Source organism: Streptomyces sp. NPDC047000 (genome assembly GCF_040644295.1).
Lineage (GTDB): Bacteria > Actinomycetota > Actinomycetes > Streptomycetales > Streptomycetaceae > Streptomyces.
In genome coordinates, this window is record NZ_JBEYWE010000023.1 from 1 (window position 1) to 114,879 (window position 114,879).

The 114,879-nt window shown below is 73.0% G+C and carries 97 protein-coding genes, 1 tRNA gene and 1 pseudogene (1 of these 99 only partly in view); 42 read left to right on the forward strand and 57 right to left on the reverse strand.

Annotated elements, in window-relative coordinates:
- Window positions 1-286 precede the first annotated feature (286 nt).
- Window positions 287-1,612 (reverse strand): M20/M25/M40 family metallo-hydrolase, encoded by a 1,326-nt coding sequence (locus ABZ862_RS28720; protein WP_360963986.1) that lies wholly within the window; start codon window positions 1,610-1,612, stop codon window positions 287-289.
- Between the two features lie 209 nt (window positions 1,613-1,821).
- Here ABZ862_RS28720 and ABZ862_RS28725 point away from each other — a divergent pair.
- A tRNA-Leu gene (locus ABZ862_RS28725) sits at window positions 1,822-1,909 on the forward strand.
- Window positions 1,910-2,051: 142 nt separating this feature from the next.
- Here ABZ862_RS28725 and ABZ862_RS28730 read toward each other — a convergent pair.
- The 5 genes from ABZ862_RS28730 to ABZ862_RS28750 all read right to left on the reverse strand — a co-directional run bounded on the left by ABZ862_RS28730 (window position 2,052) and on the right by ABZ862_RS28750 (window position 5,655).
- Window positions 2,052-2,750, reverse strand: coding sequence for an HNH endonuclease (locus ABZ862_RS28730; RefSeq protein ID WP_360963988.1), 699 nt, complete (start codon window positions 2,748-2,750; stop codon window positions 2,052-2,054).
- Between the two features lie 44 nt (window positions 2,751-2,794).
- On the reverse strand, window positions 2,795-4,171 hold the full coding sequence (locus tag ABZ862_RS28735) for an AAA family ATPase (RefSeq protein ID WP_360963991.1): 1,377 nt from the start codon (window positions 4,169-4,171) through the stop codon (window positions 2,795-2,797).
- Window positions 4,172-4,268: 97 nt separating this feature from the next.
- The gene (locus ABZ862_RS28740; RefSeq protein ID WP_360964287.1) at window positions 4,269-4,418 is read right to left on the reverse strand and encodes a hypothetical protein; all 150 of its coding nucleotides are present in this window, start codon (window positions 4,416-4,418) and stop codon (window positions 4,269-4,271) included.
- 212 nt (window positions 4,419-4,630) lie between these two features.
- On the reverse strand, window positions 4,631-4,846 hold the full coding sequence (locus ABZ862_RS28745) for a DUF397 domain-containing protein (RefSeq protein ID WP_360963994.1): 216 nt from the start codon (window positions 4,844-4,846) through the stop codon (window positions 4,631-4,633).
- The gene (locus ABZ862_RS28750) at window positions 4,843-5,655 is read right to left on the reverse strand and encodes a helix-turn-helix transcriptional regulator (RefSeq protein WP_360963997.1); all 813 of its coding nucleotides are present in this window, start codon (window positions 5,653-5,655) and stop codon (window positions 4,843-4,845) included. The genes ABZ862_RS28745 and ABZ862_RS28750 overlap by 4 nt, the downstream gene beginning before the upstream one ends.
- A gap of 249 nt (window positions 5,656-5,904) precedes the next feature.
- Here ABZ862_RS28750 and ABZ862_RS28755 point away from each other — a divergent pair, with 249 nt between their 5' ends.
- Window positions 5,905-6,369, forward strand: coding sequence for an ATP-binding protein (locus tag ABZ862_RS28755; RefSeq protein WP_360964000.1), 465 nt, complete (start codon window positions 5,905-5,907; stop codon window positions 6,367-6,369).
- A gap of 313 nt (window positions 6,370-6,682) precedes the next feature.
- Here the strand turns inward: ABZ862_RS28755 and ABZ862_RS28760 are convergent, their stop codons facing one another.
- Together ABZ862_RS28760 and ABZ862_RS28765 are read right to left on the reverse strand one after the other, a co-directional pair.
- Window positions 6,683-7,576, reverse strand: coding sequence for a hypothetical protein (locus ABZ862_RS28760; protein ID WP_360964003.1), 894 nt, complete (start codon window positions 7,574-7,576; stop codon window positions 6,683-6,685).
- Between the two features lie 146 nt (window positions 7,577-7,722).
- On the reverse strand, window positions 7,723-7,902 hold the full coding sequence (locus ABZ862_RS28765; RefSeq protein WP_360964006.1) for a hypothetical protein: 180 nt from the start codon (window positions 7,900-7,902) through the stop codon (window positions 7,723-7,725).
- Window positions 7,903-8,233: 331 nt separating this feature from the next.
- On the opposite strand from ABZ862_RS28765, the gene ABZ862_RS28770 reads away from it, so the two are divergent.
- From ABZ862_RS28770 to ABZ862_RS28780, 3 genes are all read left to right on the forward strand, one after another.
- On the forward strand, window positions 8,234-12,112 hold the full coding sequence (locus tag ABZ862_RS28770; protein WP_360964009.1) for a Pls/PosA family non-ribosomal peptide synthetase: 3,879 nt from the start codon (window positions 8,234-8,236) through the stop codon (window positions 12,110-12,112).
- Between the two features lie 74 nt (window positions 12,113-12,186).
- Window positions 12,187-13,536 carry a M1 family metallopeptidase gene (locus ABZ862_RS28775; RefSeq protein WP_360964012.1) on the forward strand — a complete coding sequence of 450 codons (1,350 nt, stop codon included), beginning with the start codon at window positions 12,187-12,189 and terminating at the stop codon, window positions 13,534-13,536.
- A 144-nt stretch (window positions 13,537-13,680) separates the two neighbouring features.
- On the forward strand, window positions 13,681-14,067 hold the full coding sequence (locus ABZ862_RS28780) for a YchJ family protein (protein WP_360964015.1): 387 nt from the start codon (window positions 13,681-13,683) through the stop codon (window positions 14,065-14,067).
- Window positions 14,068-14,094: 27 nt separating this feature from the next.
- Here ABZ862_RS28780 and ABZ862_RS28785 read toward each other — a convergent pair whose 3' ends face one another.
- Window positions 14,095-14,796: an FCD domain-containing protein gene (locus ABZ862_RS28785; protein WP_360964018.1), complete on the reverse strand. Its 702-nt coding sequence runs from the start codon at window positions 14,794-14,796 to the stop codon at window positions 14,095-14,097.
- A 178-nt stretch (window positions 14,797-14,974) separates the two neighbouring features.
- Here ABZ862_RS28785 and ABZ862_RS28790 point away from each other — a divergent pair, with 178 nt between their 5' ends.
- Together ABZ862_RS28790 and ABZ862_RS28795 are read left to right on the forward strand one after the other, a co-directional pair.
- Entirely contained in the window at window positions 14,975-15,517 is a 543-nt protein-coding gene (locus ABZ862_RS28790; RefSeq protein WP_360964021.1) for a gluconokinase, read from the forward strand.
- A 76-nt stretch (window positions 15,518-15,593) separates the two neighbouring features.
- Window positions 15,594-16,991, forward strand: coding sequence for a gluconate:H+ symporter (locus ABZ862_RS28795; protein ID WP_360964024.1), 1,398 nt, complete (start codon window positions 15,594-15,596; stop codon window positions 16,989-16,991).
- A gap of 105 nt (window positions 16,992-17,096) precedes the next feature.
- Here the strand turns inward: ABZ862_RS28795 and ABZ862_RS28800 are convergent, their stop codons facing one another.
- The 3 genes from ABZ862_RS28800 to ABZ862_RS28810 all read right to left on the reverse strand — a co-directional run bounded on the left by ABZ862_RS28800 (window position 17,097) and on the right by ABZ862_RS28810 (window position 19,804).
- Entirely contained in the window at window positions 17,097-17,747 is a 651-nt protein-coding gene (locus tag ABZ862_RS28800; protein ID WP_360964026.1) for a cytochrome b/b6 domain-containing protein, read from the reverse strand.
- Window positions 17,731-18,405, reverse strand: coding sequence for a molybdopterin-dependent oxidoreductase (locus tag ABZ862_RS28805; protein ID WP_360964256.1), 675 nt, complete (start codon window positions 18,403-18,405; stop codon window positions 17,731-17,733). The genes ABZ862_RS28800 and ABZ862_RS28805 overlap by 17 nt, the downstream gene beginning before the upstream one ends.
- Window positions 18,406-18,646: 241 nt before the next feature.
- Entirely contained in the window at window positions 18,647-19,804 is a 1,158-nt protein-coding gene (locus tag ABZ862_RS28810) for a hypothetical protein (protein WP_360964029.1), read from the reverse strand.
- Between the two features lie 497 nt (window positions 19,805-20,301).
- On the opposite strand from ABZ862_RS28810, the gene ABZ862_RS28815 reads away from it, so the two are divergent.
- The 6 genes from ABZ862_RS28815 to ABZ862_RS28840 all read left to right on the forward strand — a co-directional run bounded on the left by ABZ862_RS28815 (window position 20,302) and on the right by ABZ862_RS28840 (window position 25,130).
- Window positions 20,302-21,198: a DMT family transporter gene (locus ABZ862_RS28815; RefSeq protein WP_360964032.1), complete on the forward strand. Its 897-nt coding sequence runs from the start codon at window positions 20,302-20,304 to the stop codon at window positions 21,196-21,198.
- Between the two features lie 74 nt (window positions 21,199-21,272).
- Window positions 21,273-21,788, forward strand: coding sequence for an NUDIX domain-containing protein (locus ABZ862_RS28820; protein ID WP_360964035.1), 516 nt, complete (start codon window positions 21,273-21,275; stop codon window positions 21,786-21,788).
- A 134-nt stretch (window positions 21,789-21,922) separates the two neighbouring features.
- A complete protein-coding gene (locus ABZ862_RS28825; protein WP_360964037.1) occupies window positions 21,923-22,315 on the forward strand; it encodes a DUF202 domain-containing protein in 393 nt (130 codons plus the stop codon).
- The gene (locus tag ABZ862_RS28830; RefSeq protein ID WP_360964040.1) at window positions 22,312-22,638 is read left to right on the forward strand and encodes a DUF202 domain-containing protein; all 327 of its coding nucleotides are present in this window, start codon (window positions 22,312-22,314) and stop codon (window positions 22,636-22,638) included. The genes ABZ862_RS28825 and ABZ862_RS28830 overlap by 4 nt, the downstream gene beginning before the upstream one ends.
- A 248-nt stretch (window positions 22,639-22,886) precedes the next feature.
- Entirely contained in the window at window positions 22,887-23,909 is a 1,023-nt protein-coding gene (locus ABZ862_RS28835; protein WP_360964043.1) for a phosphotransferase family protein, read from the forward strand.
- 6 nt (window positions 23,910-23,915) lie between these two features.
- Complete coding sequence (locus ABZ862_RS28840; RefSeq protein WP_360964046.1) at window positions 23,916-25,130, forward strand: acyl-CoA dehydrogenase family protein; 1,215 nt, start codon at window positions 23,916-23,918, stop codon at window positions 25,128-25,130.
- 387 nt (window positions 25,131-25,517) lie between these two features.
- On the opposite strand, the gene ABZ862_RS28845 is transcribed toward ABZ862_RS28840, so the two are convergent.
- Together ABZ862_RS28845 and ABZ862_RS28850 are read right to left on the reverse strand one after the other, a co-directional pair.
- Window positions 25,518-26,111, reverse strand: coding sequence for a TetR/AcrR family transcriptional regulator (locus ABZ862_RS28845; RefSeq protein WP_360964259.1), 594 nt, complete (start codon window positions 26,109-26,111; stop codon window positions 25,518-25,520).
- A 122-nt stretch (window positions 26,112-26,233) separates the two neighbouring features.
- Window positions 26,234-27,007, reverse strand: coding sequence for an SDR family oxidoreductase (locus tag ABZ862_RS28850; RefSeq protein WP_360964049.1), 774 nt, complete (start codon window positions 27,005-27,007; stop codon window positions 26,234-26,236).
- Between the two features lie 166 nt (window positions 27,008-27,173).
- On the opposite strand from ABZ862_RS28850, the gene ABZ862_RS28855 reads away from it, so the two are divergent.
- Window positions 27,174-28,445, forward strand: a complete 1,272-nt coding sequence (locus ABZ862_RS28855; RefSeq protein WP_360964052.1) for a DUF1343 domain-containing protein — start codon at window positions 27,174-27,176, stop codon at window positions 28,443-28,445.
- A 90-nt stretch (window positions 28,446-28,535) separates the two neighbouring features.
- On the opposite strand, the gene ABZ862_RS28860 is transcribed toward ABZ862_RS28855, so the two are convergent.
- Window positions 28,536-31,328 carry a penicillin acylase family protein gene (locus ABZ862_RS28860; RefSeq protein WP_360964055.1) on the reverse strand — a complete coding sequence of 931 codons (2,793 nt, stop codon included), beginning with the start codon at window positions 31,326-31,328 and terminating at the stop codon, window positions 28,536-28,538.
- Window positions 31,329-31,575: 247 nt separating this feature from the next.
- On the opposite strand from ABZ862_RS28860, the gene ABZ862_RS28865 reads away from it, so the two are divergent.
- Window positions 31,576-32,178, forward strand: coding sequence for a hypothetical protein (locus ABZ862_RS28865; RefSeq protein ID WP_360964057.1), 603 nt, complete (start codon window positions 31,576-31,578; stop codon window positions 32,176-32,178).
- A 269-nt stretch (window positions 32,179-32,447) separates the two neighbouring features.
- Here ABZ862_RS28865 and soxR read toward each other — a convergent pair whose 3' ends face one another.
- Window positions 32,448-32,918, reverse strand: coding sequence for a redox-sensitive transcriptional activator SoxR (gene soxR / locus ABZ862_RS28870; protein WP_360964060.1), 471 nt, complete (start codon window positions 32,916-32,918; stop codon window positions 32,448-32,450).
- A gap of 127 nt (window positions 32,919-33,045) precedes the next feature.
- Here soxR and ABZ862_RS28875 point away from each other — a divergent pair, with 127 nt between their 5' ends.
- Window positions 33,046-33,507 (forward strand): MaoC family dehydratase, encoded by a 462-nt coding sequence (locus ABZ862_RS28875; protein WP_360964063.1) that lies wholly within the window; start codon window positions 33,046-33,048, stop codon window positions 33,505-33,507.
- A 9-nt stretch (window positions 33,508-33,516) separates the two neighbouring features.
- Here the strand turns inward: ABZ862_RS28875 and ABZ862_RS28880 are convergent, their stop codons facing one another.
- The 3 genes from ABZ862_RS28880 to ABZ862_RS28890 form a co-directional block, all read right to left on the reverse strand.
- Window positions 33,517-34,164, reverse strand: coding sequence for a TetR/AcrR family transcriptional regulator (locus ABZ862_RS28880; RefSeq protein ID WP_360964066.1), 648 nt, complete (start codon window positions 34,162-34,164; stop codon window positions 33,517-33,519).
- Window positions 34,165-34,259: 95 nt separating this feature from the next.
- Window positions 34,260-34,547 (reverse strand): YiaA/YiaB family inner membrane protein, encoded by a 288-nt coding sequence (locus ABZ862_RS28885; protein ID WP_360964069.1) that lies wholly within the window; start codon window positions 34,545-34,547, stop codon window positions 34,260-34,262.
- A gap of 94 nt (window positions 34,548-34,641) precedes the next feature.
- Window positions 34,642-35,793: an acyl-CoA dehydrogenase family protein gene (locus ABZ862_RS28890; protein ID WP_360964262.1), complete on the reverse strand. Its 1,152-nt coding sequence runs from the start codon at window positions 35,791-35,793 to the stop codon at window positions 34,642-34,644.
- Window positions 35,794-35,862: 69 nt separating this feature from the next.
- Between ABZ862_RS28890 and ABZ862_RS28895 the strand changes: the two genes are divergently transcribed.
- Window positions 35,863-36,528: a TetR/AcrR family transcriptional regulator gene (locus tag ABZ862_RS28895; protein WP_360964072.1), complete on the forward strand. Its 666-nt coding sequence runs from the start codon at window positions 35,863-35,865 to the stop codon at window positions 36,526-36,528.
- A gap of 43 nt (window positions 36,529-36,571) precedes the next feature.
- Window positions 36,572-37,555: a DMT family transporter gene (locus ABZ862_RS28900; RefSeq protein ID WP_360964075.1), complete on the forward strand. Its 984-nt coding sequence runs from the start codon at window positions 36,572-36,574 to the stop codon at window positions 37,553-37,555.
- Between the two features lie 21 nt (window positions 37,556-37,576).
- Here ABZ862_RS28900 and ABZ862_RS28905 read toward each other — a convergent pair whose 3' ends face one another.
- The 5 genes from ABZ862_RS28905 to ABZ862_RS28925 form a co-directional block, all read right to left on the reverse strand.
- Window positions 37,577-38,659 carry a Zn-dependent alcohol dehydrogenase gene (locus tag ABZ862_RS28905; RefSeq protein WP_360964077.1) on the reverse strand — a complete coding sequence of 361 codons (1,083 nt, stop codon included), beginning with the start codon at window positions 38,657-38,659 and terminating at the stop codon, window positions 37,577-37,579.
- A 79-nt stretch (window positions 38,660-38,738) separates the two neighbouring features.
- Entirely contained in the window at window positions 38,739-40,127 is a 1,389-nt protein-coding gene (locus tag ABZ862_RS28910; protein WP_360964080.1) for an aldehyde dehydrogenase family protein, read from the reverse strand.
- An 87-nt stretch (window positions 40,128-40,214) separates the two neighbouring features.
- Window positions 40,215-42,494, reverse strand: coding sequence for a molybdopterin oxidoreductase family protein (locus tag ABZ862_RS28915; protein ID WP_360964083.1), 2,280 nt, complete (start codon window positions 42,492-42,494; stop codon window positions 40,215-40,217).
- A 172-nt stretch (window positions 42,495-42,666) separates the two neighbouring features.
- Window positions 42,667-43,284: a TetR/AcrR family transcriptional regulator gene (locus ABZ862_RS28920; protein ID WP_360964085.1), complete on the reverse strand. Its 618-nt coding sequence runs from the start codon at window positions 43,282-43,284 to the stop codon at window positions 42,667-42,669.
- 130 nt (window positions 43,285-43,414) lie between these two features.
- Entirely contained in the window at window positions 43,415-44,041 is a 627-nt protein-coding gene (locus ABZ862_RS28925; RefSeq protein WP_360964088.1) for a hypothetical protein, read from the reverse strand.
- Between the two features lie 223 nt (window positions 44,042-44,264).
- Between ABZ862_RS28925 and hmgA the strand changes: the two genes are divergently transcribed.
- The 3 genes from hmgA (at window position 44,265) to ABZ862_RS28940 (ending at window position 47,697) form a co-directional block, all read left to right on the forward strand.
- Window positions 44,265-45,602 (forward strand): homogentisate 1,2-dioxygenase, encoded by a 1,338-nt coding sequence (gene hmgA, locus ABZ862_RS28930; protein ID WP_360964091.1) that lies wholly within the window; start codon window positions 44,265-44,267, stop codon window positions 45,600-45,602.
- 27 nt (window positions 45,603-45,629) lie between these two features.
- A complete protein-coding gene (locus tag ABZ862_RS28935; RefSeq protein WP_360964094.1) occupies window positions 45,630-46,379 on the forward strand; it encodes a GntR family transcriptional regulator in 750 nt (249 codons plus the stop codon).
- A 160-nt stretch (window positions 46,380-46,539) separates the two neighbouring features.
- Entirely contained in the window at window positions 46,540-47,697 is a 1,158-nt protein-coding gene (locus ABZ862_RS28940) for a type ISP restriction/modification enzyme (RefSeq protein ID WP_360964097.1), read from the forward strand.
- Window positions 47,698-47,965: 268 nt separating this feature from the next.
- On the opposite strand, the gene ABZ862_RS28945 is transcribed toward ABZ862_RS28940, so the two are convergent.
- The 3 genes from ABZ862_RS28945 to ABZ862_RS28955 form a co-directional block, all read right to left on the reverse strand.
- Window positions 47,966-48,235, reverse strand: coding sequence for a hypothetical protein (locus tag ABZ862_RS28945; RefSeq protein WP_360964100.1), 270 nt, complete (start codon window positions 48,233-48,235; stop codon window positions 47,966-47,968).
- A 115-nt stretch (window positions 48,236-48,350) separates the two neighbouring features.
- Window positions 48,351-49,205, reverse strand: coding sequence for an anti-sigma factor (locus ABZ862_RS28950; RefSeq protein WP_360964103.1), 855 nt, complete (start codon window positions 49,203-49,205; stop codon window positions 48,351-48,353).
- A complete protein-coding gene (locus ABZ862_RS28955) occupies window positions 49,202-49,744 on the reverse strand; it encodes a sigma-70 family RNA polymerase sigma factor (RefSeq protein ID WP_360964105.1) in 543 nt (180 codons plus the stop codon). Before ABZ862_RS28955 ends, ABZ862_RS28950 begins: the two co-directional genes overlap by 4 nt.
- A 221-nt stretch (window positions 49,745-49,965) precedes the next feature.
- Here ABZ862_RS28955 and ABZ862_RS28960 point away from each other — a divergent pair, with 221 nt between their 5' ends.
- The 4 genes from ABZ862_RS28960 (at window position 49,966) to ABZ862_RS28975 (ending at window position 56,391) form a co-directional block, all read left to right on the forward strand.
- Window positions 49,966-51,534, forward strand: a complete 1,569-nt coding sequence (locus ABZ862_RS28960) for a DUF4331 domain-containing protein (protein WP_360964108.1) — start codon at window positions 49,966-49,968, stop codon at window positions 51,532-51,534.
- Window positions 51,535-51,661: 127 nt separating this feature from the next.
- Window positions 51,662-53,086, forward strand: a complete 1,425-nt coding sequence (locus ABZ862_RS28965; RefSeq protein WP_360964111.1) for a tetratricopeptide repeat protein — start codon at window positions 51,662-51,664, stop codon at window positions 53,084-53,086.
- Window positions 53,083-54,729: a sulfite exporter TauE/SafE family protein gene (locus tag ABZ862_RS28970; protein ID WP_360964114.1), complete on the forward strand. Its 1,647-nt coding sequence runs from the start codon at window positions 53,083-53,085 to the stop codon at window positions 54,727-54,729. The genes ABZ862_RS28965 and ABZ862_RS28970 overlap by 4 nt, the downstream gene beginning before the upstream one ends.
- A gap of 45 nt (window positions 54,730-54,774) precedes the next feature.
- Window positions 54,775-56,391 carry a serine/threonine-protein kinase gene (locus ABZ862_RS28975; protein WP_360964116.1) on the forward strand — a complete coding sequence of 539 codons (1,617 nt, stop codon included), beginning with the start codon at window positions 54,775-54,777 and terminating at the stop codon, window positions 56,389-56,391.
- A 29-nt stretch (window positions 56,392-56,420) separates the two neighbouring features.
- Here the strand turns inward: ABZ862_RS28975 and ABZ862_RS28980 are convergent, their stop codons facing one another.
- Window positions 56,421-57,215, reverse strand: a complete 795-nt coding sequence (locus tag ABZ862_RS28980; protein WP_360964118.1) for an SGNH/GDSL hydrolase family protein — start codon at window positions 57,213-57,215, stop codon at window positions 56,421-56,423.
- Between the two features lie 268 nt (window positions 57,216-57,483).
- Here ABZ862_RS28980 and ABZ862_RS28985 point away from each other — a divergent pair, with 268 nt between their 5' ends.
- From ABZ862_RS28985 to ABZ862_RS29005, 5 genes are all read left to right on the forward strand, one after another.
- On the forward strand, window positions 57,484-57,891 hold the full coding sequence (locus tag ABZ862_RS28985; RefSeq protein ID WP_360964121.1) for a hypothetical protein: 408 nt from the start codon (window positions 57,484-57,486) through the stop codon (window positions 57,889-57,891).
- Between the two features lie 361 nt (window positions 57,892-58,252).
- Window positions 58,253-59,074: a glycosyltransferase family 2 protein gene (locus tag ABZ862_RS28990; protein WP_360964124.1), complete on the forward strand. Its 822-nt coding sequence runs from the start codon at window positions 58,253-58,255 to the stop codon at window positions 59,072-59,074.
- The gene (locus tag ABZ862_RS28995) at window positions 59,071-60,162 is read left to right on the forward strand and encodes a glycosyltransferase family 2 protein (RefSeq protein WP_360964126.1); all 1,092 of its coding nucleotides are present in this window, start codon (window positions 59,071-59,073) and stop codon (window positions 60,160-60,162) included. The genes ABZ862_RS28990 and ABZ862_RS28995 overlap by 4 nt, the downstream gene beginning before the upstream one ends.
- A complete protein-coding gene (locus ABZ862_RS29000) occupies window positions 60,155-60,955 on the forward strand; it encodes a polysaccharide deacetylase family protein (protein ID WP_360964129.1) in 801 nt (266 codons plus the stop codon). The genes ABZ862_RS28995 and ABZ862_RS29000 overlap by 8 nt, the downstream gene beginning before the upstream one ends.
- Window positions 60,956-61,118: 163 nt before the next feature.
- Window positions 61,119-64,793 (forward strand): lipopolysaccharide biosynthesis protein, encoded by a 3,675-nt coding sequence (locus ABZ862_RS29005; RefSeq protein WP_360964271.1) that lies wholly within the window; start codon window positions 61,119-61,121, stop codon window positions 64,791-64,793.
- 30 nt (window positions 64,794-64,823) lie between these two features.
- On the opposite strand, the gene ABZ862_RS29010 is transcribed toward ABZ862_RS29005, so the two are convergent.
- Window positions 64,824-66,260, reverse strand: a complete 1,437-nt coding sequence (locus ABZ862_RS29010) for a xylan 1,4-beta-xylosidase (RefSeq protein WP_360964132.1) — start codon at window positions 66,258-66,260, stop codon at window positions 64,824-64,826.
- Window positions 66,261-66,439: 179 nt separating this feature from the next.
- Between ABZ862_RS29010 and ABZ862_RS29015 the strand changes: the two genes are divergently transcribed.
- Together ABZ862_RS29015 and ABZ862_RS29020 are read left to right on the forward strand one after the other, a co-directional pair.
- Window positions 66,440-67,534 carry a DUF5925 domain-containing protein gene (locus tag ABZ862_RS29015; protein ID WP_360964135.1) on the forward strand — a complete coding sequence of 365 codons (1,095 nt, stop codon included), beginning with the start codon at window positions 66,440-66,442 and terminating at the stop codon, window positions 67,532-67,534.
- A gap of 29 nt (window positions 67,535-67,563) precedes the next feature.
- On the forward strand, window positions 67,564-68,349 hold the full coding sequence (locus ABZ862_RS29020) for a DUF72 domain-containing protein (RefSeq protein WP_360964138.1): 786 nt from the start codon (window positions 67,564-67,566) through the stop codon (window positions 68,347-68,349).
- Window positions 68,350-68,744: 395 nt separating this feature from the next.
- Here ABZ862_RS29020 and ABZ862_RS29025 read toward each other — a convergent pair whose 3' ends face one another.
- Window positions 68,745-69,113: a GntR family transcriptional regulator gene (locus tag ABZ862_RS29025; protein ID WP_360964140.1), complete on the reverse strand. Its 369-nt coding sequence runs from the start codon at window positions 69,111-69,113 to the stop codon at window positions 68,745-68,747.
- Between the two features lie 152 nt (window positions 69,114-69,265).
- Between ABZ862_RS29025 and ABZ862_RS29030 the strand changes: the two genes are divergently transcribed.
- Window positions 69,266-69,769 carry a DUF402 domain-containing protein gene (locus tag ABZ862_RS29030; RefSeq protein ID WP_360964143.1) on the forward strand — a complete coding sequence of 168 codons (504 nt, stop codon included), beginning with the start codon at window positions 69,266-69,268 and terminating at the stop codon, window positions 69,767-69,769.
- 19 nt (window positions 69,770-69,788) lie between these two features.
- On the opposite strand, the gene ABZ862_RS29035 is transcribed toward ABZ862_RS29030, so the two are convergent.
- Window positions 69,789-70,421: a class I SAM-dependent methyltransferase gene (locus ABZ862_RS29035; RefSeq protein ID WP_360964146.1), complete on the reverse strand. Its 633-nt coding sequence runs from the start codon at window positions 70,419-70,421 to the stop codon at window positions 69,789-69,791.
- 147 nt (window positions 70,422-70,568) lie between these two features.
- On the opposite strand from ABZ862_RS29035, the gene ABZ862_RS29040 reads away from it, so the two are divergent.
- Together ABZ862_RS29040 and ABZ862_RS29045 are read left to right on the forward strand one after the other, a co-directional pair.
- On the forward strand, window positions 70,569-70,700 hold the full coding sequence (locus ABZ862_RS29040) for a hypothetical protein (protein ID WP_360964149.1): 132 nt from the start codon (window positions 70,569-70,571) through the stop codon (window positions 70,698-70,700).
- Between the two features lie 251 nt (window positions 70,701-70,951).
- Window positions 70,952-72,010, forward strand: a complete 1,059-nt coding sequence (locus tag ABZ862_RS29045; RefSeq protein WP_360964152.1) for a lytic polysaccharide monooxygenase — start codon at window positions 70,952-70,954, stop codon at window positions 72,008-72,010.
- A 90-nt stretch (window positions 72,011-72,100) separates the two neighbouring features.
- Here the strand turns inward: ABZ862_RS29045 and ABZ862_RS29050 are convergent, their stop codons facing one another.
- From ABZ862_RS29050 to ABZ862_RS29065, 4 genes are all read right to left on the reverse strand, one after another.
- On the reverse strand, window positions 72,101-72,973 hold the full coding sequence (locus tag ABZ862_RS29050) for an alpha/beta fold hydrolase (RefSeq protein ID WP_360964154.1): 873 nt from the start codon (window positions 72,971-72,973) through the stop codon (window positions 72,101-72,103).
- A gap of 334 nt (window positions 72,974-73,307) precedes the next feature.
- Window positions 73,308-75,908, reverse strand: a complete 2,601-nt coding sequence (gene adhE, locus ABZ862_RS29055; RefSeq protein ID WP_360964157.1) for a bifunctional acetaldehyde-CoA/alcohol dehydrogenase — start codon at window positions 75,906-75,908, stop codon at window positions 73,308-73,310.
- Window positions 75,909-76,405: 497 nt separating this feature from the next.
- On the reverse strand, window positions 76,406-77,305 hold the full coding sequence (locus ABZ862_RS29060) for a S1 family peptidase (RefSeq protein ID WP_360964160.1): 900 nt from the start codon (window positions 77,303-77,305) through the stop codon (window positions 76,406-76,408).
- A 393-nt stretch (window positions 77,306-77,698) separates the two neighbouring features.
- Window positions 77,699-78,946, reverse strand: a complete 1,248-nt coding sequence (locus ABZ862_RS29065; protein ID WP_360964163.1) for a DUF5685 family protein — start codon at window positions 78,944-78,946, stop codon at window positions 77,699-77,701.
- Window positions 78,947-79,258: 312 nt separating this feature from the next.
- Here ABZ862_RS29065 and sepF point away from each other — a divergent pair, with 312 nt between their 5' ends.
- Window positions 79,259-79,696, forward strand: coding sequence for a cell division protein SepF (sepF, locus tag ABZ862_RS29070; RefSeq protein ID WP_360964166.1), 438 nt, complete (start codon window positions 79,259-79,261; stop codon window positions 79,694-79,696).
- Window positions 79,697-79,733: 37 nt separating this feature from the next.
- Here the strand turns inward: sepF and ABZ862_RS29075 are convergent, their stop codons facing one another.
- Window positions 79,734-81,425 carry an MFS transporter gene (locus ABZ862_RS29075; protein WP_360964169.1) on the reverse strand — a complete coding sequence of 564 codons (1,692 nt, stop codon included), beginning with the start codon at window positions 81,423-81,425 and terminating at the stop codon, window positions 79,734-79,736.
- Window positions 81,426-81,684: 259 nt separating this feature from the next.
- On the opposite strand from ABZ862_RS29075, the gene ABZ862_RS29080 reads away from it, so the two are divergent.
- Both ABZ862_RS29080 and ABZ862_RS29085 read left to right on the forward strand, forming a co-directional pair.
- Window positions 81,685-82,905 carry a hypothetical protein gene (locus tag ABZ862_RS29080; RefSeq protein ID WP_360964172.1) on the forward strand — a complete coding sequence of 407 codons (1,221 nt, stop codon included), beginning with the start codon at window positions 81,685-81,687 and terminating at the stop codon, window positions 82,903-82,905.
- Window positions 82,906-83,140: 235 nt separating this feature from the next.
- A complete protein-coding gene (locus tag ABZ862_RS29085; RefSeq protein ID WP_360964175.1) occupies window positions 83,141-84,181 on the forward strand; it encodes a phosphatase PAP2 family protein in 1,041 nt (346 codons plus the stop codon).
- Between the two features lie 104 nt (window positions 84,182-84,285).
- On the opposite strand, the gene ABZ862_RS29090 is transcribed toward ABZ862_RS29085, so the two are convergent.
- Both ABZ862_RS29090 and ABZ862_RS29095 read right to left on the reverse strand, forming a co-directional pair.
- On the reverse strand, window positions 84,286-84,501 hold the full coding sequence (locus ABZ862_RS29090) for an I78 family peptidase inhibitor (RefSeq protein WP_360964178.1): 216 nt from the start codon (window positions 84,499-84,501) through the stop codon (window positions 84,286-84,288).
- A gap of 499 nt (window positions 84,502-85,000) precedes the next feature.
- On the reverse strand, window positions 85,001-85,696 hold the full coding sequence (locus ABZ862_RS29095; RefSeq protein ID WP_360964181.1) for a transglycosylase family protein: 696 nt from the start codon (window positions 85,694-85,696) through the stop codon (window positions 85,001-85,003).
- 538 nt (window positions 85,697-86,234) lie between these two features.
- On the opposite strand from ABZ862_RS29095, the gene ABZ862_RS29100 reads away from it, so the two are divergent.
- Window positions 86,235-87,020 (forward strand): hypothetical protein, encoded by a 786-nt coding sequence (locus ABZ862_RS29100; protein ID WP_360964184.1) that lies wholly within the window; start codon window positions 86,235-86,237, stop codon window positions 87,018-87,020.
- 89 nt (window positions 87,021-87,109) lie between these two features.
- Entirely contained in the window at window positions 87,110-87,589 is a 480-nt protein-coding gene (locus tag ABZ862_RS29105; protein ID WP_360964187.1) for a hypothetical protein, read from the forward strand.
- Window positions 87,590-87,728: 139 nt separating this feature from the next.
- On the opposite strand, the gene der is transcribed toward ABZ862_RS29105, so the two are convergent.
- The 14 genes from der to ABZ862_RS29175 form a co-directional block, all read right to left on the reverse strand.
- A complete protein-coding gene (gene der, locus ABZ862_RS29110) occupies window positions 87,729-89,225 on the reverse strand; it encodes a ribosome biogenesis GTPase Der (protein WP_360964190.1) in 1,497 nt (498 codons plus the stop codon).
- Window positions 89,226-89,340: 115 nt separating this feature from the next.
- Entirely contained in the window at window positions 89,341-90,069 is a 729-nt protein-coding gene (locus tag ABZ862_RS29115; protein ID WP_360964193.1) for a lysophospholipid acyltransferase family protein, read from the reverse strand.
- A complete protein-coding gene (cmk, locus tag ABZ862_RS29120; protein WP_360964196.1) occupies window positions 90,027-90,713 on the reverse strand; it encodes a (d)CMP kinase in 687 nt (228 codons plus the stop codon). Before cmk ends, ABZ862_RS29115 begins: the two co-directional genes overlap by 43 nt.
- A gap of 441 nt (window positions 90,714-91,154) precedes the next feature.
- A complete protein-coding gene (locus ABZ862_RS29125) occupies window positions 91,155-92,240 on the reverse strand; it encodes a prephenate dehydrogenase (RefSeq protein ID WP_360964199.1) in 1,086 nt (361 codons plus the stop codon).
- Window positions 92,237-92,599, reverse strand: coding sequence for a chorismate mutase (gene aroH / locus ABZ862_RS29130; RefSeq protein ID WP_360964274.1), 363 nt, complete (start codon window positions 92,597-92,599; stop codon window positions 92,237-92,239). The genes ABZ862_RS29125 and aroH overlap by 4 nt, the downstream gene beginning before the upstream one ends.
- A 365-nt stretch (window positions 92,600-92,964) precedes the next feature.
- Window positions 92,965-94,053 (reverse strand): pseudouridine synthase, encoded by a 1,089-nt coding sequence (locus tag ABZ862_RS29135; RefSeq protein WP_360964202.1) that lies wholly within the window; start codon window positions 94,051-94,053, stop codon window positions 92,965-92,967.
- Entirely contained in the window at window positions 94,053-94,742 is a 690-nt protein-coding gene (gene scpB, locus ABZ862_RS29140; RefSeq protein ID WP_360964205.1) for an SMC-Scp complex subunit ScpB, read from the reverse strand. The genes ABZ862_RS29135 and scpB overlap by 1 nt, the downstream gene beginning before the upstream one ends.
- 13 nt (window positions 94,743-94,755) lie before the next feature.
- Window positions 94,756-96,105 (reverse strand): segregation/condensation protein A, encoded by a 1,350-nt coding sequence (locus tag ABZ862_RS29145; protein ID WP_360964208.1) that lies wholly within the window; start codon window positions 96,103-96,105, stop codon window positions 94,756-94,758.
- An 18-nt stretch (window positions 96,106-96,123) separates the two neighbouring features.
- Window positions 96,124-96,690 (reverse strand): hypothetical protein, encoded by a 567-nt coding sequence (locus tag ABZ862_RS29150; protein WP_360964211.1) that lies wholly within the window; start codon window positions 96,688-96,690, stop codon window positions 96,124-96,126.
- A complete protein-coding gene (locus ABZ862_RS29155; RefSeq protein WP_360964214.1) occupies window positions 96,675-97,844 on the reverse strand; it encodes a ParA family protein in 1,170 nt (389 codons plus the stop codon). The genes ABZ862_RS29150 and ABZ862_RS29155 overlap by 16 nt, the downstream gene beginning before the upstream one ends.
- A gap of 396 nt (window positions 97,845-98,240) precedes the next feature.
- On the reverse strand, window positions 98,241-99,365 hold the full coding sequence (gene ald, locus ABZ862_RS29160) for an alanine dehydrogenase (RefSeq protein ID WP_360964217.1): 1,125 nt from the start codon (window positions 99,363-99,365) through the stop codon (window positions 98,241-98,243).
- A gap of 134 nt (window positions 99,366-99,499) precedes the next feature.
- Entirely contained in the window at window positions 99,500-101,659 is a 2,160-nt protein-coding gene (locus tag ABZ862_RS29165) for an AAA family ATPase (RefSeq protein ID WP_360964220.1), read from the reverse strand.
- Between the two features lie 380 nt (window positions 101,660-102,039).
- Window positions 102,040-102,666, reverse strand: coding sequence for an NUDIX hydrolase (locus ABZ862_RS29170; protein ID WP_360964223.1), 627 nt, complete (start codon window positions 102,664-102,666; stop codon window positions 102,040-102,042).
- A gap of 97 nt (window positions 102,667-102,763) precedes the next feature.
- Window positions 102,764-104,458 carry a CTP synthase gene (locus ABZ862_RS29175; RefSeq protein ID WP_360964226.1) on the reverse strand — a complete coding sequence of 565 codons (1,695 nt, stop codon included), beginning with the start codon at window positions 104,456-104,458 and terminating at the stop codon, window positions 102,764-102,766.
- Window positions 104,459-104,967: 509 nt separating this feature from the next.
- Here ABZ862_RS29175 and ABZ862_RS29180 point away from each other — a divergent pair.
- Together ABZ862_RS29180 and ABZ862_RS29185 are read left to right on the forward strand one after the other, a co-directional pair.
- Window positions 104,968-106,770 carry a glycoside hydrolase family 15 protein gene (locus tag ABZ862_RS29180; RefSeq protein WP_360964276.1) on the forward strand — a complete coding sequence of 601 codons (1,803 nt, stop codon included), beginning with the start codon at window positions 104,968-104,970 and terminating at the stop codon, window positions 106,768-106,770.
- A 169-nt stretch (window positions 106,771-106,939) separates the two neighbouring features.
- Entirely contained in the window at window positions 106,940-108,622 is a 1,683-nt protein-coding gene (locus ABZ862_RS29185) for a PucR family transcriptional regulator (RefSeq protein ID WP_360964229.1), read from the forward strand.
- A gap of 268 nt (window positions 108,623-108,890) precedes the next feature.
- Here ABZ862_RS29185 and ABZ862_RS29190 read toward each other — a convergent pair whose 3' ends face one another.
- The 5 genes and pseudogenes from ABZ862_RS29190 to ABZ862_RS29210 all read right to left on the reverse strand — a co-directional run.
- Entirely contained in the window at window positions 108,891-110,027 is a 1,137-nt protein-coding gene (locus ABZ862_RS29190) for a glycosyltransferase family 4 protein (protein WP_360964232.1), read from the reverse strand.
- Between the two features lie 789 nt (window positions 110,028-110,816).
- Window positions 110,817-112,535 (reverse strand): DNA repair protein RecN, encoded by a 1,719-nt coding sequence (gene recN, locus ABZ862_RS29195; RefSeq protein ID WP_360964278.1) that lies wholly within the window; start codon window positions 112,533-112,535, stop codon window positions 110,817-110,819.
- Between the two features lie 480 nt (window positions 112,536-113,015).
- On the reverse strand, window positions 113,016-113,921 hold the full coding sequence (locus ABZ862_RS29200) for an NAD kinase (protein WP_360964235.1): 906 nt from the start codon (window positions 113,919-113,921) through the stop codon (window positions 113,016-113,018).
- Window positions 113,918-114,733, reverse strand: a complete 816-nt coding sequence (locus ABZ862_RS29205) for a TlyA family RNA methyltransferase (protein ID WP_360964238.1) — start codon at window positions 114,731-114,733, stop codon at window positions 113,918-113,920. The genes ABZ862_RS29200 and ABZ862_RS29205 overlap by 4 nt, the downstream gene beginning before the upstream one ends.
- A 7-nt stretch (window positions 114,734-114,740) precedes the next feature.
- A pseudogene (locus ABZ862_RS29210) lies at window positions 114,741-114,879 on the reverse strand (hypothetical protein); its annotated part runs 149 nt beyond the window's last position; the annotation flags it as partial.

Sequence of the window (114,879 nt, forward strand, 5' to 3'; positions counted from 1 at the left end):
TGCGTTCGTGATCGGACAACTCGAGCAGCAACGGCTTCGGACCCGGCATCACCCCACCCTACAACCGCCCGCAAACTTCCGACTCAGGACACTAGTTGACCATGCGATCACCGAACACGGATCGCATCACCTGTAACGAGGAGGGAGTAATGGAGTTACCAGCTTATCTTCGCATTCACCCGTCCCAGTGCATTCCGCACGCGTGGACGATTCCCGGGAAAGCCGAGGTGCCGGAAAACCGAAAGGTGGCGCCCCTTTCGACACGCCTTTCGACACACCGTCCGGCTCAGGCGGCGTCGAGGAACCGGTCAAGCACGCGCACCCCGAACTTCAGTCCGTCCACCGGGACCCGCTCGTCCACACCGTGGAACATCCCGGCGAAGTCGAGCTCCGGCGGGAGCCGCAGCGGGACGAAGCCGAAGCTCCGGATGCCGAGGTCGTCGAAGGACTTGGCGTCGGTGCCGGCCGAGAGCAGGAAGGGGATGGCCTTGGCGACCGGGTCCTCGGCGTACAGCGCGGAGCGCATGGCGTCGACGAGGGCGCCGTCGAAGGACGTCTCGACGGCCCGCTCGGCGTGCACGTCCTCGCGGACCACCTTCGGGCCGAGGACGGCGTCGAGTTCGGCGAGGAACTCCTCCTCGTGGCCGGGCAGGAAGCGTCCGTCGACGTGCGCGGTGGCCTCGCCGGGGATGACGTTGACCTTGTAACCGGCGTTCAGCTGCGTGGGGTTGGCGGTGTTGCTGAGGCTCGCGCCGATGAGCTTGGCGATGCCGCCGAGCCGGGCGATGACCGCGTCCATGTCCTCGGGGTCGAGTTCCAGGCCGAGGGCGTCGCCGAGTTCGTCGAGGAAGGCCCGGGTGGTCTTGGTCACCCGGACCGGGAAGCGGTGCCGGCCGAGGCGGGCCACGGCCTCGGACAGCTCGGTGATCGCGTTGTCGCGGTGGATCATCGAGCCGTGCCCCGCGGTGCCCGCCACCTTCAGCTTCATCCAGCGCATGCCCTTCTCGGCGGTCTGGATGAGGTACAGCCGGCGCTGCTCGCTGACCGTGAAGGAGAATCCGCCGACCTCGCTGATCGCCTCGGTGACGCCCTCGAACAGGTCCGGGTGGTGGTCGACGAGGTGGTGGGCGCCGTAGGTGCCGCCGGACTCCTCGTCGGCGAGGAAGGCGAGGACGATGTCACGGGGCGGCCTGCGCCCGCTGCGCAGCCGGTCGCGCACGACCGCGAGGGTCATGGCGTCCATGTCCTTCATGTCGACGGCGCCCCGCCCCCACACGCACCCGTCGGCCACCTCGCCGGAGAACGGGTCACGGCTCCAGTCGGCGGCGTTGGCGGGCACGACGTCGGTGTGCCCGTGGATGAGCAGGGCGGGCCGCGAGGGGTCCTCGCCCTCGATACGGGCCACGGTGGAGGCGCGGCCCGGGTGCGACTCGAAGATCTTGGGCTCGAGCCCCACCTCGGCGAGCTTCTCGGCCACGTACTCGGCCGCCTTGCGCTCGCCCGGCCCCGAGTGGTCGCCGTAGTTGCTGGTGTCGATGCGGATCAGCTCGCGGCAGAGGTCCACGACCTCGTCCTCACCCGTGACGCCCCTGGTCGTGTCCGTGTCGCTCACGCCGTTTCCTCCGCGCTGTCGGTGCTGGTGGGTGTCCTCATCCTCCCTCCCCCACCCGGCACATCCCAAGAGCGGCCCCGGCACGTCACACGCCGTTCACAAGCGGCCCGGGACGGGGCCGGGGCCGTGACCGGGGTGATCGGTCACCCCGGAAAGCCTGGTAATGTTTCCTTCGTCGCCGCGGGGAGCTTTCGCGCGGCGCACACCCTGTCCGGGTGGCGGAATGGCAGACGCGCTAGCTTGAGGTGCTAGTGCCCTTTATCGGGCGTGGGGGTTCAAGTCCCCCCTCGGACACCAGACGGGTCCCCCGTCATCGCACGGCGATGGCGGGGGATTTTTTGCGTCGTATGACCGGCTTCACGCCACATTGGTGACTCTGGATCCTGGCCCATGGGCAAGCTGCCGTCGGACCAGGACAGAGACTCCGGAGCCCCTTGCCTCAATCCGCACTCAGCAACGCAGTACGGATCAGCGGATCACGTAGCAGTGCAAGCGTCTCATGGTCATCGGCGAAGATGACCTCCGCTCCCGGAGCGACCGCCTGGTGGAACATGGCATGGACGACATCGGCGGTCGGCTGCTCCCAGATGGTGGCCGCGCAGGCCGCCGCGTCCTCTTCGTCGCCTTTCTCGACGGCAGCGCGCCAGTCCTCCAGGAGGAGCGGGGTGATCCGATAGGCATTGCGCCGTCCACGAGCGAGGATCTCCCGGTTGAGGCGGAAGACCTTGATCGTCGCATCGCCCCTGTCCGTGAGCTTGATGTACTTCCCCACGGCGAGTGAGAGGTGCAGATGAGCAGTGGGGTCCTCGCTGCTCGGGTCGATGAGGAGCGGTGTGCCGTCGTCGGCGAGCGGGAAAAGGTCGCGTTTCAGATGGCTGTTACACAGGGAGCACGCCAGCAGGTGGTTGCTCCAGTCGAAGGTCCGTAAGGGATTGACGTGGACAGGCTCGAAGTGGTCGATGTCCGTGCCCTGATTGTCCCCGCAGTACATGCAGCGTTCCAGCCCCGGCGCCATCTCCGCGAGGGCGCCTCTCAGCACCGGGTGCACATGCCTCCGGACGGTCGTGTGCTTCCATAACTGCTTGGCTCGCTGCTTGGGTACGGTGGCCTGGCCGATGTCGCCGGTGTAGTCAGCCATGGAAGTGAGCGTTGTCTGCGGGAGGGGCACCCTCGTCACTCGGATCATGAATCGCGCCGTGGGCGACGGGAGTGGAGCCGGGCCGCGATCTCGTCGACGCGGGCGGCCGGGGAGCTGGCGAGCTGACGTTTCAGATGCCGGTACTGGGCTTTCTCTTCCTCGCTGGCCCGGCCTCGTACGACGTCCAGCTCCAGGGCGACGAGCTCCTCCCGTTTCTCTTCGGCCCGGTCCGAGTAGGGGGTGTCGAGCCCGAACAGGTCGGAGAGCACGGCGTCGTCGCCGCTGCCGAAGACGACCCGGTCGTAGAGGTGCTGGGGCACGACCTCCACGGGACTCTCCTCGTCCGGGCCCGGCAGCCGGATCAGGCCGCCGGGGTCCGCCGCCTGGCAGATGTAGGGGCTGTGCGTGGTGACGATGAACTGGATGTTCGGGAAGTGCGCCTTCAGCCAGCCGCCGATGCGTTTCTGCCAGGACACATGGAGGTGGGCGTCGATCTCGTCGATGATCACGATGCCGGCGCTCGGCACCTTCGGGGGACCGTCCGCCGTGTCCAGGACAAGTTCACCGTAGGCGTCGTGGATCTGTTTGAGGATGTCCACGACCAGGGCCGCCACCGTGCGGTAGCCGTCGCTCATCTCCCGCAGCGGGAAGCGATGGTTCCGGTTGACGACCCAGAGGCCCTCGGAGTCGACGTTGTCGATCCGGTAGTCGTCCGGCAGCAGTTCGTCGCCCAGGATGGCCAGGGCCGCCGCCTTGAGGTCCCGGGCGCCGTCGCGGTTCTCGAAGGCGCGCAGGTGCTGCTCGATGAGCCAGCTCACGCCTTCCGCCAGCGAGGCGTCCTCGTGAAAGAGGCTTGTCAGCCGGGCGACGGCGCCCGCGCCGGACATCAGCCGCTGGATGTCGCTCGACCCCCCGGCGAGCCTGCGGAAGGGACCGTACCCGGCGCAGAACCAGCCCACCGGGTTGTCCGCCCACGGGCCGCGCTGGGCGACGGGACGCTCCTTCTGGTAGCCGATGGCGTTCAGCGCCGGCTGCCCGGCCCTGCTGGCCCCCGGCTTGCCGGAGAGAGACGTCTGTTCCGCCGCGGTCCAGCGCAGCCCCGCCCAGATGGGCCGGACCGGACGCCGCCCCGAGGTGAACTGGTCCTGCTCCGGGTCGTGGACCAGGCACACCTCTGCCTTCGCCACCGCCTCGTCCCGCGAGACCCACGTGTCGAACCCGGGGACGAGACTGCGGGCCACGGCGGGACCGCTGATCGTCAGGGCGAGGGCGCGCAGCAGGGTCGTCTTGCCCGAGCCGTTGCGGCCCGCCAGGACCGTCCAGCCGGCGTACGAGCCGTCGGGCCTGGTGAGGTCCAGGTCGATGTTGCGTGCACCGTGGAACGATCTGATGTTCCGTAGGCGAAGGTTCTTCAGGTACATGTCTCGTCCGCCCGGATCCCGTTTCGAGGTGGGAGCCGGACGGCGGCCGGCTCCGTGGCGACTTTAACGCGGCTGTGCCGTGCCGGGTCACCGCAGGTCAGTGGTTGCCTTCCAGGAACGGACTGCGCGGTCCGGCCCAGGTGATGGAGAGCTGTTCACGGGCTCTGGTGGCCGCGACGAACAGCAGCGAGCGCTCCCGCTGCAGGTCGCGTTCGTGCTGGGTACGGTCACCGGTCCTGAGCCCCATGGGACTCACCGGTCCCCGAAGGGGCACTGGTGGCCGGTGGCGGTGGTAGGACACCTCGGTCGGCCCGCCGTACGCGAGCGAGACTGTCCGGCCGCCGAGTCGTCACGCCGCACAGCCGCTGGCGCCCGGTGTCCATCTGCGGAAGCCGGGCGCCTGCGGCAGTCAGGCAGGAGCCGCCGGGTGCGGTGCTGCGCAAGGGAGTGAGAGCCCAGTCAGGACTCGCTGTCGTGGTGCGCAGCGAAGCCGAGGAAAGCCGCCCACGCGGTGCGGTCCATGGTGAGCGCGGGGCCGATGACCGTTTTCGAATCCCGGACGTGGACAGCCGCTCGCGACGCCGCCACTTCAACGCACTGGCCACCCTCCGCTCCGCTGTAACTACTCCTGAGCCATCGCAGATCGTGGGCGGCGGCGATCCCTCGGGTATTCATAGCTCCCCCAGCGACTTTTCGATGTAGGCCAATGACTCACACGGGGTGAGGGCTTGCGCACGGATAATCCCATAACGGGCGGCGAGCGCGCGGACTTCCTCGCGATCGGCCATCAGTGTGCTACGTCCCTGCGCCTCTGTGTAGCCGATCGGCTCGCCTCCCTTGCGGGTGAACAGCGTGAACCCACCGTCCACACCAGCGTTGTCCTCCCGGTCGAGTGGCATCACCTGCACCTCGACGTTCCGTTTCCGACCGATACGGAGGATCTGCTCCAACTGCACCCGCAGCACCAAGGTTCCGCCGAGCCGCCGCAGCAGTACGGACTCCTCCATGACGAAGCTGAAGAGGGGTGCAGGCCAATTGTTGAAGATGTCCTGACGAGCCAGACGAGCCGCAACCCGCTGCTCGATCGTCTCCTCGTTCAGGAGCGGGCGGCGCATGGTCAGCAGCGCTCGCGTGTATTCCTCGGTCTGCAGCAGGCCGTTCACCACATGAGTGTCGTATGCCTGGAGCTCGACCGCCTCGGCCTCCAACCGCGCCGCATCCCTGAAGAAGGCCGGATAACGCGCCCGCGCCACCTCGTGCTTCATCGCCCGCAGGACGCCACCCGCGTCGACCACGTCGTCCGCCCTGTCGATCATCTCGGGCTTGGGAATGCGTCGGCCCAGCTCGACCGACGTGATCTGGTCCTCCCCGTAACCGAGCCGGGAGCCCAGCTCGGCCCGGGTCAGTCCGGCCCTCTCCCGGAAGAGCTTCAGCTGCTGCCCGAAACACCGCAGGAAGCTCACACCGTCGTCCTGCTCCGCCACGCCCACCACCTCCGGCAAACCCGTCCGAACACGGCCCTGGTACGCGGCCGTACGCGGTGAGGTCGCGCGCACAGCCCGTTGAGGCACGCTACGTGCGGCCACCGCACCGCCAGGTCTGAATGTTCGCGAGTTCCCCCGTACGAGTACTCACCCCCCGCCTGTACGTCGGCGTCGACGGACTGTACAGACGACCCCAGTACAGGCGTTTCCGCTGGTCAGCGCCATGTGAACTCCTTCAGGCTCACCTTCATGGAATCCTCGGACACCACCGTCGTGCGGGCCTCTCAACCGCCACCCGTCCAGCACGAGTTCGCCCTGCGGTTCACCTCCACACCGCGGGGTGCGCGTCTCGCACGCCGTCTCGTCTCGCATCGGCTCGACGAGTGGGGGTACGGGTACGAGTCCCCCGTCAACGAGAGCCTGACCCTCATCGCAGCCGAACTCGCCGCCAACGCCGTGCAGCACGGCCAGGTCCCCGGCCGGGATTTCCGTCTCCGGCTGACGGCAACCTCCGGCATCCTCCGGATCGAGGTGACGGACACCCTCACCGAGCGGGTGCCGCCCCAGTCCGTTCCTGAGGTGCCCGGCGACGCGGAGTCCGGCCGGGGGCTGTTGCTCGTGGACCGGTTGGCGACCCGTTGGGGCACCTGCCCTCGCTCTGCGGGGCCCGGCAAAACCGTATGGGCAGAGCTCACCGACGCTGCGGCGTGGTGACGGTGTCGTGACCGGGCTCTCCGGGGGCACGGCCTTGCGCTCGAGCACCCGGAAGCCGTTCTGTTCCTGGAGCATGTCCCGGCAGAGGTCGGCGATCCGCCCGTCCCCCGGTCAGGTCAGCTCTGACACACCAGGGGCAACCAGACGCTCGATCAACTCCCGATATTCCAGTCGGACTCCGGCGAGTATCTCCTTGAGCGCCTCCGGCGGCCCGGTCAGAAGCGTTTTCGGTGTGCCGACCCGGCCGGGCACCGCGGCAGGGTCGGGCGCGCATACCGGGTGGTGCCTGTGCCGCGGACCCGCAGCAGCAGGCTCACCGAGTGCGGTCGGCCGTCGGGTTGGCTGCCCCCTGGCCGCTGTCCGGATCAGGACGTTCGTAGTGCTGGAGGATTCCACCGCAGGAGAAGCAGAGGGCGCCGGTGAGGGTGCCCCAGTTGGCGATGTCGGCGTTGATCAGGCTGCCGGTGGCGGGGCGGGTGTAGGCGGCAAGGGCGGAGACCATGAAGAGGGCGGAGCCGAGCTGGTTCACGGCGGTGATCCACCAACCGAGGTCGTGCGGCAGCAGGCGAGGCCGACCGTGGCAGATCTCGACGATCGCGAGGTGACCGGAGAGCAGGAAGAGGACGCAGCCGATCACGTCGGGAGCCCAGATCAGCCGGTTGATCTGCTGGACGGTCAGGCCTTGCAGGAAGGAGTCGAGCAGGTCGACGGCGAACACCAGGGTGCCGGCGAACAACACGAAGGCGCTCAGCCAGTCGACCCGCGTCGGTTCGTAGCTCCACCACCGCCACCGTCGGGTGACCAGGGCGCCTTCACCCCCGGGCACGTGGCGCGGGGCGTTGACGACCTGGAGCAGGGAGACGTATCCGCCGGTGTTGAAGAACAGGCCACCGGCGAAGTAGATCGAGGCGCAGGTGGTGGCGTCGCCGGAGCCGAACTGGGCGACGGCGGCGCCGGCCGCGAAGAGCGCCCCGCCGATGACGAAGGCAGTGGCGGCGATCGCGTTGAGCCTGCGCAGCCGAGCGAGGGCGGTGTCGTCGGCGCTGGCGTGATGGGGGGCGGCCGCGCCGGGCGGGTGGACGGCGATGAGTCCGCGGCGCCGGGCGGGCCGGGATTCCCAGGTGGCAGTGCCGCCGCCGGGCGGGTGCCAGGTGAGCCGGGTGGTGAACGGTCCCGCGCCTTCGGCGCGCTGGTCGGGCTGTCCCACAGGCCGAGACTAGACGGCTCGCCGGTCGTCGGCCGGGCGAAACGCCGCCGGCGAGGGCGGGGCTGGGCTGAGCTGAACTTCAGCCTGACGTTCCGGCGGGCGCATGGGCCTACGCGGGCGGGACGGTGGCGAGGCCGCCCTCTTCCTCAGGGCTGATCGAGTAACGCGGCTTCTTGGCGCCGTGCCGTCACAGCAGGCCCGGAGGGTGTCCGGGCGCCGTCGGCGGCCAGGTCCGGGTCCGGGCGGCGGGCCCCGGCCGCCCTGCCGGTCGCGGCCATGAGCAGGGTCGAGCTCAGGTATCCGCCGATGAGCAGTGGAACCAGCATGAGCCTTCGACCGCGTCGGTCCGGCGGCCGGTCGGGCGAGGGGATCGGCGAGGGTTCCCGGCCTGGGGCTGCGGCCCCTTTGTCCGTCTGCACCGCGCCACCTCCCGCCGATGTGGGACATCTCTCGTCGGATCGCCCAAGTCGCAGGTCAGCGGGTCGGCGTAAGGTCACTTTGGGTGCTCGGACGGGTGCCCCAGGTGGCCGGGCCTTGGGGACGCGCATAGCTTCGTACTAAAATATCCGGCTTGTCACAGCCGGATGCGGCAACCCCAGGCAGACCTGAGGACCCACCGGCACCCCGGGCTCACCGGGAACGAGACGTGAGGACCCGATGGCAGCCATCAGCGAGAGCAGCGCTCTCGGCCTGCTCGACGATGAGATCCGCACGCAGTTCGGCAGCACCGCGCGCTTCTCCGCGGGGCCCGCCGGCTCCCCCCGCACGCTCGTCGACGTGTTCGACGCGACCGTGCGGTCCCACCCCGAGGAGCTCGCGCTCGACGACGGCACGACGCGGCTCACCTACCGTGCGCTGGCCGCCGAGGTGGAGCGGCTGCGGCGCGCGCTCGCCGGTGCGGGGGTGGGGCTCGGCGACCGGGTGGGGGTGCGGGTCCCGTCCGGGACCACCGATCTGTACGTGGCGGTCCTGGCCGTACTGGCCGCGGGCGCGGCCTATGTGCCGGTCGACGCCGAGGACCCGGACGAGCGGGCGGAGCTGGTGTTCGGGGAGGCGGAGGTGCGGGCCGTCGTGGGGGCCGGGCACACCGTCACCGCGTACGGCGAGGGGTCCGGGGCGCCAGCCGGGCGGCCCGGTGCCGGGCACGACGCGTGGATCATCTTCACCTCCGGGTCCACCGGGAAGCCCAAGGGTGTCGCCGTCAGTCATCGCAGCGCCGCCGCGTTCGTGGACGCGGAGGCCGCGCTGTTCCTCACCGACGATCCGATCGGGCCCGGCGACCGGGTGATGGCGGGCCTGTCGGTGGCCTTCGACGCCTCCTGCGAGGAGATGTGGCTGGCCTGGCGCTACGGCGCCTGTCTGGTGCCGGTGCCGCGCAGCCGGGTGCGCAGCGGGGCCGATCTGGGGCCGTGGCTGGTCGAGCAGGAGATCACCGTGGTGTCCACGGTGCCGACGCTGGCGGCGCTGTGGGAGCCGGAGGCCCTCGACGAGGTGCGGCTGCTGATCTTCGGCGGTGAGGCGTGCCCGCCGGAGCTGGCGCGGCGTCTGGTGACCGAGGGACGCGAGGTGTGGAACACGTACGGGCCGACGGAGGCGACCGTCGTGGCCTGTGCGGCGCTGCTGACCGGTGCGGAGCCGGTGCGGATCGGGCTGCCGCTGAACGGCTGGGAGCTGGCCGTGGTGGACGAGGCCGGGGAGCCGGTGCCGATGGGCGGCAGCGGCCAGCTGGTGATCGGCGGCGTGGGGCTCGCCCGGTATCTGGACGCGGCGAAGGACGCGGAGAAGTACGCGCCCCTGGAGTCGCTGGGCTGGGAGCGGGCGTACCGCAGCGGTGACCTGGTGAAGGCCGATCCGGAGGGGCTGGTGTTCCTCGGGCGGGCCGACGAGCAGATCAAGCTGGGCGGCCGGCGGATCGAGCTGGGCGAGGTGGACGCGGCGCTCCAGGCGCTGGAGGGGGTGGCGGGCGCGGCGGCCGCGGTGCGTACGGCGCGCGGCGGCAACCAGCTGCTCGTCGGGTACGTGGTCACGCAGGACGGCTGGGACCGGGCGGCGGCCGTGGAGCGGCTGCGGGCCGCGCTGCCGGCGGCGCTGGTGCCGCTGCTGGCGCCGGTGGCGGAGCTGCCGACGCGTACGTCGGGGAAGGTGGACCGGGCGGCGCTGCCGTGGCCGCTGGAGGGCCTGGAGACGGCCGGTCCGGTCGAGCAGCTGTACGGGACCGAGGCGTGGCTGGCCGAGCAGTGGGGCGAGGTACTGGGCGTTCCGGTGGGTTCGGCGTCCGACGACTTCTTCGCGATCGGCGGCGGGAGTCTGGCGGCGGCGCAGCTGACGTCGCGGCTGCGGGCCCGGTATCCGGGTGCGGCGGTGCTGGACGTCTACCAGGCTCCGGTGCTGCGCAAGCTGGCGCGGCGGCTGGAGGAGTCGGCTCAGGGCGACGGCGGGACCCGGACGGTCGCGCCGGTGCCGCGGCGTGCGCAGGCGGTGCAGTCGCTGCTTCTGCTGCCGCTGTTCACGCTGCTGGGGCTGCGGTGGACGGTGGTGCTGGCGGCGGCGGGGAATCTGCTGCCCGGCTACGGCTGGCTGCCGTCCGCGCCGTGGTGGCTGCTCGCGGTGGGCGGGGTGGTGTTCTTCAGTCCGCCGGGGCGGCTGGCTCTGGCGGCGGGCGGGGCGCGGCTGCTGCTGCGCGGGGTGCGGCCGGGGCGGTATCCGCGTGGCGGGCCGGTGCATCTGCGGCTGTGGGCGGCGGAGCGGCTGGCCGAGTTCAGCGGGGCCACGGCGCTGACCGGTGCGTGGCTGGAGCGGTACGCGCGGGCGCTGGGCGCGAAGGTGGGTCCTGAGGTGGATCTGCATTCGCTGCCGCCGGTGACGGGGATGCTCAAACTGGGCCGGGGCGCGGCGGTGGAGTCGGAGGTGGATCTCTCGGGCTGGTGGCTGGACGGCGACCGGCTGGAGATCGGTGCGGTGAAGGTGGGCGCCCACGCGGTGGTCGGGACGCGCAGCATGCTGTTCCCGGGGGCCCGGGTGGGCAAGCGGGCCGAGGTGGCGCCGGGTTCCGCGGTGACGGGGCAGGTCCCGACGGGGCAGCGCTGGGCGGGCGCGCCCGCGGTGAAGCTGGGCCGGGCGAAGCGGAACTGGCCCAAGGAGCGGCCGCGCCGGGGCACGTACTGGCGGGTGATGTACGGGCTGACGAGTGTGGCGCTGGGTGGTCTCACGGTGCTCGCGGCCGTGGCCGCGCTGGCGGTGACGGCGCTGTTCGTGCGGCCCGGGAGCGGGCTCGGCGAGGCGTTGCGGGGTGCGGTGTACGCGCTGGTGCCGGCGACGCTGGTGTTCGGGGCGGTGTACGCGCTGCTGACGGTGGCCGGGGTGCGGCTGCTGAGTGTGGGGCTGCGGGTGGGCACGCACGCGACGCACAGCCGGGTCGGCTGGCAGGCGTGGACGGTGACGCAGCTGATGGACCGGGCCCGGGAGACGTTGTTCCCGCTGTACGCGGGCCTGGCCACGCCGGTGTGGCTGCGGCTGCTGGGGATGCGGGTCGGGCGGCGCGCGGAGGTGTCGACGGTGCTGGCGCTGCCGAGCCTGACGACGGTCGGGGACGGCGCGTTCCTGGCCGACGACACGCTGACGGCGCCGTACGAGCTGGGCGGCGGCTGGGTGCGGATCGGACGTGCGGAGATCGGGCGGCGGGCGTTCCTGGGGAACTCGGGGATGACGGCGCCGGGCCGGTCGGTGCCGGACGGCGGTCTGGTGGGGGTGCTGTCGGCGACGCCGAAGAAGGCGAAGAAGGGCACGTCGTATCTGGGGCTGCCGCCGGTGAAGCTGCCGCGCAGTGCGGCCGGGGGTGATCAGAGCCGGACGTACGAGCCTCCGGCGCGGCTGCTGTGGGCGCGGGGTCTGGTGGAGGCCTGCCGGATCGTGCCGGTGCTGTGTTCGGCGGCGCTGGCGGGTCTGACGGTGGCGGCGCTGTGCGCGCTGGCGGCGCTCGGGGTGTGGGCGCCGCTGCTGTCGGGTGTCGTGCTGCTGGCGGCCGGGCTGGCGGCGTGCGCGGTGTCGGTGGCGGCGAAGTGGCTGCTGGTGGGCCGGCACCGCAGGGGTGAGCATCCGCTGTGGAGCGGTTTCGTGTGGCGGGACGAGCTGGCGGACACGTTCGTGGAGGTGCTGGCGGTGCCGTGGCTGGCGGGTTCGGTGCCGGGGACGCCGGTGATGGCGGTGTGGCTGCGGGCGCTGGGTGCGCGGGTCGGCCGGGGGGCGTGGGTGGAGAGCTACTGGCTGCCCGAGCCGGATCTGGTGACGCTGGAGGACGGCGTCACCGTGAACCGGGGTTGCGTCCTGCAGACTCATCTCTTCCACGACCGGATCTTGCGGACGGATAATGTGGTCCTCCGCGAGGGCGCCACGCTGGGCCCTGGTGGGATCGTCCTGCCCGGCAGCACCGTCGGGGCCCGTACGACCCTGGGTCCCGCGTCGCTCGTCATGGCGGCGGAATCCGTCCCCGACGACACCCGCTGGCTGGGCAACCCGATCGAGGCATGGCGTCGCTGAGCGCGGGACACTCGGTACCGGAGGGCGGTGGAGCGGCAGGCGACACGAGCACGGGGCAGGGAGCAGACACAGCAGTGACCGTTCAGCAGCCGGCGGGGCCGGACCCGTACTTCCCGGCCAACGGTGACGCCCGCTACCGGGTGCACCGCTACGAGCTCGCGGTGGACTACCGCCCCGGGCCGAACCGGCTGTCGGGCACGGCCCGGATCAACGCCATAGCGGGACGTTCCGCGCTGACCGAGTTCCAGCTGAACCTCGCCGACTTCCGGATCGGGCGGGTGCGGGTGGACGGCCGCCAGCCGCACTACACGCACCGCGGGGGCAGGCTGCGGGTCAGGCCGCCGAAGCCGGTGCGGGCGGGGGCGGCGTTCACGGTGGAGGTGCACTGGTCGGGCAATCCGGTGCCGGTGAGCAGTCCGTGGGGCGGGGTCGGCTGGGAGGAGCTGGAGGACGGGGCGCTGGTGGCGAGCCAGCCGGTGGGGGCACCGTCCTGGTACCCGTGCAACGACCGGCCGGCGGACAAGGCGTCGTACCAGATCTCGGTGACGACGCCGTCGGCGTACGCGGTGGTGGCGGGCGGGCGGCTGCTGACGCGGACGGCGAAGGCGTCCACGACGACGTGGGTGTACGAGCAGGCGGCGCCGACGTCGAGTTATCTGGTGGGTCTGGCGATCGGCAGGTACCAGACCGTCCTGCTCGGTGATCCCGGTCCCGGCGGGGTGCCGCAGCACGGTCACATCCCGGCGCATCTGCTGCCCCGTTTCTCGACGGACTTCGCACGCCAGCCGGCGATGATGGAACTGTTCCAGGAGCTGTTCGGGCCGTACCCGTTCGACGAGTACGCGGTCGTGGTGACCGACGAGGAGCTCGACGTCCCGGTCGAGGCGCAGGGGCTGTCGCTGTTCGGGGCCAACCATGTGGACGGGGCCCGGGGCTGGGAGCGGCTGGTGGCGCACGAGCTGGCGCACCAGTGGTTCGGCAACAGCGTGTCGATCGCGGACTGGCGGCACATCTGGCTGAACGAGGGGTTCGCGAAGTACGCGGAGTGGCTGTGGTCGGAGCGCTCCGGCGGGCGCAGCGCCCGGCAGCACGCGGCCGCCGCGCACCGTTCCCTGTCGTCCCTCCCCCAGGATCTGAGCCTGGCGGACCCGGGCCGCAAGTCGATGTTCGACGACCGTCTGTACGTGCGCGGGGGTCTGGCGCTGCACGCGGTCCGCTGTGCGCTGGGTGACGACGCCTTCTTCCGGATGCTCCAGGGCTGGGCCCGCTGGCACCGGGGCGGCACGGTGACGACGGCGGCCTTCGCGGCGCATGTCTCGCGTTACGCCGGGGAGCCCCTGGACGACCTGTTCGCGGCGTGGGTGCACGGCACCCGGCTGCCACCGCTGCCGGTGCCGGGGGACGTGACGGCGGAGTCGGCCTGAGACACACCGGCCGTGCGGGCGCGTGCCCGCGGGTGCGCTTCCGGCGGTCCGGCGGTCCGGCGGTCACGGCGGTCACGGCGGTCACGGCGGTCACGGCGGTCACGGCGGTCACGGCGGTCACGGCGGTCACGGCAGAATGGCCTCATGACCCGACGCGCCGCCTCCTCCTGTCCCTGTGGGCTCGCCCTGCCCTACGAGTCGTGCTGCGGGCGGTTCCACTCCGGGCAGGCCGCCGCTCCGACGGCCGAGGCGCTGATGCGGTCGCGGTACTGCGCGTTCGTCAAGGGGGACACCGGGTATCTGCTGCGGACCTGGCATCCGCGGACCCGGCCGGAGCGGCTGGAGCCGGACCCGGGGATGCGGTGGACGGGGCTCGAGGTGCTGGGGAGCAGCGGCGGGTCGGCCTTCCACACCACCGGGACCGTGGACTTCCGGGCGTCCTACCGGGGCGGTGTGCTGCGGGAGCGGAGCCGGTTCGAGCGGGTGGACGGGGCCTGGGTGTACGTGGACGGGGAGTTCCCGGAGTCCTGAGCGGCTTCCCGGTGCCTTCCCCGGCGGTCAGGGCGCCAGGATGTCCAGTTCCTGGAGCGCGCCCGCGGTGATCTCGCGGGTGAGTTCCTCGGCGCGGGCCGCGTCGCGGGCGCGCACGGCCTCGGCGAGCTGGACGTGGAGGGTGACGGCGGCCGGGTCGGGGTCCTCGAACATGACCTCGTGATGGGTGCGGCCCGCCAGGACCTCGGCGACGACGTCCCCGAGGCGGGCGAACATCTCGTTGCCCGAGGCGTTGAGGATGACCCGGTGGAAGGCCACGTCGTGGAACAGATAGCCCTCCAGCCGGTGGCCGCGTGAGTTGGCCACCATGCCCAGCGCGCACTCGGTGAGCTCGGCGCACTGTTCGGCGGTCGCGTTGCGGGCCGCGAGGGCCGCGGCCGCCGGTTCGATCGCCGAGCGCAGCACGGTCAGCGAGCGCAGTTGCCGGGGGCGGTCCCGGCCCGCCAGCCGCCAGCGGATGACCTGCGGGTCGTAGACGTTCCACTCGGCGGTGGGGCGGACGGTCACGCCCACGCGGCGGCGCGACTCGACCAGGTGCATCGATTCCAGGACGCGGACGGCCTCGCGCATCACCGAGCGGGACACCTCGAAGTGCTGGGCGAGTTCGTCGGTGCGCAGCACGCTGCCCGGCGGATAGTCACCCGCCGTGATCGCCGGGCCGAGGGTGTCGAGTACTCGGCCGTGCAGACCCCGGCCCGGTGTGGTCATGCACTCAGCGTACGGGGTGGATCACCGGTCGCGGGCACGGGCCGATCATCGGCAGAAAAAGTCAGACTTATTTGTCACAGACTCTTGATTCGTCGTACCTAATCGGTTTCAGTGTCGTGAACGCCGAGGAACGCCCCGCCGAAGGGCGGCACGCGTCGGCGAGGACAGCGAGGCAGCCATGAACACCCCCCATGTCGTCGTGGTCATGGGCGTCGCGGGCACCGGGAAGACCACCATCGGTCCCCTGCTCGCGGCCCGGCTCGGCGTTCCGTACGCCGAGGGCGACGACTTCCACCCGCAGGCCAACATCGACAGGATGACGGCCGGCGTCCCCCTCACCGACGACGACCGCCGGCCCTGGCTGGACGCGATCGGCGGCTGGGCGCACGGGCGGGCGGGACTCGGCGGGGTGGTGAGCTGCTCGGCGCTGAAGCGGTCGTACCGCGACCGGCTGCGCGCGGCGGCTCCCGGGCTCGTCTTCGTACATCTCACCGGCGACCGGCAGCTCGTCGAGGACCGGATGGCCCACCGGCGGGGCCACTTCATGCCGACGGCGCTGCTCGACTCCCAGTTCGCCACGCTCCAGTCGCTCCAGGCGGACGAGGCGGGGGTCCGCGTCGACGTCTCCGGCAGTCCCGAGGAGATCGCCGCACGCGCCGCGCGGGCGCTCGGTGAGCTTCCCGGACCGCCTCCCGGACCGGGCTCCGTCCCGGCCCCGTAACCCCCCGCGTCACCCGTATCACCCCTTTCGTCCCACCTCCCCTCCTCCCGCTCCTCATGACTGCAAGGGAACCCCCGTGACCAGACTCAGCGTCGAGTTGCTGGCAGCGGATCCGGTCGAGCCCATCACCTCGGCCGGTCATGCCCAGCTGGGCATCGCCGTGCTGGCGGGCATCGCCGTCATCGTGCTGCTCATCACCCGGTTCAAGCTCCACCCCTTTCTCGCGCTGACCATCGGGTCGCTGGCGCTCGGCGCCCTCGCGGGGGCACCGCTGGACAAGGTGATCACCGCGTTCACCACCGGCCTCGGCACCACGATCGCCGGCGTCGGCGTGCTGATCGCCCTCGGCACGATCCTCGGCAAGCTGCTCGCGGACTCCGGCGGCGCCGACGAGATCGTCGACACGGTCATCGCGAAGGCGGGCGGCCGGGCCATGCCGTGGGCCATGGTCCTGATCGCGTCGCTGATCGGGCTGCCGCTGTTCTTCGAGGTCGGCATCGTGCTGCTGGTCCCGGTGGTCCTGATGGTCGCCAAGCGCGGCAACTACTCCCTGATGCGCATCGGCATCCCGGCCCTCGCCGGTCTGTCCGTGATGCACGGCCTGGTGCCGCCGCACCCCGGCCCGCTGGTCGCCGTGGACGCGGTCAAGGCCGATCTGGGCGTCACCCTCGCCCTCGGCGTGCTCGTCGCGATCCCGACCGTGATCATCGCCGGGCCGCTGTTCTCGAAGCTCGCCGCGCGCTGGGTGGACGCGCCGGTGCCCGACCGGATGCTGCCGCCGCGCGCCTCCGACGAACTCGAGAACCGTCCGGGCTTCGGCGCCACGCTGGGCACCGTGCTGCTGCCGGTCGTCCTGATGCTGGCGAAGGCGCTGGTCGACCTGGTGATCGACGACCCCGCGAACACCACCCAGCGGATCTTCGACGTCATCGGCTCGCCGCTGATCGCGCTGCTCGCGGCCGTGCTCGTCGGCATGTTCACCCTCGGCCGCCCCGCCGGGCTCGGCAAGGAACAGCTCGCCCGGACCGTCGAGAAGGGTCTCGCGCCCATCGCGGGCATCATGCTGATCGTCGGCGCGGGCGGCGGCTTCAAGGAGACCCTGATCGAGTCCGGCGTCGGCCGGATGATCCTCGACATATCCAAGGACTGGTCGATACCGGCTCTGCTGCTGGCCTGGCTGATCGCGGTGGCGATCCGGCTGGCCACCGGCTCGGCGACCGTGGCGACCGTCTCCGCGGCGGGCCTGGTGGCCCCGCTCGCCGCGGACATGTCCACCACGCACACGGCTCTGCTGGTCCTCGCCATCGGCGCCGGCTCGCTCTTCCTCAGCCATGTCAACGACGCCGGGTTCTGGCTGGTGAAGGAGTACTTCGGACTCAGCGTCGGCGAGAACCTGAAGACCTGGTCGCTGATGGAGTGCGTGATCTCCGTGGTCGCCGGGGGCCTTGTGCTGCTGCTGTCCCTGGTGATCTAGGCGGTCTTCGGGAGAATCTGCCGCATGCGGACGGCGCGCGCCTCGTACGGGGCGCGCGCCGTCCGCGTGCCGGGGCGGTGTCCGTGGTCCTACGGCCGCCAGGCTCTACGGCCGCCACAGCGGATGTTCCCGCTTGGCCCACTCCCGGCTCACCCGCCCCGTGCGCAGTCCGCGCCGGGCCTCCGGGTCGGCCAGGGCCTTGCCGATGTGGCCGGCGAGCACGACGCCGACGGTGAGCGCGAGCCAGTCGTGCACGAAGGTCGCCGAGGTGCGCCACATCAGGGTGGTGAGGTGGGTGAACCACATCATCAGCCCGGTGCCGAGCATCACGAGGGTCGCCCCGGAGATCCAGGCGGCGTAGATCTTCTGCCCGGCGTTGAACTTGCCCGCCGGACGCGACGAGTGCCGCTTGTCGCGCTCCAGCACCGCGCGCAGCCACATCCGGTCGTGCGGACCGAAGCGGTTGAGGAGGCCCAGGTCGGCGCGGAACGCCCGGGAGGCCAGGCCCGCCAGCACGGGCACCGGCAGGGCGAGACCGGCGCACTCGTGGATCCGGGTCACCAGCTCGCGGCGGCCGACGAGCACGGCGAACTCGGGGATGTAGAGGGCCGCCGCCGTCGCCACGCACACGCCCATCAGCGCGGCCGTGGTCCGGTGCACCCACTTCTGGGTACGTCCGAAGCGGCGCAGGCGGGTGTCCGGGGGCGCCGGGGGCCGCGGGGTGGAGGGCATCGGGGAGTCAGCTCGTAGGGGCATCGCCACGTCCGTTCGAACGGCCGACCCAGGCGTCGACGTCGTAGCCGCGTTCCTCCCAGTAGCCGGGCCTCACCTCGTCGGTGACGGTGATGCCGGAGAGCCACTTGGCGGACTTGTAGAAGTACATGGGGGCGACGTAGAGGCGGACGGGGCCGCCGTGGTCGTGGCCGATGTCCTTGTCCTGCATGCGCAGCGCGACCAGGATGTCGGAGCGGCGGGCCTGGTCGAGGGTGAGGCTCTCGGTGTAGGCGCCGTCGAAGCAGGTGAAGCGGACCGCCTTCGCGGAGGGGCGCACCCCCGCCGCGTCCAGCAGCCGGGACAGGCGCACCCCTTCGAAGGGTGTGCCGGGGACCCGCCAGCCGGTGACGCACTGGACGTCCTTGACCAGCCTGGTCTGCGGCAGGGCGCGCAGGTCGGCCAGGGTGTAGGTGCCGGGCCTGTCGACCAGACCGCCGACGGTCAGGCGGTAGTCCGTGGCGCTCTTGTGCGGGACGGAGGCGGTGACGGAGTAGTAGCGGAAGCCGCCGCCGTTCGGGAGCAGTCCGGTGAGGCCCGTGGGGTCCTTGCCGGACACGGCGCCGAGGAAGCTCTCCAGGGCGCGTTGCAGGGCGGGCGCGGCGAGCACGCCGGCGGCGCCGAGTCCCAGGGTGCCGAGCAGGACACGGCGGCCGACGGGGCGGCCGGGCTCGGGGGGCGGTCCGGCGGGGCCCCCGGGGCCGGGTCCGGCGGGCGGCTCGGGCGGCTCGGGCGGTCCTGCGGGCGGCTCGGCGGGCGGGAGGCGCCGGTCCTCGGATCGTTCGGAGTTCACCTTTCCATTCGAGCACCCGCCGTCACGGACGGGCCAGGCATCCCGGGAAGCCGTCAGGGTTCCGTAAGCAGTTCTCACGGTGTTCTCAGAGTCACGGGGCGGTGCGGGGTGTCGACCGCGGCGGTCGCAGGACGGCGGCGCGCGCGGCGCGGAACGCGGGGTACGGGTCACGGTCGGGGTAGCACCACGGGTCGGGGGTGGCGTGCGGTCCGATGCGCCGGAAGAGGGTGGCCGCCTCGGCGTTCTGGCCCTCGCAGTAGGTGGCGTGGGCGAGGAAGTTGAGGTCGACGTGACGGCGCGGATGGTCGTCGTCGTCCCACTCCAGCCACCAGTCGAACGCGGCTTTCATGATCTGCCGGGCCCGTGACCCGGTCCAGTGCACGGAGGCGGCCGGGTCGGCGGGCTCAAAACCGGCGGCGGCCAGCACCCGGTAGCGCTCGGCGAGCGCGACGACCGGGAGCAGGGCCAGCGGGGAGTCGGCGGGGGCCGCGAGGGCGGCGCCCTCGGCGAAGTCGTACACCTCGTGGAGCGGCGCGGGGCCGTCCCCGGCGGCGTGCTCCGCGAGACGGGCGATCATGAGGTGGTGGGCGTGGTGGTGGTCGGCGTAGCGCTCGCGCACCTCGGTGAAGGCGCGGAGCACGTCCTTCTCGGCACCCAGGGCACGTTCCAGCATGAGCAGGCCCAGCCAGGGTGTGGGGTCGGCGGGCAGCAGCGCGGCCCCGTCGGCGCAGGCGGCGCGCGCGGCGTCGGGCGGCTCGTCCCCGCGCAGGGCGCGCCGTACCAGGGCGAGGGCGAGCAGGACGGACGCGTCGGGCGCGCCGGGTTCGGCGAGCAGCCACTCGCGGGCCCGGTCGGCGGCACGGGGTTCCTGTGCGAGGACGGTGATCCGGTGGCCCCGGGAGTCCCAGTCGTCGCGGGTGCGGGCGAGCAGGTTCCGGGCGACCTGCCAGCGCCCCTGGGTCAGCGCGGCACGGGCGGCGACGAGCTCGTCGTCACCGAGGGCGGCGTCGAAGGGCGAGCCGGGGGGCGCCGCGTCGGCGGGTGCCGGACCGTCGGGCGGCGCGTCGGAAGGCGGCGGCGCGTCCGCGCGTGATGCGTCCCCGGGGGGCGCGTCCGCGGAGGGCGTGCCGGGTGGCGCGTCGTCGAGTGGCGCGTCGTCGGTGGCTGTGGCCAGAGGCTCGGCCGCCGCTGCGCGGCCGTGGCCCGGCGGTCCCGCTGAAGGAGCTAACGGGGGCGGGGTTGAGGGCACCGCGGACTTCCTCACGCGACGCAGCCCGGTGCCTGTCCGGCGGTTCGTGCCGGGTACGCGGTCGCTCACCGCCGTCGACCGGCCCCGTCGGTTTCCCTCGACGTGACCCGCCGGACAGGCCCTGGTCGTCGGGTCGTGGTCAACTGATCACCCACAGCAAAACCTCAGCCAACACTTCGCGTCAAGGTCCGGTCAGGAGTTAAACGCGTCAACTCTCGTGACCGCCCCGGAATTTGCCACTCCATGGGCGGAGGCACGGCCCGCCGCCCGCGCCGCACCCGGGGCGGCCCGCAGGTCGCGGCCCCGTCCCGGGGCATGGCGGTGCGGGCCCCGGCGGCACACGACGGAGGCCGGGACGTGCCGCGGCCCCGGCCCCCAGGAGGGGCGGGCCCGGGCCGACCGCCCGGTTCCGGGTGCTTCCCCGGGTGTCCGGTGCCCCCGGACGCTAGAGTCGGCCACTACGACCCGTGGCCCGACGGATGATCGAGGTACGCAGCGTGTCGGTTCTGGTTCTGGTTCTCGCGGTGAGTGCGGCCTGCTGTCTGGGCTTCGGATTCGTGCTCCAGCAGGACGCGGCCCGGCGGGCACCGCTCAGCGACTTCCTCTCCCCCCGGCTGCTGCTCGACCTGATGCACGTACCGCGCTGGCTCGGGGGCATCGGACTGATGGTGGCCGGCATGGTGCTCGGCGCCGTCGCCCTGGGCCGGGGACAGATCTCGCTGGTGGAGCCGCTGCTCGCCACCAATCTGCTGTTCGCCCTCACGCTGTCGCGCCGACAGAGCAGGCAGCCCCTGGGCCACCAGGGGTGGGCGGGCCTCGTCCTGCTCGCGGGCGGGGTGTCCGCGTTCATCGTGGCCGGGCAGCCGAGCGGCGGGATCGCGGTCAGCAGTCCGCTGCGGCACTGGCTGATCATCGGCGTCATGATCGGCATCGCGCTGCTGCTCACGGCGCTGGCGAAACGGTGGCGGCTGAGTGTCGCGGACCCGGTGCTGCTCGCGGTGGCGGCCGGGCTGCTGTACGGCGTTCAGGACGCGCTGACCCGGGTCAGCGGGCAGCGGTTCTCGGCGGGCGGCTTCGCCGAACTGTTCACCGGCTGGCAGCCCTACGGCGTGCTCGTGCTCGGCGTCACCGGACTGGTCCTGGTGCAGAGCGCGTTCGAGACGGCGCCGCTGCGGATGTCGCTGCCCGCGCTGACCGCGGCCCAGCCGCTGGCCGGGATCGCCTGCGGGGTCGGTTTCCTCGGCGACCGGCTGCACACCGACACCGGCGCCCTGGCCTGGGAGGCGGCGGGCCTGGCGGCGATCGTCGCGGGCATCGTCCTGCTCGGCCTCCACCCGGCGATGCCGCGCGGCACGGCCCCCTCACGGGCGGAACGCGACCTTCAGCCCCACTAGTGCCACGGCAGGCAACGTCCGCCCCGCCACGGCGTTCCGGCGTTCATGAGGTCCGGCCTGCTTGGATGGGGCTCATGAGTGCTGCTGACGAGATCCTCGACATCGTCGACGAGAACGACCGGGTCACCGGGCAGTCCCCGCGCGGCGAGGCGTACGCGCGCGGTCTGCGGCACCGGTGCGCCTTCGTCCTGGCGCGGGATGCCGAGGGGCGGATCTTCGTCCACCGCCGCACCCCGACGAAGCTGGTCTTCCCGTCGTACTACGACATGTTCGTCGGCGGGGTCGTGGGCGCGGGCGAGTCCTACGACGACGCCGCCCTGCGCGAGGCGGAGGAGGAGCTCGGGGTGAGCGGGCTGCCCCGGCCCGGGTTCCTGTTCAAGTTCCTCTACGACGGCGGTGCGGGGCGCAGCTGGTGGTCCGCGGTGTACGAGGTGCGCTGCGAGCTGCCGGTCAGTCCGCAGGAGGAGGAGATCGCCTGGCACGCCTTCCTGACGCCGGACGAGCTGGCGCGGCGGCTGCCGGAGTGGGAGTGGACGCCGGACGGGCTGGCGGCGTACGAGCGGCTGCACGCGTACCGCGCGGCGCGCTGACGGCGGCGGGTGAGCCCGGCCCCCGGCGGCCCGCCCGCCCCGGATCGGCACTCCGTTCCACGGACGGGCCCCGGAGGGAACGCGGGTGAACGCGGCCGGGTGAGGCCGGTGGGCGTCCCGGTAGGGTCCTGGGCGTGATCGAGTTCGTGAAGAACGCCCGGCTGTGGTTCGCGCCCGAGGAGGTACGGCAGGAGGGCACGACCCCGGACTACCGTTTCTCGCTCGCCAACGAACGCACCTTCCTGGCCTGGCTGCGGACCGCGCTGGCCCTGATCGGCGGCGGTTTCGCGGTCGACCAGTTCCTGCCGCACCTGCCGCGCCCCTGGCGGGTGGGGCTCGCCCTCGCGCTGCTCGCGGCCGGGGTGCTGTGCTCGCTGCGCGCCGTCGACCACTGGGTGCGCTGCGAGCGCGCGATGCGGCGGGGCGAGGATCTTCCCGCGTCGCGGTTCCCGGCGCTGCTGAGCGTGGTGGTCGCGGTGGTCGCGGTCGCGATGGTCGCCGTGGTGCTCCTCGGGCGGGTCGGATGAGCGGCGGGGCGGCCGGCGGGCGTGATCCCGGGCTCCAGCCGGAGCGGACGCGCCTCGCGTGGCGCCGTACGACGCTGTCGGGGACCGTGGCGGCGGTGCTCGCCGTGCGGACGGCGCTGCGCACCGGGACGGTCACCGGGTTCGTGGTGTGCGCCGTGTGCTGTGCGCTGTGGCTGGTCTTCCTGCGGCTCGCCCAGCGGCGTATCCACACCCTGTCGGCCGCGGACCGCCGCCCGCCGGCCGCGCTGGCGCCCCGGCACGCCGCGGCGGCGGTGCTGTGCACGGCGGCGATGGCGGTCGGCGCGGCGGTGCTGGTGCTCTAGAGCCTGTCCGGCGGACCAGGCCGGAGGAAACGGGCGGTACGGTGCTCATCGGCCCGGGTGGGCGGGGGCCGGTGCGTGCGGCTGCAAGGCGGAGGAGGGAGCCGACGCGACGGGGGTTCCTCCCGCGTCTCCGGATCGGGCGGCTCCCCCGGCGTGTCCCCGGTCACGTTCGCACCGCGCACTGGACGACATACCGACCGGTCGGCATCATGAGTCCCGTCCTGTTCACTCGTCCGTAGGAGCGACGTATGAGCCCCGACCACCCGCCCGGTCTCGACCTCGACCGGCTGCACGGCCTGTTCGAGCGCGAGCGGCCCGGTCTGGTGCGCGGTCCCCTCACCGGCCGGCTGATCGAGGGCGGCCGGTCGAACCTGACGTACGCCGTCTCGGACGGCACCGCGCGCTGGGTCGTGCGGCGGCCCCCGCTCGGCCATGTCCTGGCCACCGCGCACGACATGCGGCGCGAGCACCGGGTGATCAGCGCGCTGCACCCGACCGAGGTCCCGGTGCCGCGGCCGGTGCTGCTGTGCGAGGACGAGGAGGTGCTCGGGGCTCCGTTCTACGTGATGGAGTTCGTCGAGGGCACCCCGTACCGCACCGCGGACCAGCTGGCCCCGCTCGGCGCCCAGCGCACCCGGGAGGCCGTGCTGTCGCTGGTGGACACGCTCACCGGGCTGCACGCGGTGGACCCCGCCGAGGTGGGCCTCGCGGACTTCGGCCGCCCGGAGGGCTTCCTGGACCGCCAGCTGCGCCGCTGGGGCAAGCAGCTGGACGCCTCCCGCAACCGCGAGCTGGCCGGTGTCGACGAGCTGCACGCGGCGCTCGGCCGGCACCTGCCCGTGTCCCCCGCGCCGACCATCGTGCACGGCGACTACCGCCTCGACAACGTCCTCATCGGCGGCGACGACCGGATCAACGCCGTCCTCGACTGGGAGATGTCGACGCTCGGCGACCCGCTGACCGACCTGGGCCTGCTGGTCATGTACAGCACGCCGCTCGGCATGCCCGACTCCCCCGTCTCCACGACCGCCCAGGCCGCCGGGCATCCGACGCCGGCCGAACTGGTCGAGCGGTACGCGGCCCGCTCCGGGCGGGACGTCACGGCCGTCTCCTGGTACACGGCGTTCGCCTGGTTCAAGCTCGCCGTGATCCTCGAGGGCATCCACTACCGCTACACGCTGGGCCAGACCGTCGGGCGCGGCTTCGACCGCATCGGCGACCTGGTCCCCGTCTTCATCGAGCACGGTCTGACCACCCTTCAGGAAGGCTGACTGGACATGGACTTCGCGTTCGACGCGCGCACCGAGGAGCTGCGCGCCCGGCTGCTCGCCTTCATGGACGAGTACGTGTATCCCGCCGAGGCGGTCGTGGGGGAGCAGCGCGCCCGGCTGGCCTCGCCGTGGGAGACGCCGCCGGTGGTGGAGGAGCTGAAGGCGGAGGCACGCAGGCAGGGGCTGTGGAACCTGTTCCTGCCGGACGCCGCATACGGTGCCGGGCTCACCAACCTGCAGTACGCGCCGCTGGCCGAGATCATGGGCCGCTCCCCGCAGCTGGCGCCGAACGTGACGAACTGCTCGGCGCCGGACACCGGGAACATGGAGGTGCTGGCGCAGTTCGGCGACGAGCAGCAGAAGAAGCAGTGGCTGGAGCCGCTGCTGGCGGGTGAGATCCGCTCGGCGTTCGCGATGACCGAGCCGGAGGTGGCCTCCTCGGACGCCACCAACATCACCACGCTGATCGAGCGGGACGGCGACGAGTATGTCATCACGGGCCGCAAGTGGTACATCTCCGGGGCGATGGACCCGCACTGCAAGATCTTCATCGTGATGGGCAAGACGGACCCGGACGGTCCGGACATCCGCCGCCAGCAGTCGATGGTGCTGGTGCCGCGCGACACGCCGGGTGTGACGGTCACACGCGCGATGCAGGTGTTCGGCTACGAGGACCACTACCACGGCGGACACGCCGAGGTCGTCTTCGACCACGCGCGCGTGCCGGTGGCGAACCTGATCGGCGAGGAGGGCGGCGGTTTCGCCATCGCGCAGGCCCGCCTCGGTCCGGGCCGGATCCACCACTGCATGCGGCTGATCGGCATGGCCGAGCGGGGCATCGAGCTGATGTGCCGCCGGGCGGTGGGCCGTCAGGCGTTCGGGAAGGCGCTGGCCCAGCAGGGCGTGGTGCACAACTGGATCGCGGACGCCCGGGTGACCGTGGAGCAGCTGCGGCTGCTGGTGCTGAAGACGGCCTGGCTGATGGACACCGCGGGCAACCGGGGTGCCCACACGGAGATCCAGGCCATCAAGATCGCCACGCCGCGTGCGGTGGTCGGCATCCTGGACCGGGCGATCCAGCTGCACGGAGCGGGCGGCGTCAGCCAGGACTTCCCGGTGGCGGAGCTGTACGCGGCGGCGCGGACGCTGATGATCGCGGACGGGCCGGACGAGGTGCATCAGCGGTCGCTGGCCCGGCGGGAGATCAAGAAGTACCTCTGAGCACGGCACAGCACGGGTGAGGGGCGGCCACCTCGGTGGTCGCCCCTCACGCACGTCCATACGTCCGCATGCCCGCATGCCCGCATGCCCGCACGCCCGTCGCGGCGGGGCGGGCGGGGCGCACCCCAGGCCGTTCCCCGGGCGGGGGCCCGGAGGGCGCGCTCCTGCCCGGCGGTGCCGGGCCGCGCTCGGGGGCACGGGGGCAAGGGGGCGGTGGGACGGGATGTGTCACGGACGCGTGCTTCGCCCCCCCCGGCACCCGCCTGCCCCCGGTCCGCTTTCTCGGTCTCGGGGGTGCGGGACCGGGCCGGTGTGCGGCCGCGCCGCGCGGGTGCGAACACTCCCGCCGGTCCGGAGCCGGTCGACGAAACCGTCCGCGCGCGGACGCTACGGGCGCAGCGCTCTCAGCAGCAGGTCCGCGAGGTGGTCGGCGACCTCCCGCGCGTCCATCGTGCCGTCCGGCCGGTACCAGGTGGACAGGTGGTGGACGGATCCGAAGTGGTAGTCCACCACCAGGTCGGCGGGGGTGGCCGTGGAGAACACGCCGGTCTCCTGGCCCTCCTCGACGAGGGCGCGGAAGCGTTCGTGGTAGCGGCGGCGTTCGGCGCGTACCTGTTTGTTCTTCTCCGGGCCGAGGTGGTGCATCGAGCGGAAGAAGATCATCGCGTCGTCGAGGTTCTCGATGGTCGTGACGACGACGTCGGCCGCGGCGGCGCGCAGCCGTTCCTCGACGGGTTCGTCGGCGTCGGCGAACGCGTCGAGGCGTTCCTGCTGGACGCGCAGCACGCGGGCGTAGACCTCGTGGAGGAGGTCGTCCTTGGAGCCGAAGTAGTGGTAGAGCGCCCCTTTGGTGACGCCGGCCGCCTCGACGATCTCCTGCACGGAGGTGCGGTCGTAGCCCTGTTCGGCGAAGAGCCGGGTGGCCGCCGCGAGCAGCCGCTGCGGGACGGGGGTACCGTCGCCGCTCGTCGTCCTGGGCACTGCCGCCACCTGCCTTCCTCGCCGCCGGTGCCGTACCGGGCGTCGTGGGTCGTTTTCGCGCCACGGGAACGCGATCGCGCCATAGGATCATCCCACTTACCGGGGGGACGTCCGTCCTGTGGTCAGCGGGACCGCTCCCAGGTGCGCTGGATGTGGTTCATCCCGGCCAGCCAGCGCTCGTTCTCGCCCGCTCTGGCGCGGTAGTAGTCCGCGACCTCGTCGTGCGGCAGGATCAGGAAGCGGTCCTCCGCCATGCCCTTGAACAGGGCCTCGGCCACGTCCTCGGGTTCGATGGCGGTCGGCTTGAGCACGAGGTCGCCCGCGCTGCCGGTGGCGTCGAGCATGTCGGTGCGCACGCCCTGGGGGCAGATCGCGTGGACCTTGAGGCCGCGGTGGCGGTAGGTCAGGGACAGCCACTCGGCGAAGGCCAGGGCGCCGTGCTTGGTGACGCTGTAGGAGGGGGCGCCGATCATGGTGAGCAGTCCGGCCGCGGAGACGGTGGAGACGAAGCGGCCCGCGCCGCGTTCCAGCCAGTCCGGGAGGAGCGCGTGGGCGGCCCGGACATGGGCCATGACGTTGACGTCCCAGGTCAGCGCCCAGCCCTTCTCGTCGAGGGGGCCCGCGAGGTCCCCGTCCTCGAAGGCGACGCCCGCGTTGGCGCAGTAGATGTCGACGGTGCCGCCGAGCGCTTCGCGGGCCTCGGGGACGACGGTCGAGGCGTCGCCGGGCACGGCGGTGGCGCCGATCTCGGCGGCCACGGCCTTCGCCCGCCCGGCGTCCAGGTCGTTGACGACGACGCGGGCGCCCTCGGCGGCGAACCGGCGGGCCAGGGCGGCGCCGATACCGCCTCCCGCCCCGGTGACGACGACTCCCGCACCCTGTACGGCTTCCACCATCGGTCTCCTTCGACACGGCCGCGGCCTGGTTCCGCCGACAGACTAACCGGTCGGTATGTAGCAGTGGAAGGGGCGGACGCGACGCGGCCGGAACGGTTCCTCCGGGACCCCGGCGGGGGCCGCTAGCGTGCGGGGCCGGGGGGACGCCGCGCATCCGGAGGTCCACGTGAGTCTGTCCAGACGAGGTCTGTTCCACGCCACCGGCACGGCGGCCGTCACCGCCGTCACCGCGGCCTCCTCCCCCGCCGCGGCGGCACCGGCAAAGGCACCGGCACCGGACGGCCCGCACGGCGGGCTGCGCACCGGTTTCGAGCGGCTCGCCGCCGGCGGGTACGCCCCGCTCGCCGGGCAGCGGGTCGGCGTCGTCACCAATCCGACCGGTGTCACCCGGGACGTGCGGCACATCGTCGACGTCATGCACGCCGACGACCGGGTCCGCCTCACCGCCGTCTTCGGCCCCGAGCACGGCTTCCGGGGCACCGCGCAGGCGGGCGGCTCCGAAGGCCGCCACGACGACCCGGCGACCGGACTGCCCGTCTATGACACCTACGTGAAGAGCGGTCAGCCCCTCGCCGACACCTTCACCGCCTCCGGCGTGGACACGGTCGTCTTCGACATCCAGGACGTGGGGGCGCGGTTCTACACGTACATCTGGACGCTCTACGACTGCCTGGAGGCCGCCGCGCTGGCCGGGAAGCGGTTCGTGGTGCTGGACCGGCCGAACCCGGTCACCGGACGCGCCGCCCTCGGCCCGGTGCTGCACCGGGAGTTCGCCACGTTCGTCGGACGGCAGCCGATCGCGCAGGCGCACGGCATGACGGTCGCCGAGCTGGCGCGGCTGTTCGACCGGGAGTTCCTGGGCGGGCGGGCCGCGCCGGAGACGGTGGCGATGACGGGCTGGCGGCGGTCCCGGTTCTACGACGCCTGGGGGCTGCCGTGGGTGCCGCCGAGCCCGAACATGCCGACGCCGGACACCGCGCTGGTGTACGCGGGGACGTGTCTGCTGGAGGGGACGAACCTGTCGGAGGGACGCGGCACGACCCGGCCGTTCGAGCTCCTCGGCGCGGACGGCGTCGACGGACGCTGGGCCCGCGCGCTGGAGCGGCTCGGACTGCCCGGGGCGCACTTCAGGGAGGCGTACTTCACCCCGGCGTTCTCGAAGTTCCAGGGCACGACCGTCGGGGGCGTGCAGCTCCATGTGCACGACCGGGACGCGTTCGACCCGGTGCGCACCGGTGTCGCCCTGCTGGTCACCGCCCGGCAGGTGTGGAGCGGCTTCGGCTGGCGGCCGGACCGGTGGATCGACAGGCTCACCGGGTCCGCGCAGGTGCGCACGCTCATCGACGCGGGCGCCGGGACGGACGAGGTCGTCGCGGCGTGGCAGGAGGAGCTGGCGGCGTTCCGGAGGGTTCGCGAGAGGTACCTCATGTACCGCTGAGACCGCACGCCCCGAGGGGCGGCGGGACCCGTGGCGCGGATCCCGCCGCCCGGTACGTCACCGGCGGCTCAACGCCGGCTCACCGTCGGCTCACCGGTGCGAGGTGTACTCCACGACCTGCTGGAAGGTCGGCCGGTTCTGCCAGCTGATCTTGCCGTGCTTGATGCCGCCCAGGGTGCGCTGGACGATCGAGTCGGCGCACCACTGGTCGCCCGCCGAGCACTGGTCGTCACCGGGGTAGACCTGGGAGGCGGTCAGGCCGGCGGCGGTCTTGAGGGTGCTGATGAGGATGTCGCGGCAGGCGCTGAGGCTGCCGCCGCCGCAGTACGTCCGTGCCAGCGGCCCGGAGACGGGGTCGCCGAGCACCGTGCGGATGTCCTTGTCGACATAGCTCCACCAGCCGTACTGGAAGGAGCTGCCGGCGTGCGAGCCGGTCGGGCCGTGGCCGGCCGACGGGGCCTCGTCGATGGGGAGGTCGTTGCCGAACGCGGTGTAGAGGCCGGTGCCGAGACCGGGTTCGAACTCGGCCTTCACCAGCAGCGGCCACCAGGCGTCGAGGATGCGGATCGCGTCCGCGTTGGCGTACGTCTTCGAGCCGGCCGACGTCTCGGTGCGCTTGCCGCCCGCGGTCAGCCAGGTCTGGAGCTTGGTGACGGCCGCCGCGGCGGTGGAGTCGGTGACGGCCGAACTGTTGACGACGCGCAGCAGCTTCGGCAGCACGTCCTCGGCGCGCAGGTCCTCGAGCGACGCGTCCGCCATCGCCTTCACCAGCGCCGAGCGGGTCACGCCGCCCGCCGCGACGAGCTTCTTCACCCGGTCCTCGAGCAGGTTGCCGCGGTGCACCGAGCCCTCGCCCCAGGGCGCCGCGCTGTAGTCCTTGGCCTGTTTGTTGTTCCAGGAGATGTAGTAGTCCTGGTCGGTGGAGTGGGGGTGCGCCGAAGCGGGCGTGTAGGAGGCGGTGTTGGTGGCCGGGTCCCAGTTCTGCCACTCGTAGGCGGCCTGGCCCCAGACCGGGAACTCGGGGTCGACGCCGCTCGCCCGTACCGGGTTGTCGCCGCTGTTGTAGTACGCGGTGTGCTGGGAGTCGGCGTAGAACCAGTTGAACGTGAAGTTGATGTGCTGGGCGGCGTTCTGGAAGTCCTGCGGGCCCTTGACGTAGTCGGGGTCGTTGAGCATCTGGAAGCCGATGATCGAGTCGGCCTCGTGCAGGTAGGAGGAGCGCAGGGTGGTGTAGGCGACCTTCTTGCCGCCGACGGTGGCGCGGTACTCCACGGGACCGTACTTGGTCCGCCACACCCGCATGGTGTACGAGCCGGCCGCGGTGGAGTCGGCGGTGGTCGGCTTCCAGGAGTTGGCCTGCTCGAGCTTCTCCATGGCGGTGCAGGTGCCGTGGAAGAGGTAGTGGTAGTCGTCCTGGCACAGTTCGACGGCGTAGGAGTCGATGATGTCCTGGCCGGAGGTGGTGGCGCTCCACGAGTAGTCCTGGCCGCGGCCGAGTTCGACGTACATGCTCAGGCCCGCGAAGGAGGCGCCGCGGGCGCTGATGCCGGGGCCCTGGATCTCCTGGAGCATGAGGAGCTGGGGGGCGAAGTAGCCGGTCTGCGGTCCGAAGACGGCGACGGGGTGGCCGCTCGCGGTGTACTTGCCGCTCACCACGAGCGCGTTGGACATACCGCGCTTGGCCGAGGTGAGGGTGGTCGCGGCGGCGGTGGCGGAGGTGCTCGTCGCGGCGGCGGTGGCCGCGCTGCCGGTGCGGTCGTAGACCAGCGGTTCCTGGGTCACCGAGCCGGCGTCCGGCAGGGCCTCGCCCTGGGGGCTCGCGGGGGCGGTGGCGTAGGGGAAGCTCTCGCCGTTGTGGACGGTGAGGACGGCCTCGGGGTCGTTGCGTTCGCGGAAGGACTCCCAGACCTTGGTGCCCTCGGTGACGCCGTACTGGGCCTGTGCGGCCAGCAGGGACATCGCGTTGTTCACCTCGCCGCCCCCGCCGGAGCCGAACAGCGAGCCGATCACGGAGGCCAGCGCGACCAGGTCGGTGACCTTGAAGTGGTCGATGGTGCCGGCGTTGGTGATGGAGTCCTTGTGGCCGGTCAGGACGTACTCGCCGGGGAAGTAGCGGCCGCTGTCGGAGGCGTCGATGTACGCGTTGATCCCGGCGAGATAGGCGTTGACGTCGGCGAGGGCCTGCTGGCCGCGGGCACCGTTGGAGGCGACGGCGTTGTCTATCTGGGCCTGCAGGTCGGCCTCGGTGTAGGGCGCGTTGCGGTAGAACTCCTGCTCCAGGCCCTGGTTGCTGGCGGCGCCGCCCGCGAAGGTGGTGAGCTGTCCCCGTCCCACGTGCCGGAAGACGTCCATCAGCCACAGCCGGTCCTCGGCCGCCGCGTAGCCCGCGCCGTACTCGGTGCCGTAGCGGGTGGTGCCGGTGATGTGCGGCACACCGGTCTTCTTGTCGCGGACGATCGTCACGTCGGTGCGCCCGCCGGGGCTCTCCGTGGAGGCGACCTGCGCCGAGGCCACCCCGAACGACGCGTCGTTGAAGAAGTTGTTGATCTTCGCGTCGGTGAGCGTCGAGTAGCCGGTGGCGAGGTTGGCGTAAGGGCCGAGCTGGTCCTCGGCGTGGTCGGGCTGGGTGCCGAAGGCCTGGTTGAGGATGATCTGGGCCAGGGTGGCGTTGCCGTTCTCACCCGGCGGCAGGATGTCGGAACACTGGCCGCCGCAGTAGTCGTTCGAGGTGGCCGCCTGGGCCGCCGGGGCGGCGGCCATCTGGGTCACCGGCGCGAGCAGTCCGGCGATCAGGACACAGACGGACGCCGACTTCAGGAACCCCGCGAGCCTGCCGGGAGTTCTCAGTCTGTCAAGAGTGCTACGTGGGGTGCGCCGTGACATGGCGGCTCCTCCGTACGGGGGTGGGGCGGGACGTTACCGCCGGTATCCCCGGGATTGAAGATGAACATGCGTCAAGTTTCGGAGTCGGTGCGGGGCGGTCAACCCGGGCTGCCTTATGGACGGCATCGGAAATCGGATGGAGCCGGATGCGTCGCCGACACGTCTATCCGGCGACGTCGCGCGCAGGCCGTACGACGACGCCGAAGTGACCGAGGTACAGGTGCAGGTGTGACGGAGGTGCAGGGCTATGGCCGGATTCCGGAGTCTGGCGAGACAGGTACGAGATCCGCGGTGCGATCTGGCACTGCGGCGGTACTCACTGCGTAAGTGCCTTGAACGGTTCGCCCCTTACGGACACCGGGCGACCTGGGACCATCTGTGCGGGCGGGCCGGGTTCGGCCCGGAGGACCGGTCTCCCGACCCGGTGCGGCTCGTGGCCGCGCTGGAGGAGCTGGAGGAGGCGCGGGCGGTCTGGCTCGCCTACGAGGCGTCGTTCGCCGCGCGCCGCAAGAAGGAAAAGCACGACGGGCTGCGCCGCCCGGGCAGTGTGGACGACTGGCACCGGCTGACCTGGGGCGGCTTCGGGGTGGCCTGGTGCGACAATCCGGCGGTGCATCCCCGTGAACCGCTGGCGGAGGTGCTGCGGCGGCTGATCGCGGCGCTGGAGCGGGAGCCGGGGGCGGGGTGTCCGGCGTGCGGGGGAGCCCAGCTCGTATGGAGGTACGACCTCGACCATGAGCCTTCGGCGGGGCCGGTGTGCGTCGAGTGCGGGATTCTTGTGCCGCGGCCGGTTCTTTCCGCGGAGGCGCTTGCCTTTGCCAGGCGGGAGCGGCTCCTCATGACGGCGTGAGCCTTACCGGCCGGGGGTGCGGTTCTCCTGCGGGGGCGTGCGGTTGTGTGCGGGTGCGTCGTGGTTGTTCGCGCAGTTCCCCGCGCCCCTGGGGGGGGTGGGCCTGGCGTCCGCCGTGTCGCCAGGCACGTGTCGCGCCCGCGCGGCGGAGCTGCATGTCGACACGGCCCCGCGCCCCTGGGGGGTTGGGCCTGGCGTCGGCCGTCGTGTGGTTGTGCCTGGGGGGCGGTGCAGCCCGGTGCCCCGCGGGGGCGGGGTGCCGGGCCGGGTCAGTTCTGCGGTGCGGGAGGGTTGATCAGGAGGCGGGAGCCTGCTTCGTGTGCGCCGATGGTGTCGTCCGGGTTGGAGAGGACGCAGGTGTCGAGGGAGAGGCAGCCGCAACCGATGCAGTCGGTGAGGTGATCGCGGAGACGGTTCAGCTGCCGGATGCGTTCGTCGAGTTCGGAGCGCCACGCCTCGGAGAGGCGGGCCCAGTCCTCCCGGGTGGGGGTGCGCTCCTCGGGGAGCCGGGAGAGGGCCTCCCGGATCGTGGCCAGCGGGATGCCCACCCGCTGGGCCGCGCGGACGAAGGCGACGCGGCGCAGCGTGTCACGGGTGTAGCGGCGCTGGTTGCCCGGGGTGCGGCGGCTGGTGATCAGGCCCTTGGACTCGTAGAAGTGCAGGGCCGAGACGGCGGCGCCGCTGCGGGCGGCGAGCTGGCCGACCGTGAGCTCGTGGATCTTCTCGGGGATCTGGGGCACCCGTGGGAGCCTACTTCGTCACCCGCTCGTTGACAGCGGGTCGGGGCGCCACCATGCTAAGCAGTTGCTTAGAGCGTCAAGGCTGACGTTCACGGTTGACGTTCACGGTTACCGAAAGGCCGGGTACATGGCAGAGCCTAGGATCTTCACCTCCGTCGACGAGCTGAAGGCGGCGGTGGGCGAGCAGCTGGGGTACAGCGACTGGGTGGAGGTCGACCAGAAGCGGATCGACCTGTTCGCGGACGCCACGGGCGACCACCAGTGGATCCATGTCGATCCGGAGAGGGCGGCGGGCGGCCCGTTCGGGACGACCATCGCGCACGGTTATCTCACCCTGTCGCTGCTGCCGCTGTTCGCGCCGCAGCTGATGGCCGTCGAGGGGGTGAGGATGGGCGTCAACTACGGCACCAACAAGGTCCGTTTCCCCGCCCCCGTGCCGGTCGGCTCCCGGCTGCGCTGCACCGCGAGGATCGGCGGCGTCGAGGAGGTGACGGGCGGTGTGCAGGTGACCGTCGCGTTCGTCGTGGAGCGCGAGGGCGGCGACAAGCCGGTGTGCGTCGCCGAGTCCGTGTCGCGCTACTACGTGTGAGCGGTTCCCCTACGCCGGAGCGGGCGCCGCGGGCTCCCGGGAACCGACCATCCTCAGCACGAGGCCAGCGTACAGCGCGCCGACCTCGTCAGGGGTGCGCGGTCCCGCCGTGTTGAACCAGCGGGCCACGTCGATGCAGAGGGAGAGCACGGCGAGGGTCGTGCCCTTCACGTCGATCACGTCGAACTCGCCCGCCGCGACCCCGTCCTCGATGATCCCGCGCACCTCGGCGTCGACCTGGCGGCGCAGGGCGAGGATCTCGGCGCGGGCCTCGGGGCCGAGGGCGTCCAGCTCGTACTGCACCACGCGCGCCGTCGTGCGCCGCCCGGCGTGCCAGCGCACGAAGGAGCTCACGGCGTCGGCGAGCCGCTCGGCGGCGCTGCCCTCGCGGCGGGCCGCCGTCCGCAGGATGTCCAGCGCCTTGTCGTGGCCGATGCGGCTGATGCGGTGGAGCAGTTCCTCTTTGGTCTTGTAATGGATGTAGAGCGCGGCCGGGCTCATTCCGGCGCGGCCCGCGATGTCCCGGGTGGTGGTCGCGTGGTAGCCGCGCTCGGCGAACGCCTCCACCGCGGCCACCAGCAGGCGCCGGGCCGCGTCCGGGGTGACCTGCCCCCACGGCTCCAGATCCCCGCCGGCCTTGTCCTCCGCCGTAGTCATCGCTCGCTCGCCCCTCTCGGTCCGGTGGTGCCACCCTACCGCCGAAGGTGAGCGGGCGCTTAGAGTGCCCGTTCAGAGGGGTACGCTGAGCGGTTCTACAGCTTCTCGAAGGGGTCGTGCTCGGCGAGCAGCTTCTCCAGCCGGGCCTGGTCGACGCGGCTGACGATCCGGCCCGCCTCCTGGCGGTCACGGATGACCTTGGCGAGGGTGAAGCACGAGGTGACCAGATACAGGACGGCGATCGCCAGGAACGCCCGTACCCAGGCGTCGGCGTTCAGCCGGAAGATGCCCAGGGCGGTCGCGGCCATGGCGACGGCGAAGGACGCGACGGCCTGGCCGTAGAAAGCGGCCGTGCTCTGCTGCTTGACGGGTGTGTCGCTCATGGCATCAGCATCGGCGGACGTGGCCGGCGCCACATCCGTACGGATACTCAGGCCGGGTACTCAGCCATGTCCGGGCTTTCCGGGGCCGGCGCCGTCAGAAGGCCGAGACCCCGGTCAGCGCGCGCCCGATGAGGAGTTTCTGGATCTGGCTGGTGCCCTCGTACAGGGTCATCACCCGGGCGTCGCGCAGGAGTTTGCCCGCCGGGTACTCGTCGATGTAGCCGTAGCCGCCGAACACCTGGAGGGCGTTGCCGGCGGCGCGGACGGCCGCCTCGGAGGCGAACAGCTTGGCCTTGGAGGACTCCACGGCGAACGGTTGCCCGCGGTCGACGAGGTCGGCGACCCGCCAGGTCAGCAGCCGGGCCGCGTCCACGTCGACGGCGATGTCGCTGATCAGCTCCTGCACCAGCTGGTGGTGGGCGATGGTCCTGCCGAACTGCTCGCGCTCGCCCGCGTACGCGACGGCCGCGTCGAGGGCCGCCTGCGCCAGGCCGACGCAGCCCGCCGCCACCGACATCCGCCCCTTGGCGAGGGCCGACATGGCGACGGAGAAGCCCTTGCCCTCCTCCCCGAGCAGCGCGGAGGCGGGCACCCGCACGTCCTCCAGGACGAGTTCGGCGGTGTCCTGGCCGCGCAGGCCGAGCTTGCCCTGGAGGACGCGGCGGGTGAGGCCGGGGGTGTCGGCGGGCACCAGGAACGCGGAGACGCCGCGGTGGCCGGGGGCGTCGGTGGAGCGGGCGAAGAGGAGCACGACGTCGGCCCAGGTGCCGTTGGTGATGAACATCTTGGTGCCGTCGATGACGTAGTCGCCGCCGTCGCGCACGGCCCGGGTGGTCAGGTTGCCGGCGTCGGATCCGGTGCCCGGCTCGGTGAGGCCGAAGCAGCCGACGTACCCGCCGGAGGTCAGTCCGGGCAGCCAGGCCCGCTTCTGCTTCTCGTCGCCCCACGCGGCGATCGTCTTGGCGACGAGGCCGAGGGAGACGGACACGATGCCGCGCACCGCGGAGTCGCCGCGCCCCAGTTCCTCTGTGACCAGGCAGTACGCGAGATGGTCGCCGCCGCTGCCGCCGTAGGTCTCGTCGACGGTCAGGCCGAGGAAGCCGACCTCGCCGAGCTTCTTCAGGATCGACCGGTCCACGGCCTCGGCACGGTCCCAGGCGGCGGCGTGCGGGACGATCTCCCGCGCCACGAAGTCCCGGGCGAGCCGCCGGACGGCGTCCTGCTCCTCGCTGAGCCCCAGATCCACCACGGTGCCGTCTCCGTCCACCTTTAATTAGCACTGCTAGTTTGTTTCCGCAGCCCTACTATGTGCGCCATGGCACGACCGCGCAAGCCCCTGCTGAGCACCGACCGCATCGTCGGGACGGCCCGTGATCTGGTGGACGGCGAGGGTCTGGCGGCCCTCTCCACCCGGCGGCTCGCCGCGGAGCTGGGCGTGAGCGGGCCCTCGCTCTACAACCACTTCGCCACCAAGGACGAGATCCTGGAGGCGGTCGCCGACTCGGTCAGCGCGCTGGTCGACCTGTCGATGTTCGAGGACGGCCGGGACTGGCGCGGCGGGCTGCACGCCTGGGCCGTCTCCTACCGGGCCGCACTGCGCGCCCATCCGAACATCGTGCCCGTACTGGCGCGCGGCCCGGGCCGCCGCCCCGCCGCGCTGCGCCTCGCCGACGCCGTCTACGGCGCGATGGTCCGCGCCGGCTGGCCGCCCGCGCACGCCACCTCCATCGGCGCGCTGATGCGGTACTTCATCATGGGCTCCGCGCTGGGCTCGTTCGCCGGGGGCTTCGTGGACGACGCCGGCGCCTACGACCCCGCCGACTACCCGCACCTGGGGCAGGCCCACCTCCTCGCGGAACAGCAGGAGAAGATCGACGAACGGGCCTTCACCACGGGGCTGACCGCGCTGCTGGACGGGTTGTCGGCGCAGTACGAGCAGGTCGCGCGGCGCGGGGAGTCCGGCGCGACAATCGTGTCGTAAAACCGCGAGACCCGGGCCCCGGCGCGCTCCTACGCTCGGCGGCATGACATCTGTCTCCCCCTCCCGCCGGGCCGCCGCGGCGGCGCTGGTCTCCGTGGTGCTGTGGGCCTCGGCCTTCGTCTCGATCCGCAGCGCGGGCGCCGCCTACGCGCCGGGCGCGCTGGCGCTGGGCAGGCTGCTGGCAGGCACCCTGGCGCTGGGCGCGCTCTGTCTGCTGCGGCGCGAGGGGCTGCCGCCGCGGGCCGCGTGGCCGGGTGTCGCGGTGTCCGGGCTGCTGTGGTTCGGCGTCTACATGGTGGTCCTGAACTGGGGCGAGCAGCAGGTGGACGCGGGCACGGCGGCCCTCGTGGTCAATGTCGGTCCGCTGCTGATCGCGCTGCTGGGAGCGCGGCTGCTCGGGGAGCCGATGCCGCCGAGGCTGCTGGCGGGCATGGCGGTGTCGTTCGCGGGTGCGGTGACGGTGGGGCTCTCGATGTCGGGGGACGGTTCGTCCTCGGTGCTCGGGGTGGCGCTGTGTCTGCTCGCCGCGCTCACCTACGCCGCCGGGGTCGTCGCGCAGAAGCCCGCGCTGGGCTCGGCGAGCGCGCTCCAGGTGACCGCGTACGGCTGTCTGACCGGCGCGGTGCTCTGTCTGCCGTTCGCCGGACAGCTGGTCCACGACGCGGCCGACGCGCCGCTCTCCGCCACCCTGAACATGGTCTACCTCGGGGTCTTCCCGACCGCGCTGGCCTTCACCACCTGGGCCTACGCGCTCGCCCGGACGACCGCCGGCCGTATGGGCGCGACGACGTACGCGGTGCCCGCGCTGGTGGTGCTGATGTCCTGGCTGTTCCTCGGCGAGGTGCCGGGGCTGCTGACGCTCGCGGGCGGGGTGCTGTGCCTGGCGGGCGTCGCCGTGTCCCGGTCCCGCTCCCGGTCCGGTGCGGGCCGGACGGTTCCGGCCGTGGTGGCCGCCGGTGAGCCGCGGCAGCCGCAGCCGCAGCCGCACCCGGACGCCGCTCGGGTGCCGGCACCGGAGCAGCCCTGAGCCGTCCTGGGCCGGGTCCGTCTAGAAGACCACCAGGCTCCGGCCGCCCCGGCCCGCCGCCATGTTCTCGAACGCCGCCGGGATGTCCGCCAGGCCGATGCGCTCGGTGACCAGCGCGTCCAGGTCAAGGCGGCCCGCGCGGACATGGCCGGCGAGCACCGGCAGGTCGCGGGCGGGGTCGGAGTTGCCGTAGACGCAGCCGGAGAGGGTCCTGGCCCAGTGGAAGATCTCCAGGGCGTTGAAGGTGACCTGCTGGTCCTTGCCGCCGATGCCGACCACCGTGGTGCGGCCGCCGCGCCGGGTGGAGTCCCAGGCGGCACGGATGCTCGCCGCCCGGCCCGCGCACTCGACGGCCACGTCGGTGCCCTGCCCGCCGGTGAGCGCGCGGATCTCGCGGGAGGTCGTGCCGGAGGCGAGGAGATAGTCGGTGGCCCCCGCCTTCCTGGCCAGCTCCTCCTTCTCCGGTGCGACGTCCACCGCGACGATCCGGGCGGCGCCTGCGATCCGGACCGCCTGGATCGCGGCGAGTCCCACTCCGCCGACCCCGAACACGGCGACCGTCTCCCCGGCCCGTACCCGGGCCGCGTGGTGGACGGCGCCGTAGCCGGTGAGGACCGCGCAGCCCAGGAGCGCGGCCTCGGTGAGCGGGATCCCGTCGGGGGCGGGCAGTACGCAGGAGGCCGGTACGACGGTCTCCTCGGCGAACGCGGCCACGTTCAGGCCGGGGTGGAGGCCGGTGCCGTCGGCGGTGCGGGCGTACACCTCGGCGGCGCCACTCAGGGCGTGGGCGCACAGCCAGACCTCGCCGAGCGAGCAGGCGTGGCAACGGCCGCAGGACGGGGCCCAGTTGAGGACGACCCCGGCTCCCGGTGCGACCTGGGTGACGCCCTCGCCGACGGCGATGACGGTGCCGGCGCCCTCGTGGCCCAGGACGGCCGGGACCGGTACCCGCATGGTGCCGTCGGAGAGCGAGAGGTCGGAGTGGCAGACCCCGGCGGCGGCGAGACGGACCCGGACCCGGCCGGGGCCGGGGTCGGGCAGGTCGATCGCGGTGATCTCCAGCGGGGCACCGACGGCGGGCAGAACGGCGGCGCGGACGGTCATGACGGGCTGCTCCCCTGTTGATGAGCGGACGTGGGCCTGCCGGGCGGACGGGTGACGGCGAACGCCGCCCGACCCGGCCCTAGAACTGGAGGGACTTGGTCTGCAGGTACTCGGCGAGTCCGTGGGCACCGAGTTCGCGGCCGACTCCCGACTGCTTGTAGCCGCCGAAGGGGGCGAGCGGGTTGAAGCGGCCGCCGTTGATGTCGACCTGGCCGGTGGCCATGCGGCGGGCGAAGGCCACCGCCTCGGCCTCGTCACCGGCCCACACGGCGCCCGCGAGGCCGTAGACGGTGCCGTCGGCGATGCGCAGGGCGTCGTCCTCGTCGGTGTAGCGCAGGACGGACAGCACGGGCCCGAAGATCTCCTCCTGGGCGATCGCCATCTCCGGGGTGACGTCGGCGAAGACGGTCGGGCTGACGTAGTACCCGCGCTCGCGCGGGGCCTCGGGACCACCGGCGACCAGCCGGGCGCCCTCGGCGACGCCCTTCTCGATGTACCCGCGTACCCGGTCCCGCTGGCGTGCGCTGACGACGGGGCCGATGCGCTCGGCGTACTTGGCGGCGGCAGCCGCGGCGAGCGCGACCGCCTCGTCGTACTGCGCGGAGTGCACCAGCATCCGGGTCCAGGCGCTGCACGTCTGGCCGGAGTTGGACATCACGTTGGCGACGCCGACGGCCACGGCCCGGGCCAGGTCGGCGCTCGGGAGGATGACGTTGGCGGACTTGCCGCCCAGTTCCAGGGCGACCCGTTTCACGGCACCGCCCGCCGTCGCACCGATCCGCCGGCCGACCGCGGTGGAGCCGGTGAAGGAGACGAGGTCGACGTCCGGGTGCCCTGCGAGAGCCTGTCCGGCGACCGGTCCGAGACCGGTGACCAGGTTGAACACGCCCGCCGGGAACCCCGCTTCGTGGACCGCCTCGGCGAACAGCTGGGCGACCAGCGGGGTGTCCTCGGCGGGCTTCAGCACCACCGTGCAGCCGGCGGCCAGTGCGGGGGCGGCCTTGGCGACGATCTGGTGCAGCGGGTAGTTCCAGGGGGTGATCGCGCCGACCACTCCGGCCGGTTCGTGCAGGACGAGCGAGTTGCCGACCCGCTCCTCGAAGGCGTACGTCGCGGCCAGCTCGGCGTACGACCCGGCGACCGCGATCGGCACGCCCGCGTGGACGGCCTGCGAGAAGGCGGGCGGGGAGCCGAGTTCGGCGGTGACGGTCTCGGCGATCTCGTCCTTGCGGGCCGCCAGCACGTCGCGCAGCGCGGCGAGGCGGACGGCCCGCTCGGCGGGCGGGGTCACGGCCCAGCCGGGCAGGGCGGCTCGGGCGGCCCGTACGGCGGTGTCGACGTCCTCGGCCGTGGCGGCGGGGACCCGGCCGATGATCTGCTCGTCGGCCGGGTTCACCACGTCGACGACCGCCGGGCCGGAGGCGGGGCGCCAGGCGCCGTCGAGGTAGAGGCCGTCGTGCGGCTTCATCGCTGCACCACCTGTTCTGCTGCGGGAAGGGATCGGACACACAAACTAGCGGCGATAGTTTTCTCGCACCAGAGCCGGGTCCGCGACTCAGGGTGCCGTGGCGGGGGCGGTGATCTCGACCGGCACGCCGTTGAGGACCGCGTTGCCCGACAGCGGGTCGAGGAGGCTTCCGTCGAGGAGCTGGTTGACGTTGACGCCGGGGGTGCGGGAGGCGTGGGTGAGGCGGGTGCCGGGACGGTCGTGACCCCAGCCGTGCGGCAGGCTCACCACACCGGGGCGGACGCCGTCGGTGATCTCGGCGGGAGCGGTCACCTCTCCCCCGGCGCCCTTCACCCGCACCTCGGCCCCGTCGCGCACGCCGAGCCGCTCGGCGTCCTCGGGGTGGATGTGCAGGGTGCAGCGGTTCGAACCGCCGGTCAGGACCGGCACGTTGTGCATCCAGCTGTTGTTGGAGCGCAGATGACGGCGGCCGACCAGGACGAGACCGCCGGGACGGTGCTCCAGAGCCTCGCGCAGACGCGGCAGATCCGCGGCGATCGGCGCGGGGAGCAGTTCGATCCTGCCGCTGCGGGTCTTCAGGGGCTGCGGCAGGCGCGGGGACAGGGGGCCGAGGTCGATGCCGTGCGGGTGGGCGAGCAGCTCGTCCAGGGTCAGCCCGCCGGGCCGGGCGCCGAAGCCGTCGCCGTAGGGGCCGAGGCGGAGCATCATGTCGAGCCGCCGCTCGGGGCCGGTCTCGCCGGTGAGCTGTGCGGCGAGTTCGCGGGGGTCGCGGCCGTGGACGGGTGAGTGCGGTTCCCGGACGGCCTTGCCGAGGGTCTGGTCGACGACCATCGCGTCCACGGCGGCGGGGTCGGTGCCGTGCATGCCCGTCACCGCGAGGATCAGCCGGGCGAGGATCTCGGTCTCGGCCGTCCTGCCCGGCTCCAGGGGCAGGGCCGGGCGGTTGTAGCGGACCTGGTTGCGGATCGCGAGGGTGTTGAGCGCGAAGTCGTGGTGCGGGCTCTGCGAGGGCGGCGGCGGGGGCAGGACGACGTCGGCGTGGCGGGAGGTCTCGTTGAGGTACGGGTCGACGCTCACCATGAAGTCCAGGGAGTCCAGGGCCTTGTCGAGACGGGCTCCGTCGGGCACGGACAGGACCGGGTTGGCGGCGATCGCGACGAGGGCGCGGATCGGGCCGCCCTCCTCGGTCGCCGTGTCGATCTCCTCGGCGAGCGCGGAGATCGGCAGCTCGCCCTTGGCCTCGGGGTGCCGGCCGACCCGGGAGTGCCAGCGCCCGAGCTCGAAGCCGTGGCCGGGGCCCGCGGGGCGGGGGGTGCGGTCGGTGGCGGCCTGCGGGAACAGGGCGCCGCCGGGGCGGTCGAGGTTGCCGGTGAGGATGTTGAGGACGTCCACCAGCCAGCTGGCCAGGCTGCCGTGCGGGACGGTGCAGCTGCCGATGCGGGCGTAGACGGCGGCGGTGGGGGCGGCGGCGAGTTCGCGGGCCAGGGTGCGGATGACGGCGGCGTCCACGTCGCAGGCGGGGGCCACGGCTTCGGGGGTGAAGTGCCGTAGGGCGTTCTCGAGTTCGGGCACGTCCTGGACGTGGGGGGCGAGGTGGCCGAGGTCGGTGAGGTGCTCGGTGAACAGGGTGGTGGCCATCGCCGCGAGCAGCAGGGCGTCGGTGCCGGGGCGGATCGCGACGTGCCGGTCGGCGAGGCGGGCGGTGCGGGTGCGGCGCGGGTCGACGACGGTGAGGGTGCCGCCGCGGGCCTTGATCGCCTTGAGCCGGCCCGGGAAGTCGGGGGCGGTGCACAGGCTGCCGTTGGACTCGAGGGGGTTGGCGCCGATGAGCAGCAGGTGGTCGGTGCGGTCCAGGTCGGGGACGGGGATGGCGTTGGCGTCGCCGAACAGCAGGCCGCTGGAGACGTGCTTGGGCATCTGGTCGACCGTGGAGGCGGTGAACAGGCTGCGGGTGCGGAGGGCGGCCAGCAGGACGGACGGGTAGAGGGCGCCGGCCATGGTGTGGGCGTTGGGGTTGCCGAGGACGACGCCCACCGCGTCGGCGCCGTGCGCCTCTACGACGGGGCGGATGCCGGCGGCCACGGCGTCGAACGCCTCGGGCCAGGTGGCCTCGCGCAACTCGCCGTCCCTGCGGACGAGGGGGGCGCGGAGGCGGTCGGGGTCGGCGTCGAGGGCGGGGAAGGCGGCGCCCTTCGGGCAGATGAAGCCGTGGCTGAGGACGTCGTCCTTGTCGCCGCGGGCGGTCATGCCGGCCGTCTTGCCGGCCGCCTTGCCGTCGGAGGCCGTGATGGTCAGGACGAGGCCGCAGGTCGCCTCGCAGAGGGGGCAGACGCGCAGGGCTTCGCGGGTGCGGGCGGTGTCGGGCATGGGTCACTCCCCCGGGTGGCGGCGGTGGCGCTCGGCTGCGGGTGACGATACCGACCGGTTGGGATGACGGGGAGGGGGGCGGGTGCCGCGGCCGCCGGTCCCGGACCCGAGCGCTGGACCTCGGCCCCGGGCCCGGCCCCGGGTCTCGGCCCTGCGCCCGGGACGCGGAACCTCAGTCCAGGACCCGGGCCAGGTACGCCCTCAGCAGTTCCCGGGTCTCGGTGATGATCTCCGGGTCGCCCTCCGGGGAGAGGCGGAAGGAGAGATGGACGAGGGTGTCGGCCGTCTCCACCGCCACCAGGAAGGTGCGGCGGAGCTCGTCGTCCGGGGTGCGGTCCAGATAGGCGGCCAGGAGGTCGGTCAGGCGGTCGGCGACCCGGGTGTTGGGTTCCGTGTGGCGGTCGCCCACCGGGATCTGGTTGCCGAAGTCGACCAGGGAGAACCCGGGCGCGGTGCGTTTCATGGCGAGGTACTCGTCCAGGACCGCGTCCATCGCCGCCCGCCAGCCGCCCTCCCCGGCACCGTTCAGGCGTTCCCTGACGCGGTCCGTGTAGCGCTCCAGGTTGCGCTGGGCGAGCGCGTCGGCCATGGCGCGCTTGTTGCCGAAGAAGCGGTAGACCGAGCCGATGGGCACACCCGCGCGCGCGGCGACGGCACGGGTGCTGAGGGCCTCGTAGCCGACTTCGTCGAGCAGGTCGGCGCAGGCGTCGAGGATCCGGGTGAGCCGTTCCGCGCTGCGTCGCTGCACGGGTGCGCGGCGCAGCGGGGTGGTCGGGGACACGGGGTTCATGAGGCCGCCCCCGTGCGGCTCGCAGAACCGCGCGCCCTGGTTCGGAACCGAGTGTGCATGGCGGTCAAGGTACCCGCGGGAACCGCCCGGGTGGAGGCGTCGACGCTCGTCAGGGCGGGTGTGACGCGTGTCATGCCGTCATCGCCACCCTGCGCACCGGCTGCCGTACGCGCCGTGCCGGTGCCGCCGCCGGAAGGCCGCTCCCGGCTGTCGTGCCCGTGCTCGGGCCCGTGGCCGGGCCGGCCGCGGAGGGCTCCGGGGTCGCGGACTCGGTGAGGTCGGCGGTGCTCTGCACCGGCTTGCCGTGCACCGCCCACACGGTGTTGTCGTCGGCGTAGAGGCGGGCGGTGAGCTGGTGGGTGCCGCGCGGGACGAGGCCCGCGGCGAGCCGGTGGCGCGGGGTGCGGAGACGGGCGACGAGGGCGCCGTCCAGGTAGAGCCGGGCGGTGCCGCGGCCCGGGACCGCCCGGGGGCGGGTGCCGGCGGGCGAGAAGCGGAAGCGGTGGACGGTCAGCCGTACGTCCCAGCTGTTCCCGGTGTCCGGGGCGACCTCGATCTCGACGTCCGGTGCGTCCGCGTCGTCCACCTCGCGGTAGCGCCGCCCCTGGGCGTCCGTACGGTCGAGGAGCCTGCCCACCGGGGAGGGCGGGGCCCCGGTCTTCCCCCGGTGTGCCCCGCCGGAACCGCAGCCCGCCGGTCCGGCCAGCATCAGGACACAGACCACGAGCGCGGCGAGAGGTCCGCGCGTCCACGACATGTCCCGGAGATTAGTCATTCCGGCCGGTGGCCGGATCCCCCTGGAGTCCCTGTCCCGGTCCTCCTCCAAGAGGAGGTCGCGGCGGGTGCCGTAGTCCTCGTGGGGGGTCCGTGCGTCCGGGAGCGGGCGGGATCCCGCCCGCGCTGCGCGGCGTACCGCCTCTTGCGGCCCCGCGACGCCAATCCTACGGTGTTGCAGAGGAATCGGAGCCGAGGGAGCGATGATGAGCGAGGACGCGCGCAAGACCGCCGAGGGGCTCGCCCGGCTGTCCGGGTTCGGCAACGAGCACGCGTCCGAGGCGGTGCCCGGCGCGCTGCCCCAGGGGCGCAACTCACCGCAGCGCGCGCCCCTCGGCCTGTACGCGGAACAGCTCAGCGGTACGGCGTTCACCGAGCCGCGGGCGCACAACCGGCGCTCGTGGCTGTACCGGATCCGTCCCTCCGCCGCCCACCCGGCGTTCGCCCGCACCGGGAACGGCACGCTGTGCTCGGCGCCGTTCACGGAGTCGGTGCCCGACCCGAACCGGCTGCGCTGGAACCCGCTCCCCGCACCGCCGCCGGGGACGGACTTCCTGGCGGGTCTGTGGACGCTGGGCGGCAACGGCGACGCCGCCCGGCGCACCGGCGTCGCCGTGCACCTGTATCACGCGAACGCGGACATGGACCGCGTCTTCGGCGACGCGGACGGCGAGCTGCTGATCGTCCCGGAGCGCGGCGGGCTGCTGCTGCGCACCGAGTTCGGGCTGCTGCACGCCCGGCCGGGCGACGTGGCGCTGGTCCCGCGCGGGGTGCGGTTCCGGGTGGAGCTGACCGGCGACGGGGACGAGGCGGCGGCCCGGGGGTACGTGTGCGAGAACTACGGCGCCCCCTTCCGCCTTCCCGACCTCGGGCCCATCGGCGCCAACGGGCTCGCCGCCGCCCGTGACTTCCGGGCGCCGGTCGCCGCGTACGAGGACGTCGAGGGGCCGGTGGAGGTGGTCACCAAGTACTGCGGCAACCTCTGGGCGGCGACGTACGGCCACTCGCCGCTGGACGTGGTCGCCTGGCACGGCAACCTGGTGCCGTACGTGTACGACCTGCGCCGCTTCAACGTGATCGGCTCGGTGTCGTACGACCACCCGGACCCGTCGATCTTCACGGTGCTGACGTCGCCGTCGGACACACCGGGGCTTGCCGGGGCCGACTTCGTGGTGTTCGCGCCGCGCTGGCTGGTCGGCGAGGACACCTTCCGGCCGCCGTACTTCCACCGGAACGTGATGAGCGAGTACATGGGTCTCGTCGAGGGTGCCTACGACGCGAAGACGGCCGGTGAGGGCGGTTTCGTGCCGGGCGGCGGCTCGCTGCACAACATGATGTCGGCGCACGGACCCGACCGGGAGACGTTCGAGCGGGCGAGCACGGCCGAGCTGCGCCCGCAGAAGGTCGACGACGGGCTGGCGTTCATGTTCGAGACGCGCTGGCCGGTGACGCTCACCGCGCAGGCGGCGGGCGCGGACCACCTCCAGCGGGACTACGACGCGGTGTGGAGTGGCCTTGAGCGGCACTTCGGGCCCTTGTCCTGAGCGACGGCCGACCGGTACGGATGGCCCGTGACCTCCTTCGCCCCCGACTCGATCGTCCTGAACCGCAGACTGCCGCTCTGGTACCAGGTGTCGCAGTCCCTGCGCGCCTCGATACTCGGCCGCTCCCCCGAGGCCCCGCTGCGCCTGCCCACCGAGGAGCAGCTCGCGGCGCACTACGGCGTGAGTGTGCTGACGATGCGGCAGGCGCTGAAGGAGCTGGAGGAGGAGGGGCTGATCAGCCGGCACCGGCGGCGCGGCACGTTCATCGAGGCGGACTCCCGGCCGGGCACGCCGGTACGGCTGCTGGGGTCGGTCGACGCGATCGTGGCGCAGCAGTCCGGGATGACGGCCGAGCTGCTGGAGCGGGCCCGGGTGCCGCCGCCTCCCGCGTACGCCGGGCATTTCCCGGAGCTGGCCGAGGTCGTGACGTACCACCGGCTGCGCTGCGACGAGCGGACCGGCGAGCCGACCAATCACGTCCGCAACTGGGTCCGCCCGGAGCTGGCCGAGCGCATCGACGACGAGGACCTGCTGCGCTGGCCCATGACGAAGGTGCTGCGCGATGTCGTCGGTGTCGGCATCAGCCGTATCACGGACACCGTGCAGGCCCGGCTCGCCGACCCGGAGACGGCCCGGCTGCTGCGGGTCCCGCTGCTGAGCCCGATCCTGCACTACACCGGCCTCACCCACGACGACGCCGGGCGGGTGCTGGACGTGGCCGTCATCCACTACCGCGGCGACCGCTTCTCCTTCTCGGTCACCCTGGAAGCCACCTGACCGCCACCCCGCTGCCGGCACGGCCCGACCGCCCACGACGGCCGGCCCACGGTGCGGGACGGCGGCGCCCGCACCGGCACCCCGTGCCCCGGTGGCCGGCCGGAACTCCGTCGCCGGTTCTCCACCGCCGTCCGACCCGCTGTCGGCGGCAGGTCGTACGATGCCCAGCGTGACGCACGACGACGCTCCGCTGCTCGCGGACCTCATGCCGTGGTCCGTCGCACCGCCGCGGCTCGGCCGGGGGTGGCCGGCGGCCCCTGACCCGGCGTCCCTGAAAGCCCGTTGGGACGCCCTGCTCAAGGCGGAGGGGGCCGACCGCGAGGCCCTGTTCGAGCCGACGCGCTCCCGCACCCCGCACTCGGCGGTCGGGCAGCTGCCCGGGCACTCCGGCGGCACGGAGAAGCTGGTCCGGGCGGCCGGGCCGTGCCCCGAGCCGGTACGGGTCCTGCTCGCGCCGTTCGACGAGCAGTGGCTGATTCCCGATCACCGGCTGATCGACGCCGCCCGCCCGGAGTTGTGGCGGGTGGCGGACGACCGGCAGGTGTACGTCGTGGAGAGCGGTGCCGATCCGCGGCTGCCGCTGCTGGCGACCGGGCTGCTTCCGATGCTGCGCGCCGGCCGGGTACGCCCGCTGTTCCGGCGCCCCGGCGGTCTGGAACCGAACCTGGCACCGGGCCTGCTCGCCCACCTGGCCACCCGCCTCGGCACGGAGCCGGACGCCGTGGACGTGCTGGCCTGGATCCTGGTCGCCGTGCGCCCCGGCCTCACGGTGCCGCTCACCGCGGACCCCGGCCGCTGGGCGCGGGGCGTCGAGGCGGGCCGCCGGATGCTGTGGCTGCTGCGCCGCGACGGCGAACGTCCCAGGCTGCCGGGCGGCCGCCGCCCCTACGTCCGCGCCCCGCTCCCGGCCTTCCCCCGCACCCTGCGTTACGACCGCGAGGAGGAGGCCCTGTACCTGGACGAGGGCCGTGTCTCGCCGGTCCCGGCGGCGGCGTGGGACTTCACGGTGAACGGCGTCCCCGTCCTGGAGCACTGGTTCACCGCCCGCACGCGGACCCCGGCGCCGGGCACCCTGTCGGCGGTCCGCCCGGCGGTCTGGCCCCAGCCGTGGACCTCGGAACTCCTGGAACTGATCACGGTGCTGTCCCTGCTGTCGGACATCGCGGACCCCACGGCGGACACTCCGGACCCCGCCCCGCTGACGGCCACCGAGCTGACCGGAGCAGGTGTGTTCCCGGTCCCGGCCGCGCTGCGCAGACCTGCCTCGGTGCTGAATCACCTGGAAGAGGGCCCGGAGGGCCAGTTCGCCCTGCTGTGAGCCGACGTGCGGCCGGCCGGGGACCGACGGCGAAAGGCGGACGCGCCGAAGCCGGTGGGCCGCAGGGGTGCCTCTGTTCACCGAGCCGGGCGGGGAGGGGCCGGGCGGGACAGGGGTGAGGAAACGGGACGACCCACGGGGTCGGGAGACATGCGCCCACCACACCGCCCCGGGCGGAGCCGCACCCCGTGGGGATGACGGTAGACGGGATCGCGGCGGAACGCCGGGACCGTGTGGTGGGCGGGAACCTCAGGTGCCGCCGAACGGCTCAGTTGCCGCCGAACAGGGTGCGCCGCAGCCGGCGCAGTGGTGCGAACAGCGAGACCCGGCGCACGCGCGCGTTCGGGCCGCTGCGCTCACGCGTGGTGTCACGCGTGGTCAGCTCCAGCATCAGCGAGGTGGCCTCGGCCGCCTCGCGCTGCGGCACTGCGGGTCCGGCCAGCACTGCCAGATGACGGTCGAGGCGCGAACTGGTCGCGCTGCTACCGCAGGTGATCGCAGGGACCCTGGCCCTGCTCCGCATCGCTATCTGATCCATGTCACTCCCCACCCGTACGAGTCCACCCGGCCCGGGCAGGTTAACCCTATCGTCCCCTTGGGGCACTCGTGTATCTCAGCCACATGATTCACCTACCCGGTAAAAGGGTTGACGACTACTCTCCGAATCCGACCGTTTTCAAGGCGAGTTGGACAATCGGGTCTGTAGTGGGCTGCGCTGATCCGCCGTCGGGCTCGACGGTGACGGCGAGTGACACAGCCGATCTGGTGAGACCTGAGGCAACCAGGGGCGTGTCGGCGCTGAACAGGCCGAGGGAGCGCGGCTGTGCGCCGGGGCGCATCAGCCAGAGCTGGCGCACGCGTCCGCCGGGCGGTGCGCCGTATCCGCTGAGCGTGACCACCGCGTCGCCCTGCGACGCGGAGGCGATCACTCCGATCGTGTGGCCCTGTGCGTCCCGTCCCGTGGTGGCGCGGGCGTCGGAGGCGGCGAGGACGTGGGCGATGTCACGCGAGCGGTCCCGTTCGGCGTCGAGCCGGTCCTGGGTGTGGCCGGCCTGGACGGCGAAGAGCGCGGCGACCACGAGCGCGGCGGCCGCCGTGGCGGTCGCGAAGGGCGCGAAGACGGGGACGCGGCGGCGCTGCGGGGCGCGCGGCGGCGGCTGGGCGCCCCAGACGTGCGGCGGCAGCCGGCTGGTCCGGGCGCGGTGGGCCGGGTCCGGCCGGGCGGATTCCTGCGGGGCGGGTTCCTGCGGTGTGCCGCGGACGGCGGCCAGGACCCGCTCCCGCATCGCCGGGGGCGCGGGGACCGCGGTGGACCAGGCGAGCCTGACCGCGTCCTCCGACAGGGCGCGGACCTCGGCCGCGCAGCGGTCGCAGTGGTCGAGGTGCTTCTCGTAGCGCACGCGTTCAGCGGGTTCCAGGGCGTCGAGGGCGTAAGGGGCGGCCAGCAGGTGGGGGTCCTCCCGGTGGAGGAGACGGCCGAGGAGGCCCGTACGCCGCGTACGGCTCATACGGCACCTCCCAGGCATGCGCGCAGCCGCGTGAGTCCGTCGCGCATCCGCGTCTTGACCGTGCCGAGCGGCAGGGACAGCCGTTCGGCCACCTCACGGTACGTGTAGCCGTCGTAGTAGGCGAGGGTCACGGACTGGCGCTGCAGGGCGGTGAGCCGGTCGAGACAGCGGCGTACCCCTTCGCGCTCGAGGCCGGCCTCCACCTCCTCGGCCACCTGGTCGAAGGCGGGGTGGTGGGAGCGGAGCGCCTCGCGCTGCTCGCGTTCGCCGGCGGCGCGGGCGCTGCGCACCCGGTCGACGGCGCGGCGGTGGGCGAGGGTGAGGATCCAGGACAGCGCGCTGCCGCGGGCGGGGTCGAACTTCGGCGCGGAACGCCAGAGTTCGAGAAGGACCTCCTGGGTGACCTCCTCGGACTGGGCCGCGTCGCGCACCAGCCGCCGTACGAGGCCGAACACCGGGCCGGACACCAGACCGTAGAGCTCCTCGAACGCGTGCTGGTCACCGCCCGCCACGAGGACGAGTAATTCGTCGGCCTCCATCCGGTTCCCCTCTCCGCGCCCGCACGGGCCCCGTCCCGTCACACCAGCCATCCGCACCGATCGCACCTCCGGACGGTGTTACGGATGAGCGTGCCGAAAACGCGGGTCCGGCGCAGGGGAAAGAAAATTTCTCCGGCGACCAATCCGGTCCGCCGGGCCGCTCCGTATACCCGTCCGTCAAGCGCAGGTCGCACCGAGAACGGACGGCAGGACGGAACGGGATGACGGACGGCAGGACACCTGATGCCAGGGGCGGCGCGGCTGCCACCAGGGGCGGCGCCACGCGACGTGGCCTCGTGACCCTCATATGCGGCGCGCTGGCCGCCGGGGGGCTCACGGCCGCCGGTGTGGCCACGCTGGAACCGGGGGCGGCCTCCGCCTCCAGCCACCGGGAGGCCCCGCTGATCTCGGGGACCCCGCAGTACGACAACACGGACGTGTACGCGTTCGTCAGCCCGGACAAGCCGGACACGACGACGATCATCGCGAACTGGATCCCGTTCGAGGAGCCGGCCGGCGGCCCGAACTTCTACACGTTCGCGGACGACGCCCAGTACGACATCCACGTCGACAACAACGGTGACGCACAGGGCGAACTGCTGTTCCGCTACACCTTCAAGACACACGTCAAGAACAAGAACACCTTCCTCTACAACACCGGCGCGGTCACCAGCCTGAACGACCCCGACCTCAACATCACCCAGACGTATGACATCGACCTCATCAAGCTTCACCAGCAGAAGGTCGTGTACAGGACGAAACTCGCCGACGACGTGCCGGTCGCGCCGTCGGACGTCGGCAAGGCGTCCATGCCGGACTACGCCACACTGCGCCACCAGGCCGTGCACAAGCTGGCCGGCGGTTCGACGACGTTCGCCGGGCAGGCCGACGACCCGTTCTTCCTGGACCTGAGGGTCTTCGACCTGCTCTACGGCGGGAACCTCTCCGAGGTGGGCCGGGACACCCTCAAGGGCTACAACGTCAACTCCATCGCCCTCCAGGTGCCCAACGACATGATCCGCGAGTCGGCGCACCAGCCGGTCGTCGGCATCTGGTCGACGACGCAGCGCCGCAACGCGCGCGGCTCCTACGAGCAGGTGTCACGGCTGGGCAACCCGCTGGTCAACGAGGTCGTCAACCCGCAGAAGGACAAGGACAAATTCAACGCGTCCTCGCCCTGGGACGACGCGCAGTTCCTGAAGAACGTCACCAACCCCGAACTGCCGAAGCTCATCGAGGCGATCTACAAGATCAAGGCGCCTTCGGAGCCGCGCAACGACCTGGTCGACGTGTTCCTGAAGGGCGTCAAGGGCCTCAACCAGCCGCCGCACGTACGGGCCGCGGAGGAACTGCGGCTGAACACCTCGATCGAACCGGCCGCGAAACCGAAGCGGCTCGGTGTCCTCGACGGCGACAACGCGGGCTTCCCCAACGGCCGCCGGCTCACCGACGACGTGGTCGACGCGGCCCTTCAGGTGATGGAGGGCGAACTGGTCGGCACCAAGAACGACCTCGGTGACGCGGTCGACCACAACGACAAGAACTTCGAGAAGTCCTTCCCCTACCTGGCCGAGCCGGAGTCGGGTTCACGGGGCCCGCTCGCCAAGGGCACGACCGGCGACGCGGACGTCCGCAACCAGCTGGGCGACGCGCTCCAGCCGGCCGGTTCGTCCTCGGGCTCCTCGAACACGACGCTCATCGCGGCCTCGGCGGCCTCGGGAGCGGCCGGGATCCTGCTGATCGGCGCGGGCGTGGCGTGGTGGCGTCGCCGTATGACCCGCCCGTACTGACCCCGTTCCACCCCCACCCACCCCATAGACAGGCGCGGCCCGCACACCGTCCCCCACGCTGCGGGCCGCGCCGCCTCCACCGGCATCGATCGACGGCACGGCGGAACGACCAGGCGAGGAGAGGGCGATGTCCCTGCGCGGTGACGACAGCGGGCCGGAGGGGCACGAGGTGTCCGGGCCCGAGGACGAGAGGGCGACCGCTCCCCGGCGGTCCGCGGCGGCCGGGCGGCGGTGGCGGGCCGGGCGGGTCGGGCGGGCCGCCGGGTGTGCCGTGCTGCTGGCCGTCGCGCTCACCGGGGGTGCCGTCGCCGTCCGGGGCGGCGGGGGGACCGCTCCCGTCGCCGTGACCCAGGCCGTCGCGCCGGGGCAGCTGGCCGCCGGGGACCTGGACGCCGGGATCGCCTCGCTCCAGGCTCATCTGCGCGGCCAGCCCCGGGACCACGGCGGCTGGGCCACGCTCGGGCTCGCCTATGTCGAGCAGGCCCGGACCAAGGGCGATCCCGCGCGCTATCCGCAGGCCGAGCAGGCCCTGAAGCGCTCCCTGCGGCTGGCCCCGGACGACGACCAGGCCCTCGCCGGGCTGGCCGCGCTCGCCGCCGCCCGCCACGACTTCACGGGCGCCCTCAGGTACGCCGACCGCGCCCTGAAGCAGAACCCCTACAGCGAACGCGCCCTGTGCTCCCGTATCGACGCCCTCGTCGAACTCGGCCGCTACGCCGACGCGTCGAAGGCCGCCGACCTCGCCGACTCCCGCCGCCCCGGCGTCCCCGTCTTCACCCGCTACGCCTACGTCCACGAGCTGCGCGGCGACGTCACGACCGCCCGCCGGGTGCTGCGGCAGGCGCTGGACAGCGCCACCTCGCGCGGCGACATCGCCTACGTCGCCACCCAGCTCGGCCAACTCGCCTGGAACCAGGGCCAGTACAAGACGGCCCTCACCGACTACGCCCGTGCCCTCGCCGCCGACGACACCTACCTCCCCGCTCTGGAGGGCCGCGCCCGCGCCGAGTTCGCGAGCGGTGACCGGACCGGGGCCGTCACGACCATGGAAATGGTGGTCTCCCGCTATCCGTTGCCCGCCCCGCTGGTCGAACTCGGCGAGCTGTACGAGGACCGGGGCGGCGCCGGTGACCGGGCCAGGGCCCATGACCAGTACGGCCTCGTCGACGCCTGGACCGCCCTCGCCCGCGCCAACGGGGTGGACGCCGACCTCGACACCGCCCTCGCCGCCGCCGACCACGGCGACAGGGCGGCCGCCCTGCGGGCCGCCCGCGCCGAGTGGGCCCGCCGCCACACCGTGCACACCGCGGACGCCCTCGCCTGGGCCCTGCACGTCAACGGCCACGACACCGAAGCGCTCCGCTACACCCGCCGGGCCACCGCGACCGGCTACCGCAACGCCTCGTTCCGCTATCACCTCGGCATGATCGAGCTGGCCACCGGCCACGACGCCGACGGCCGGGCGTCCCTCACCGCGGCCCTCCGGCTCAACCCGGGCTTCTCCCCGCTGGGCGCACGAGCCGCCCGTACCGCGCTGGAGGCTGCCAAGTGACCCCACCACGCAGGCTGTTCACGGCCGCGGCGCTGCTCGCCGCCGTCACCGCGCTGCTCCTCCTCCCGGTCTCCCCGGCCAGCGCGCACCCGCTCGGCAACTTCACCGTCAACCGCTACGACGGACTCGTCGCCGCCCCCGGCACCCTGCGGGTCGACCACGTCGAGGATCTCGCCGAGATCCCCGCGACACAGGCCGCGCCGGAGCTGAAGCGGCTCGGCCTCGACGCCTGGGCACGCCGGCGGTGCGCCACCGCCGCCCGGGACAGCACCGTCACCGCCGGCGGACACCGCGTCGCCCTCACCGCCGGCCGCGGCCGTGCCGCCCTGCGGCCCGGACAGGCCGGACTGCACACCCTCCGCGTGGAGTGCCGGCTCACCGCACCGCTGCCCGAGGGCGCCCCCGTCTCCCTGCGCTTCCACAGCGCGGGCGTGACCTCCGGTCCGGGCTGGCGGGAGATCACCGCGCGCGGCGACCGTACGACCCTCAGCGCGTCCGATGTGCCGAAGACCTCCGTCTCGCACGAACTCACCACCTATCCCAAGGGGTTGCTCTCCTCCCCCGCCGACACCGTCACGGCCGCGCTGACCGTGCGGCCCGGCGGACCGGCCCTCGCCGACGGCGGTGACGGCGGCGGCGCCCCGGCCGCCTCCGTGCTGCCGCGCGGCGCGGACCGCTGGACCCGCGCCCTCGACGGCCTGGTGTCCCGGCACCGCCTCACCCCGGGGTTCGCCGCCCTCGCCCTGCTCATCGCGATCGGACTGGGCGCGATGCACGCGCTCGCGCCGGGCCACGGCAAGACCCTGATGGCGGCGGCCGCGGCGGCCCGCGGCGGCCGGGCCGGACTGCGGGACGTCCTCCCGCTCGCCGCCTCGGTCACGGTCACCCACACCCTCGGCGTGGTCGCCCTCGGCCTCCTGGTCACCGCCGGTTCCGCCGCGGCCCCGTCGGTGATCGGCTGGCTCGGCCTGGCGAGCGGCGTCCTGGTGACGTGCGCGGGAGCGAGTCTCGTACGCCGCGCGCTGCGAGGCCGGGACCACACGGCACCGCGCGACCACGACCACGGGCCTCAGGGGCACGGGCCTCACGACCACGGGCATCACGAGCACGAGCACGCACATGAGCACGCGCACGCCCGCCCGCATCCCCATGACCACGACCACGGCCACCCGCACGACCACCCCCACGACCATCCGCACCCCCGCCCCACCGCCGAACACCCCCGCACCGCCGTCGAGCACACCCGCACCGCCGTCGAGCACACCCACAACGGCGTCACCCACACCCACTCCACCGCCCCCACCCTCCGCGGCACGATCCTGCTCGGGTTCGCGGGGGGACTCGTGCCCAGCCCCTCCGCGGTCGTCGTGCTGGTGGGCGCGGCGGCGCTGGGGCAGGCGTGGTTCGGGCTGCTGCTGGTCGTGGCGTACGGCGTCGGACTCGCCCTCACCCTGACCGCGGCGGGGTTCGCCGTCGTCCGGCTGGGCGCCGGGATGAACCGGCTCCTGGAGCGGCGCCCGCGCTGGTCGGCCGGGCCGCTCGCGGCGCTGGTGCGCCGGACCGCCCCGCTCGGGTCCGCTTTCGTGGTGGTGGCCCTGGGGGCCGGTCTGGTGCTCAAGGGGGCGGCATCCGCATTGGGCTGAGCCGTGCGGGGGATACATCAGGACGAGACGTCATGGGGGGCGCCCGTGTCCGAGGTTCCCGGTACCGAACGTGTGATCGCGGGCCGCTACCGTCTGCTGTCCCCGCTGGGCGAGGGCGGCATGGGGACGGTGTGGCGGGCCCGTGACGAGATGCTGCACCGCGAGGTGGCGGTCAAGGAGGTCCGCGCGCCCGCCGGGCTGCCCCGGCCGGACGTCGAACGGCTCTACGCCCGGCTGGAGCGGGAGGCGTGGGCGGCGGCGCGCATCACCGACCGCAACGTGGTGACCGTGTACGACGTGGCCACCGAGGACGGCCGCCCCTGGATCGTGATGGAGCTGGTGCGCGGGCTCTCGCTCGCCGACGCGCTGGACGCCGAGGGCCCCATGACCCCGCAGCGGGCCGCGCGCATCGGCGCCGAGGTGCTGGCCGCGCTGCGGGCCGCGCACGGCGCCGGGGTGCTGCACCGCGATGTGAAACCGGCCAACGTGCTGCTGGCGAACGACGGCCGGGTCGTGCTCACCGACTTCGGCATCGCCACCGTCGAGGGCACCTCCGCGCTCACCATGACCGGCGAGGTGATCGGCTCGCCCGAGTTCCTCGCCCCGGAGCGGGCGCTGGGCCGCACTCCGGGGCCGGAGTCGGACCTGTGGTCGCTGGGTGTGCTGCTCTACGCGGCGGTGGAGGGCAGTTCGCCGTTCCGTCAGGACACTCCGCTGAGCACGCTGCGCGCCGTCGTCGACGAGGAGCTGCCGCCGCCGCGCCGGGCGGGGCCGCTCGCCCCGGTGATCGAGGGGCTGCTGCGCAAGGATCCGGCGCTGCGGCTGCCGGCGGAGCGGGCCGAGCAGGATCTGCGGGTGGTGGCGGCGGGCGGTTCGCCGACCGCGCCGACGGCCCGCGTGCCGGTGACGCCGTACCCGCCGACCAGGCCGTACGAGCCGACGGTGACCACGCCGCCGCAGCCGGTGCCGGCCGTACGGCCCGGCCCCGGCGGGCCTGCCGGGCCGACGGTTCCCGCGTCGCACCCGGACGCCGGCGACCCCGGCCGCCGGGCCCGGATCGCGGTGGTCGCGGGCCTGGTCGCGCTGGCTCTCGCGCTGGCCGGGCTGATGTACGCGCTGCTGAACGGCGGCGGGAACGGCGGCGGTGGCGGCGCGGCGGGGAGTGGGAGTCCCGGGGTGACCTCGGCGCCGCCGGGCACGAGTACCGCCGCGCACCGGTCGGCGAGCGCGAGCGGGAGCACGTCCGCGGGCTCCGGCGCGTCGAGTGCCGCGCCGGAGCAGTCGGTGCACGTCACGGTGACGGGGACGAACACGGACTACGCGGGGACGTGTCCGCCGCCGGGGGCGCAGGCGCCGGGCTTCACGGCGACGTTCACGGTGGGGCGGCTGCCGGCGGAGGTGTCCTACCGCTGGGTGGCGAAGAACGGCGTCGTCGCGGATTCGGGGTGGACGACGCTGTCGTTCCCGGCGGGCGGCGGGAGGACGAGGACGGACGAGGTGACGGTGACGACGTACCACGCCGGCGCGGTCTACGCGGAGGCCCTCCGCGTGGAGGTCCGCTCACCGGTGCAGGCGGTGTCGGACTGGGTTCCGTTCACGGTGGAATGTACGACGGAGACCCCGACAGGCGGGGCCTCCGCTTCGTCCTCGGCTTCTCCCTGACGGGCCGTGACCTGACTGCGGGGCAGGTCCTAGGCGGCGTTGGTGAGGACGGGGAGATAACCGCCCGACTGGCCGTCGGCCGTCGGGTGGTACGAGTCGCCGATGTTGAGCCAGTCGACGCTGTGCAGCCAGGAGCTGCCGGAGCAGATCTCGTGACCGGTGAAGGTGGTGCGGACGTCACCGAAGGTGAAGCCGTGGTTGGCGACGACCTTGGCGATGGCGGTGTCCATGTAGTCGGAGGCGTCGTTGATCGCCGAGCGCTTGGTGTCGGACAGGCCGACGCAGGTCGTGCCGAGCTTGTAGAAGCGCGGGTAGCCGAGCACGACGACATGGGCGGAGGGAGCCTTGGCGCTGATCGCGGAGTAGACGGCGTCGAGCTTGCCCGGGAGGGTCGAGTCGACGTACGCCTTGGCGGTGTTGATGCGGGACAGGCACGTGCTGTCGGAGTTGAGCACACAGGTCGTCATGACGTCGGCGAAGCCGGCGTCGTTGCCGCCGATGGAGATCGAGACGAGGCTCGTCGAGCTGCTGAGCGAGCCGAGCTGACCGGCGAGGACGTCGTCGGTGGTGGCTCCCGAGCAGGCCAGGAAGCTGAACGACGACGGTGAGTGGGCCGCGTTCCACAGGTAGGGGTAGGCGTTGGTGCTCCGGTCGCAGCTGCCGCTGGAGCTGATGTAGCTGCCCGCGCCGACTCCCGAGGAGTAGGAGTCGCCGAGAGCGACATACCCGCCGGTCGCGGCGTTCGCCGAGGTGGCCCCGGTGAGGGCGAGGCCGACGGCGAGGAAGATCGTGGCGAGATATGCGGTAATTCGGGAACGTCTCATGGAACCTCCCTATAGCAGGATCTCTGCTGTAACTGTGGTACCAGCTACGCGTGTTGACCGGAAGTGTTCATGCCAAAACTTTGAGGGGCTCGAAGGGGAACAGCAGGCGCACTCGGGCCACGTGAAGCGCACGCACCGGCGCAGGCGCCGTGACCCGGCGTCAGCCCCCGGACCGCCGGCCGGGCGGCGGGAGGCCGCCTTGACGGCCCCGGCGGAGCTGCGCGACATTGAAGCCCGGCATCCGGCGCTTCAGGGGGCAAAGCCACCCATGCGGACCACAGGGATCAGCACGGCTTCACCGAGGGACCTCGCACCGCTGCTCGCAGGGGCCGCGACGGGGATCGCCGGGGCCGGCGCGGTGCTCGCGCTCACCGGTGACGGTTCGCCACTGCGCGGGCCCTGCACGCTGTTCTTCCTGACAGCCGCACCGGCGGCGGCCGTCGCCGCGCTGCTGCGCGGGCTGGATCCGTTCGCCCGCGCGCTCGTCTCGCTCGCCGCCGCGGTGGTGGTGGACATGCTGGTCGCCCAGGGCATGCTCGCCGTCCACCGGTGGTCGGTGCGCGGGGGTGTCGTGGCCGTGACCGTCTTCAGTTCGGCCGTGTTCGCCGCGGTGTTCGTCCACCGGATGCGCAGACTCGGATCGCGCGGCGGAACAAGGTCTGCCAAAGTTGTCTGACGGTCAAACCGTCAAAAACGTGAGGCCTCGATCCTGGCCTTGCCATATGGGTTCAATCGTCAATACCGTCATACATCTCACCCGCATCGGTCCGTCACGCACACGGCTCCAGGGGAGGGCTCAGAGCCGGACGAACCGGCGCGGGGCAGGGGGGTGCCGCGCTCGGTGACCGCACTGGTGCCGGGTCGTGCCACGGGACCGGTTGCCGTTCGTCACGGGCGGCCGGCCGTTTTTGCCGGCTCGCCCGGCATGCGCGGAGAGCCGCTCCGTCATGCCCCGGGTGAGAACCCCCCTTTCGAACCGGACACTCAGCCGGGCCGCCCAGGGGCGGGCGGTCCGCCGGACGAGAGGGACCAGACTCATGAGTTCAGTTCTGCGCCCGCCGGTCCCGGGCCGGGATCCGTCGAGGTCGGTCACGTACCGTCCCGTCTCCTCTCACCTGGCCATCGCGCCACCGGTGAGTGTGGTGATACCCGCCATGAACGAGGCGGAGAACCTCCCGTACGTCTTCAAGACGCTGCCGGACTGGATCCACGAGGTGGTCCTCGTGGACGGCCGGTCCACCGACGACACCGTCCGGGTGGCCCGCGATCTGCGACCGGACGTCAAAGTCGTCCGGCAGGAGGGCAGGGGCAAGGGCGACGCCCTGATCACCGGGTTCGCGGCGTGCTCCGGCGACATCATCGTGATGGTCGACGCGGACGGCTCGGCCGACGGCAACGAGATCGTGTCGTACGTGTCCGCGCTGGTCTCCGGAGCCGACTTCGCCAAGGGGTCCCGGTTCGCCAACGGCGGCGGCACCGACGACATGACGTTCGTCCGCAAGCTCGGCAACTGGGCGCTGTGCACGGTCGTCAACCGCAAGTTCGGCGCCCGGTACACCGACCTGTGCTACGGCTACAACGCGTTCTGGCGGCACTGCCTGGACAAGATCGACCTCGACTGCACCGGTTTCGAGGTGGAGACCCTGATGAACATCCGGGTCGTCAAGGCGGGGCTGAAGGTGCAGGAGATACCGAGCCACGAGTACCTCCGCATCCACGGCACCAGCAATCTGCGCGCCGTGCGGGACGGGCTGCGGGTGCTGAAGGTCATCCTCGGGGAACGCTCCAACCGGCGGGACCTGCGGCGCCGGGAACACCGCTCCCCGCTGCTCGAGCCGGTGCGGAGGCAGGTGTCTTGAGCGGTCCCGACATCTCCGTCGTGATCTGCGTCTACACCGAGGACCGCTGGGAGGACATCCTCGCGGCGGTCGACTCGGTGCGCTCGCAGTCACGGCCGGCGCTGGAGACGCTCCTGGTCGTCGACCACAACCGGGCCCTGCTGGACCGGCTGGCCGGGGAGTTCGAGGAGAGAGCCGGTGTCCGGGTGCTCGCCAACGCGGGCCCGCGCGGACTGTCCGCCGGACGCAACACCGGCATCACCGCCTCGCACGGCGAGGTGATCGCGTTCCTCGACGACGACGCCGTCGCCGAACGCGACTGGCTGCGCCGCTTCGCCGAGGGGTACACCGATCCGCGGGTGATGGCCGTCGGCGGCCGGACGATGCCGGTCTGGGCGTCGGGGCGGCGGCCCGGCTGGTTCCCTGAGGAGTTCGACTGGGTGGTCGGCTGCACCTACCGGGGCCTGCCGCCGGGCCGGGTGCGGGTGCGCAACGTCCTCGGCGGCAACGCCTCGTTCCGTCGCACGGCGTTCGACGCGGCGGGCGGCTTCGCCACCGGCATCGGGCGTGACGGCGACCGGCGCCCGCTGGGCTGCGAGGAGACGGAGCTGTGCATCCGCCTCACCCGCGCCCGCCCCGACGCGGTCCTCCTCATCGACGACCGCGCGGTGATCCACCACCGGGTGCCCGCCGCCCGCGAGGACTTCCGTTACTTCCGCACCCGCGTCTGGGCCGAGGGCCTCTCGAAGGCCCTGGTCGCCCGCAGCGTCGGCGCCGCCCGGGGCCTGGAGTCCGAACGCCGCTACACCACCCGCGTCCTCCCGGCCGGCGTGGCCCGCGGCCTGCGCGACGCGGTCCTGGGCCGCCCGGGCGGCGCGGGCCGGGCGGGCGCCATCGTCACCGGTGTCCTCACGGCGGCGGCCGGTTACCTCGTCGGCACCCTCGGGTCCCGGCGCGGCGGTACGGCGTTCTCGGTACCGGAGATCGCCCCGGGAACAGGACCCGGCACCGACGGCACACGGGTTCCGGCCGGTGGACACCGGGTGCGCCCCGCGGGGACCGCGATCTCCGGTGGTGTCGCAGGAGCCGAGGAGGCGGGGCGTGAGTGACAGAGCGGTGCCCGTGCTCATGTACCACTCCGTCGCCGTCGCGCCCAACGACGCCACCCGGGGGCTGTCCGTCGCGCCGGAGGCCTTCGCGGACCAGCTGGCGGTACTGGCGGACCGGGGGTTCACGCCCCTGGACACCGCGGCACTCGCGGCGTGCTGGCGGTCCGGCGCGGCGCTGCCCGCCCGGCCGGTGCTGATCACCTTCGACGACGGGTACGAGGGCGTGCACCGGCACGCCCTGCCCGCGCTCGTCGAACACGGGTTCCCGGCGACCCTGTTCGTCTCCACCGGCTGGCTGCGCGGCGCCCATGACACGGGCGGCGGCCTCGACACCATGCTCGACTGGGACCAGGTGCGCGAACTCGCCGCCGCCGGCGTGGAGATCGGCGGCCACAGCCACACCCACCCCCAGCTCGACCAGCTCGGCGACGACGCGCTGCGCACCGAACTCGAGCGCTGCACAAGCATCGTGGCGGCCGAACTGGGCACCGCCCCGGTCTCCTTCGCCTACCCCTACGGCTACTCCGGCCGCCGGGTGCGGCGGGCGGTACGGGACGCGGGGTACGCGCAGGCGCTCGCCGTCGGCAATCACCTGGCCCGGCGCGCGCAGGGGCCGTACGCGCTGCAACGGCTCACGGTGCGCCGCGGCACCACCCTCCGGGAGTTCGAGCGGATGGTCCAAGGCCGCTCGATCGCCCGGGACTTCGCCCGGGACCACGCCCTCACCCGGGGGTACGCCCTGGTCCGCAGAGCACGACAGATCAGCCGGAAGGCCTTCGGTTCCCGTGTCTGACACGACGACCACCAGCACGAACACCGGCACGAGCAGCGGCCCGGCGCCGGGCGCCGCGCCCGGCGGCGGCAAGCCGCCCGGGCCGGGACGGCGGTTTTGGCTGCCCGGCCCGGGGCGGGCACCCCGCGGCGGGAACCCGCTGTTCCGCAACGCCTACGCCCTGATGCTCAACACCGGGATCTCCGCGGTGCTCGGCCTCGGCTACTGGCTGGTCGCCGCCCGCTACTACTCCGACTCGGCCGTCGGCCAGGGCTCCGCCGCGATCGCCGCGATGAAACTCCTCGCCGGGCTCACCGCGGTGACCCTCACCGGGGCGCTGGCCCGTTTCATCCCGGTCGCCGGACCCCGTACCGGACCGCTCGTCCTGCGCACCTACGCGGGCAGCTCGGTCGTCGTGGCGGTCGCCGCCGGGGTGTTCCTGCTGACGCTCGACGCGTGGGGGCCCTCGTACCGCTTCCTGCACGGGACGGCCGACGGGCTCGGGTTCGTCGTCGCCGTCGTCGCCTGGAACCTCCTCACCCTCCAGGACGGCGTGCTGACCGGACTGCGCAGCGCGCCCTGGGTGCCGGTCGGCAACACCGTGTTCTCCACCGTGAAGCTGGCGCTGCTGATCGCTCTCGCCGCCGCCGTCCCCGCCACCGGCGTCTTCGTGTCCTGGGTCGCCGCCATCGCCACCTCCGCGGTCCCGCTCGGCCTGCTGGTCTTCCGGCGTCTGGTGCCCCGGCACGTCAAGGCGACGGAGGGCCACGCGAGACCGCCGTCGCTGAAGGAGATCGGCACCTTCCTGGCCGGCGACTGCACGGGGTCGCTGTTCTCGCTCGCCGTGGTCTATCTGGTCCCGGTGATCGTGGCCTCGCAGGTCAGCTCCGCGGACAACGCGTACTTCTACATCGCCACCACCATCGGCGGCACCGTCAACCTGCTCGCCATCAACATGGGCGCCTCCCTGACCGTCGAGGGCTCCCACGACCCGGCGCGGCTCGCCGCCGACACCCGGGCCGCGCTGCGGAGGATGGCCGGCATCATGCTGCCGGTGTGCGGGGCGCTGTTCCTCGGCGCCCCCGTCATCCTGCACGTCTTCGGCGAGGGGTACGCGCACACGGCGACCGGGCTGCTGCGCCTGTTCGCGGTGGGCGCGCTGCTCAGGGTCGTCATGGAGACGTACTTCGCGGTGCTGCGCGCCCAGAGCCGGACGGCGGGACTGGCGTGGTTGCAGGGGCTGCTGTGCGTGCTGGTGCTCGGGCTGACGCTGCTGCTGCTCCCCCGGATGGGGCTGACCGGGGCGGGTGTCGCCGAGATCTCCAGCCTCGCGGTGATCGTGACGATCGCCGCGCCCAGGCTCTACCGGACCGTCAGGGCGGGGCGGCCTACCGAGGTCGCCGAGGCGATCGCACCCGACGGGGACCTCGCCGACCTGGGGACGCGCGAGGTCCCGGCGGACGCCGCAGCGCCGTCCCGCCGCAGACCGGCCTGGGCGCTGGACAGCGACACCCTGGCGCTCGGGCTCGGCATCCATGTCGACTTCGACCACCAGGAGCGGCGTCCCGACGTCCGCCCGGGTCCCGGAACCCCGCCCAGCGGTACGCCGGCCGGCATCCCCCGCGGTTCCGGCACCCCTGATCCCGGCACCCTCGCCCCGGGGCGGGGGGCCGTAGGGGCCGCCGGGTCCGCGGCGGCCCCGGGGGCCGGGCCGCCGGTGGAGGAACGCCGGCTCCCGGCACCGCCCTCCGCCGGGAGCCCCGTGCCGGCGGCGGCCGGTCCGGCGGAACCCCCGCCGCCCGCCGGACCGCCCGCGCCGGACCGCCCCGCGCGGCCCACCCGCGCCGGTGCCGTCCTGGGCGCGCTGCTGACCGCCGCGCTCCTCCTCTACTGGCTGCCCGCGCTGCGCCTCGGTGAGGCGGACCTGGACCGGATGGGCGGGCTCGGCCTGGTCTCCGTGCTGCCGCTGCCGACGCTCGCCGGGGCCGCGCTGCTGGTCGTGGTGTTCGCGGCGCTGCTGGGGCGGCACCGCGAGCACCGGGCGCTGCTGCTGGTGACACTGCTGGCGACCGTGGTGTCGCTGCACGCGCTGCCCGCGGTGATCGAGACCGAGCCGCGCTTCCCGACCGCCTGGCAGCACCTCGGCTTCCTCGACTACATCGACCGCACCGGCTCGGCCGTACCCGATCTGGACGCCCGCTGGAGCTGGCCGGGCTTCTTCGCGGCGGCCGCGTTCCTCGGCCGGGCGTGCGGCGTCACGGACTTCACCGAGGTGGTCCGCTGGTGGCCGCTGACGGTCCAGCTCCTCTACCTCGCGCCGATGTTCCTGCTCACCCGCTCACTGCGGGCGGGCTGGCGGGCCCGGTGGACCGGCGTCTGGATCTTCGTGCTGAGCGGCTGGGTCGGCCAGGACTACTTCTCCCCGCAGGGCTTCACCTATCTCCTCTATCTGGTGTTCGTGGCGGTCCTGCTCGTCTGGTTCCGTGCCCCGCGCATGCTGTGGACCCGGCTGCGGCCCGGCGAGACGGAGGTCGAACCGGCCGGCCGGCGGCAGCGGACGGTGCTGCTGATGGTCCTGATCGGCCTGTTCGCGGCGACCGTCCCGGCGCATCAGCTCACCCCGTTCGTGATGCTCGGCGTGCTGGCCGCGCTGGTGCTGACCGGCCGCTGCGAACTGCGCGGGCTGCCGCTGCTGTGCGCGGTGCTGGCCGCGGCCTGGCTGGGCTTCATGGCCGAGCCGTACTGGTCGGGGCACTTCGACGACCTGTTCGGCGGCGTCGGCGGTGTCGGGAGCAACGTCCGGACCTCCGTCTCGGGGCGGATCCAGGGCGGCGACACCACCCACCGGCTGGTCCTCTACACCCGGGTGCTGCTGGCGGGCTCGATCATGGCGTTCGCCTGCCTCGGCTGGTGGCGGCGGCGCAGGAACCGCTACCGCGAACGCTCGCTGCCGGTCCTGACGTTCGTCCCGTTCCTCGGCTTCGGCATGCAGTCCTACGGCGGCGAGATGGCGCTGCGCGTCTTCATGTTCGCGGTGCCCGGCGCGGCCCTGCTGGCGGGGCTGGCCCTGTTCCCGCGGGTCGGCGTCACCGCCGGGGAACGCGCGAAGGACCGGCGCCGTCCGGCCCGGCTGGCCCCGCTCGCCGCGCTGCTGACGGGCCTGCTGCTGATGGGCGGCTTCCTGGTGGCCCGCTGGGGCAACGAGCCCTTCGAACGGACCCGGCCCGGCGAGGTCGCCGCCATGGACTGGGTGTACGCCCACGACCGGCCGACGGTGCGGCTGCTGTGGCTGAGCGACGACACCGTCGACGACGTGACTCCGGCGATGCCGTGGGGTGCGCGGGACATGGAGCGGGTCGACTACGTGCCCACCCTCGCCCCAACCGATCCGGCGCTGGTGTCGGGGCTGGTCAAGGCGCTCGAGGACGCGGGCCCGAACTCGTATCTGATGGTCGGCGAGGGCCAGGTGACGTATCTGCGGATGGACGTCGGGTATCCGGCGGGCTGGGGGGAGCGGCTCACCGCGCACCTGGACCGGCGGCCGGAGCTGCGGAAGGCCTTCGCCGACGGCGACGCCACCGTGTACGCCCTGAGCGAGCCGCCCGCGGGCGCGGTCCCGGCGCCGGATCCGGGGCCGGCCGGGCCGCGGGTGACCTGGACGCCCTGGTCGGTGGTCGGCGGGCTCGCGGCTCTCGCACTGCTGGTGCTGCTGACGGCACGGGAGACGGTCCGGGTCGCGCTGCGGCCGGGCATACGGCGGCTGCGACTGCTGCAGAACAGCTTCTGGTTCTCCCTGCCGCTGCTCGCGGTGCTGTTCGCCTCGCTGGTGCAGCGGTTCCTGACGATGGGGCGGGGGTGAGCGGGGGCGGGTCGGCGGCTCGCGGGCGGTTCAGCGCGCGAGCCACTTCACCTCGTACGCACCCATGTCGAACCGCTTGCCGTCGATCCGGGCGCTGATGGTGCGGTCGAGGGTGTTGACGACGAGGACGGTCCGGTCGGTGGCCAGGACCCGTACGTTCGGCACGTCGTCCGGGGCGACGGACACCGTGCGGTAGCGGGTGCCGGGCGGGAACTCCGTGCCGAACCGTGTGACCAGGCCCAGCATGGGCAGGGCCGTGCCGCCGTCCGCGCCGGAGGTGGGGGTCCACAGGCAGCCCGGACAGGTGGTGCCCTTCTCGTCCTCCGGGTTCCAGTAGAAGCCGGAGGAGGCGCCGCCTCTGACCATCGCGATCAGCGCGGCGGCCTGGACGGCGACGCGGCGGGTCTCGGTCCAGCCGGTGCGCCCGCCGTCGCCGCCGGCGGGTGCCGCGGGTGGCGTGGGCTCGACGTAGTACTCGGCCCACCACAGCGGCAGGCCACCGGTCTGCCTGCGCACCCACGCGCCGACGGCGGTGAGTTTGGCGGTGGCGCCGAACGCGTCGGGCAGCAGTTCACCGTCGCGGGTGAAGGTGGAGCCGTCCACGACGGCGAAGTCCGCGCCCGCCCTGTGCTTGTTCCAGTAGCCGAAGGCGTCGAGGACCCGCTGGTCCACGGCGCCCCAGGGGCCCCTGACGGCCGTGGACGCGTTCGTGTCGCGCGGGTCGACGCTGTCCATGTCGAGGTAGGGGCCGCCGACCATGATGTTCCGGTCGACCTTCTTCAGCGCCGCATGGACGAGGTTGTACATCTTCGTGTAGCCCTCGTAGTCCCAGCGGGCCTCGGCGTCGTTCCAGAAGCCCTTGAACTCGTTCCACACGATGAAGTGGGTGACGTCCGGGTAGCGCCGGGCGACGGTCGCGGCGAGCGCGGCGAAGTCGGCGTAGTGGGAGGGCGTCGGGGCGGTCTCCAGGGCCGCCTCGCTCCAGTCGGTACGGTCCGCACCGGATCTGCCGCCCTTCATCCAGTCCGGGGCGCAGCACAGCGTGATGACGGGCGTGCCGCCCGAGGCGCGCACGAGGTCGATCCGGCGGTCGAGTGCCCCGAAGTCGTAATGTCCCTTCACCGGCTCGGGGTTGTCGGCGCCCCAGCCCATGATGTGCTGGTTCTGCGGCACGTCCCCGGCCTTCGACAGCAGGCCCTCGACGCGTGCGACGGCGGTGTCGTCGCCGTCGTCGGCGCTGTACCGGGTGTGGGTGAACCCCCAGCCCACGGAGGGCTCGTCCTGGTGGGGCGGGGTGGCGGGGGTGCCGTGCACCCGGCCGCCGTCGCGGGTCGTACCGGCGGTGCTCCCGCCGTCCGGCAGCGTGTCGACGAGGGTCACCACCAGGGCGAGCACGACCGCCGCCACCCCGAGCAGAGCGGTCAGCCGCCACCACCGGGCCCCCGGGTTCCACCCATGACGTCCCATCGGGGGCCACAGTAACGGCGGGGACGGGGCCGGGGCCATGCGTCCGCGTGCGGACGGAGACCGGCGGAACACATGTACGGGCGAACACGCGTACGGGCGGTTCCGGGAGGATGCGACACTCCGCCGTCCGGTGCGGAAACCGGGTGCACGGGGCCGTCGGGTGCCGGATCATGGGCGGCATGTCTGCGAACCCTTACGGCGCGCTGCCGATCCGGCTCAACGTCGACGACAGCGACTCTCCGTCCGATGTCGTCGACGCGCTGTTCCTCGGCCGGTTCGCGACGGGCGAGCAGCCGTACTCCCATGCGGCGAACATCGACCGGGTGCGCTCCGGGGCGGACCTGCTGCCGTCCGGCGCCCGGGTGCTGCGGGTGGCCCGGGACGACGACCGCAGTGCCACCCTCGCCGAGGGCGACGGCTGGACCGTCCTGGTGTCCCGCTGGAACCGGGGCGCCGACATCACGGTGACCGCGACCAGCGCCGAACTGGCGAAGAAGATCCTCGACCAGGCCACCGACGGCGCGGCGGACGAACCGGAGCCGCAGCCGGAGAACGTGACGATGGGTTTCTGGTACGTCTCCCCGCGGCGCGGCCCGCACCGCACGACCCGGCAGATCGCGGCGGGCACCTGGGAGGAGGTCCGCGGCAACTACACGGGACCGGTGGCGGACGCGATGGACCGCCTGATGAAGACGACCCCCGAGGACATCGCGGGACGGCTGCTGCTCCTGCACGGCCCGCCGGGCACCGGGAAGACCTCGGCGCTGCGCACCCTGGCCCGCTCGTGGCGGGACTGGTGCCAGGTGGACTGCGTGCTGGACCCGGAGCGGCTGTTCTCCGACGTCGGTTATCTGATGGACATCGCGATCGGCGAGGAGGACGGGGCCGGCAAGGGCCGCTGGCGGCTGCTGCTCCTGGAGGACTGCGACGAGCTGATCCGGGGCGAGGCCAAGCACACGGCGGGGCAGGCGCTGTCGCGGCTGCTGAACCTGACCGACGGGCTGCTCGGCCAGGGCCGCAACGTACTGGTCGGCGTCACCACCAACGAGGACCTGGAGCGGCTGCACCCCGCCGTCGTGCGGCCCGGCCGGTGCCTGGCCCGCATCGAGGTCGGGCGGCTGACCCACGGGGAGGCGGTCGGCTGGCTGGGCACCGAGGAGGGCGTCGGACGTGACGGGGCGACGCTGGCGGAGCTGTACGCGCTGCGCCGGGGCACCTCGCCCACGGCGGTGCCGGAGCCGCGGGACGGCGTGGACGCGGGGCTGTATCTGTAGGTCCGGGCCGCCGGTGCTTTGATGAACCGGTGACCCTGTTCGTCGGGACGTCCGGATGGCAGTACCGGGACTGGCGGGGCGTGCTGTACCCGGAGGGGTGTCCGCAGCGGCTGTGGCTGGAGGCGTACGCGGCGCGCTTCGCCACGGTGGAGCTGAACAGCGCGTTCTACCGGCTGCCCACGCACGAGAACTTCGCCGCGTGGCGGGAGCGGGTGCCGGGGGACTTCATGATCGCGGTCAAGGCCGGCCGCTTCCTCACCCACGTCAGACGGCTGAAGGACCCGGCGCAGCCGGTGGAGCGGCTGATGGGCCACGCCGCCGGCCTCGGCGGCCGGCTCGGCCCGGTCCTCCTCCAGCTGCCGCCCACCCTGCGGGCCGACCCCGGACTCCTCGACGCCTGCCTGGAATGCTTCCCCGGCGCCGCCCGCGTCGCGGTCGAACCACGGCACGACTCCTGGTGGACCGACCGGGTACGGACCGTGCTGGAGACCAGGGGTGCGGCACTGTGCTGGGCCGATGTGCTCGCCCGCCCGGCGACCCCGCTGTGGCGCACCGCCGACTGGGGCTACGTCCGCTTCCACGAGGGCCGCGCACAGCCCTGGCCGCGCTACGGGCGACGGAGCCTGGAGACCTGGGTCGACCGCATCGCCACGACCTGGGCACCGGGGGCCGAGGTGTTCACCTACTTCAACAACGACCCGGGCGGCGCGGCGGTGGCGGACGCGGTGCGCTTCGCACAGACGGCACGCCGAGCGGGCCTGACGGCGACCCGAACACCGGATGAGGTACGGGAACGGCGGGTGGCGACGGCGTAGACCTCGCACCACACCGTTCCGCCCGGCACCGCGGCGGTCCCGCACCGGCGGAGGCCCGTCCGGGCAGATCGACACCCGCCCCGCCGAACCGAGCCCGTCCGGACGGGGGTCCGCCCCGCCGGACCGAAGCCCGTCCGGACCGAGGCCCGCCCCGCCAGACCGGAGCGCCTCCCGACGGACCGGCCCCCGCCAGACCGAAGCCACCCGAGCGGACCGGAACCCGCCCGGACCGGGGCCCGTCCCGGCGGATCGGGCCGGTGGAATCCGGCCGCCCCACCGGTTCGGGTGAGCGGGTGGGGCGTGCGGCGGGTCCCCCGCTGGGAGTGGGGGCCTGCCCGACACGCTCGGGTGGGTGCCGGCCGCTCGCAGCCCCGGTCCGATCCGCCGGCCAGGCGCTACGTGCCGTAGCGCGCCCGCAGGGCGTCACGGGCGGCGGCGAGGGCCGACGCCTCGTCCGCGCCGAGCCGGCCGGCCCGCTCGGCGAAGGCCTGGGCGGCCGCCGCGAGCTCCCGTTCCGCGCCGGTGCCGGCGGCGGCCACGAACGTGCCGTTGCGCCCGCGGGTCTCGATCACCCCGTCCGTCTCCAGGGCGCGGTAGGCCTTGGCGACGGTGTTCGCGGCCAGGCCCAGCGCCTCGGCGAGGCCCCGCACCGTGGGCAGCCGGTAGCCCACCGGCAGCGCCCCGGACCGCGCCTGCGCGGAGATCTGGGCGCGCACCTGCTCGAAGGGCGGGGCGGTGTCGTCGATGCGGATCTTCAGGCTCACGGAACGCATTGTCGCGCACCCGCCCGGCGCCCGCCGGAAAATGGGGAGGCGTCCGCCGTCCGTCCCCCGTAACGTGCGCCCCGATGACGGTGATCCCGCCCGCCCCGGCTCCGGTCCGGGCCGGGTCGGGGTCTGCGCGACGGAGGTGCGGTATGCCGACGGAATCGGCTCGACCGGGACGGCTGCTGGACGTCGTCCTGGTGAAGGGCGGCCGTACGAAGATCCGGTACGAGGCGGAACTGCTCGCCGACGACGGCGACCGCGTCACGGTGCGCGCGCCCTGGGCGGGCGACGTGGCCCGTGATTTCGGGTTCGTGCGCTTCGAGGCGGGTGACGTCTTCACGGAGCACTACTGGCGCGGCCGGTGGTACTCCGTGAAGGAGGTCAGGGACGCGTCGGGGGTGTGCAAGGGCTGGTACTGCGACATCACCCGGCCCGCCGTACTGACCGGCGCGCGGTTGGTCGTCGAGGACCTCGACCTGGACCTGTGGCGCTCGGCGGACGGCACGGACGTACGGCGCCTCGACGAGGACGAGTTCGCGGCGAGCGGCCTCACCGAGCGGGACCCTCAGGCCGCGGCAACCGCCGTGGCCGCGCTGGACGAGCTGGAACGGCTCGCCCTGCACGGTGGTTTCGACGCTCTTCTCGGCGGCTGACCGGTCCGGCCCGCCGGTTTCACACCACCGCCACCACGGCGTACCGCTCGTCCGTCACCTCACGCCCCCACAGCAGCGGGTCGTCGGACAGCCGCTCCACGCGCAGCTCTCCGGCGAGCGGCTCCAGGAGGCCGGTGAGCAGGTCGGCGGGTATGCCGACGGGGCCGGCCGTCCCCCACACCCCCTCGATCAGTACCAGCCGTCCGCCGGGGCGCAGCAGGGCGCGCCACTGCCGCAGCACCCGGGCGGGCGCGGGAAGGGTCCACAGCACATGGCGGACGAGGACCACGTCGTAGCGCTGCTCCCCCACCGGGGGCGCCGCCGCGTCGCCGACGAGGAACGCCGCGTCGCGCCCGGCCAGTTTGGTGCGGGCCCGCTCCACCATGGCCGGGGAGCGGTCCACGCCCGTGACCCGGTGGCCCTGTTCGGCGGCGAGGAGGGAGAGACTGCCGGTGCCGCAGCCGAGGTCGAGCACATCGGCGGGGCGCGCGGGCAGCCAGCCGCGCAGTCTCCGTGCCCAGGCGGCGCGCACCTCGGGGTCGCGCAGCCCGTGGTCCGGCTCGTCGTCGAAACCGGCCGCCTCGGCGTCCCAGTCGACCTCCGCCGCTCCTGTTCCGGTGGCCGCCGGGGGAACCGTTTCGTCATGATTCATGCTCATAACTCCCAAAGGTGACACCTGCCACTGACACTCGAATCGTGACAGCCGCCACTGACAGACCGGCTCCGATGAGGAACTCTCGCCCCAAGGGTCTGCCGCCGCGGGACCGCGGAACCCGGTGGACGCTCGAAGGAGGCAGCCATGCGCCGCATCACCGTGCAGAAGCCCCTGAAGAAGACCGAGCGCCGCACCGGCGACGAGCCCGAGGACCGTCCGGCGGGGCGTCCCGAGGTGCGCAAGGACATCGCGCGCACCTGGTGGCCCGACGGCTGACCGGTCCGGCCCACCGCGGCCGGACCCGCTGTCTGATGCCAGACTCAGCACTCCCTTAACGCGACCATAAGGATGTCCTCCCGGCGCTTCCGGCAGGCGATTTCACGGGCTCCCCGGGCTAGGTTCGGATCACCCCCCACGGGATCCGCCGCAGGGATCCACCGCGGGCGGGACCCCGTCCCCACGGGGTCCCGCCCGCGGGCCTCCCCCCGTGACCCGCCCCGCCCAGGACCGTTCCGAGGAGCTCCGGCATGCCTGCTCGCCGTCTCAAGACCGCCGCCGTGATCACCGCGGCCGGCGTCGCCCCGCTCGTTCTGACCGCGCTCGCCGCCGTGCCCGCGGCCGCGCACGGCACGATGGGCGACCCCGTCAGCCGGGTGGCCCAGTGCTACGCGGAGGGCCCGGAGAACCCGAGGTCCGCGGCCTGCAAGGCGGTCGTCGCGGCGGGCGGCACCCAGGCGCTCTACGACTGGAACGGCATCCGCATCGGCGACGCGAACGGGCAGCACCAGGCGCTGATCCCGGACGGCAGGCTGTGCAGCGCGAACAACGACGAGTTCAAGGGCCTCGACCTGGCCCGCACGGACTGGCCCGCGACCGCGGTGAACAGCGGCTCCTACACCTTCCGGTACCGGGTGACGGCCCCGCACAAGGGCACCTTCACCGTGTACCTCACCAAGTCCGGATACGACCCGTCGAAGCCGCTCGCCTGGGCCGACCTGGATCTCGCCCACCCGGTCGCGACGGCCACCGACCCGGTCGCCGCGGGCGGCTTCTACACCTTCTCCGGCACACTGCCGGAGCGCTCCGGCAAGCAGCTGCTCTACGCGATCTGGCAGCGGTCGGACAGCCCGGAGGCCTTCTACTCCTGCTCGGACGTCACCTTCGGCGGCGCCTCCGCCGTCAGCGGCGGCAGCGTCGGCAGCAGCGCTTCGCCGAGCGGGAGCGGCGGCGCGAGCGGCACGAAGAACGGCGGTGCGACGCCGGCGCCGGCCGCCTCCTCGCCCTCCGACGAGCAGATCGCCGACGGCGCGGACAGGTCGACCGTCGAGCACCACGGCCACGGCGACGACGACGCCTCCACCACCGCGGACCCGACCACCTCCGTGGCGGTGGCACCGGCGGACCCCACGTCCGTCAACCGTCCGGAGGCGGACGGCGCCGTCGTCGGCCTCGCCGAGACCGGCGGCGGCGCCGGCACCCCGTACTACGCGATCGGGGGTGCGGCCACCCTGGCTCTGGGTTCCGCCGCCCTGTTCGCCTCGGTACGGCGGCGGGGCGCCGTGGGCGGCGGGCGGCGCGGCCGCTGACACGGGGGGCGCCGGGGCCTGAGCGGCGGCTCAGGCCGGTCAGGCCCCGGCGGCCGGTCGGCGGATCGTTTCACCGCCACCGCCTGTGCCTCAGCCGAGCGCCGACGCGCAGGTGGTGGCGGTGGCGTGCGCCGGATCGAGGGCGTTGGCCACCTCGTGGTAGGCGACGCGGTCGAGCAGGCCGATCGTCACATGCTCGGAGAGGTCGAGCGGGCAGAGGTCCTGGAGCAGGACGTTGGTGACGTCCGGACCGCTCAGGTACTGGGTGCGCCAGGGGGTGACCACCTCGTCGTACTTGGTGGCGATGACCGTGTAGTGCACTCCGGGGACGGTGTCGCCGCCCGCGTTGAGCTTGGTGAGGAAGGCGGAGCCGGTGATCTGGTCGGCGAGGCCGGGGGTGGTGGCCTTGATCAGGTCCGCGGCGCCGGGGAAGTACGGCAGCAGGTTGGTGAGTCCGTCGAGGTCGGTGCCGTGGTTGTCGGGGGCGATGCCGACGAGGGCGTTCACCTTGGCGGCGCCGCCGAGGAACCTGAGGTAGTAGCGGGGCATCATGCCGCCCTGCGAGTGACCGACGATGTCGGCCTTGGCGGCGCCGGTCGCGGCGAGCACCTGGTCGACGAACGTCTGGAGCTGCCCGGCCGACTTGTCGATGGGGCCGAGGCCGTAGAAGACCGGGACTCCCGTCAACTGGCCGTAGTCCAGGGAGAAGACGCAGTAGCCGCGGTCCTCCAGATAGGGCGCGAGCGCCAGCCAGTTGTCGACGGAGTTCCCGAGGGTGCCGTGGACGAGGACGACGGGCCGGGGGTGGGCGGCGGACGGCTTGCAGGACCAGTCGTTCCAGCCTCCCCCGCCGGAAGCGGTGGAAGCGGTGGAGGCGGAGGCGGAGGCCGCGGGGACGGTCGCGGCCGCCGCGGTCAGCAGAAGTGCGGCCAGGGGTCTGACCAGGCGCTTCCAGGGCAGCATCGGGTGATCTCCTTGCGGCTCGAGGGGGTGCGACGGCAGGACTCCCTGTGATCCGGATCACGAGGATGCTGTTCTTCCCGCTAAGTTACGGGCGAGTAGTTCAAGTGTGAAGTTACGGGTCGGCAAAAAATTCCGGCGGTAACACCCGCTGAGCTGGGCCGAGTCACCCGAATGACTACCGGAACATGACAAGCACGGCGCTCATGCCGTCGGCGTCCCCGGCGGCCGGCACGCGGCCGGGCACGCGAAAAAGCCGGTGCCCGGCCTCCGGAGAGGTCGGGCACCGGCTTGCGGGCTGGATGTCAGCCGTACCGCCTGGGTCAGGCTGCCTGCGTCAGCTGCCGTTGCCGTAGTAGGCGATCCGCATGATCTCCTGCATGTCCTCCAGCATCGGCATCCGCGGGTTGGCGGGCGCGCACTGGTCGGCGTAGGCGTTCATCGCCTGCTGCGGCATGGCCTCCAGGAAGGCCTTCTCGTCGACGCCCTCCGCCTTGAAGGAGGCCGGGATACCGCAGCGGTCGCGCAGTTCCTCGATGGCCCGGGCGTAGGACTCCACGCCCTCCTCCGGGGTGGCGGCCGGCAGGCCCAGCATCTTCGCCAGCTCCTGGTAGCGCTCGGGCGCCCGGTAGGTCTCCGCCTTCGGCCACGGGGTGGCCTTGTGGGTGACCTTGCCGTTGTGACGGATCACGTGCGGCAGGAGCAGCGCGTTGGTGCGGCCGTGGGCGACGTGGAAGGTGTTGCCCAGGGTGTGCGCCATCGCGTGGACCATGCCGAGGAAGGAGTTCGCGAAGGCCATACCCGCGATGGTGGACGCGTTGTGCATCCGCTCACGGGCCTTGGGGGCCTTGGCGCCCAGCTTCACGCAGTCTTCCAGGTTCTCGAAGATCAGCTTGATCGCCTGGAGGCACTGGCCGTCGGTGAAGTCGCTCGCGTAGACCGACACGTACGCCTCGGTGGCGTGGGTCAGGGCGTCGAAGCCGGAGTCGGCGGTCACGACCGGCGGGAGGTTCATCGACAGGGTCGGGTCGATGATCGCCACGTGCGGGGTGAGCGCGTAGTCCGCCAGCGGGTACTTCTGGGCGGCCGCGGGGTCGGAGATGACCGCGAAGGGGGTGACCTCCGAGCCGGTGCCCGAGGTGGTCGGGATGGCGACGAGCTGCGCCTTCTCACCCAGCTGCGGGAACTTGTAGGCGCGCTTGCGGATGTCGAAGAACTTCTCCTTCGTGTCCGCGAACGCGATCTCCGGCTTCTCGTACATCAGCCACATGACCTTCGCCGCGTCCATCGGCGAGCCGCCGCCGAGAGCGACGATGGTGTCGGGCTTGAACTCCCGCATCGCTTCCGCGCCGCGCAGGACGGTGGTGAGCTCCGGGTTGGGCTCGACGTCGGTGATGTACTGCAGGATGACCGGTTCCGAACGCGAGTTCAGGATCTCGGTGACCTTGCGGACGAACCCGATCTGCTCCATCGTGCGGTCGGTGACGATGGTGACGCGGTGCACGTCGGGCATGGCCTTCAGGTAACGCAGGGAACCCTTCTCGAAGTAGATCTTCGGCGGGACCTTGTACCACTGCATGTTGTTGTTGCGCCGTCCGATCCGCTTGATGTTAAGGAGGTTGACCGCCGTAACGTTGTTGGAGACCGAGTTGTGACCGTAGGAGCCGCAGCCCAGGGTCAGCGAAGGCAGGAAGGCGTTGTAGACGTCACCGATGCCGCCGAGGCTCGAGGGGGCGTTGACGATCACGCGGATCGCCTTGACGCGCTTGCCGAACTCCTCGGCCAGCTCCTCGCTCTCGGTGTGGATCGCGGCGGAGTGGCCCAGACCGTCGAACTCGACCATCTGGGTGGCCAGCAGCAGGCCCTGCTCGGTGTCGGCGGCCTTGAGGCAGGCCAGTACCGGGGACAGCTTCTCCCGGGTCAGCGGCTCGTTGGGGCCGACCTCGGAGCACTCGGCGACCAGGATCGCGGTGTCGGCGGGCACGGTGAACCCGGCCTGCTCGGCGATCCACGCCGGGGACTTGCCGACGACCGTGGCGTTCAGCTTGGCCTCGCCGCAGTTCTTGCTGTTCGCGGTGACGCCGAAGATGAAGTCTTCGAGCTTCTTCTTCTGGGCGGCGGTGACCACGTAGGCGCCGAGGCGCTTCATCTCGGCGAGGCCGGCCGAGTAGACCGACTTGTCGAGGATGATCGCCTGCTCGGAGGCGCAGATCATGCCCTGGTCGAAAGCCTTGGACAGGACGATGTCGTGGATGGCGCGGCGCAGGTCCGCGTCGGCGGCGACATAGGCGGGGACGTTGCCCGCGCCGACACCGAGAGCGGGCTTGCCGCAGGAGTACGCGGCACGCACCATCGCGTTGCCACCGGTGGCGAGGATCGTGGAGACACCGTCGTGCTTCATGAGCGCCTGGGTGGCATCCATCGAGGGCTCTTCGATCCACTGCACACAGCCCTCGGGCGCACCGGCGGCGATCGCCGCGTCCCGCACGATGCGGGCGGTCTCGGCCGAGCACTTCTGGGCGCTGGGGTGGAAGGCGAAGATGATCGGGTTGCGGGTCTTCAGGGCGATGAGCGCCTTGAAGATCGTGGTGGAAGTGGGGTTGGTGACCGGAGTCATCGCACAGACCACACCGACCGGCTCGGCTATTTCAGTGATACCGGTCAATTCGTCACGGTTGATCACGCCCACGGTGCGCAGGTTGCGCATCGAGTGGGTGACGTGCTCGCAGGCGAAGATGTTCTTGACGGCCTTGTCTTCGAACAGCCCTCGGCCGGTCTCTTCGACCGCCAGCCGGGCCAGCTCTCCGTGCGCGCTGAGCGCCGCAAGGGACGCCTTCTTGACGATGTGGTCGACCTGCTCCTGGTCGTACGACTCGAACTGCAGGAGCGCCTTCTTGGCGTTCTCCACCAGTTCGTTCACCTGGTCCACGACCTGCATGGCCAGCCTCCTTCGTCGCGGGCTTCGCTGACACCATCTATTCGACCCCATGACCGATCGATCATCGATCCGAGAACGGCCTATCTTGAGGGAAGAAGGTCCCGGAGCTCCGCGCAGAAGGTCCCAGCCCCTCTACCGGGGGCGGGACTGCAAAATGTGCAGGTCAGCCGATCTTCGTCGGCAGGCCGGAAACCCGAGGAAGCCCGCGCCTGCCAGGCACGGGCGGGTGACGAACCGGACATGTCATGCCCGTGGCTCGTCGCGCCGGTCGTCTCTGGCCTTCGCGTCGTCATACATTCGCACCGCGTCGGCGTCGACGCAACGGCGAATGCCCGTGATCCGAACTTTCTTTTTCGCGGAGCCGCCGGAGACGGCCCGGCGGGGTGCCCACCACGCGGGTGGGACTCCCCGGCCGGGACGTACGGGCCCTTGCCGCCACCCAACGGAAGGCCCCCGCACGCCGGTTGCGCGTGCGGGGGCCGGTGGGACGGTGGGCGTCAGCCGACGCTCACGCCGTAGTAGCTCAGTGCCTCGGTGACCGGCTGGAAGAAGGTCGTACCGCCGGAGGTGCAGTCGCCGCTGCCGCCGGAGGTCAGACCGTAGGCCACCGTGCCCGCGTAGAGCGGGCCGCCGCTGTCGCCGCCCTCGGCGCAGACCGTGGTCTGGATCATGCCGTAGACGATGTCACCGCTGCCGTAGTTGACGGTGGCGTTGAGCGCGGTGACCCGGCCGCTGTGGGTGCCGGTGGTGGAACCGCGGCGGTAGACCGTGGTGCCCACGCTCGGGGTGGCCGCGCTGGTGATCGACTGGCTGCCGACCGCGCTGGGGTGGGCGATGGACGAGTTGGTGTACCGCACCAGCGCGAAGTCGTTCGTCGGGAAGCTGTAGCTGACGTTCGTGCCCAGCACCGTGGTGTGGCCCGAGTCGCTGTACCAGGTGGAGGCGACCTGTCCGCAGTGGCCGGCGGTCAGGAAGTAGTACGTGCTCCCGCTGTGCACGTTGAAGCCGAGCGAGCAGCGGTAGGCGCCGCCGTAGATGGCGTCACCGCCGGTGATCAGCTTCCGGAAGGTACCGGGGGTGTGCGCGATGGTCAGCGCGCCGGACTCGGCGCCGGCCTGCTGCTTGATCTTCGCGATCTGCGCGTCGGAGACCGTGCTGTCCACGGTGACGACGACGCGGTTGGTCTTGCTGTCGACCGCCCAGGCCGTGCCGGGGACGTCCGCCTGGAGGACGGAGGCGTTGGCCTTGGTGAGCTGGGCGGAGGTGAACGCCTGGGTGTCGCTCGCGTTCGCGGTGGGGGCGGCGAACGCTGCCGCGGCGACGAATCCGGAGACCAGGGCGACGAGCCCGGTCCGTCTGGCGACGCCGCCGCGGGGGGTGGTGCGCTTGATCCTCACTTTTCGTTCCCTCCCAAGGGAATTCGGGGGCCCGCGTGGGGTCGGGGCCCGTGAGGCGCAGCCAGCGGCATGATTGTCCGGGTTCCGGACAAGCCGTGCCCCTGACAAGCGCTGAGGGGGAGTATTCGGCTGCACGACCGGGGTCCGCAAGGGTGCCTTTCGGCCGCACAGGGTTCAAACGGCGTGAACACTACGCGCGTTGACCGCTCCTTCGGCCGCACCGCGCCCGGGTACGGCCGGTTGGGCGAACACTGCCACCCGACCGCTGACCACGGAGAACGCCGCGCCGTTCGCCAGCCGAGCGGCGAACGGCAGGACTTCACGCTCCGTCAGCGGTGTCTCGGACCGAACGCTCGGTCAGGAGTTTCGTCAGCGATCGTGTCAGCGGTTCCGTCAGCAGTCGCAGCAGGAGAGGCATTCACAGCAGTTGCAGCAGTTGCAGATCTCGCAGCACGAACAGTCGCAGTCACCGCAGTCGCAGTCACCGCACCAGCCCTCCCGCTTCTTGCGCGACCAGGGGCCCTCGAACTCGTCCGCGCAGCACACCCTGCAGGTGCAGCACAGCCCGAGCGCCGCCGCGCACCCGGCCCAGAAACCCCGCTTGTCCGGGCGGGGCGGCTCACCGCCGAAGGGGTTGCCGCCCGGATCGCCGTACGGGTTGCCCGGCATCGGGGACTGCGGGCCCTGGGGCGCGTACGGCCCCTGCGGCGGGCCGAAGGCGGCCTGCCCGGCGTCCACGGTGTGTCCGCAGGACTCGGTGCCGAACGCACGGTCGACGGAGCGGCGCAGTTCGTGGGCGAGCAGCAGATGGGCGAGGCGACCGTCGGAGAACTCGGTCTCGCGCAGCGCGAGCCGTATGCCGCGCAGCGCGTCGTCGGCGAGCCGACGGGCCTCGGTGCGGGAGGTGCCGGTGGCGGTGAGCGGGTTCCAGGCACCGGCAGCGGCGTCGGCGGCCTGGTCCTCGACGGCGTCCAGGAGATGGGCGAGGCGCCCGAACAGCCGCCCCGCCTCGGCGAGGGGCGCGGCGTTGGCGGGGCGGCCGGCCAGGTGGGCGGTGTGGGCGAAGGCGGCGGCGGTGGCGGTCTCGGTCGGTTCGGTGACCGTGAGGACCGGGGTGCCGGGTCCGGCGAGCGTCTCGATGCCGGGCTGCCGGTCGACGGCGTCCACCAGGACGGCGGTGTCGAAGCCGACGCCGGCGCCGGTACGGGCGCCCGCACCGCCCCAGTTCGCGGCGACCCGGCGGGCGGCGGCCGCCATCGGACGGCGCGCGAGCAGTCCGTCGCCGTCGGCGATGTGGTCCCGCAGTTTGGCGGAGGCGAGCACCAGGGAGACGGCGGCCGCGAGCCGGGCGCCCTCGCCCTGGGCGACGGAGGCGGTGCGCATCCCGCGCAGCGGGCAGGGCCCCGCCGTACGCCGCCCGCCGCTCCCCTTGCGGCCCGCGGTCACGGTGACCCCCGCGCCGCGTCCTGCCTGAGCCTCCGTCAGGACGGATATGAGTAGTCCGTCATAGTTTGTCACGATACGTGCGAATTGTCCGTGATCTCCGCGCAGTGCGAGGCACAGTCCGCACAGGTGCGCCATCCACTCGGCCTTGAGGCCCTCCCCGAGCCGGTGGACGCAGGGCCTGACGATTCCGAACACGACGTTCCCCCCGTGCTGTGTACAACGTTGAGCGGCGGGAATCGTACCCATGAATACACCTGTCCCACCGGGTGGGGCGTTCACCCGGACGCGACACTCGTCACCCATACGCCTGGAAGAATCATATTTCACTCACAGTCAGCAGCCCTGTACAGCAAGTCCCTTGGGAGACGCGGACTCTCGACGGATCGGCTGTGCACCAGTACCGTCACAAACCCCCCGCGCGCCGTCTATTCACATGGCACGCCGTCCGCATCATGGAGACCATAGAGATGCGGAAAGCACGAAAGACCGCTGTGAGAGGAGGCGTCCATGGGATCGGTACGCAAGGCGAGTGCTTGGCTCGGCCTCGTTGACGACAACGACGACGAGCGTTACTACGACGACGACTACTCCGAAGAGGCCGAAGCCGGAGACGCCTGGGTCACCGACCCCCGCGTCAAGGTGGCCTCGGACACGGCCGAGGAGACGGGCCACCGGATCGGCACGGTCACTCCGGACAGCTTCCGGGACGCGCGGGCCATCGGCGAGCTCTTCCGGGACGGCATCCCGGTCATCGTCAACCTCACGGCCATGGACGGTGCCGACGCCAAGCGCGTCGTCGACTTCGCGGCCGGACTGACCTTCGGGCTGCGCGGCACGATCGAGCGGGTCGCGACCCGTGTCTTCCTGCTGACGCCCGCGAACACCGAGATCATCAGCGCCGACCCGTCCTCGCGCCGCGCGGACGGCTTCTTCAACCAGAGCTGAGGCCGGCCCACCGCCCCGCGGGGAATCCTGTGATCGCTCATGCGGAGACGCGTGACCTCTCGGGCTCCCGGGGCGAGGGCACTCCGGACGCACCGCCGTCCCCGCCCCCGGCGTCCTCGCGGCTCCCGGAGTCTTCGAGGCCGGCAGAGCCTTCGGGGGTCTCCGGGCCCTCGGGGATCCCGGGCGTCTCGCACTGCATCACCCGGGGCAGCCGCAGCGCCATCGCCGCCCCCGCCAGCAGCAGCCCCGCGCTCACCAGCAGCGTGACATGCAGTCCGTGGACGAAGGAGTCCCGGGCGGCGCGGCGCAGCGCGGCTCCCGGGGCGCCGCCGAGCCGGCCCGCGATGTCGTACGCCTCGCCCAGCGAACGCCCCGCGCCCCTGGCCGCGGCGGACGGGACTCCGGGCACGGCCGCGAGGCCGGGTGCGTACGCCGCGTTCATCACGCTGCCCAGCAGGGCGATGCCGATCCCGGCGCCGAGCTGGTAGGAGGTCTCGCCGACCGCCGCGGCCCCGCCCGCCTGGGCGGGGGGTGCCTCGCTGAGCATCGACTCGTACGCGCCGAACAGCGTCGTCTCCAGACCGAAGCCCAGCAGCACGAACCCGGACAGCAGCAGCCCGGGGTTGTCGGCGCCGCCCATCGCGGTCAGGGTCACCACGGCCGCCGCGGTGAGGACGAAGCCGAGGCCGACCATGCGGCGGGGACCGAGGCGGCGCAGCAGCCGGGCCCCGGTGAGACCCGCCGCCATCGCCGCGACGGTGAGCGGCAGCATCCTGAGGCCCGTCCGGAGCGGGGACAGCCCGAGGACGAGCTGGAGGTACTGCGCGGCGATCAGCTCGAGGCCGACCAGCGCGAGCATGGCGAGCACGATGCAGCCGACGGAGGTGCTGAAGGCGGGGCGCGCGAACATCCGCAGGTCCACCAGCGGGTACGGCCGGCCGCGCTGGCGCCGTACGAACAGGACGAGCAGCGCGCCGCCCAGCAGCAGCGGGGCGAGGGTGAACACGCCGGTCGCGCCTTCGCCGCCGCCGAGCCGCTTCACGCCGAGGATCACGCCGAACAGGCCGGCGGCCGCCGTCAGTGCGCCGGTGACGTCCCAGGGGCCGTCGTGCCCGCCCCGCGACTCGGGCAGCAGCAGCCGTCCGGCCGGCACGATCACCAGCATCAGGGGGATGTTCACCAGGAACACCGAGCCCCACCAGAAGTGCTCCAGGAGGAAGCCGCCGAGCAGCGGTCCGACAGCCGCGCCCACCGCGGCGACGGCGCTCCACACACCGATCGCCACCGCCCGCTCGCGCCGGTCGGGGAAGACCTGGCGGAGGATCGACAGCGTCGCGGGCATGATCATCGCGCCGCCGACACCGAGCAGCGCCCGGGCACCGATGAGTACCTGGGCGTCCTGGGCGAGGGCGGCCACGGCGGAGGCGACGCCGAACAGGCCGTAGCCGAGGAGCAGGATCCTCCGGCGGCCCACCCGGTCGCCCAGCGTGCCGAAGAGGATCAGCAGCGAGGCGCAGACCAGGGGGTAGGCGTCGACGATCCAGAGCAGTTCGATCGGGCCGGGCCTGAGGTCCTCGGTGACGGCGGGCACCGCGACGTGCAGCACGGTCGCGTCGAGGGCGACCAGCAGCAGGCTGACGCACAGCACGACGAGGACGACCCAGCGGCCCGCACCGGCCCCGGCCGGCCGACGGCGCGGCGCAGCCGCGGCCGTGGTCGTCCCGGACATGCGCGTACCTCCAAGCTGGACCTTCGCGTCCGGCGCACACGCGGGGCGGGGACTCCCCGCGGCCCGGCAGGAGGGAGCGGTCGGCTCCGGCCCTCGCGTCGAACAGCGAATGACACGTCAGAGTACGCGAGTTCCCCGCCGTGTCAGGGTGGCGGACGTCTCAACTCCGGCCGGCGGGGGTGTGGCGTACCCCACTCCCACCCCCCTTGACCACGCCGGGGTGACCTGCGCGGTTCCCGGCGGCACCGATAATCGGGCGGTGACCGAACTAGCGACGCGTGAGGCGCCGGCCCGCCGGGGACCGCTGCGCCGGGCCGCGCCTGCTCTCCTCGGGTACGCGGCCGTGCGCGCGCTGGGGCTGCTGGTGCTGGCGGTGTGGAGCGCGGCGCGCGGCAAGAGTGCCCACACGCTGCTGACGGCGCGCTGGGACGCCCTGTGGTACGCCCGGGTCGCGGGCGGGGGCTACGGCTACGAGGTGCGGCTGCCCGACGGCGACGTCCATTCCGACCTGGCGTTCTTCCCGCTGCTGCCGTGGCTGGAGCGGCTGCTGCACACGGTGGCCGGGCTGTCGTACGGCGACGCCGGGCTCGCCGTGGCCCTGTGCGCGTCGCTCGGCGCGGCGGCGGGGATCTTCGCCGTCACGGACCGTCTTCACGGGCCCCGGGCCGGGGTGTGCGCGGTGCTGCTGTGGGCGGTGCTGCCGGTGGGGATCGTGCAGTCGATGGCGTACAGCGAGTCGCTGTTCACGGCGCTGGCCGCCTGGTCGCTGTACGCGGTGCTGACCGGGTGGTGGGTCACCGCGGGGGCGCTGGCGCTGTCCGCCGGGCTGACCCGGCCGGTCGGGCTGGCCGTGGTCGCCGCGGTGTGGACCGGAGGCGTTGCCTCGTTCGTGCGGCGGAGGAGCACGCCGGGACCGCACGGCGCGCATGACGCGTCGCACGCCCCCCGCGGCCCCCTCGCGCCGCCCGCGAGGGGCGCGTCCGTCGCGTCGCGCGCCCTCGGGATGCTCCTCGCACCCCTGGGTGTCGCCGGATACGTGCTGTGGGTCGGCCGGCACACCGGCGACGGTCCGCTCGGCTATGTGGACGTCCAGACGGGCTGGCGCAACGGCTTCGACGGGGGCTGGGCGTTCGCGTGCTTCGTGGCAGGCAGGTTCACGTCACTGCCGGGCGCCCTCGCCGGTGCCGGGCTGATCGCCGGGGCGGCCCTGGTGATCTGGCTGTACGTCGTCTGTGTACGGCAGCGGCAGCCGCTCCCGCTGCTGGTCCACACGGGTGTGGTCATCGCGCTCGCGCTGGGCGCGTCGAGCTACTTCGGCTCGAAGCCGCGGCTCCTGCTGCCGGCCTTCCCGCTGCTGCTGCCGCTCGCCCTGGCCCTGGCGCGGCTGCGTGTGCCCAGGTCGGCGCTGGTGCTGGGGGCCGCGGCGGTGGCGTCGGCGGTGTACGGGGCGTTCTGGCTCACCGGCTCCGGGCCGCCCTGAACCCGCCCCGCGCCGGTGAGCAGCGGGAAAAATCCACACCAGCATTCGGTTAACTGAATTCATACCTGTCATAAATCGGACACCCGGACGGCTCAAAGGAATTACTGACGGGCCGGCACGTGATTGCCGATTCCGGTGAATTGAACGTCTCCTTGAGAGCAATCCCACATCACATCGTCATCACAAAACGGAGATTCGTCAGGGAACTGAGCTCACCCGCTGTAACGTCGATAGAGTGTGTACCGAACGCAACCTCACCCGTCTTGACCGGGTGTTCGCCAGGCTGGACCGTGAGCCGGAACGACCGGTGATCACGGACATGCCGAAGATGAGCCGGCACCGTGTCGTGCTCTTCTCGGCCACGCTGGCGTTCTATCTGGCCATCGTGTGGGCCGTGGTCACCACCTCATGGCTCGTCAGGCTCGACTGGCAGGTCATGTTCTTCCGGCCGTACCAGCAGTGGCCGCAGATCCACGCCTTCCTCGACTACTACGTGGTGCTCGGCCAGCGCGGCCCCACCGCGGTGATGGTCGCGGCCTGGCTGGGCTGGCGCTCCTGGCGGCAGCACACCCTGCGCCCGCTGCTGACCCTGGGCGCCTCGCTGCTCCTGCTGAACATCACGGTCGGCGCCGCCAAGATCGGCATGGGCCGCCTCGGACCGCACTACGCCATCACCATCGGTTCCAACGAGATGGGTATGGGCGGCGATATATTTCCCAGCGGCCACACCGCCAACGCCGTGGTGACCTGGGGGATCCTGGCGTATCTGGCGTCCACTCCGAGAGCCCGCCGCTGGCTGTCCGCGGTGTCCGCGGTGACGTCGCTGGGTGTCGGCCTCACCACCGTCTACCTCGGCACCCACTGGCTGAGCGACGTACTCCTCGGCTGGGCGGCGGGTCTGCTGATCCTGCTGGCACTGCCCTGGTGCGAGCCGCTGATCGCCCGTACCGAGGCCGGTGTCTTCGGCCTGCGCGACCGCTGGCGCCTCGGCCGTCCGCTGCCCGCGCCGGTCCCGGCCAATCCCGTGGTGCCGCACACGCCGCTCGGCTCCTCCCAGGAGGGGGCCCCGGCCCGCGAGCCGGTCGGCTCCGGTACGAGCGCCCGTACGCCCCGGTCGCCCGCCTACCTGGCCCCCGGCCCGCATCTGAACCGTTCGGAGCGCACCCCCGTCACCCCCGCCGGCAGCCGGCGTCCGCCGCACGCCGACCGGACGCACCCGGAGCGGGTGCCGCGCGGCGGCACCGCCTCCGCGGCCCGGCCGCTGACCGGCGGCTGACCCCCGTCAGGCGCACCACAGCCCCGCACGCGAGGCCCCGGTCCCGGGGAACAGGACCGGGGCCTTCGCCGTGCCCGCGGGCGTGCGGAGGGGCGAGGAGCGGCTCAGCCCTTCCAGGCGCGCCGCACCCGGCCGCCCTCCACCTCGAAGTTCAGCCGGCCCACCCGGTACTCCATGGTGATGATCGCGCCGGGCGGCAGCGACCGCACCGGCGACCAGCCGCGCTCCCGCGCGAGCCGCTCGGCCTCGGCGGCGTCGAGACCGGCGTACGCGGCCGGGTCGTCCTGGGGTTCCGGGGGTGGAGCGGGAATGGATGCCATGCCGCAACGTTAGAACCACTCCTGCGGGCGTGTCACACTTCTGTCACAAGATCAGCACACTCGAATGGCGCCGACTTCGTCAGTGGACGAGGGGTTCGATACCCGGGGGTACGGGCATTCGAGCGAAATTCCTGCGTGTCGGCCGGGTGCTCCGGGATAAGACCGCGGAAAGCGCCTCCGAGTACCGGACGGCGGCGTCCCGGAACCCCATTCCCGGCCGATTCCCGGGCGGCGCGCAGGGGCTGACCCCTCATGAGAAATTCACGGCTCGAACACAGGACCGCCGCGCCGGCCGCCGCCTGCTTCGGGGCCCCCGCGGGCGTCCGCAGCCGTTTCCCGGCGCCGGTCCGCCGCCCGGGAAGCCGTGTCCCACCAGGTGACGACCGGCACCCGGTCGCCGGGGTCCCGCGGACGGGCCGCAGCCCTGTCCGGCACATGAGCCGACCCCGCCCGGTCGGCGACCGGGCGGGGGCCCGTGTCCCGGGCAGGGGGGAGCAGCTCAGATCTCGAGCTTCTGCCCGGGCACGATCAGGTCGGGATCACCGCCGACGACGGCCTTGTTGGCGGCGTAGAGCCGCTGCCAGGTGGTCCCGTACCGTTCCGCGACGGCGCTCAGGGTGTCGCCCTCGCGGACCGTGTACGCGCCGGTGGCGGAGGCACCGCCCGCGGTGCGGTTCGTGGTGCCGGTCGTGTTCTTCGACGGCTCCGTCCGGCGGGCCGCCGGGGCGTGGGTCTTCGCGCTCTCACGGGTGGCTCCGGTCCCCGCCGAGCCCGACGTGCCCGACGGCTTCGTCGCCGCCGAGGCGTTCTCGGGGGCCCCGCCGGCCGCTCCGGCGCGGGCCGAGCAGACCGGCCACGCGCCCCAGCCCTGGGCGCCCTGGACCTTGGTGGCCACGGCGATCTGCTGCTGCCTGGTGGCCTGGTCGGCCCGCGGGGCGTAGGCGGTGCCGCCGTACGCGCGCCAGGTGGAGGCGGAGAACTGGAGCCCGCCGTAGTAGCCGTTGCCGGTGTTGATGTGCCAGTTGCCGCCGCTCTCGCACTGGGCGATGCGGTCCCAGATCCCGCTGTCCGCCGCCGCGGCGTCGCCGCCGGCGGCCAGCAGTCCGAGCGGAGCGAGCAGGGCCGCTCCGGTGAGGACCGCCGTGGTGCGCGCCTTGCGCGCGGTGCTGCGGGTGGTATCGGCACACTCGGACATGTAGTTCCCTCTCCACGGACCCGGGTTCCCCCAAGGCCGGGCGCGTTCCCGCCGCGTACGGACGCGGTGCGACGCGTTCGGCCCCGTCCGCCGGTTCCGCGCCGTGAGTCGTACCTGGCGCGGTCGGCGGACGTACCCGAGCGGTGCTCTGTGCACTCGGCGGAGGAATGTAGGGAGCCGGGCGGTCCGATTTCAACCAACTCCTTGTCATTCCAGGCCAGTCGGCAGTTACCGCAGGTAACGGCTTTTTCCGGCCACCCACTTCATTCGCTCATTTCGTACTTTGTCGACCATCGGCCGGTCGCCGCTGTGATCTGTTTCACCGACCCGAGGTCCCTGTGTACGGGCTGAGTTGACGTGGAGTGAGGCATTCCGCGGTGCCCGTCACCCTCCGCGCCGGATGCTGCGATTCCGTTCGGATGAATGCGTGACTCCCGCCACAGGTCGCCCGTTGACATCTTCATGAGCCCGGAACCCTCCGGGGCTCACGGACCGGGAGCCCCCGGATCCCCCACGCACGCATCCCGAGGGAGCCACCGTGCCGCGCATGCTCGACGTCAGCGACGCCGTCCGCGCCGAGATCGGCGACGAAGAAGCCGACCGGCTGCTCGCCGGAGAGAACGCCCCGGGCAGATACGACTGCACGTCCTGCCGCACCCCGGGGGACTCCGACCTGGAGCACACCAGCACCGTCCTGTTCATCGGGGACGAGACCGCCGTCCTCGCCTTCGCCCACGCCGGCTGCCTGCCCTCGCAGGTCGTCCAGGTCACCGAGGAGCAGTTGCAGGGGGCGGTCCGGTCCATCGGCGGCGGCATCATCCCGGGCGCGGCGGCGCAGCAGGCCGTGCCCGAGCCGGCGGTGCTCGGGGTGACCAGCGGGCTCGTCCTGATCGCCGGGGAGCTGCACCCCGCCCTCGTCGTGGAGCCGACCGCGCCGATCGTGCGCCCCGGTTCCACCGCCGCCGGGGACGACTTCCTGCCGCTGCTGATCGAGCAGGGGTTCATGCCGCTGCCCCAGCTCGCCGAGGTCCCGCCGGTGCTGCACGGCTGGTCGGTGCTGCTCGCCGTGGGCCGGCTGCACGCGGTGCTGCAACCGGGCGCGGAGGGCGGCGCCCCGGTGGCCTGGTGGCAGGCGCACCAGCCGTTGCAGGTCACCGAGGGCTGGCGGGCCGCCGCCAACAAGCACCAGCAGGTGCTGCTGTTCGCGGCGCCGGTCGGCTCGATCGGCCGGCAGCCCCGCGAGGACCTGATGCGGGACGCGCTGGACCGGGCGGCCGCGACCGGGAAGCTGGTCGGGGCCGCGCTGCCCCTCGCCGGGACGTGAGCGGCACCCGGACGGGCCGAGGGCCCCCGCTCCGCAACGGGCCGCCCACCGGGCCGCATCCCCTGGGCCCCGGGGTCGTTTGGACATACGTGCACCTCTACGACGTCCCCCGCCGCCAGTCCTTCCAGCCGGTCCGGTCCGTACGCCCCGGCCGGGAGACCCCGGGCGGCCCATCGGCCACGCCGATCTACGACGCGCTCTACGCCGAGTACGTCAGGTCCTACCGCACCCTGCCGGGCGACCGCAGCGGCGAGGAGGACCTGGGCTTCGTCGCCTTCGGGCTCACCGCGTCCGGGGGCGCCGGGCGGAGCGCCGGGCAGAGTCCGGTGTCGTTCGGCCCGGGTTCGTACCGCGCCTACAGCGCCGGGGCCTCGCTCGCCCGGCACGCCGGCGCCGGACGGTCCGCGCCGCCGCAGGTGCCGCCCCCGGCACCGTCCCCGGCGCAGGCTCCGCCCCCGGCTCCGTCCCAGCCGCAGTGGCAGCGGATCGGCACGCTGCCGCCGCAGCACGGCACCGGGACGTACCACGTCCCCGCCGCACTGCCGCCGGCCCGCCGCGGCGGGCTCTGACCCGGCGCGGGGACCATCGCGGTCACCACGCGGAGGGGCGGCCCCGGCGTTGTCGCCCGGGGCCGCCCCTCCGCGTGTCCGCGTGTCCGCGTGTCCGCGTGTCCGCGTGTCCGCGGCGGTCGTACCGCGGTCGCTGCCGTTACTTCTGCTTCGCGGTCTTCGCGGTCTTCGAGCCGCGCTTCTCCCGCACCCGCACCGAGATGTGGATCGGGGTGCCCTCGAAGCCGAACTCCTCGCGCAGGCGCCGTTCGATGAAGCGCCGGTAGCCCGCCTCGATGAAGCCGGAGGCGAACAGCACGAAGCGCGGCGGCCTGGTACCGGCCTGGGTGCCGAAGAGGATGCGCGGCTGCTTGCCGCCCCGCACCGGGTGCGGGTGGGCGGAGACCAGTTCGCCGAGGAACGCGTTGAGGCGGCCGGTCGGGACGCGGGTCTCCCAGCCCGCCAGCGCCGTCTCGATCGCCGGGACCAGCTTCTCCATATGACGTCCGGTGCGCGCCGAGACGTTGACGCGCGGGGCCCACGCCACCTGGCCCAGCTCGGTCTCGATCTCGCGCTCGAGGTAGTAGCGGCGCTCCTCGTCGAGGGTGTCCCACTTGTTGTAGGCGAGGACCAGCGCACGGCCCGCGTCCACCGCCATGGTGACGATCCGCTGGTCCTGCACGGAGATGGAGTCGGCGGCGTCGATGAGCACGACGGCCACCTCGGCCTTCTCGACGGCGGCCGCGGTGCGCAGCGAGGCGTAGTAGTCGGCGCCCTGCTGGAGGTGGACCCGCTTGCGGATACCGGCGGTGTCGACGAACTTCCAGGTCTTGCCACCGAGTTCGATGATCTCGTCGACCGGGTCGCGGGTGGTGCCGGCGATCTCGTTGACGACGACGCGTTCCTCGCCCGCCACCTTGTTCAGCAGGGACGACTTGCCGACGTTGGGGCGGCCGATGAGGGCGATGCGGCGCGGTCCGCCCACGCCGGCGCCGAAGGTCTGGGCGGGCGCCTCGGGCAGCGCCTCCAGGACGGCGTCCAGCATGTCGCCGGTGCCGCGGCCGTGCAGCGCCGAGACCGGGTGGGGCTCACCGAGGCCGAGGGACCAGAGGTAGGCCGCGTCGGCCTCACCGCTCAGGCCGTCGACCTTGTTGGCGCACAGCACGACCGGCTTGCCCGCCTTGCGCAGCAGCCGTACGACGGCCTCGTCGGTGTCGGTCGCGCCGACCTTGGCGTCGACGACGAACACGACGGCGTCGGCGGCGTCGATCGCGTACTCGGCCTGGGCGGCCACGGAGGCGTCGATACCGAGGACGTCCTGCTCCCAGCCGCCGGTGTCGACGACCTTGAAGCGGCGGCCCGCCCACTCGGCCTCGTAGGTCACCCGGTCACGGGTGACGCCGGGCCGGTCCTCGACGACGGCCTCACGGCGGCCGATGATCCGGTTGACGAGGGTCGACTTGCCGACGTTCGGGCGGCCGACGACGGCGAGCACCGGCAGCGGGCCGTGGCCCGCGGCCTCGAGGGCGCCCTCGACGTCCAGGGCGTCGAAGCCCTCTTCCGCGGCGAGCTCCATGAACTCCGCGTACTCGGCGTCGCCAAGCGCTCCGTGGTCGTGCTCGTCGGGCGCGCCCTCGGAGTCGATGTGGTCGTTCATGAAGTGTGTACCTCGTCGTTCCGTCGTGGTGATCGGTGGCGTCCGCCCGCCGGACCGGCCGTCGGGGCAGGCCGTCGGGTCGGGCCGTCGGGGCGGGGCCACTACTCAGTGTCGGCTAGCGGCCGGTGAAGTGCCTGGCGTTTTCCAGGTGGGCGGTGAGCTGCTTCTGGATGCGCTCGGTCGCCTCGTCCAGGGCCTTGCGGGTGCGGCGGCCACTGCCGTCACCCGCCTCGAAGGGGTCTCCGAAGACGACGTCGACGCGGGAGCGCAGCGGTGGCAGCCCCTTCATCAACCGCCCGCGCCTCTCGGTGCTTCCCAGAACGGCGACCGGGACGATCGGCGCGCCGCTGCGGACCGCGAAGTAGGCGAGCCCGGCGCGCAGGGAGGCGAAGTCGCCCTCGCCGCGGGTGCCCTCGGGGAATATGCCCAGCACACCGCCGTTCGCCAGGACGCCGAGCGCCCGGGTGATCGCGGTGCGGTCGGTGCTCGCGCGGTCCACCTTCAGCTGGCCGATGCCGGTCAGGAAGGGGCCGAGGGGCCCGATGAACGCCTCCTTCTTGATCAGGAAGTGCGTGGGGCGGGGCGCGACGCCCATGACCATGGGGCCGTCGATGTTGTGGGAGTGGTTGACGGCGAAGATCAGCGGTCCGGTGGCGGGCACCTTCCAGGCGCCGAGCACCCGGGGCCGCCACAGGCCGTACATCAGGCCGACGCCGATCCGCCGCCCGACCTCGGCCCCGCGCTCCGACGCCACGTCTGCGGCGGCCCCGCGGGAGGGCACGCCGGGTGACGGGGCTCCGCTCACCTCGCGGCCCGCTTCTCCTCGACGAGGGTGACGACGCACTCGATGACCTGCGACAGGGTCAGCGCGGTGGTGTCCACCTCGACCGCGTCGTCCGCCTTGGCGAGCGGCGAGGTCTTGCGGCTGGAGTCGGCCGCGTCGCGCGCGACGAGCGCCGCCTTCGTGGTGTGCACGTCGGCGCCCTTCAGCTCGCCGCTGCGGCGGGCGGCGCGGGCCTCCGCGGACGCGGTGAGGAAGATCTTGAGGTCGGCGTCGGGCAGCACCGTCGTACCGATGTCACGGCCCTCGACGACGATGCCGTGCTCCGCCCCGGCGGCCAGCGAGCGCTGCAGCTCCGTGATCCGGGAGCGCACCTCGGGCACCGCGCTGACCGCGCTGACCTTGGAGGTGACCTCCTGGGTGCGGATCGGGCCGGCCACGTCCACGCCGTCCACGGTGATCGTCGGCCCGGCCGGGTCGGTGCCGGAGACGATCTCCGGCTTCCCCGCGGCGGCGGCGATCGCGGACGGGTCGTCGGTGTCTATCCCGTTGGCCACCATCCACCAGGTGATGGCCCGGTACTGGGCGCCGGTGTCCAGGTAGCTCAGCCCCAGCTGCGCGGCGACGGCCTTGGACGTGCTCGACTTGCCCGTGCCGGAGGGACCGTCGATGGCGACGATCACGGGCTCGGCGGCGCCGTTTTCCACGGGGGGACACCTTCCTGGTGCGGGGTGGTGGGAGTGTGCGGGGCCGCGGGGGTGCCCTGCACAAGGTTACTGGCTTCCCGGACCACCCCGGCACGGCCACCCGCCCCACGCCCTCACAGAACCCCGGCAACGGCACCCGCCGCGCCCGCCCGGCCCGGCTCCGGCCGCCGGCGACCGCCGTGCCGACGACCGCTGACCACCGTGGCGACGGTCGGCGACCGCCGTGGCGACCGTGCGGCCGGGGGTGATCGCCTGCCCGGCGCCCACGGCACGGCCGTCCTCTCCGAACCCTCGCGGCGCCGGCAGCGGTACCCGCCGGACCACCGGCGCGGCTCCGGCTGCCGGTGACCGCGATCCGCGCCCGGTGACCGCCGGGCGGCGGGGCGGTCCTCGGCCCGGCGGTCAGGGGCCGGCGGGCTGCCGGGGCGGCATCCGTCGCGGCTACTGCCGGATCGACCAGCCCCGTTGCCGCAGGGCAGCCGTCAGTACCGGGGCCGCCTTCGGCTCCACCGTCAGCTGCACCAGACCGGCCTGCTGTCCGGTGGCGTGCTCGATGCGCACGTCCTCGATGTTGACCCCGGCCCGGTCGGCGTCGGCGAAGATCCGGGCCAGCTGGCCGGGCTGGTCGTCGATGAGCACCGCGACCGTCTCGTACGTCCGCGGGGCCGATCCGTGCTTGCCCGGCACCCGCACCTGCCCCGCGTTCCCGCGCCGCAGCACGTCCTCGATGCCCCCGGCCCCGGCCCGCCGCTTGGCCTCGTCGGAGGACTGCAGGGCGCGCAGCGCCTCCACGGTCTCCGCGAGGTCGGCGGCGACGTCGCCGAGGAGGTCGGCGACCGGGCCCGGGTTGGCGGACAGGATGTCGATCCACATCCCGGGGTCGGAGGCGGCGATCCGCGTCACGTCCCGGATGCCCTGGCCGCACAGCCGTACGGCGGCCTCCTCGGCGTTCTCCAGGCGCGCGGCGACCATGCTGGAGACCAGGTGGGGCATGTGCGAGACGAGGGCCACCGCGCGGTCGTGGGCGTCGGCGTCCATCACCACGGGCACGGCACGGCAGTACGAGACGAGTTCCAGGGCGAGGTTGAGGACCTCGGTGTCGGTGTCGCGGGTCGGGGTGAGCACCCAGGGGCGGCCCTCGAAGAGTTCGCCGGTCGCGGCCAGCGGCCCGGACTTCTCCCGGCCGGACATGGGATGCGTACCGATGTACGACGACAGGTCGAGCCCCAGCGCCTCCAGCTCGCGGCGCGGGCCGCCCTTGACGCTGGCCACGTCGAGGTAGCCGCGGGCCGCTCCGCGCCGCATGGCGTCGGCGAGTACGGCGGCGACGTGCGCGGGCGGCGCGGCGACGAGGGCGAGGTCGACGGGCTCCTCGGGCAGCTCGTCCGTGCCCGCGCCCAGCGCGGCGGCCGTACGGGCCTGCTCGGGGTCGTGGTCGGCGAGATGGACGGTGACGCCGCGCTGGACCAGGGCCAGCGCGGCGGAGGTGCCGATCAGGCCGGTACCGATGACGAGCGCGGTCCTCACTGGGCGATGTCCTTCCGCAGAGCGGCCGCGGCGCCCAGGTACACGTGCGCGATCTCGGCGCGGGGCCGGTCGGACTCGATGTGCGCCAGGATCCGTACGATCCGGGGCAGGGCGCCCGCGATGTCCAGTTCCTGGGCGCAGATCAGCGGGACGTCGACGATGCCGAGCTTGCGGGCGGCGGCCGCCGGGAAGTCGCTGTGCAGGTCGGGGGTGGCCGTGAACCAGATGCTGATCAGGTCGTCGGCGGTGAGTCCGTTGCGCTCCAGGATCGCGGTGAGCAGCACCCCGACCTGCTCGTCCATGTGCCCGGCCTCGTCCCGCTCCAGCTGTACGGCCCCCCGGACCGCTCGTACCGCCACGACACCGCTCCTCGCTGACATGCCCACGCCTCCCGCGGATTCCGTCCCCGCGGCAGCCCGCTCCGGCTCCATCACGGCCCAGCCTAGCCATTCCCCGCCCCGGGGCCCCGGGCCGCCCGCCGGGTGAGACACCCGACGCGGCGGCGGCCGGATCGCGGCAGCGGCACCCGTGACGGCGGACGACCGCACTGCTCCGGGATCCCGGGCCGCCCCCGCAGCCTCGGTTGCCCGGACCGGGTCCAGGTCCCCCGCTCCCCGGCCCCCCGGGCTGCCCGGTCCCGATCCGTCGGGCGGGGCCGGCCCCGTACACGACGGCGGCCGGCGCCGGGGGGACCCGGTGCCGGCCGCCCGACGTGGCCGTCGGTCTACAGGTCGACCTCGTTCATCAGCATCCCGACCTCCGTGTTGGAGAGCCTGCGCAGCCAGCCCGACTTCTGGTCGCCCAGCGTGATCGGGCCGAAGGCCGTGCGCACCAGCTTGTCCACCGGGAAGCCCGCCTCCGCGAGCATCCGGCGGACGATGTGCTTGCGGCCCTCGTGCAGGGTCACCTCGACGAGGTAGTTCTTGCCGGTCTGCTCGACGACCCGGAAGTGGTCCGCGCGCGCGTACCCGTCCTCCAGCTGGATGCCGTCCTTGAGCTTCTTGCCCAGGTCGCGCGGGATCGGGCCCACGATGTGCGCGAGGTAGGTCTTCTTCACGCCGTACTTGGGGTGGGTGAGCCGGTGCGCCAGCTCACCGTGGTTGGTGAGCAGGATGACGCCCTCGGTCTCGGTGTCCAGCCGCCCGACGTGGAACAGCCGGGTCTCGCGGTTGGTGACGTAGTCGCCGAGGCACTGGCGGCCCTCGGGGTCCTCCATCGTGGAGACCACACCGGCCGGCTTGTTGAGCGAGAAGAACTGGTACGACTGCGTGGCCACGGTCAGCCCGTCGACCTTGACCTCGTCCTTCTCCGGGTCGACCCGCTTGCCCTGTTCGAGGACGATCTCGCCGTTCACCTCGACCCTGGCCTGCTCGATCAGCTCCTCGCAGGCCCGCCGGGAACCGTAGCCGGCGCGGGCGAGGACCTTCTGGAGCCGCTCGCCCTCCTGTTCGGCGCCCGGGAAGGTCCTGGGCGGCTTCACGTCCTTGCGGTCCGCGTACCGCTCGCGGTTGCGCTCCTCGGCCCGCGCCTCGTACTCGCGCGAGCTGCCCGGCGCCGTACGGCCGCGCCCGGTACCGGTACCGGCGCCCGTGCCCTGCCGGGACTGCTTGGGGCCGCCCTTGGCGCCGCCGCGCGCCGAGGCGCCGCGCCCGGACTTGGGGCCGTCCTGGGTGGCGCCGGGGCCCACGTCGTAGCGGCGCTCCTCGGGGCGGGGCCTGCGGGGACGGCCCTGCCCCTGCCGCTCGTCCCTGTCGTTGCCGGCACCGCGGTAGTTGCCGCGCCCGCCGCTCTTGCCGCTGCCGCTGCTTCGCATCAGAAATCCGTCGTCGTCGTGGTGGTCGTGGTGGTCGGGGTGGTGCTCGTCGTGGCCGCCGGACCCTCGTCGTCCGCGTCCGGGTCGAACGACGGCACGCCCTCCTGGGTCTCGGCCTCGATCGCCTCCGCCTCCGGCAGGAACGGCGCGAGTTCCGGAAGTTCGTCCAGGCCGCGCAGGCCCATCCGTTCCAGGAAGTAGTTCGTCGTCCCGTACAGGATCGCACCTGTTTCGGGTTCCGTGCCCGCCTCCTCGATCAGCCCGCGCTGGAGGAGGGTCCGCATCACGCCGTCGCAGTTGACCCCTCGTACGGCCGAGACCCGGCTGCGGCTCACCGGTTGACGGTACGCGACCACCGCGAGCGTCTCCAGCGCGGCCTGGGTGAGCCGGGCGTGCCGGCCGTCCAGCACGAAGCCCTCGACGGCGGGGGCGTACTCGGCGCGGGAGTAGAACCGCCAGCCGCCCGCGACCGGCCGCAGTTCGAAGCCGCGGCCCTGGGCGGTGTACTCGTCGGCCAGTTCCCGCAGGGCGACCGCGATCCGGCGTCTGGGGCGCTGCAGTACCTTCGCCAGGTACTCCTCGCCGGCGGGCTCGTCCACGACCATCAGGACGGCCTCGAGGGCCGGCTTGAGGTCGAGTCCCGCGACGTCGCCCTGCCCGGCCGGTGCGCCGGTCGTCTTCTCGCTCACGCCGTCTCCTCGCTCACGCCGTCTCCTCCTGGCCCGTCCGCGGCTTCCCGGGCTCGGCCCCGGGCTCCTCGGGCGGCCGGTCGAACTCGTCCGTCACGACCGGTGTCCCTTCCCCGTCCCCGCCCGTCCAGCGCACCGTCAGCTCTCCGAGGGCGGTCTCCTGGTCGAGGGCGACGGCCTTCTCGCGGTACAGCTCGAGCAGCGCCAGGAAACGGGCGACGACGGTGAGGATGTCGTCGGTGTCGTCGATCAGGGTCCGGAAGCTCGCCTCGCCCAGTTCCCTGAGCCGTGTCACGACGATCCCGGCCTGCTCCTGCACGCTGACCAGGGGCGCGTGGATGTGGTCGACGTAGACCTGCGGCCGGGGCCTGGGCTGCATGGCCTTGACGGCGAGCCGGGCGAACCGCTCGGGGCCGATGCCGATGACGACGTCGGGCAGCAACTGCGCGTACTGCGGTTCGAGCCCGACCGTACGGGGGTAGCGCCGGGCCTCGTCGTCCAGCCGCCGGTCGAGGATCTCGGCGATCTGTTTGTACGCGCGGTACTGCAGCAGCCGCGCGAACAGCAGGTCCCGCGCCTCCAGGAGGGCGAGGTCTGCCTCGTCCTCGACCTCGGCCGCGGGCAGCAGCCGGGCCGCCTTCAGATCGAGCAGGGTGGCGGCGACGACCAGGAACTCGGTCGTCTCGTCGAGGTCCCAGTCCGCCCCCATGGAGCGGATGTGCGCCATGAACTCGTCGGTCACCTTCGACAGCGCGACCTCGGTGACGTCCAGCTTGTGCTTGGAGATCAGCTGGAGCAGCAGATCGAAGGGCCCCTCGAAGTTGGCGAGCCGCACCGTGAAACCGGCGTCGCCGTCGCCCGCGTCGGGGCGGGGAGCGCCGCCGGGATCAGGGCCGGGTCCGGGGCCGTCGCCGGGGTCTGCCGTCGCGGCCGGTCGCCGCGTGGCGGCCGTCCCGGCGGGCGGTGGTGCGTGCCGCTGCGGGACGGCGTTCCGGTCCCCGGCACCGCCGCCGGTATCGGCACCGGTGTCGCCACCGTTCTCCCCGGCGGAGGGCGGCGCCCCGTCCGCATCGGGCTCGGCCCCGGCGGCGGGCTCGGCGTCGGGCCCGGGCCGGGGTCCGGGGTCCGGCTCCGGGCTCCCGGAACGTTCCGCCGGTGTCCGGCCGCCGGATGTCCGGCCGCCCGGTGTCCCGGCGGCGCCCGCGTCCGGCGGCGGTTCCGCGGGCGTGCCGTGCGCCGGCCGTGCCGCCGGTTCCCGGCCGCCGGTTCCCGGCGCGGTGCGGGGCGGCGGGGCCGCTCCCGGGCCCCGGCCCAGGACGCGTCTGCGGGCGGGTGGCGGGGTGGGGGCGTCGTTCGAGGTCATGACCCCCGCAGGCTACCGCTACCGCCCGCGCAGCCGGCGTACGAGGATGCTGGCGTCCCCGCGGCTCTCCAGGTCGGCGAGGACCACGGCGACCGCCTCGCGGACGATCCGGCCGCGGTCGACAGCGAGGCCGTGCTCGCCGCGCAGCACGAGGCGCGCGTGCTCGAGGTCCATGAGTTCCTCGGCGGAGACGTACACGGTGATCTTCTCGTCGTGCCGCTCGCGGCCGCTGGGCCGCCGGGAGGCGGCCCTCCCGCGTTTGCGGGGCTGTTCGGCCGCGCCGTTCTCCGGGGGTGCCGGGCGGCGTGCGGCGTCCTCCGCGGCACGGCTGCGCGACTCGCCCGCGCCGGCCGCCTCGGTGCCGGCCGCGGCGTGCTCCGCGCCCTCGCCGTCCCCGCCCTGCGCGGGTACCGCCTGCGGGGCGTCCGGCGCCTCGGCGGGCGCGGCGGTGCCGCTCTCCCCCGCCGGGTTCGGCACCCTGGCCTCGCCGTTGACCGGGCGCCGCGGAGCGGACGGCTGGAGCGCCGTTCCCCCTGTCGTACGGAACAGTTCGTCGGCCCCCGGCAGACTCACTCGGCGTGACACCGGGCGAGCACCTCCCTGGCGAGCTGGCGATAGGCTGCGGCGCCGACGGAGTTGGAGGCGTACGTGGTGATCGGCTCGCCGGCGACGGTGGTCTCCGGGAAGCGGACCGTGCGCCCGATGACCGTGTGGTAGACGTGGTCGTCGAACGCCTCGACGACCCGTGCGAGCACCTCACGGCTGTGCACGGTGCGCGAGTCGTACATGGTGGCGAGGATCCCGTCGAGCTCGAGCTCCGGGTTGAGCCGCTCCTGGACCTTCTCGATGGTCTCGGTGAGCAGCGCGACACCGCGCAGGGCGAAGAACTCGCACTCGAGGGGGACTATCACCTTGTGCGCGGCCGTCAGGGCGTTGACGGTCAGCAGACCGAGCGAGGGCTGGCAGTCGATGACGATGTAGTCGTAGTCGTCCATCAGCGGCTTGAGCGCACGCTGCAGCGTGGACTCGCGCGCGACCTCGGAGACCAGCTGGACCTCGGCGGCGGACAGGTCGATGTTGCTGGGCAGCAGGTCCATGTTGGGGACCGCCGTCTTCAGCAGGACCTCGTCCGCGGACATCCCCCGCTCCATGAGCAGGTTGTAGACGGTGAGGTCGAGCTCCATCGGGTTGACACCGAGGCCCACCGACAGCGCGCCCTGCGGGTCGAAGTCCACGAGCAGCACCCGGCGGCCGTACTCCGCGAGCGCGGCACCCAGGTTGATGGTCGACGTGGTCTTGCCGACGCCGCCCTTCTGGTTGCACATCGCGATGATCTTCGCGGGCCCGTGGTCCGTGAGCGGGCCCGGGATCGGGAAGTACGGCAGCGGCCGCCCCGTCGGCCCGATGCGCTCACGGCGCTGACGGGCCGCGTCCGGCGCGAGCGTGGCCGCGTACTCCGGGTCGGGCTCGTACTCGGCGTCGGGGTCGTAGAAGTGCCCGTCGGGCAGTTCGTCGTAGTCGGCGAAGTGGTCACGAGGGGTGCCACTTCCGTCGCCGGCCATGGCGTTCACGTGATGACCATCCATGCTCTGTGCTGTCCGGGCCGCCTGGAAGGAACTCTGGTGGGCTGCGAAGGTGCGCACCGCGACGGAGCCGACAGCCTCGAAGCCCGCAGGACCCTGGCCCCGTACCGGCGTTCCTGGTTGACCACCCCCGGGAGAAAATGTCGACTCATTCACAAGTCGTCTTACCTCCTTGGTGACCAGGAAACTTCTAGACAGGTCGGCGTGACACCATGCCGACGGTTGGCGACTCTATGGCGTGTCGGGCATCCGCAGCAACACAATCCGCCGGACCCGGCCCGATGTGTCGGCATTGAAACATCCCTCTGTCAAGGGCGTACGGCCGTCGCACGGCAGGTTTCGCCGGTGCGTGAATCGGCCGAAGAGCCGTGTTCGAGGCGAGTTGACCGAGTACGGGGAAGTGACCCTACACACATCCGGCCGGATCTTGTCGGGTAAGATCCGGCCGGACGGGCGCGATTGACGAGCTGTGTTGACGAATCGTCATGACCGCAAGGTGACTTGAAATCGCCCCTGGAGCCGGCCGCGCAACGGCCGCCTCCGGTACGGCGGTCAGCCGAGCAGGGTCTCCAGCTCGACGTGCTCCAGGCCGTGCGCCTCGGCCACCTCGCGGTAGACGACCTTGCCGTCATGGGTGTTGAGGCCCCTGGCCAGCGCGGGGTCGCGGCGCAGCGCCTCCACCCAGCCGTGGTCGGCGAGCTCGACGACGTACGGCAGCGTGGCGTTGGTCAGCGCGTGGGTGGAGGTGTGGGGCACGGCGCCGGGCATGTTGGCGACGCAGTAGAAGACCGAACCGTGGACCGGGAAGGTCGGCTCGGCGTGGGTGGTGGGGCGGGAGTCCTCGAAGCAGCCGCCCTGGTCGATCGCGATGTCGACAAGGACACTTCCCGGCTTCATCCGGGAGACCAGCTCGTTGGTGACCAGCTTCGGCGCCTTGGCGCCGGGGATGAGCACGGCGCCGATGACGAGGTCGGCCCCGACACAGGCCCGCTCCAGCTCGAAGGTGTTGGAGACGACGGTCTGGATCCTGGTGCCGAAGATCCGGTCGGCCTCCTTGAGCTTGTTCAGGTCACGGTCGAGCAGGGTCACGTGGAAGCCCATGCCGATCGCGATCTGCGCCGCGTTCCAGCCGGAGACACCGCCGCCGATGACGACGGCCCGCCCCGCGTGCACGCCGGGGACACCGCCGGGCAGCACGCCCCGGCCGCCGGCCGGGCGCATCAGGTGGTAGGCGCCGACCTGCGGGGCCAGCCGGCCCGCGACCTCGGACATGGGGGCGAGCAGCGGCAGCGCCCGGCCGGGCAGTTCGACGGTCTCGTACGCGATCGCCGTGGCGCCGGACTCCAGGAGGGCGTCGGTGCACTCGCGGGAGGCGGCCAGGTGCAGGTAGGTGAAGAGGGTCTGGTCCTTGCGGAGGCGGTGGTACTCCTCCGCGACGGGCTCCTTGACCTTCAGCAGCAGGTCGGCGGTGGTCCACACCTCGTCGGCGGTGTCCAGGATCGCGGCGCCCGCGGCCACGTACTCGTCGTCCGTGATCGACGAGCCGGCGCCCGCGGCGCGCTCGATGACGACCTGGTGGCCGTGGCGCACGAGCTCGTGCACTCCGGCGGGGGTGATGGCCACCCGGAACTCGTTGTTCTTGACCTCGCGGGGGATGCCGACCTTCACGTCGATCACGGTCCTTGGCTCGGGGGGGGCGGGATGTTGCACCGCATACCGGGCAACAGGGAGCACACCGGGATGCACCGCAGGAGAAGGTGCGGCGGAGCCAGTTTAATGAAGGCGTTCCCCGTGTCTAGCCTTTCTTTGCATCAATCTTTAGGGGATGTACTACGGATTTCGTAGGTGTTAGCGGCATGTTCCGGCTCCGGTGCGACCGTCCCGCCGTCCCGGCCGTCCCGGGAGTCCTCCCGGACCTCCGGGAGGTGCGGGAGCCTCAGGCCTTCCGCGACGTCCGGGAATCCCGGGAACTCCGGGAACTCCTCACCCAGCATGCGCTCGGCCGCCTGCCGGTGCAGTCGCGCGGCGGCCGGGTCGCCGAGGCGCTCCAGCGTGTCCGCGAGCCGCACCTGCAGCGCCGCCTGCAGCCGTACGTCGTCCGCGCGGCGCGCCCACTCGGCCGCCTCCTGACAGGTGCGCAGCGACTCTTCGGGGCGCCCCGCGTACTCCTGGACCCGGGCCAGCTCGCTCAGCGCCCGCGCCTGCGCCGCGACATCGCCCTCCTTGCGGTATCCGGCGACGGCCGCACGCCAGTTGCGCTGCGCCTCGCCGTAGCGGCCCGCGTAGGTGTGGGCGGCGGCGATCCTGCCGTAGAGCCGGGCCGCCTCCACGCGTTCGTCCCGGGCCAGCCGCTGGGCGAGGGCGCGGCCGAACCAGTCCGCGGCCCGGTCGTAGTCCCCGAGCTCCAGATGGGCGCCTCCTACGGATTCCGTTGCGCGGCCGGTCGCATACGGATCATTTGCGTCGCGTCCGGCGTCCAGCGCCGAGCGATAGCGCAGCAGTGCCTGCGCGGTGCGGCCGGTGCGGGCGTCCAGGTCGGCGAGGTTCAGCAGGGCGGCGGCCTTCTCCCGGGGCAGCTCGCGGCGCTCGGCGACGTCCAGCACCAGCTGGTGGATGCCGTACAGGTCGGGGGCGGCCGCCCGGGTGCCGAAGTGGGCGGCCATGGCCCGCACCAGCTGGGACAGCAGCCGCCGGGCCAGGGTGTCCACCTCCCCGTCCGCGACGGCGACCCGGGCCGCGGCCAGCAGGGCGGGCCTGCGCAGGGTCAGCCAGTCCTCGGCGGCCCGGGGCGTGGGGAAGCGCAGCGAGCGCGGCATGCCGAGCAGCTTGGCGCGGGCCTGCGGGCTGTCGGTCTCGGTGATCGCGCGGCACGACTGCAACAGCCGTACGGTGCGCTCCAGCATCCTGGCGCGGGCCAGCTGGAGCTCGGCGGGACGGTCCTGGACCGCCGCGAGCCGTTCCAAGACGGGCAGCAGACAGCCGGGGACCTCGTACTGGGGCAGCGGCGACTCCACGGCGTGCAGCAGGCCGAGGGCGGCGAACTCGTCGAGGGTGGCGCGGGCGCTGCCCACGGAGCAGCCCGCGAGGGCGGAGGCGGTGTGCGGGTCGACCAGACCGGCGGGGGCCAGGGACAGCAGCCGCAGCAGGCGGGCGGCGGGGTCGGGCAGCGTGTCGTGGACGAGCCTGAGGACCCGGGCGAAGGGGGCGCCGCCGGGGGCCTCGTCGAGGTCGGCGTGCAGCCGCTTGGCGAGGTCGGCGACGGCGGCCTTGGGGTGGGCCGCGAGCCAGCCGCCGGCCAGTACCAGGGCGGTGGGCTGGGCCTGGCACTGCTCGACGAGCCCCTCGGCGGTGCGCGGGTCGACGGTGATGCGCACCGGGCCGATCCGCCGGGCCAGCAGGTCCAGCGCCGACTTGGTGTCCAGGCCGCCCAGGGTGCAGGGACGTACGTCCGGGATGCCGGTCAGGGGGCCCGCGGCGACGGCGACGACCAGGCATCCGGCGTTGTCGGGGAGCAGCGCGTCGACGTGGTCGGCGCCGGGCGCGTCGTCGAGCAGGAGCAGCGTCCGCCGTTCGGCGAGGGCGTCGCGCAGGGTCCCGGTGAGCTCGTCCTCACCGGCCCCGGCGGGGGCGGCCAGCTCCAGGGCGGTGAGCAGGTCGCGGGCGGCGCGCCCGACGGGGACGGGGGTGCCGTCGGGCTCGCTGAGGCGGGCCCGCAGCACGCCGTCGGGGTAGTCGCCGGCGAGCTGCCGGACGAGTTCCTCCGCGAGGGCGGTACGGCCGGAGCCGGGGCGTCCCGCGATGAGCAGCACCCGTGCGCGGGGCGCCTTCCGTCCGGCGAGGGTGTCCAGGCCCGCGCGCGCGATGTCGGCGCGCAGCTCCTTCAACTCCCTTGCGCGGCCGAGGAATCCGTTTTCCGGCACGGGGGTTTCCGGCAGCCGTGCGCCGGCTGTTTCCACCGCCTGGTCCGTCACGGGCCACACTCCCGTCCCACCGCGCGCACGAGCCCGCCGGGACTCCGGTCCGGGGTGCGCCTGCTGCTCGGCTCGCTCGCCGCGGGGGTACCGGGTCCTGCCGGCCGGGGACCCCTGCGGCTCACTCGCGCCGAGCCTAGTTCACGCTCTGCGACGTGGCGTGCGCTGCGCGGCGGTAGCGCAGACGCATCCCCTGATCGGATCAGCCGATGGTCACACCGGCAACTGCCTCACACCGACGGCCCACCGGGCCCACCGGGCCCACCGGCCACCGCGCCGGTGCCGGGCCTGCGTCCGGCCTGCTCCCCGGCGAGCCGCGCCGGCAGGCGGCCCGGTGCCGGGGCGGGGTGTGTGGGCGGTTTCCGGCCGGTGCGGAGCTGTCAGGCCTCGAAGGGGCGGGCCGGCCACGGCGCGTCCGCCGGGCGCAGCGCGTCGAGGCCGTCGCCGGTCCGGGCGGCGACCAGGGAGAGCACGCCGACGACCAGGCAGTTGTTGTGCAGCTCGCCCGCGAGGACACCGCGCACCAGCTCGGCCACGGGCACGCGCGCGTACTCCAGGTCGATCTCCTCGTGCTCGGCCGCGAAGCGGTCGCCCTCGGCCGCGGACAGGCCGCGGGCGAGGAAGAGCCGTACGGACTCGTCGCAGCCGCCGGGCGTGGTGTAGACGTCGGTCAGCACCCGCCAGTCCTCGGCCTTGACGTGCGCCTCCTCGTAGAGCTCGCGCTGCGCGGCGGCGAGCGGATTCTCGCCGGGCACGTCGAGGAGCCCGGCCGGGACCTCCCAGAGCTTCTGGCGCACGGGGTGGCGGTACTGGCGGATCAGCAGGACCCGGTCCTCCTCGTCGAGGGCGAGGACCCCCACGGAGCCGGGGTGCACCTGGTAGTCGCGGTGGACGACCGACCCGTCGGGCATGACGACCTCGTCCGTGCGCACGGAGGTCTTGACGCCGGTGAAGGGCGTCTCCGTCGCCCGGATCTCCCACTCCTCGGGAGTGTCATTGATCGTCATGCCCCGTCCTTCCACGTGCAGAGAACAAGCCGGGGCGTGCACCGTTGAGGGTATGCGCCCCAGCCACCGTACTACCGGTGTGTCACCCGGAATTCTGTCACTCGCCCGCCGCGGGCCGCGCGCCGCCGGCCGCCCGCTGCCGCTCGACCGCGGCCCTGACCAGGCCCGCGAACAGCGGGTGCGGACGGGTCGGCCGCGAGCGCAGCTCGGGGTGGGCCTGCGTGGCGACCAGGTAGGGGTGGGTGTCGCGCGGGTACTCGACGTACTCGACGAGCTTGCCGTCCGGCGAGGTGCCCGAGAAGACGATGCCGGCCTTCTTCTCCAGCTCCGCGCGGTAGGCGTTGTTCACCTCGTAGCGGTGGCGGTGCCGCTCCTCGACGTACTCCTTGCCGTCGTGGACCTCCCGCACCAGGGAGCCCTCGGCGAGCTTGGCCGGATACATGCCCAGACGCATGGTGCCGCCCATGTCGCCCTCGCCGGCGACGATCTCGAGCTGCTCGGCCATCGTGGAGATCACCGGGTTGGAGGTGCCCGAGTCGAATTCCGTCGAATTGGCGTCGGTGATGCCGGCCAGGTTGCGCGCGGCCTCGATCACGATGCATTGCAGGCCCAGACAGAGGCCGAGCAGCGGAACCCTGTTCTCGCGTGCGTAACGGATGGCCCCGACCTTGCCGAGCACACCGCGGTCGCCGAAGCCGCCGGGCACACAGATGCCGTCGACGTCGGAGAGCTGCGCCTCGGCGCCCGCCGGGGTCTTGCAGTCGTCCGAGGTGACCCACTTGATCCGCACCCGGGCCCGGTGCGCGAAGCCGCCCGCGCGCATGGCCTCGGTGACCGACAGATAGGCGTCGGGCAGGTCGATGTACTTGCCGACCAGGGCGAGGGTGATCTCGTGCTCGGGGTTGTGCACCCGGTCGAGCAGGTCGTCCCAGGTCGTCCAGTCCACGTCGCGGAAGGCCAGGTCCAGCTTGCGCACCACGTAGGCGTCCAGGCCCTCGCTGTGGACGGTCTTCGGGATGTCGTAGATGGAACGCGCGTCGGGGCAGGCCACGACGGCGGCCTCGTCGACGTCGCACATCAGCGAGATCTTGCGCTTGATCGCGGTCGGCACCTCGCGGTCGCAGCGCAGCACGATGGCGTCCGGCTGGATACCGATGTTGCGCAGGGCGGCCACCGAGTGCTGGGTCGGCTTGGTCTTCAGCTCGCCGGACGGGCCGATGTACGGCAGCAGCGAGATGTGCACCACGAACACGTTGTCGCGGCCGACCTCGTGCCGCACCTGGCGGACCGTCTCCAGGAACGGCAGCGACTCGATGTCGCCGACGGTGCCGCCGACCTCGGTGATCACCACGTCCACCTCGTCGGTGGCCATCCGGCGGATCCGGTGCTTGATCTCGTTGGTGATGTGCGGGATGACCTGCACCGTGTCGCCCAGGTACTCGCCCCGCCGCTCCTTGGCGATGACGGTCGAATAAACCTGCCCTGTGGTGACGTTGGCGGAGCCGTCCAAGTCGCGGTCAAGGAAACGCTCGTAGTGTCCGATGTCCAGATCGGTCTCCGCGCCGTCGTTGGTGACGAACACCTCACCGTGCTGGAAGGGGTTCATCGTGCCCGGGTCGACGTTCAGATACGGATCGAGCTTCTGCATCACGACCCTGAGGCCGCGCGCCTTGAGCAGCATGCCGAGGCTCGAGGCCGTCAGGCCCTTGCCGAGAGAGGAGGCGACACCACCGGTGACGAAGATGTGCTTGGTCGTGGTGGCTGCGCGGTTTCGGAATGCGGGGGTCGGCATGGCCAAGGCGGGGCTCCCGTGGTCGCGGTCTGGGGTGCGGTTACAGCTGCCGGGCCGAAATGTTTCGGAGGAGGCGCCGTCGCTGCGGTTCGGGGGATTTACGCCCACCGGTCCACGGGCCACCAGAGTATCAGCGCCCGGCCGTACCGGCTTCCGGCAACGCTCCGCGCACATACCGACACGGACACACACCGTGTTCGCCCTCTTCACCCGGTGCTCACCCGTTCGGCTCACGCAGGTTGTCCGGAGCAGCACGCACAGCGTCTACGTGCGTCGTATCCTGCTCGGACATTCGCTGCCGAGCCCGGCCGGATAACGCGGCACCACCCCCGTCCGTAATGACCGGAACAAAGAGAGCTCGTCAGTTCGTTGAGCGATAATTGTCGTTTTGCCCCCGAGCTGGGCGACTGCTTTGCCTCATCGCTCCACGAGGTATTACAACGATCCTTTGACCGCACTAGCGAGACCCCGTTCACCGGGGCGACGTGGCCGTTCGACTGGAGATGCACGTGGCCGGGCGCATCGAAGACTACGCACTCATCGGAGACATGCAGACCGCCGCGCTGGTCTGCCGGGACGGCACAGTCGACTGGCTGTGCCTGCCCCGCTTCGACTCCCACGCCATCTTCGCCGGCCTGCTGGGCACCGAGGAGCACGGCTTCTGGCGCCTCGGCCCGGCGCATCCGGCCGATGCCGAGCCACCCACGGCGACCCGCCGCGGCTACCGCGGCGACTCGCTGATCCTGGAGTCCGAGTGGGACACCCCGCGCGGCACGGTCAGAGTGACCGACTTCATGCCGCCGCGCGAGGGCGCCCCGCAGCTGATCCGCATCGTGGAGGGCGTCTCGGGCCGTGTCCCGATGCGCTCGGCGCTGCGCATGCGTTTCTCCTACGGCCGTATCGTCCCCTGGGTGCACCGCAACGCCGGCCGTACGGTCGCCATGGCGGGCCCGGACTCCGTGTGGTTCGACACGGACGCCGAGACCTACGGCAAGGCGCTGACGACCTACGCGGACTTCACGGTGGCGCCCGGCGACCGCATCGCGTTCACTGTGTCGTGGCAGCCCTCCCACAAGGAGCCGCCGCCGCTGCCGGAGCCTGAGCAGTCCCTGGAGGCGACGGAGGAGTTCTGGCGCGACTGGGTCGCCCAGTGCACCTACCACGGCCCTTACCGGGAGCCCGTGGTGCGCTCCCTGATCACCCTCAAGGCCCTGACGTACGCCCCGACCGGTGGCATCGTCGCGGCGCCCACCACCTCGCTGCCCGAGGACATCGGCGGCGTGCGCAACTGGGACTACCGCTACACCTGGCTGCGCGACGCGGCGATCACCCTGTCCTCGCTGCTGCGCACCGGCTACCGCGACGAGGCCCGCGCCTGGCGCGAGTGGCTGCTGCGGTCCGTCGCCGGCGACCCGGAGAACCTGCAGATCATGTACGGCATCGCCGGCGAGCGCGAGCTGGGCGAGGCCGAGCTGGACTGGCTGCCCGGCTACGAGAACTCCGCCCCGGTCCGGGTCGGCAACGGCGCCGCCAACCAGCTCCAGCTGGACGTGTACGGCGAGGTCACCGAGGCCCTCCACCTGGCCCACATGACCGGCCTGGCCCGCAACGACTACGCGTCGCTGCTCCAGCTCAAGCTGATCCGCTACCTGGAGAAGCACTGGGACGAGCCCGACGAGGGCATCTGGGAGGTGCGCGGCCCGCGCCGCCACTTCGTGCACTCCAAGGTGATGGCCTGGGTCGCGGTCGACCGCACCATCAAGCTGATCGAGTCCGGTGACGCGCACGGCCCGCTGGAGCAGTGGCGCGAGCTGCGCGACGACATCCACCGGGACGTCTGCGAGAAGGGCTACGACAAGGAGCGCAACACCTTCACCCAGTCCTACGGCTCCCGGGAACTGGACGCCTCCCTGCTGCTCATCCCCCAGATGGGCTTCCTGCCGCCCGACGACAAGCGGGTCATCGGCACCATCGAGGCCATCCAGCGCGAGCTGTCCACCCCGGACGGCTTCATCCTGCGCTACCCCACCCAGGGCGGCGACGAGGGCGTCGACGGCCTCCCCGGCGACGAGGGCGCCTTCCTCGCGTGTTCGTTCTGGATGGCGGACGACCTCGCGATGATCGGCCGCGTCGACGAGGCCCGCCGCCTCTTCGAGAAGCTCCTGGACCTGCGCAACGACCTGGGCCTGCTGGCCGAGGAATGGGACCCGCACCTCAAGCGCCAGGTCGGCAACTTCCCGCAGGCCTTCAGCCACGTCCCCCTGATCGACACGGCCCTGCGCCTCACCGCCTCCGGCGCCTACGCGGGCTGACCCGACCGCCCCCGGGGTCTCTGCCCACCCCCCTCACACCACAGGCAGAGACCCCACCCACCCGCCCCCTCAGGGGCGCGGGGAACTGCGCGACCAACCCCCACCGGCCCGCGGTGAACCACGGTGGTGCACCCACCCGTCCCGCCGCGCGCACAGGTAGCGTCCCCGCATGGACAGCGAACCGCCACCCGACCACCCCGACCCCGGCGGGAGCCAACCCCGCGGGAGCCAGACCGGCGGGATCACCGTACGGCGTGCGCTCGAGCTGCCCGGCCTCAGCAGCGGCCTCCCGGAAACCCTGGCGGGAGCCGACCGGCTGGACCGCACCGTGCGCTGGGTGCACGCCGGCGAGGTCCCGAACATCGCGTCCCTGCTCAAGGGCGGCGAACTCCTGCTGACCACCGGGTACGGCCTGGGCACGCGCCCGGCCGAGCAGCGCGCCTTCGTCCGCACGCTCGCCGACCGCGGTATCGCCGCCCTGGTGATCGAACTCGGCCCGCGCTTCACCCGGCTGCCCTCGGCCCTGGTGGAGACGGCACGGGCGACGGGTCTTCCGCTGGTCCAGCTGCACCGTGAGGTGCCGTTCGTGGCGGTCACGGAGGAGATCCACACCGAGATCGTCAACGGCCACTACGCGCTGCTCCAGCGGGCGGAGGAGGTGCACCGGCGCTGCACCGAGGCGCTGCTCGGCGGGGGCGGGGTGCCCCGGCTGCTGGGCATCCTGGCGGACTTCGGCGGCAATCCGGTGTTCCTGGAGACGCCCGACGGCCGGCTCCTGTACGCCGCCGGGGCCGGACCCGAGGGGGCGGAGCCGCTCCAGGTGTGGGAGGGGCTGCGCGGCCCGCACAGGGACGCTCCGCCGCCCGCGGGCTCGGTGCTGGTGGACGTGCCGGGCGGCGGTGAGGGCGGCGGCCAGGGCGCCGGGTCGGTCCGGGCACGGCTCGTCCTGCTGCCGGTACGGGCGCCGCTGGCGCCGGTGCACCGGATGGCCGCCGAGCGGGCGGCGGGGATCCTGGCCGTGGTGCTGATGCAGGCGCGGCAGGAGGAGGAGCTGGCGGCACGCGGCAGGGGCGACTTCCTCACGGACCTCGCCGAGGGCCGCGTCACGGCGGAGGACGCCCCCGCCCAGGCCCGCGTCCTGGGCTTCAGACCGGGCGGCAGCCCGCTGCTCCCGGTGGTCATGCGGCTGGGCGACACGCTCTCCCCCGGCGGCGGCTGGGCGGTGCTGGCGCGGGCCGTGGCGGAGGAGCTGGCGTCGGTGGGTGTGCCGGTGCTGCTGGGTGTGCGGCCCGTGGAGGGCCGGGTGCCGCTGCTGCTCGCGCTGCGCTCGGAGCCGGAGCGCCCGGCGATCGCGGACCGGGTCGCGGCGGCACTGCGGGCGGGCGTGGACCGCGCCGGGATGCGGCGGCCGGGGGCACCGGCGCCGGTCGTGGTGGTCGGGGTCGCGGGCGGCTGGGCGGCGGCGTCGGCGGGCCTGAGGCACGCGGCGGAGACGGCCACCGCGGCGCAGGGACTGCCGGACCGCCCCTGGTACGACGCCCGCCGCCTCGACATCGACCTGCTGCTGTGGCGGCTGCGCGGCCATCCCGATCTGGCGGCCTTCGTGGACCGGTCGATCGGCCCGCTGCGCGAGCACGACCGCCGCGGCCGGCCCCCGCTGCTGCCGACCCTGGAGAGTTATCTGGCCCACGCGGGCCGCAAGGCGGAGACGGCCCGCGAGCTCCATCTGAACCGCCAGACGCTCTACAACCGCCTGGCCCGCATCACCGAGCTGCTGGGCACGGACCTGGACGACCCCCAGACGGTCCTGGCCCTGAGCCTGGCCCTGCGGGCCCGCCGGCACGTTCCTTAGGGCAGACCTCGCGCCCGGGATCCCGCCCGCCCGGCCGTCCGGCGGCAGGAACCCGCACGCTTCCGGCTCCGCACCCACGAGAACAAGCCAAGATCCGCTCGGCCGTACGACGCGCCCGGACGGTCCGGCCCACACGCTCCGTCACGGACGGACGGCGATAAACGGTCCGCGTTCCCGCTCGGACGGCCCCGTGTCCGGCGCGGCAGCGGTCCGGCGGCGGCCGCGGACCGCACGGCACGGCGAGCGCGTGCTTCCCGGGCCGGGGCTGTCAGGGCAGCGGGCGGAGCAGGGTCAGCTCGTCGTAGACGCTGAGGACCTGCGCGACCGTCTCGTCCTCCGTCGGCCAGCCGGCGGCCTGGCGGGCGCCCTTCTCGCGGAGCAGTTCGCGGCGCCCGGGGTCGCCCAGCAGACGTACGACGGCGTCGGCGAGCGCTCGCGCGTTGCCGTACGGGACGAGTTCGGCGGCGTCGCCCACCAGGTCGGGGATGCCGCCGACGGCGGTGGCGACGAGCGGGACGCGGGCGCGCAGGGCCTCCTGGGCGAGCGGGGAGAGGGGCTCCCAGCGGCTCGGCAGCAGCGCCAGGTCCGCGGCGGCCAGCAGTGCGGTCTCGTCGTCGCGGTGCCCGATGAGCCGGACGGGCAGGTCCTCGTCCTCGATCTGCCGCTGGAGTTCCGGCCGCAGTGGCCCTTCCCCCGCCACGACGAGCAGCGGCACGGGGTCGAGGCGGCACCACGCGCGCGAGGCGTCCAGCAGGACGTCGTGGCCCCGGTGCGGTTCGAGGGCACCGGCCGAGACGAGCAACGGCCGCTCGGTGGCGCCGAGTTCCGCCCGCAGTTTGGCCCCCTGACCGTCCGTGTCGTCGGTCCGGGCGGTACGGGGGCCGCCCGGCAGGGCCACGGCGGCGAGGCGGGCGTCGCGCGCGCCGCGCCGCCGGGCCCGGTCCACCAGGTCGGAGGTGGCGCCCAGCACCACGGTGGCCGACTTGACGACCTGCCGCTCCAGCAGCCGCAGCAGATGGCCGCGTGCCCCCTCCGCGTGGGTGCGGTGGTGCCAGGTGACCACGAGCGGGGTGCGCCTGCCGCCGAGGGCGAGGGCTGCGCGGAAGGAGGCGTGCAGCCCGTGCGCGTGGACCAGATCGGCGTCCTTGCAGGCGTCGCGCAGCAGCGTCAGCGAGGCGGGGTCGCTGCTGCGCGGCACGTGTGCGTGCTCGGCGCCGGCGCCCGTGAAGTCGTGGTCCTGTTCGGTCTCGTCGGGGGCGGCGACCTTGACCCGTACGCCCCGCGCCACGAGCCCGGACGCCAGCGACCGCACGTGCGCGCAACTGCCGGCGCTGCCTCCGCCGAGCACCTGCACGGTGCGCAGCGGCGCGGCACCGGGCGACGGGTGGCTGCTCACGTGGCTCACGCGGCCGGGGCTCCTGATTCGGTGTTCGGTTTCGGGCGGTGACGGGGGAACGCACCGACGGTACCGGGCGACGGGGCTGCCTCTCGGTCCGTGTGTGTACTGCGTGCTACGTCAAGGATGCCAGCACGTACGGGTGTTCCGGGAACCCGAAGGGGCCGGGAACCCCTACGAATGCGAACATCGAGCCGGAGGACTCACTCGTACGAGTGACTGTCTGTGAGCTGGGAGACGCATGTCACGCCCCACGCGCCCCAGCGGCGCGGCCTGGTGACGCCGCCTCACACCGGCCGGAGCGTCAGGTCCCGCAGACCCCGGGGGACCGCAACGGGCGGCGGCACCGTTCGCGTCACCCGGTCCGGCGTCCCGCGGCGGTCACCGTCACCACGGCGGCAGCCGGAGCCCCGCGCACCCGGCGGCCGCGGCGACGGGCGTGCCGATGGGATCGCCGAGCCGTGCGCCGAGGGCGTACGCCCCGGTGGCACCGGGCTGCGCGCGCCCCGGCCCGCCGCGCAACGAGGCGGCCCGGGACCGGAGCCGCGCTCCGTCCGGGATGCGGCCGGCCGAGCCGTCCCGCGGGGCGGAGCCCGGGGGCGGGAACCGCGCCCCCGCCGCTTGCGGGCGGACCGCCGGACAGGGCGTGGCGCGTGGCCACGAGCCCCCGTCCGGCACTCACACCTGTGGAGGCCATGGCGGAGGCCGCCGTCACGGCACCGCGGTGCCGCCCCGGACCGCCACCGGCGCACGGCGGTCCGGCCGAACCCGCCGTACCCCGCCGAACCGCCGGAGGCGCTACGCGTCGGCGCGGGCCGTGGCCAGGAGTTCCTCGGCGTGGGCGCGGGCCGTCTCCGAGTCCTCCTGGCCCGCCAGCATGCGGGAGAGTTCACGGACGCGGTCCTCGCCCTCCAGGACCTTCACGCCGGAGCGGGTGACCGAGCCGTCGTTCGTCTTCTCGACCAGCAACTGCCGGTCGGCGAAGGCGGCCACCTGGGGAAGGTGGGTGACCACGACGACCTGTGCCGTCCTCGCGAGCCGCGCCAGCCGCCGCCCGATCTCGACCGCGGCCTTGCCGCCGACCCCGGCGTCGACCTCGTCGAAGAGGTACGTCGGCACCGGGTCCGTCCCGGCGAACACCACCTCGACGGCGAGCATCACCCGCGAGAGCTCACCACCGGACGCGCCCTTGGCGATCGGGCGCGGCGGGGCACCCGGGTGCGGGGCGAGCAGCAGCTCGACCTCGTCGGCGCCCGACGGACCGTAGGCCACGGCCCGGCCGCCGACCTCCACGCCCTCGGGGTCCTCGGTCTGGCGGATGTCGAAGGACACGCGCGCGTGCGGCATGGCGAGGGAGGCGAGTTCGGCGGTCACGGCGGCGGCGAACCGTTCGGCCGCCTCCGTACGCGCGTCGGTCAACGCCTGGGCGAGACCGCCCAGTCCGGCGCGCAGCGCGTCCCGTTCCGCCGTCAGCTCACCGATCCGCTCGTCGTCGCCGTCGAGTTCGGTGAGGCGGGCGGCGGACCGCTCGGCCCAGGCGAGCACCGCGTCGACGCTCTCGCCGTACTTGCGGGTGAGCGAGGTGAGCGCGGCACGGCGTTCCTCGACGGCGGCGAGCCGCAGCGGGTCGGCGTCCAAGTCGTCGGCGTAGCCCGCGAGGTCACCGGCCACGTCGGCGAGCAGGATGCCGATCTCGCCGATCCGGTCGGCGAGCGGGGCCAGTGCCGGATCGTGGGAGCGGACGGCCTCCAGGGCCCGGTGGGCGCCCGCGACGAGGGTGGTGGCGTCGATGCTCTCGGGGTCCTCGGGGTTGCCCGCGAGGGCGGTGTGCGCGGCCGACGCGGCGGACGCCAGCGCCTCGGCGTGTCCGAGCCGCTCCGCCTCCTCGGACAGCTCCGCGTCCTCACCGGCGCGTGGTTCGACGGCGGCGATCTCGTCGAGTCCGTAGCGGAGCATGTCGGCCTCCTGGGCCCGCTCCCGCGCACGGGTGGTGATCTCCTCCAGCTCGGCGGCGACGGTCCGCAGCCGCCGGTACGCCTCGGCGTACTTGGCCAGCGGGACGGCGACGGCGTCGCCCGCGTAGCGGTCGAGGGCCTGCCGCTGGCGGTTCGGTTTCAGCAGCCCCTGCTGGTCGGTCTGCCCGTGCACGGCGACCAGTTCGTCCGCGAGCTCGGCGAGCACGCCGACGGGCACGCTGCGCCCGCCCAGATGTGCCCGTGACCGCCCCTCGGCGGAGACGGTACGGCTGATGAGCAGCGCCCCGTCGTCCAGTTCGGCGCCCGCCTCCTCGGCCCGTACGACGGCGGAGGCGCCCGCGGGCACCGTGATCCGCCCCTCGACGACCGCCTTGCCCGCCCCGATCCGCACCAGCGCCGGGTCCGCGCGCCCGCCGAGCAGCAGCCCCAGGCTGGTGACCACCATGGTCTTGCCCGCGCCCGTCTCACCCGTGACGGCGGTGAATCCGGGCGACAGCTCGACGACGGCGTCGTCGATGACTCCGAGCGACCGTATCCGCATCTCTTCCAGCACGCCCCCGACCTTACGAGGTCAAGGGCGTCCGGTGCGACGGCCCCCGCCCCGATTCGGGAAAACGGCAGGTGAAGGAGGCGCGTCGGCCGCCCGTGTCACCCGTGCGAGGGGGTGCGGCGGGGTCCGGGCGGGTGCGGCGGATCACACCGGGAACGCCGGGGCGGGCACTCCCCGCACGCACCGGGCGCCGACCCGATGGCTCCGGCGCCCGCACCGCCGTCCCGGCACATCCGCTCCCGCGTCCGGCTCGCGGTCCTCCCGCCTCCGGCTCACCGTCCGGGGCGCCGGTCCCGCGCGCCTGCCCCGTGTGGGGGAGTCCCGCGCCGGGGTCCCGCCCTTCCGGGGCGGCGGGGAGTGCCGGTCACCGGCCTGATCCGCCGGGGCCGTCCTGAGTGCGTCGGGACCCGCCTCGGCGCGCCCCGACCGGGCTCGGCACGGCCCGGTCGGCCCCGGCACGTCCCGACCGCCTCAGTGCGGTGCTCCGCGCCAGCCGGAGACCGGCAGCGCGAACTTGGCCACCAGCCGGTCCGTGAACGAGGAGTGGTGCAGCCGGGCCAGCCGCACCGGCACCGCGCCGCGCCGCACCTCGACCCGTGCGCCCGGCGGGAGTTCGACGGTGCGCCGCCCGTCGCACCACAGCACCCCGGGCGGGACGTGCGGCAGCACCTCGACGGCGAGCACCGAGTCCGGCGAGGTCACCAGCGGCTTGGCGAACAGCGCGTGGGCGCTGATCGGCACCATCAGCAGCGCCTCGACCTCCGGCCACACCACGGGGCCGCCCGCCGAGAAGGCGTAGGCGGTGGAACCGGTCGGCGTGGACAGCACGATGCCGTCGCAGCCGAAGCCGGTGACCGGGCGGCCGTCGATCTCCAGGACGACCTCGAGGAGTTTCTCCGCGCCGGCCTTCTGCACCGCGGCCTCGTTGAGCGCCCAGTCGGTGTGCACGATGTCGCCGTTGCGGTGCACGACGACGTCGACGGTCATCCGCTCCTCGACCTCGTACGCCTTGGCGACCACCCGGTCGACGACCTTGTCCAGGTCGTCCCGCTCGGCCTCCGCGAGGAACCCGACCCGCCCGAGGTTGACGCCGAGCATCGGCACCCCGGAGGCACGGGCGAACTCGGCGCCGCGCAGCAGGGTGCCGTCACCGCCGAGGACGATCAGCAGCTCGCAGCCGTCCAGGCACTGCGGGGTGGCCTCCTTGACGAGCTCCACCTCGTCCGGCAGCGGCAGATCGGCGGCCTCGTACTCCAGGACGCGCACCCCGATGCCGGACTTCAGCAGTCCCCTCACGACGAGTTCCGCGCTGCGGACGGCCGCGGGCCGGCCGGTGTGGGCGAGCAGGAAAACAGTACGAACTCGGTTCTGGGTCAACGCGGCCCCTCCGCCACTGCTCGGTCGACGTCGGCCGGGTCCACCTGGGGTGCCCCGGCACGCAGCCACAGAAAATACTCGACGTTGCCCGACGGTCCGGGCAGCGGGCTGGCGGTGACACCCCGCACCCCCAGCCCGAGTGTCCAGGCCTGCGCGGCCACCGTGCGCACGGTCTCGGCGCGCAGTACGGGACTGCGCACCACTCCCCCGCTGCCCAGCCGCTCCCTGCCCACCTCGAACTGCGGCTTCACCATCATCACCAGGTCGGCGTCCGGTTTCACGCACCGCGCAAGGGCGGGCAGCACCAGGCCGAGCGGGATGAAGGACAGATCCCCCACGACTAGATCCACTGGTTCCCCATCGATCGCTTCGAGCGTCAACTCGCGTACGTTCGTACGGTCCTTGACGGTGACGCGTTCATCGTTCTGAAGAGACCAGGCGAGTTGTCCGTAGCCGACGTCCACGGCGACGACGTGCGCGGCGCCCGCGCGCAGCAGCACATCGGTGAAACCGCCGGTCGAGGCACCGGCGTCCAGTGCCCGGCGGCCCTCGACGACGAGGCCCTGCGGGACGAACGCGTCCAGCGCTCCGGCGAGTTTGTGGCCGCCGCGGGAGACGTAGTCGGGATCACCGTCGTCGGTCCGGACGACGATCGCGGCGGCCGTCTCGACCTGGGTGGCGGACTTGGTCGCGACGGTCTTGCCCACGGTGACCCGGCCCGCGGCGATCAGCTGGCCGGCGTGCTCGCGCGAGCGCGCGAGCTTGCGGCGGACCAGCTCCGCGTCCAGACGGCGGCGTGCGACTCCTGCCACGTTCGGTTCAGCTCCTGTTCCCGTACGGCGATGAAGGTGAAGGTGATGAAAGTGATGGGGATGAAGGTGATGGGGATGACGAGGGTGGTGGTGGGTCACCGGCGGGGGCCGGGGGTCCCGGGCGGGTGTCCAGCGCGGTGAGCGCG

Bases quoted from the DNA above. Each gene is read 5' to 3' on its own strand.
- ABZ862_RS28730 (WP_360963988.1), bottom strand. From the start codon at position 2,750: ATGGCTGACTACACCGGCGACATCGGCCAGGCCACCGTACCCAAGCAG.
- ABZ862_RS28735 (WP_360963991.1), bottom strand. From the start codon at position 4,171: ATGTACCTGAAGAACCTTCGCCTACGGAACATCAGATCGTTCCACGGT.
- ABZ862_RS28740 (WP_360964287.1), bottom strand. From the start codon at position 4,418: ATGGGGCTCAGGACCGGTGACCGTACCCAGCACGAACGCGACCTGCAG.
- ABZ862_RS28745 (WP_360963994.1), bottom strand. From the start codon at position 4,846: ATGAATACCCGAGGGATCGCCGCCGCCCACGATCTGCGATGGCTCAGG.
- ABZ862_RS28755 (WP_360964000.1), top strand. From the start codon at position 5,905: ATGGAATCCTCGGACACCACCGTCGTGCGGGCCTCTCAACCGCCACCC.
- ABZ862_RS28765 (WP_360964006.1), bottom strand. From the start codon at position 7,902: ATGCTGGTTCCACTGCTCATCGGCGGATACCTGAGCTCGACCCTGCTC.
- ABZ862_RS28770 (WP_360964009.1), top strand. From the start codon at position 8,234: ATGGCAGCCATCAGCGAGAGCAGCGCTCTCGGCCTGCTCGACGATGAG.
- ABZ862_RS28780 (WP_360964015.1), top strand. From the start codon at position 13,681: ATGACCCGACGCGCCGCCTCCTCCTGTCCCTGTGGGCTCGCCCTGCCC.
- ABZ862_RS28785 (WP_360964018.1), bottom strand. From the start codon at position 14,796: ATGACCACACCGGGCCGGGGTCTGCACGGCCGAGTACTCGACACCCTC.
- ABZ862_RS28790 (WP_360964021.1), top strand. From the start codon at position 14,975: ATGAACACCCCCCATGTCGTCGTGGTCATGGGCGTCGCGGGCACCGGG.
- ABZ862_RS28800 (WP_360964026.1), bottom strand. From the start codon at position 17,747: ATGCCCCTACGAGCTGACTCCCCGATGCCCTCCACCCCGCGGCCCCCG.
- ABZ862_RS28820 (WP_360964035.1), top strand. From the start codon at position 21,273: ATGAGTGCTGCTGACGAGATCCTCGACATCGTCGACGAGAACGACCGG.
- ABZ862_RS28830 (WP_360964040.1), top strand. From the start codon at position 22,312: ATGAGCGGCGGGGCGGCCGGCGGGCGTGATCCCGGGCTCCAGCCGGAG.
- ABZ862_RS28835 (WP_360964043.1), top strand. From the start codon at position 22,887: ATGAGCCCCGACCACCCGCCCGGTCTCGACCTCGACCGGCTGCACGGC.
- ABZ862_RS28840 (WP_360964046.1), top strand. From the start codon at position 23,916: ATGGACTTCGCGTTCGACGCGCGCACCGAGGAGCTGCGCGCCCGGCTG.
- ABZ862_RS28850 (WP_360964049.1), bottom strand. From the start codon at position 27,007: ATGGTGGAAGCCGTACAGGGTGCGGGAGTCGTCGTCACCGGGGCGGGA.
- ABZ862_RS28860 (WP_360964055.1), bottom strand. From the start codon at position 31,328: ATGTCACGGCGCACCCCACGTAGCACTCTTGACAGACTGAGAACTCCC.
- ABZ862_RS28865 (WP_360964057.1), top strand. From the start codon at position 31,576: ATGGCCGGATTCCGGAGTCTGGCGAGACAGGTACGAGATCCGCGGTGC.
- ABZ862_RS28875 (WP_360964063.1), top strand. From the start codon at position 33,046: ATGGCAGAGCCTAGGATCTTCACCTCCGTCGACGAGCTGAAGGCGGCG.
- ABZ862_RS28880 (WP_360964066.1), bottom strand. From the start codon at position 34,164: ATGACTACGGCGGAGGACAAGGCCGGCGGGGATCTGGAGCCGTGGGGG.
- ABZ862_RS28885 (WP_360964069.1), bottom strand. From the start codon at position 34,547: ATGAGCGACACACCCGTCAAGCAGCAGAGCACGGCCGCTTTCTACGGC.
- ABZ862_RS28895 (WP_360964072.1), top strand. From the start codon at position 35,863: ATGGCACGACCGCGCAAGCCCCTGCTGAGCACCGACCGCATCGTCGGG.
- ABZ862_RS28900 (WP_360964075.1), top strand. From the start codon at position 36,572: ATGACATCTGTCTCCCCCTCCCGCCGGGCCGCCGCGGCGGCGCTGGTC.
- ABZ862_RS28905 (WP_360964077.1), bottom strand. From the start codon at position 38,659: ATGACCGTCCGCGCCGCCGTTCTGCCCGCCGTCGGTGCCCCGCTGGAG.
- ABZ862_RS28910 (WP_360964080.1), bottom strand. From the start codon at position 40,127: ATGAAGCCGCACGACGGCCTCTACCTCGACGGCGCCTGGCGCCCCGCC.
- ABZ862_RS28915 (WP_360964083.1), bottom strand. From the start codon at position 42,494: ATGCCCGACACCGCCCGCACCCGCGAAGCCCTGCGCGTCTGCCCCCTC.
- ABZ862_RS28920 (WP_360964085.1), bottom strand. From the start codon at position 43,284: ATGAACCCCGTGTCCCCGACCACCCCGCTGCGCCGCGCACCCGTGCAG.
- ABZ862_RS28925 (WP_360964088.1), bottom strand. From the start codon at position 44,041: ATGTCGTGGACGCGCGGACCTCTCGCCGCGCTCGTGGTCTGTGTCCTG.
- hmgA (WP_360964091.1), top strand. From the start codon at position 44,265: ATGAGCGAGGACGCGCGCAAGACCGCCGAGGGGCTCGCCCGGCTGTCC.
- ABZ862_RS28940 (WP_360964097.1), top strand. From the start codon at position 46,540: ATGCCCAGCGTGACGCACGACGACGCTCCGCTGCTCGCGGACCTCATG.
- ABZ862_RS28945 (WP_360964100.1), bottom strand. From the start codon at position 48,235: ATGGATCAGATAGCGATGCGGAGCAGGGCCAGGGTCCCTGCGATCACC.
- ABZ862_RS28950 (WP_360964103.1), bottom strand. From the start codon at position 49,205: ATGAGCCGTACGCGGCGTACGGGCCTCCTCGGCCGTCTCCTCCACCGG.
- ABZ862_RS28955 (WP_360964105.1), bottom strand. From the start codon at position 49,744: ATGGAGGCCGACGAATTACTCGTCCTCGTGGCGGGCGGTGACCAGCAC.
- ABZ862_RS28960 (WP_360964108.1), top strand. From the start codon at position 49,966: ATGACGGACGGCAGGACACCTGATGCCAGGGGCGGCGCGGCTGCCACC.
- ABZ862_RS28965 (WP_360964111.1), top strand. From the start codon at position 51,662: ATGTCCCTGCGCGGTGACGACAGCGGGCCGGAGGGGCACGAGGTGTCC.
- ABZ862_RS28980 (WP_360964118.1), bottom strand. From the start codon at position 57,215: ATGAGACGTTCCCGAATTACCGCATATCTCGCCACGATCTTCCTCGCC.
- ABZ862_RS28985 (WP_360964121.1), top strand. From the start codon at position 57,484: ATGCGGACCACAGGGATCAGCACGGCTTCACCGAGGGACCTCGCACCG.
- ABZ862_RS28990 (WP_360964124.1), top strand. From the start codon at position 58,253: ATGAGTTCAGTTCTGCGCCCGCCGGTCCCGGGCCGGGATCCGTCGAGG.
- ABZ862_RS29005 (WP_360964271.1), top strand. From the start codon at position 61,119: ATGCTCAACACCGGGATCTCCGCGGTGCTCGGCCTCGGCTACTGGCTG.
- ABZ862_RS29010 (WP_360964132.1), bottom strand. From the start codon at position 66,260: ATGGGACGTCATGGGTGGAACCCGGGGGCCCGGTGGTGGCGGCTGACC.
- ABZ862_RS29015 (WP_360964135.1), top strand. From the start codon at position 66,440: ATGTCTGCGAACCCTTACGGCGCGCTGCCGATCCGGCTCAACGTCGAC.
- ABZ862_RS29030 (WP_360964143.1), top strand. From the start codon at position 69,266: ATGCCGACGGAATCGGCTCGACCGGGACGGCTGCTGGACGTCGTCCTG.
- ABZ862_RS29035 (WP_360964146.1), bottom strand. From the start codon at position 70,421: ATGAATCATGACGAAACGGTTCCCCCGGCGGCCACCGGAACAGGAGCG.
- ABZ862_RS29040 (WP_360964149.1), top strand. From the start codon at position 70,569: ATGCGCCGCATCACCGTGCAGAAGCCCCTGAAGAAGACCGAGCGCCGC.
- ABZ862_RS29045 (WP_360964152.1), top strand. From the start codon at position 70,952: ATGCCTGCTCGCCGTCTCAAGACCGCCGCCGTGATCACCGCGGCCGGC.
- ABZ862_RS29050 (WP_360964154.1), bottom strand. From the start codon at position 72,973: ATGCTGCCCTGGAAGCGCCTGGTCAGACCCCTGGCCGCACTTCTGCTG.
- adhE (WP_360964157.1), bottom strand. From the start codon at position 75,908: ATGCAGGTCGTGGACCAGGTGAACGAACTGGTGGAGAACGCCAAGAAG.
- sepF (WP_360964166.1), top strand. From the start codon at position 79,259: ATGGGATCGGTACGCAAGGCGAGTGCTTGGCTCGGCCTCGTTGACGAC.
- ABZ862_RS29075 (WP_360964169.1), bottom strand. From the start codon at position 81,425: ATGTCCGGGACGACCACGGCCGCGGCTGCGCCGCGCCGTCGGCCGGCC.
- ABZ862_RS29090 (WP_360964178.1), bottom strand. From the start codon at position 84,501: ATGGCATCCATTCCCGCTCCACCCCCGGAACCCCAGGACGACCCGGCC.
- ABZ862_RS29095 (WP_360964181.1), bottom strand. From the start codon at position 85,696: ATGTCCGAGTGTGCCGATACCACCCGCAGCACCGCGCGCAAGGCGCGC.
- der (WP_360964190.1), bottom strand. From the start codon at position 89,225: ATGAACGACCACATCGACTCCGAGGGCGCGCCCGACGAGCACGACCAC.
- ABZ862_RS29135 (WP_360964202.1), bottom strand. From the start codon at position 94,053: ATGCGAAGCAGCGGCAGCGGCAAGAGCGGCGGGCGCGGCAACTACCGC.
- ABZ862_RS29145 (WP_360964208.1), bottom strand. From the start codon at position 96,105: ATGACCTCGAACGACGCCCCCACCCCGCCACCCGCCCGCAGACGCGTC.
- ABZ862_RS29170 (WP_360964223.1), bottom strand. From the start codon at position 102,666: ATGACGATCAATGACACTCCCGAGGAGTGGGAGATCCGGGCGACGGAG.
- ABZ862_RS29175 (WP_360964226.1), bottom strand. From the start codon at position 104,458: ATGCCGACCCCCGCATTCCGAAACCGCGCAGCCACCACGACCAAGCAC.
- ABZ862_RS29185 (WP_360964229.1), top strand. From the start codon at position 106,940: ATGGACAGCGAACCGCCACCCGACCACCCCGACCCCGGCGGGAGCCAA.
- recN (WP_360964278.1), bottom strand. From the start codon at position 112,535: ATGCGGATACGGTCGCTCGGAGTCATCGACGACGCCGTCGTCGAGCTG.